Source organism: Candidatus Nitrosotenuis uzonensis, assembly GCF_000723185.1.
In the GTDB taxonomy this organism is placed as follows: Archaea; Thermoproteota; Nitrososphaeria; order Nitrososphaerales; family Nitrosopumilaceae; genus Nitrosotenuis; species Nitrosotenuis uzonensis.
Genome location: NZ_CBTY010000008.1, coordinates 169865 through 281070, shown reverse-complemented (window position 1 = coordinate 281070; position 111206 = coordinate 169865). Strand labels below are relative to the sequence as shown.

The following is a 111206-nucleotide window of genomic DNA, read 5'->3' as shown; positions in this document are numbered from 1 at the left end:
TATAAAAAAGAAAAAAGAGTGGGTTTTGTCTAAATTCCAGTTACCTTTATTACTGTTTGAACTCTGACTGATGAGCCATCATCAGCAGTAGCAACCACGTTGGTCACAAGTCCGTCACCTGAGTTCAATACCTGATTGTTGAGACCAGGAACTGCTTTGGTGAATGCATCTGCATAGATCTGGATTGATTGACCTGGTCCTAATGGCGCAGACAGCTTTCTGTGTGAGAAGGCCTTGCATTCAACCTCTGATGTTGGGGTTGCTGCAGGTCCTGATCCTTTGCACATGATATTTGTGTATCTGGCACCGCTTGGATCTAGTTGATCAAACAAGGCTTGACAGTCTACCCAGCTGGTATTGTCAACAATGGTACATGTTGCAAATGCTGTTGAGGGGATGTTACTATTGGCTCTCTCAGTACCAAAGTTGACCATCAACTTTTGAACTGATGTGCCGTTCGGTACTTTGATAGTTCTCATTGATAGATCGCCAGTAGTCAGCTCAAACTTTCTTCCAACTGAGATGCCCTCGCCTTTGTCTGCAACGTCTTTTGTTCCTCCAGACAAGTCAAGATGTGCAATCCATTGTGCTCTTAACGGATTGTCATTGTTGTTTGGACTGGCCAGTGGTTTGGCTGTAGAGAGATTACAATCAGCATCACAGCCGAGTACATTTTCATGCAATGCTTCATAAAGAATCGGTTCACTAAGATCTGTTTTTGATACAGTCATCTCTATTTTTGTGAGTGGCTTTGAGCCAGTGTTCTTTATGGTTGCCGTCAGATCCGCATGTCCTGTACCTTTGACTGCCTGTGCATTTTCAAGTGCTACCAGTGTTTGTGAAGTCGATGTGTTTAGACCTTGAGAAAATACTGCAAAAGTCAGCCCTCCGCCGACCACCGTAATGCCTAAAAGCACTACCGTGGCAAGTATTGGACTTACTCCCAGTCTTTTCTTAATTTTGGTATCCCATTTTGTGTTCATATTTTCGTCCTTGAATACTTCGTCTGAATTTCTCTTATAAGCAGAATCAAGATTCAATGTTTAGGTGAACTAGAATTCAGAACTCAGTCCTACGCAACGTAATGTCCCAGATTACTCTTGAAAATACACTCAACGATATGATTAATGATATCAATAACGATGTAATGTTTGCAGGAAAGCCTCTTCACACTGTCCGACTCTTAAAACAGATTCGAATTTTTATGATCGCCTCAGCAGTCATAATACTGCCTACCAGTATTGCACTGACGTTAATCTATTCACCAATATTCGTAACAGTCAACATTATCTGGATTGTCCTATTTTTATTCCCAAAGCTGCAACAAACACAGCTAAGTCAAGATAGAAGAAAAAAAGTCGAGTCAGAACTTCCAGCGTTTGTCATATTTGCAGCAGTCATGCAAAATGTAGGAATAAATCTTTACGAATGCATACAGATTTTCAAGCGAATAAGCCTCTTTCCAGCAATGGACAAAGAGGGTATGTTACTTAGAAGGAATGTAGAATTTTTTGGCATGTCTCAGATGGAGGCATTAGAAGAGCTTGGAAGAACTCATAAAAGTCAGCTGTTTGCAAATTTGCTTCTTGGATACACCAGTATATGGAGAAGCGGCGGTGATCTAACACTATATCTTGAGAACAGATCAGAGGAATTTCTGATTCTTCTCAAAGAAAAATATCAGGCATACTCGAACAACGTTGGCACAGTAGTTGAAGTACTAGTGACGCTTCTCATAATCCTACCCATCTTGATCATGGTGATCTCGTTCGTACTTCCTGGAAGCTCAATTGAGCAAATAACACTCCTTGCAGTGGTCGGATTGCCCGTATTTTCCATGATGATAGGGGTAGTCATAAGCTCAATGCAGCCTGCAAGCTTTAACAATATAGGCCTGACACAAAACCAACTAGCAGTTCTTTTTGGAGTTGGTTTTGCAACAGGAATCGGATTGCACGTTCTAGGACAAGAACTGTGGATAACGCTTGCTGCTGCCATGATGGTTCCATCTGCCATCAGCGCCATCATAGTAGGAAGACAAGACAAGGAAATTGCCAAGCTAGAACAAGCACTGCCACAATTTCTGCGAGATATAACAGAATATAAGAAAATAGGCTATGACATACTGCTTGCAATAATCAAGCTCTCAAAAGAAGGCTATTACAATCAAACATTCATGAAAAAGCTCCGCGAAGTGGCAGTTTTGATAGATTATGGGACCACGCCAACTGCAAGTACGATGGCAGTAACGTTCAGACCATGGATGACAAAAATATCTTTTTTCATTTTATCATACATTGCAGAATTTGGAGGTGGGACCCCAAAAATTCTTGAGACGATCACCAGATTTATCACAAACACAAAGCAGGCAATAAGGGAAGGAAAATCATCTGTTTCAATGTTAACTATGTTAGTGTTTGCATCCCCGGTAATAATGGCATTTACTGCCGGAATAATTCAAGATATGCTGGGAGGTATAAGTGATTCCACATTCAAGTTTGCAGTGTCTGATGCAGCACTGGCAGATAGCCAGTTCGGCCTTGGAAGCAACTTTGTAAACATAGTTACAGTAACTCCAGAATTCCTATCTATGATAAAGACGCTAATTGTGACTAGCAGCATTCTAAGCGCGTTTGTGATAACAAAGGCAGTTGATTTTACCTTCTACAATACATGGCGAGTAGTTGCAATAGGTGCAATTGCTATCTTGTCAATACTTGCAATGGATGCATATTCCACACTCAAGGAATTCAATTTCGACACACTGTTTGAGGGATTGCCGTTCTAGGTGGAATTATGGCAATTTTAAAATCAAATCATCGTGGTGTTGGCGGACTGATTTCACTTGTTGCGCTGATAATCGTGTTCGGAATTGCATCAATTGCATTTCTTGACATAAATGCAATTCAATCTAGATTCTTAGAGGCATCAATCGAAGTAAACAACATACAAATGAACAGAAACAATGAACAGCTTAACTTTACCGCAAGTTCTGGACTGCCATATACAGTTGAAATGACAAATATGTGGAGCAGGCAAACTGTTCTTGACTCATATGTTGCGTTCGATAGTGCAGGCACCATCACGATTCAGCGATATCTTAACGAAACCACAATACCAAATAAACAGAACATAATACCATCCGGGCATACAACGAGCATTGTATTTGATATACCGAATGCCACAGTTAATGATGTAAAAATTTTATTCGTAACTGAAAACGGAAAGCAGTGTATAGTACCGATTCCGATAAGCTGGAGGGTCTGCTAATGAAAATAATTTCAATATTGTTCACAATATTAATTCTTGCATTTACATTCAACTATGTAGATGCCGCAAGTAATGACATTCAGGCCACATTGTGGACGCCAACAGACGTATTGCCAAAAGAAAAATACTATGGAATAATAGTTTTGGAAACAAATTCCGATAAAGATTTGATGTTTGACATCACAACAAACAACGCAGAGATAATCAAGATAAGCAAACACACAGTAACCATCCCTCAAGGAAAGCATCATGGAATAGTAGAATTTGAAACAAAAGAGATAGGAAGCGCCAATATCTATGCCATACGTGACGACCTATTATTGGAAAGGCAGGTCACTGTTAAAAAATCTGCAGATACGCCAAACGAACTTGATCTGAAGCTTCCCTCCACATTGGTAAACGTACTGGTACGACAGAATGTACAAATAGGATATGTCTTTTTGTTGAATTCATTTGAAAATCCAGTAGTTGCCAAAGAACCAATTGAAGTTATTCTGACAAGCAGAGGCGATGTCACATTACACAAAAATACAATTACAATAGAGCCAGGAAAACACTATGCAAAATTCTCTTTTGAAGTAAAAGGCGAAGGCACAATTACTTCAACTGCACCAAATCTTGATCCTGATACAGAAACAATAACAATTTCGAGCTCAGATGAAATCGAACTGAAAATTGCCGTCGCTCCTCAACGCGTACCAACAAGCTCCAGCGCAGAGGTTTATTTTTGGCTTGAAAGAGGCGGAAGACCATACATTCCACCACACGACGTAAAAATCACACTTAGTGTGGATAGGGGAGATAAAATGTCATTCAATCCTGCGATGAAGGGAGCAATAGTGTTATCTGAAACGACAGCATCAGAGAGGAGAACTATTGATGAAGATGCAAAAAAAGTAATAACTCAGACGGATGCACAATTAAAGGAAGATTCCAAAAGAGAGGCCATCATAAAGAAAGGAACTCATTATGGAAAGATCACAGCATATACGAGTTTTGACTCTGGTACAATAAGAATCAGTGGCTTGGCAGAAAGCGTAGCACCAAGCAAGGATGATGAAACAATCAAAGAAACCCAAATCATCACGGTTTTTACCGAGACGTCTAACTCTGAGCGCCCGACAAAGACTGAAGTGGTTGCATACCCAGATCCCCCGTATGATAAAATGGAGATAATTGTATCAAGGCACTCTATTGGAGGACCAGTAATTGATAGGGCTAAAGATGATTTTATTGTATTTACCAATGATAAATTCACTCCAAGCTCACTGAGTGGGACTATTGCAGATGACCAGAATTATGGAATAGTAGTGACAAACGTTCAAGATTTTGGGACTGGCAAGATATTTGTAGAAATAAAAAATACTGAAAGTTTCGAGATTGAGCCGCTACCAATGCAAAAATACATCAAGGATCCGAGGATCACAATTATCCCCCTACCAGTAATTTTTGGGGTGGAACAGGATTTGTTTCTGATAACTTCGGCACATGATAAAATCGTAACAGATCCTACCTTGGCAAAGGAAGGAAGCCTAGTTAGCATTACCTCAAAACCATCATTTCTACACAAAGTGAGCCGTGACAGTGATGCAGTACTTACAGTGAGCGGCAAAATAACAGATCTTGCAGAAACCAAACCAGAAATTCATGTGTCTTCAAACGCGTTTACCGCAACTGAGATTTTAGAAGTATACAATCCAATGAGAAAGACGGTGATCGCATCTCATCCATTCTCGGTTTTCCCGAATGAGCCCTTTCCATTAATCACACATGTGGCAGATCTTAACAATAACCAGATAAAAAAATCAATGGTTCGTATTTCATCAAACGCACAAATGTCAAGTATAGGGGAGATGGTTTACATAAACGAAACTGGAAGTCACGGATTGATATTTTATGATGAGAATACTGTTCCTGTAAAAACGACAATAACTGTTAAAGGGGAACAGCCTGTCGTATCGTCTATCTCGCAAGATATAGTTCAAACCCCGGTTGAAAATCCCATAGTATTCACATATACCATAACTGTTGAGAATGGTGAAGGTACTGGCCAATATCGCGAAGGAGAAAACGTAACCATAAACGCACCAGCCACTCTGAATGACATGTTCATCTACAAGAAAAAGCTTGTAGGATGGGAGAATTTGCCATATACAACACCAACTGCAACATTTGTAGCAGATGATGATGTGGAAACAAGACCAATTTATCAGGATGATTATACCTTGTTGTTTACAATAATAGGACCCTCTGCTGGAATAGGTGCACTAGTAGTAATCAAAAGACGAGGCAAAAAATCAAGTAAAACCGAAGATGAAGATATTTTCGACGATGAGGACATATTTTAAAAATTCCTTCTAAAAAAGTACTAATCGAAGCATTGCCACATCTTGCATGTTAAGATAATGTAGTATAATGTTTGCAACATTGAATGTTGGTGGAAAGTACATTGTAAACCAGAGCATTGATCTAAAATGCCTATGGTTTTTAAACAGCCACAAAATTGTATATGTACGCATAAAAGATAAGCCAATTAGTACAGCTGGCATAAAAAACATCTGCTCAGGATACAGCATGGCCACAAGCGGGTTTAGCTCAAAAAAGCCTAATTGCATGCCAAAGAATGTTGTTATTGCATCTAGCAGTCCTGCATGAATAAAGTAAGTAAAATGAAGACTCTGTGAAAGATTCTGATAAATAGGCTGTGTCCTCATCTGTGTATTCTTACCTTCCATTGTAATATAGAAGCGCAGATTAAGATTATCAATAATAACAACTTATTTTATTATACTAAAACAATATCGTGTAATATGGATCTATAACCGATTGGTGCATTAAATAAAATATCAGAGATCACAATACAGATGAAACTATTTGGTAAAAAGGTTCAGGATTCGAGCGAAACTGACAGAACACAACGTACAATATCGATAATAAAAAAACTACAACAAAACAATCTCGGAGACAAAACGCGGCTGGAGAACATGTTAATAGATCTTGAAGAAGGACTTCCGCTTGATGCTGATGCCAAAACATATCTAAAATCACTTTACGAGCAATACAAAGAACACAGACAAACACACGCCGCCTCGCCACCAGCACAAATACGACAAGATTCTTCAGTAGAATCTAGAAAATCAGAAGAGAACAAGATCGAAGTTTTGGAAATCATACAATATGCAAAAAAGCTTAGAGCCATGAACATGGGCGAATCCTGGAGATTAGACTATGTGATCAACACGCTGGAGCGTGGTGATCCGTTATTCTCATCAGATATGGAGTACGTTCAAAGCATGATTGCAAGGCATTTCAATGTTGGAACAGATAATGTCATCCATCAGCAAACGCAGCATATCAGATATGTACAGCCTCAAACAGGAAAGAAAGATGCAGTCAAGAAAAAAATACCAGATATAAAATCCGTGCTTACATGGCACGCCCCACCTAAATTCATTGATGGTGCTTTGCTCACAATAAGACTTGGATTAGCCTTTATCTTCATATGGGCAGGAATTGGAAAGATCGCCAATCCAATTTCTACGTTGGATATGATAGATGACCTTGGTCTTAATTTGACTGCATCTGCGGACACAGTAACAATGTTTGGAATGCTTGAAATTATAGCTGCAGTGATGGTTTTGACAGGAGCGGCTACGAGAATCGGGGCCGCAATACATCTTGGGATTCTAGTTTGGGCTCAATTAATTTTTGGATTTAGCTATGTGGTGGGCCCATCATTATGGAAAGATGTTGCAATAATTGGCGCTGCCATCTTACTGATAATATGCGGGTCAGGAAAATTCGGAATTGATGGCATCTTAAAATCCAGTAAAACGGTCAAATCAAAAGAATCTATTTCACCAGAAATCAATCATAACGTGTACCATGAATCAACAGATGTGAGCCAAAGACATCAGAATACAGATGGTCAAAATACGAGCAAATTTGGATTTTTTGCAAAACGCACAAGCAGGTATGGAGATTCACAAATTAAAGACGATAAATTTTTTGTCAAGCAGAATTTAGAAAAAGAACGTGCTGATTCTGAAAAGATCTTATTTTCAAATACTCAGTCAAGACCTGCAAATTCTCCTGCACACGAATACAAATCTTCTGAATACAATTACAAGGTGTTGGATAAGGAACACACATACAACAATGTTGAGTGTGATCGTATAACAGATACAATAGAAATGAGCAGCCTCATCAAGGAAATAAAACAAGAAAAATTAGACATGCACCACACATCACGATATGAATCAACCAAAGACTCTAACCTCAGACCAGCCATACAAAACACGTCTGAAAGCATACAGGCAAGATTGGACGCAAAAATACTTGAAATAAAGCGTCTAAAGGATAACTTGAATGCAATTCTTGACGACCTAATGGCAATAAAAAAAGAACTCTAAGATTCAACGGCTCATAGATTATGCCAACCAGGCAACCAATAACATGTTTGCCGCATTCCATATTGGAAGAAAATACAACGTAAATGACACTGCATAAACAAGATAGCGTGAATTCTGGAAAAGCTTCACTGCAATAGAATATCTCAAAAAAGTGAGCTCTATGAGGATAAACGGTATTAACACTATATGATCTGGGAAAAGATGGTTTACGATTGGGTTTAGCTCCGACATAGACAGTATTTGTAATGCAATTATTGTAGTTAGAGCATCAAGCATGCCAGCAAGAATTATGTGCGGCCATTTCTTTCTAAATGATGATAGATACTCTTCTATTCCTAGATATCGGATAGATTTTTTCATCATATCAAAACGCAATACATTCAATGCCAACAAGAATTGAAAAAAGAATAAAACTTGCAGTTTGCACATTAATTACAAACAGCCTTGTATCTATTGGCAAAGTCTATATCAGATATCTGTAAAATATCAAAAAATGAGATTGCGAGCTCTGTTATTGGCAATAATCGCATTTCCAGTAATTCTGCCATCGTTTGCAGATACTGAAAGTTATAATCTTATAGTTGATGAGAATACCTTTAGCATAGAATTTAGCTTAGATGGAAAGATGATCGCAATGGACATAGATAAAGAATCAAAATCACTATTAATTGGCATAATTGGCGTACAGAGTTCTGAATTTCTAATAACATTTCCATCTGAAATGCTCTCTGCAGAAAATGACGATTTTATAGTACTAGTGGACGGACTTGAGATAGAATATACTGCAACCAATGCAAACGGCAAAACTACTATCACATTTCCAGTGATTGCCGATTCAGAGGAAATAGAGATAATTGGAACTCAAGTAGTGCCAGAATTCCCGTTTGGCGTGCTTATGTTATTTGGATTGATCATAACAGTAATGATTGCGTTCACACAAAAACAGTTACGGATGAATTAGTAGCTGATTATCAATGCTTTACAAGCTGTCTAGTAATTAGTTACGGGCTAAAACCAATCTCTTAATTTTTTATTCGGATAATTAGTGCGTAAAGGCTTTATGAAATAATAACATCATTATGTGATGACAAGAAGTAATCGTTCATTCAATGCTCAACGATCAGATGCAAATAATAAAACTAATTCTGAATGCAGAGCATCTGCAAATAATCATAGCAATCAGGGAAATCCAAATAGTTCTACCCATGCTAGTGCTATGAATAATCGTTCTAATCAGATGAATCCAAATAATCTATCCTATTCAAAATCTATGTCAAAGTAATATTTCCTAGAACCATCCTTTTTAAATGGAATTTTAAATTCTTTTTATCTGTCGTAAGTTAACACTCACTTTCAAACCTCAGAAAATCAATTCTAACTTAATCTTCAAGATGAGTCAGAATCAAATACTTAACGCGTCCAAAACACTATCTTTTCAAGTGGTAATGATATCAATTTTTCTTTGTTTTGTTGCGATCTTTACTTCGCGTGCGATTCTGCGCCCCATACTCATTGGCACATCATATATTAATGCAGAATACGGCGAGCCTTCCATGTAGATATTCGTTCCTGCCACTATCCTAGCTGAGAATTCGAATGTCCAGAATTTGCCGTTCTGATCGTACACACCCTCTATACAGAACGGACCGTTCATGCCTGGTTTTACAAGTCTTTTTGATGCTTCAACAAAGCGCTCGCCCATTGCATATACGTCATCAAGCAATGATTCTCGTAATACCATTGGACTGTTGCCAATGACATTAAATGACGATATGTAATCGATTCCTAATTGTTCCTGTGCAGGTATTCTACCTAGGCCTTCGATATCGGACTCGTGTCTTTTGTCTACTCCAAAAAACTCTAAATTATCATCTAGTGGCGAATAGAAGAATTGCAGATACGCCAGAACTCCCATCACATACTCTTGCAAGTACAGGTCTTTATCGCCTTTTATCAGTCCTATCTTGATTAACTGGTTGCGTTTTTTCACATAGTCTTTTTTGCTAGATGTAAGAAAGTATCCCTTGCCGCCAGCAGCCCCATGTCTTTTTGCTATGGTCAGCCGTTTTATCTTATCGGGATTCGGAATAGATTTTGGAACGTCTAATTTTGCATCACGCATGAGTTTTTCTTTTAGATTTCTGTCTGATTCCCATCTGAGAATCCACTTGTTGCCAAAAACAGGAGTCTTGATTGACTCTATTTGCTCTGAGCTCATCTGTGCAATTAGTGTGCCGTGCGGTATTAGTACTGCCTTGTTTTTCTCAAGTATTCGCGCGCACCTTGGCTCAAGAACTTCAAGGAACGAGTCGACAGGAATGATCTCATCTATAAAATCAAACCTCTTGTAGAGTCTTTGGCGTCTTTTCTCGCAAACCAGAAGCGTTTTTAGGCCTTCGTCTTTTGCACCCTTTAGAACCTGTAGTGCGCAGTGGGAGCCAAGTGTTGCAATTGCAGTCATTCTTTGATTTTTCTTGTTTTGGTGGGTTTATGAAAGTTGGGTCTGGGTTTTTGAGACATACTCAAAGACCTCATCTATCATATCCATTGTGATGTTTTTTTTCAGTTCATCCGGCGTGCATTTGAGTACAAAGTCGATCAACGTAAGGTTTTTGGGCATGGTTTGCGGATCTTTAGTATATACAGAGTATACTGAAATGGCATTAGATATTGCAATAAGCAGTCTTTCCCTGTCTGTTAGAGTCATATAATTGGCTTGTACCAAGGGGTTATTTCTTTCTTGAATGCAGTATTCTCTCAATTATAAGGCCAATTACAATGATTCCTAGTGCAATTATTGCAGAAATGTAAATGTCAGTCACCGGCTCACCGCTACTGCCTGTCAATGTCTGAATTCCACCGTGTGCTGCGCCCTCCTGCGCGATTGATTCTGTTGAAAATGGTATTGATTCAGACGGCATTGATGGTGGTGGAGCTTGTAATGATTTTTGTGCCATCTCTTCACCAGAGTCCATGGCGATCTGGGCCTGCCTCATACTATCATCTGATATGACATGTCTGTTCTGCTGTTGAATGAATTGTGATGAAAACCATGCTGCAAGCCCTGCGCCCCCTATAGTGGCAAATCGGTATATTCTGTTAAAAGAATTGAGCAAGGACTTGCTTGATCTTGCCTTTTCAGTCATTCCTGAGGGCAGTATGACGATGGCAAACTTGTCTACAGTATAATATTTCATATCGTGTGATTTTGTATTTTTTCCGGTTTGCGCTATTTTCACGATTCCGGCATCTTGCATTTTTTTTAGATGATATATCACAAGGGGAAGCGAAATTTCGGTTTTTTGGGAGATTTGATTTGCCGTCATTTGCTCATTGAAGAGTAGTTTTAGAATAGCCCTACTAGAATCTGAGCTTAGTAGCTCACCTACTGCCTTTATCTTATCATCATCAGTTGATAAGATCTCGACTTTTTCATTAATTCCCAACGGATCCTCTGAATCACCCATACCGCATGCGTCATAGAATACGTCTTATTAAAATTTAGGGTTAAATTCTACTTTAATCAAAGGTCTTAAAGCTTAGCACTTGATATAATACATGAACAAAACAATCACGCTTGCAGCAGCAACAGGAATTGTTCTTGCTCTGGCATTTTCCCTTGGTGCCATACCAATGGGCGCAGACGTGCAAGCTCAAACAGAGCCAACACCATATCCGTCACGTGAGAAAACACTTTCAGTAACGGGTACTGCAACCACCAAGGTAAAACCGGATCTGCTGGTCGTGCAATTTGGAGTTGAAGTGCAGGAAAAAACAGCAAAAGAAGCACTTGACTCTAACACTCAGAAAATGAATACAGTAGTAGCTGCAATAAAAGCAGCGGGCATATCTGAGAGCCAAATTAGCACATCTCAGCTTACCATATATCCGGTCTACGAATCGTACCAAGAAAAAGAGTCTGGCATATACAGACAGCGTCTTGTAGGGTATAGCGTATCGAACATCATAAGAGTAGAGACTACAAACCTGAACTTGGCATCTGCTATAATAGACAGTGCAGTTCAGGCAGGAGCAAACAGAGTTGACTCGGTGTACTTTACACTATCGCCACAAAAACAGACTCAGGTAAGCGACGACCTGTTAGCACAAGCAATTGAGAACGCAAAGACAAAGGCAGAAAAAGCACTAGCACCGCTAAACTATGAGATAATAGGTGTAAAACACGTAAACCTCTCAGAGTTTGGCATCTATCCGCCGCCAACGCCGATGTACTACGGAGCAGTAATGGACAAAGCAGAGGTATCTTTGAGCACACCGATATTCTCAGCAGACCAGTCGGTAACGAGCACTGCCAGCATTGTCTTCATAATTGGAAGCAAATAAGCTCCAATCTCTTTTATTTTATTTGTCCGGCTAGATTATTACACCAAACAGCGCATCTTTGTATTGGGAGATCTCCTCAATCGTCCTGATCTTGCCCCCTGTTATCTGGTTGAGTCTTTTTTTATAGTAAAGGTTGATTTTTGCTCTGCGTTCAAGCTGCTCTATAACTCTTCTAGTGAGGTATCTTCCTTTTCTATCAGAGTCAAACAGTAAAATGATGTTCTTGTGGCCAGATACCGAATCTGAAAACTTGGTCAGGCCGCCAAATCTGTGAAATTCCAATATTTTACATGAAAAACCTATACATTTTAGGGCGTAGGAATCACGTTTGCCTTCCACCACTACCACACTGTCTTTTTCTTCGTTTATCTCATGTATTAAATTCAGTAGTGCGGTGACCTCCTGGCGTGATACTATCACAAAAGTGTGAAATACATTGGGATTAATCAGTCTTTGAGAAATTATTGCTAACAAGAAACTGGACAAATTGTACGCAAGTATTTTAATATTTTATGCCTGCTCTGTATCATCCCCCAAGATCAAGAACTGATCATCCCGTGATCTTGAGAGAATTTTCGTTTCTCTCAAGATCAGGTTAATCATAAATATTACAAGCGAGTCACTACACGAAATGGGAAAAACACAGAAATTTCACGGCTACAATACAGACATAGAAAGACTTGCCACAAGAATAGAGACATACCTTACAGAAAACGGCTTTGAGGTAGCGTTCTCAAAAGACCAGACAAGACCCGTCTCGTGGTGTTTCATACAAGCACGAAAACTCGGAGCGCTAAGAACGGCTGCCGGTGCAAGAAGAAGCACTGACATTAGCATCAGGGGATCCCCTGATAACTTTGAAGTGTCCATAGGCACTGGCGAATGGGGAAAGAACCTCATAATGTCAGCACCACTGTTTGTTGTACCAGTCATAGGAATTGCCGCAACACTCACAAAAATATACACTGCAAAAAGATTCGAGGACAACCTGTGGAAATACATCAAAGAGCAGGCAAACTTTTTGCGCGACAGCGGTCAGTCCGGAAAGAAGGAAACCTCAAAGGCATCAGACCAGCGGGAATTTGACTGCGATTATGTGGAAGGATATCCAGGTTGGAGCTCGCAAGTGCTTGGAGGCAAACTCATACTTGAAAGACAGAAAAAGGGCACAGACCAGTTGATTTTTGAGGCCCCGGACGGAAAAAAGATCCAAATACCTGCAGCGAACATAGAAAAAGCCACAATAATCTCACGTAAGAAAGGTCTGGCAGAACACGACCTGATGATCGAGCTTACCTGCAAGGACAAAAACAAGACAATTCATCCGGTCATAAACTTGGCAGATGACATAATTGCAGGCGTTCTTGCTGGAATAAATGAAATCGTAGCTGAAGACAAATACTTAAGAGACATGTACAAAAACTAGCAGTCTCTTCTCAAAAATTCCGTTTCCGCTTTTTTTAATTTCTCAGAATGTGATAGGTCATAGCTCATATCGACCAGCTCGACGGCATTGTTTATTGGGACTATTTCATCGTCTTTGTCATAACACAAATCATATTGTAGGTTCAAAAGCGTATCAATACTGTCTGCAAGTATCAACCTGACTTCTTTTATATAGTCAACAACGTCGGAATTCTCGCTCATTTGCACTCAGAGTTGTGGTAGGAGAGTAATTAATTTTTCAAGTGTGCGCAAAGAACACTCATGCCTAATAATTTGGAAATCGTTTGTTTAGTAAATACAAACTATTGCTTTTGCCCAGTTTCAAGCAACCAACAACATGTACTTTATTAAAACGCCAAGAGGAGCTTGCGCTTTTATTTTACAAAGGGTAAAAAATGGGATTAGGATTTTTGGAGTTTACATAACTAGTAGGGCCAAAATATTATTTTATTATCAGAGGGACAACGGTAATTTTCGAACGATTCTTGCAATACGGGTGCTCATGTGTTATGCAATTGCATAAAATATTGATTCTTGGCGGCGGGTTTGCCGGAATTTCAGTGTTGAGAAACATGTCAAAATTAAGACATGATGCCCAGATCACCATAATAAGTGAGGATAATTTTTTTCTTTTCACACCTATGTTGCCTGAAATGGCATCAGGCACAATACATCCAAGTGATATATCAATACCAATACGAAAGTTTTGCAAAAATGCGGAATTCATACAAGCAAAGATATCCTCAATAGACTTGAAAAACAAACTCGTTGCAATAACTAGGACATTTGACGGTAAAGTCAAGATACTTGACTATGATTATTTGGTGATTGCGATGGGAAGTACTACGAATTTTTTTGGTAACAAACGCATTGAGAAAAACGCATTCACAATGAAGACCATACAAGATGCAATCGCAATAAAGAATCATCTAATACACATGTTGGAAATAGCAGATGGTGAGGATGATCAGAAAATACAAGAAAAACTTTTGACGGTCGTGGTGGTGGGTGCGGGATTTGCAGGAGTTGAAACAATAGGAGAAATTAATGATTTTATCAGAGATTCTGTAAGACATTACTACAGAAACATAAACCCTGCAAATATTCACATGGTATTAGTCTCAGGAAGCGCCGGCATATTGCCAGAGCTAGACAAGAATCTCTCAAAAAAAGCGCTTGACTCACTTCAAAAGGCAGGAATAAGAATAGTCACGAAAACAAAGGCAGTGGATGCAGGGGAGGATTATGTTTTCCTTGGAAATGGCGAGACAATCCAGTGTGCCACACTTATCTGGACTGCCGGCCTTACAATTGACTCGGTGATAACAAGTCTTGACTGTGACCACAAAGCAGGCAAGATATTAGTTGATGAATTTCTTCGAATTCCAAAGTATCCCGAAGTGTTCGTACTTGGAGACTGCGCTGCCATACAGGACAACAAAACAGGCGAGTTCTATCCTCCAACTGCGCAGCATGCATTACGCGAAAGCAGGACTGTTGCACGGAATCTGATGCATCAGATTTTTGGTAAGGATTCTCAGGAACGATTTAACTTTGAAAGCAAAGGCATGATGGCCATAATAGGCAAAAGGAACGGCATTGCCACCATATCTGGGTATAATGTGACTGGAACTATGGCATGGCTTGTATGGAAAACTTACTATCTGATGATGCTCCCTACGTTTGAGAAAAAATTCAAGTTGGCATTAGATTGGACATGTAATCTCTTTTTCAAAAAAGACATAACCCTTATACGAAAAATAAAGAAAAAATCGCTGAATAGGTTTGATATGGATGATATCAGCAGTCTGGATCAGTTCCTATTCAATTTGGAACCAGAAGTAAAATCTGTCAAGACGTTATAGGGGATTCGTTTTGAACAAACAAATTGTTAAGATGTTTCCAGATCAACGATGATCTCGGACACACGCGTAATCAGTCCCGATGTTATTGCACCGGGCTGATTACCATATTTTTAGATTTGATTACAGACGCAAGCAGGCTTGATTAAATTAAATACATGGTGATGAACCAAAATACTGTCATGATTGAGACCGAACTTGGAGATTGGCGCAGAACACACTATTCTGATCGTCTTTCACCTCAGATGGCCGACTCGGATGTTACCGTGATGGGATGGGTCCTGAGCGTAAGAGGGCACGGCAACATCTCGTTCATGATGCTAAAAGACAAAGAGGGGGAAATCCAAGTTCTTGCAAAAGCTGGAAGCTGTCCTGACGAAGTTCGCGAAAAGATTTCACGCCTAAAAGCACACTCATCAGTTGGAATAAAGGGTACGGTAAAGCCCTCGGAAAAGGCACCAAGAGGAATCGAAATAATACCAAAAGAGATCCGCGTTTTTTCAGAAGTGGAAAAAATACCGCCATTTGAACCATACGCAAAAACCGTCAAAAACATAGACACACGACTGGAAGTAAGACCGATTGATCTTAAGCGCAAATCATTGCAACACATATTCAAGGCAAGAAGTAAAATCTTACAAGCAATCAGGAATTACTTTTACGAGAACGGATTTCTTGAAATCAACACTCCGAAAATGATTGCCACTGCAACCGAAGGTGGTGCTGCACTGTTTCCAATATTTTATTACAACAAAGAAGCATTTCTTGCGCAATCACCGCAGCTTTACAAGGAACAGCTGACAATGAGTTTTGAGAAAGTGTTTGAAATTGCGCCGATTTTTAGGGCAGAGCCATCAAGAACCAACAGACACCTTGCCGAAGCAATATCAATAGACGTCGAGGAAGCGTATGTCGATTACAATGATATAATGAAACGTATCGAGGATTTGATCAAAATTTCAATAAAAACAGTAAATGATTACTTCAAAGAAAACACTGATTCTGAATTTATCACCGTAAACATGCCAGATAAAATTCCACAGTACACGTATTCTGAGTTAGTTGATAAAATGCAAAAAGTTGGAGCCAAGACAGAATGGGGAGATGACTTGTACCCTTCAAACCTGAAAAAAATTGGCCTGAGCGGTTTTTACTTTATCAAAGACTGGCCAATAGGACCGAAACCATTCTATGTGAAAATGAGTAAGAGCGACCCCAAAATTTCAGAATCGTTTGATCTTATGTTCGGCGATCTTGAGCTCTCCTCAGGTAGTACCAGGGTAGAAAAACGCGCAGAGCTTGAGGAACGCATGAAGAACAAGGGGCTGAAAATAGACGCATTCGAGTACCACCTTCGGGCGTTTGACTACGGGATGCCACCTCACGCAGGCTGCGGAATAGGCCTTGAGCGACTGATTATGTCACTTACAGGCACTGAAAACATAAGAGACGCGACATTTTACCCAAGGGATGTTGATAGGCTGACACCGTAGGTGGTTTGAGTGGTTACAAAAGAGGAAATAGAACACATAGTAAAGCTGATGAGAATCGATGTAGATGATCCAGGACAGCATTTTGATAGAATACAAAAGATTCTAAATTATTTTGATAATCTTGACAAGGCAGACATAAAAGATGAGGAAATAGCAGTGCAGGAGGTCACAGTGGACGAATTAAGAGATGATATACATGTGCCTTTTGACTCTAGGCTTATCGACCAGCTGAAAAATTACAAGGGACGTTACATCAGAGCTCCAAAGATGAACTGAGTTGAACCTGGCCATATCTGCCATAGAATACATCGAGGGCGTAAAGAATGGGAGCTTCACGGTAGAAGAATTCATAGGAAAGACGCTGGATCACATATCAAAGCATGATGCGGTTCTTCACGCATTTCTTTCAGTAAATCAGAACGCATTGGAACAGGCAAGACAAATTGATAAGAAGATAAAATCAGGAGACGCGATTGGCTCGCTCTACGGGATGCCAATTTCAATCAAAGATAACATATGCGTTAGAGGTGGTAAGACCACATGTGCATCAAAGATGTTGCAGGATTATGTTTCACCATATGATGCAACTGTAGTATCAAAACTAAAAGAGCAAGATGCAATAATAATTGGCAAGACAAATCTTGACGAGTTTGCCATGGGTGTTGCTACTGAATTTTCGGCGTTTGGACCCAGTAGAAACCCGTGGAATACCGATTGCGTTCCTGGCGGCTCATCAGGTGGCTCGGCAGTCTCTGTTGCAGCAAATGAATGTGTTGTGTCTCTTGGCTCAGATACTGGCGGTTCGGTGAGAAACCCTGCCAGTTTTTGCTCGATTGTAGGTCTCAAACCCACCTATGGACTTGTTAGCAGGTACGGCCTTGTATCGTATGCAAACAGCATAGAGCAGATAGGACCTATGGGAAAGACAGTCAAGGATGTAGCGCTTGTCCTAAACCACATTGCCGGAAATGATCCAAACGATAACACTACAATTGCAGGAAGGAGTCAGGACTATCTTGAGGGGCTCGAAGTAGGAATTAAAGGAAAAAAAATCGGAATAATTAAGGAAATGTGCGCATCAGAAGGCCTTGAGAAGAGTGTAGAGTCCGCATTCTGGCGTGCAGTATCAGAGTTTGAAGGACTTGGTTGTAAGATAGAGGAGACATCACTTGACATGGTGCAGTTTACAGTCGCTACATACTATGTCCTTACTGCAGCCGAGGCAGGAAGCAACCTTTCAAGGTACGACAACCTAAGATATGGATACGATCTTGACATGGAAGGATATGAATACAAATCATACATAGCAAAGGCCCGCAAGCAATTTGGGCCTGAAGTTACGCGAAGGATGATTCTTGGCGGATTCGTGCCATCTGCAGGTTTTGCTGGAAAATATCTCCTTAAGGCACTAAAGGTAAAAAGTAAGCTGACAAAACAGATTAACGCAGCGTTTGAGAAATTTGATTATCTAATTTCACCTACAGTCCCAATACTTCCATTCAAATTTGGCGAAAAGATAGATGATCCTCTTGCGATGTACCTGGCAGATATCAACACAATAACTGCAAACCTGACTGGAATACCTGCCATCTCAGTACCGTTTGAGATCAGCAACGGACTTCCAATAGGAATACAAATTCATGCAAACAGATTGCAGGAAAAACAGCTTCTACATGCTGCATATGCGTTGGAAAGTGTAACTGACCTGCCGGAGGCTCCATTATGATAGGACTTGAGATTCACTGCCAGCTTACCAATCTTGCAAGCAAGTTGTTTTGTACATGCAAGGCAAACTATAGAGAATTTGAGCCGAACACGAACATCTGTCCTGTGTGCATGGGATTGCCAGGTACGCTTCCAAGGCTCAACAAAAAGGCTGTCGAAAAAGCAACGATGATAGCTCTTGCACTAAATTGCAGCACTCCCGCAAGGCTTGGATTTTTCAGAAAAAACTACTTTTATCCAGATTTGCCAAAAAACTTTCAGATCACACAGCTTAACATGTACGGTCCTACAAGCATAGGAGAAAAGGGGAAAATAGACATAGAGGGCAAGGAAATACGCATAAGAAGGATACAGCTTGAAGAAGACCCAGGTAGGCTCATCTATGAGGGTGCATCAGAGAGAACCGCAATCACGCTTGTAGATTACAACAGGGCAGGAACACCGCTTGTTGAGATAGTCACCGAGCCTGATTTTGAGAATCCAAGACAGGTGCGCATATTTTTGAATATATTATCTGACCTACTTGCAAATCTTGGTGTATCGGATCCTACGCTCGAGGGCGCAATGCGAGCTGATGCAAATGTGTCAATTGAAGGCGGCTCAAGAGTTGAAGTAAAGAATATTGGCTCATTTTACGATTTGGAAAAGGCAATCCATTTTGAGCTGACACGGCAGGAAAGCCTTAAAGAAAGAAACATCCCAATCATACAGGAAACAAGGCACTGGGATGATAGGAGAAAGATAACAATATCTTCAAGAACAAAAGAAGAGGATGAAGACTATCGTTATGTGTTAGAAGGAGACATACCGTGGGTCGTAATGGACAAAAACTTGATTGAGTCATGGAAACGAAAAATGCCGGAAAGTATAAGCTCAAAGAAGCACAGATACATCACAAAATACGCCATACCACCGCAAGTAGCTGACGTACTAGCTTCAGACAAGTACTACTCTGACCTGTTTGAAGATGCGCATGATGAGTCAAACGCAAAAGAAGTAGCAAATCTGATCACAACCGATCTTATGGGTCTTGTCGATACACGTGAAAAAAAAGAACGGTCAAAGATAACTGCAAAACATCTCTCCGACCTTGTAAATCTAATCCGTGGCGGTAAGATCACAAGAACGTCAGCAAAATCAGCATTACAAGAAATGGTCAAAACCGGTAGGCCTGCAAGCGATATTGTCTCCGATGTGGGACTAGGAAAAATATCCGATGAATCCGAGCTCAAAAAGATAATCGAACAGGTAATACTAGAGGAACCAATTGCCGCACAACAGGCAGTTGAAAACCCGCAGACGATAAACTATCTTGTCGGCAAAGTCATGCAAAAAACCAAAGGAAAAGCGGATCCTGCAACCACACTGAAACTGCTTAAAGAAAAAATCGGCACGATATGAGCAAGTTTGACATTGACGCTGATGAGGCAGAGATTGCTCGCATAATGTGCAAATTGCCAGAATTTGCATGGCTTGAGAGTGCAGAACTGCCAAAAATCAGGCACGAAATCAGACATAAAATATCTGATATTTTGCGCCAATACTATATTGAGAATACTCAAAATGCAAAGAAATCATGGACTGAAAAGTTCACAAACGCCGGAATTACAGAAGATGATGGAAAGTCAGCAATAGCATGTGCAAGAAGACTTGGAATTGATATCAGTTAAAATTCATTTAAATGCAATTACAGTATAGAAGTGATCGCTTGTCATATTTTGTGTTTGTTCCGACAAAAAGTCAATTTGAAGAGTCTAACATATATCGATTCATGAAAAAGCACGGAATTACCTCGCTTGAGGATTTGCAAAAAAAATCTTCGTTTGATGTAGGCTGGTATTGGGACGCTGTAAATGAGGATGTCGGTATTGTCTGGGAAAAAAAATACCACACAATTTATGATGCAAGAGATGGCAAACCGTTTGCAAAATGGTTTGTTGATGGAAAGACGAACATCATAAATTCCACAGTATCAAAATTTGCAAAAAAATCTCCCGATAAAATTGCATATTATTTTGTATCAGAAGACGGTAATGAAAAGAGTATTACGTATAAAGAGCTAGAAGTACAGACTAACAAGCTTGCAAACGCGTTAAAAAAAATTGGTGTAAGAAAAGGCGATGTAGTTGCAATATACATGCCGATGATATTTGAGGCAATTTTGGCAATTTTGGCAAGTGCAAAGATTGGTGCTGTGCAAACTGTAATTTTTTCAGGATACAGTACTGATTCTCTACGAATCAGATTGCAAGACTGTAACGCCAAAGTGCTTTTCACTACTGACGGATTCGCACGAAAGGGGAAAAACATCTCACAACAGGAAATAGTAAGTGAGGCAGTCAAGAATACCTCAGTAGAACATTTGATCGTAGTGCCGTACAAAAATATTGACAGATATGAATACGCGTACAATATACTTGATTATTCAAAACTTGTCTTGGAAGAATCTGAATCATGCGATGCTGAAATCATGGACTCTGAAGATCCTCTTTTTATCTTGTATACGTCGGGTACTACTGGCAAGCCAAAAGGTGTCATACACACGCATGGCGGCTTTTCAGTGTACGCAGGACACCAGGCAGCCTATCTGATTGACCTCAAAGAGACAGACACGCTTTTTTGGCCTGCAGATATTGGCTGGATAACAGGCCAAACATGGAATGTATATGGCCTTTTAATCGTAGGGGCCACTGCAATCATCTATGATGGTGCAATAGATTGGCCGGTTCCACATCGATTATTTGAAATCATACAAAAGTATTGTGTAACCGTTTTTGGTACCTCGCCAACTGCCGTCAGAATGTTTAGAAAGTACGGCGTTCAGCCAGATCAATTCAAGATTGATACATTAAAAAATATCCCGACTACTGGGGAGCCAATAGATGAGGATTCGTGGTGGTGGCTTTACGAAAAAGTTGGAAAAAAAAGGATACCAATCATGAATTTGGCAGGAGGCACTGAGATCGGAGGCGCGATGTTATCTGTCTTGCCAGGCATGAAACTAAAACCAACTACAGTAGGTATGCCTTGTCCAGGATTTCATCTTGATGTAATTGATGAGAAAGGCAATTCAGTACGCGGCGTTAAAGGATTTCTTGTAGTAAAATCACCATGGCCTGCAATGACAAGGGGCCTGCTAAATGATAACCGGAGATATCTTCAAACATATTGGAGTCAGTATGGTGATGTCTGGTTCCACGGCGACTATGTTCTTGTTGATGAAGATGGCCTGTGGTACATGTATGGGCGAGTAGACGATGTGATCAATGTTTCTGGACACAGGTTAAGTACGGTCGAAATAGAAGAATGTGCAATTTCACATCACTTGGTAAGTGATGCTGCCGTAGTGTCAATTCCAGACGAAATAACTGGAGAATCAATAACGGTGTTTGCAGTTGTAAAAGATCCATCAAACATGCGGATTCAGAATGAGATATCCGAAGTTATTGCAAGCAAGATAGGAAAAATAGCAAGACCAAAGATTGTCTTACTCGTATCGGATTTGCCAAAAACAAGAACAGGTAAAATAATGAGGCGAGTTTTGAGAGCCAAGCTTCTCGGACTACCACTTGGAGATATATCGCCGCTTGAGAATCCGGGTATCTTGGATGAGGTTCCTACTTTAGCGTCCTAGTTTTTTAATTTCCTGGGCGACAAGCGGCAAAAATGCCCCAACATCAGTTACTATTCCAAGTGCCTGCCACGTACCCCTATCCATTAGTTTGGTTACAGTCGGCTGGTTGATATCAACTACTATTACCTTGACGTTTGCAGGAATCATGTTTCCTGTGGCTATTGAATGAAGCATTGTTGAGACCATTATTACCATCTTTGCGTCTTTGAGTATTTCCTTGTATTTTTTCTGGGCAACTGCAGTATCCGTTATCACATCTGGTAGAGGTCCGTCATCACGGATAGAGCCGGCAAGCACGAAAGGCACCTTTCTTTTAACACATTCATACATTATCCCCTTTCGTAGTTTTTTAGTTCTCACCATATTCGCAATTGAGCCTGCTCTGAAAACAGAATTGATTGCCTCCATGTGGTTTCTATGCCCTTTGACTGCAAGAGAGCCATCATGCACGTTCATTCCAAGCGAGGTTCCAAGTGTAGCATACTCTATATCGTGCACAGCAAGTGCGTTGCCTGCTAAAACGCCATCAATGTATCCAAGACGGATTAATTCTGCAACAGAGTCGGCTGCCCCAGTATGTACTATTGCAGGCCCACCTACTATCACTATCTTCCCGTTTTCTTTTTTTGTTTTGTAGATATCCTGTGCAACTTTTTTTGCAATATGCTGTGTCGGGCGCTCACTAGAACTGCTACTTCCCATGAATTCAAATACATTAGATCCTTCCCTCGGTCTTTCAGGCGGAATTATTTTCACGCCTGTTTCTCCGACAACTATCATATCACCTTTTTTTACTTCGCGAATTGGAGTGCACATTGCCTTGCCGTTTTTTACTACTATGCACTTGTCCATCATCATTCCATCTACGTTTACCCACTTGCCGTTAAGAAATATCTGAGTGGTATTGTTGGTAGTACTGTAAAAATTCTCTGGCATCACCATGTCCTTTGGGGCAGCTTTGAGCACCACCTGTTTTCCCACGGTAGGCGTAGCGCCAACACGGTATACGTGTTCTAATATTTTGTCAAGGTGTTTTTGATCTTTTCCTTGAATTTGCAGTCTTGCGTAACTAGAGTCTTTTTTCTTCTTACCAACTTTGATGTCAAGTACCTCAAATTCTCCTCCCAAGTCCATCACGACATCAAATATCTTTGTAAGTATCATAGAATCAATCAGGTGTCCACTAACTTCGATTTCAGATGAATATTTCATTGCAAGGTTATTTCCTATCTAGTTCTTAAAATCTGTTGCATGTAGAATATTTGACACGTGTTTGAGTTCGTTCACACTGGAAGGATGACCTTGCCTTTGAATTCCGGAATGCCGTCCTTTTGGAACTGGCTCACAAGCATGTCCTTTTGTTCTTTTGTCACCCCCTGTACAATCGTTTTCGAAAATCCGTCTTTATCACAGAGCGAGACAATGTAGCCGCTTGTATCAGTAAGTACAAACCCGCTTGATTCATCCACAATGGCGTAATAGTTTTCCTCACCGACCGGTTCCCATGTGGATGATTTGGTGTCACGTAATGCTAGTGCAGGCATTGCTCTATTGTTGGTTATTTTGTTGAGATATTCGCGCGATGCGGCGACTCGTTTTTGCCCCAGCTTTAATGCTTGAAAATACTGCATTAGATCAGATCCGAAAACTGATTATTAAAATCTGGCGTGGTCAAATTATTATATTCACAGGATTGACGGTGTATGTGCCACTGTCAAACAATGTCATAATGCACCTTAACGAAATAACAACGCAAATACAAAACAAAAAACTGCTTTCTGAAAACGATGAGCAGCTAATACGTGGTATCTTTAACAAAATACTTGAGCAGGGAGAATGGTACGACGTAAACGAAATAGAGTCATGGCTTGAAAATGAGGGAACGTGGACGCATAAGCCTACAATAATTCGCATAACCAATATCTCCCATTACATACAGACGCGATTCCAACAAAGACCGGCCAAGCTAAAGATGTTATCTGATGACGAATGTGGATGTGGATAAACGCTTAAAATAAAAAAAGAACTAGTACTAGAATGACAAAATCTATTCCAGATGGTTTTTCCACCATAACTGCGAGTCTAACTGTAAAGGATGCTTCAAAAGCAATAGAATTCTACAAGAGTGTATTTTCGGCTCAAGAGATTCACCGATTTGTCGGACCAGATGGAAAAACCATCATGCATGCAGATCTCAAAATAGGAGACTCTATTCTTATGCTAAATGACGAAATACCGCATATGAACTGCAATTCTCCAAAGACCATAGGAGGTACTGGTAGTGCAATATACTTGTATGTTGAAAATTCAGACGATGTGTTTGGAAAGGCAGTTGCGGCAGGGGCGATACCTATAATGCCAATAATGGATGCCTTTTGGGGGGACAGATGTGGAAGCATAATCGATCCTTTCGGACATGCATGGACGATTGCAACTCATAAAAAGGATATGAGTGTGGATGAAATAAGAAAAGTCGGGGCTGAGGTATTCAAGCACGTGTGTCAGTAAACGACTTTGAGGCTAGCTTGATATCTTTTTTGTAAAGTCGTTGATGAGTGAGTCATCAAAGTTGATTGTCTTGTTTTCTACTAACGTAGCTATTTTTTGCCAGTCACTTGAAGTCATTTTCTTTGTTTGCATTAGGCCACCTGTAATCAGTATGTTCAGCACTGTTGAAAGACTCCAATTCTGATCAGTTTTTTCGATCAGACGCGCTTGGATTTTTCTTACCTTGGTTTCAATTTCTTTTTCCAGCGTGATACTTTTCTTACTTTTTGGCGATGTTGTTGATTTTACCATGCTAAAAACTCAGACCACAGTTATAAAAATCCAATCTGCCAAATATGGAAATACAAATACAGACCGAATCAACCTATGTTTGTATTTTTTCCAGTAATTTTGATATTATCTGACTGTTTTCCTTTCTTTGCTCAAGAATTTCATCCAGTCGCCTCTTCTCAGATTCCCTTTTCTGCTCACTTGCAACTATCTGAAAATATTCCTCATCCAGATTGTTGTTTGCCTGAAGGCGTTTTATTATCTCAAACAGTACTCCTATCAGCTCGTTTTGGGCACGAATGAGATCATCTTTTTCATGCGACATTAAGACTATAACAGGATAGAAGCTTGTAAATCTTACAAATCTGGAATGAATCTGGCAAGCGTACTGCCTGAGATTTCACTCCTTGCCGATTCGAAAAATGGTTGCAGTTTTTTCTTTGAATATATTTTTGCATATACTTTTGCCTGTAGTGCCATCTCAAGCTTGTCTATGCGATGCACAAATACTGATTCTTTTGTGGTTTTCTTTTGGTATTCTTGCCACAGTTGCCAGTAATCTTTTTGTAACTTTTGCGGAAGAGTTTTGAGGATTTTTTTCATAGCGTCATTTTCAAGTCGAATTTTTTCTGGCTTTGTTACTTGATTTGGAGTCAGATCTCCTACAATGGATTCGGCAAGATCATGCAATATCGTCATCTTGACTATTTTGAGCGTATCAAGATTCTCCTCGTCGGCTATTGCCATTGCGATTGCTGACATTGCAAAACAATGCTCTGCCACGGATTCCGGATTCTTCATGGCCAGCCTGTCTTTCCAACCTTGACGCTTGATTGTTTTTAGTTTCAGAACGGCATTGAAGAATTTGGCAGGATCAGTATTTTCTTGTGTCGCCCTCAAGTAATCCCGAACCATGATGAATTCTGTCTATATGTTTTGAGAGTTCTTCTTTGGTGGAGAATTCTGAATCGCAATATGGACACGATACTTTGCTCATAGTTAAGCTGGTATTGAGAATCTATTAAACCAATCGTACCGAAAAATCAATTAAACTGGGGACTCAAACATGCATACTTGAAAATATATACAAAGACTGGAGATGACGGCACAACTGGACTCCAAGGGGGAGAACGTGTACTAAAATCAGATTTACGCATACGTGCATATGGTTCAGTTGATGAGATCAATTCATGTCTTGGCATAATTCTTGCATCTGGAACAGAATCTGACATTACAACATTACTAACAAGAATACAAAATGAGCTATTCGTAGCAGGTTCTGATCTTTCAAATCCCAACCTTGCCGATTCTAGGACAAGAGTTACATCCGAGATGGTTATAAGACTGGAATCTGACATAGACAAATTTGAAAGCGAGCTTGCCCCGCTTACCAACTTTATACTTCCCGGAGGGCACAGAACTGCAGCCTTTGTCCATCTTGCAAGAACAATAACACGAAGAGCTGAAACTGAGGTAGTAGAACTATCACAGCATACGGACCTTAATCAGAATTGTCAGAAATATCTTAATCGCCTATCTGACCTGCTATTCGTACTTGCGCGAGTAATAAACAAACGGAACGGTACGCCAGATACAATATGGAGACCGTAAACCGCAACACGGTAGTAGCTCGCCAGCCCTTATGACAAGCATACCAAAAGACACTTTAACTCCTCACTTAGAAAAAAATCGAGCCAAGGTAGCTCAGCCTGGGAGAGCACTCGGCTGAAGACCGAGCTGTCGTGGATTCAAGTCCCACCCTTGGCACATTTTATTTTATTATGCAAGTCTTATCAGATCTCGAGTGATGCCAATGTCATTATTTGTCCAAAACACAGAAAATCGTCATGATAAGTAATATTTTAATACATGATAATATCCTCATGAGAAAGTCACTTGGCAAAAAAAGAAGCAAAATCAAAAAAAGACGATAAGAAAAAATCAACCCAGAAAAAGCAAACTAAAGAAAAAAAATCAAAAAGCAAAAAATCTAGTGAAAGCTTTGCTGATGATGGTATCGTCATAATAGATGAACAGATTCAAGAAGACAAGGAAGCCGAGCTTGAAGCCAGAAAGGCATACCTAGAAGAAGCAAGATCTCAAGAAGTGGAAGACTAAAGATTTATCCGCAAAAACAACCATTACTATGTAATGCAGGCATTATGTCTTATCAATATAAAGCCCGGAAAGACTGACAGAGTACTGGAAGCATTAAGGAAAAAGCGTAAGCTGCTCAAAGAGATCATGCCGGTAACGGGCAGGGCCGACATCTGCGTTCTCCTCCATGGCTCGATTGATGAAATAAACAATATGGTTATTGATTTTAAAAAGATCAAGGACATTGTAAGCACCGAGACTCTAATAGAAGTGGAGGTAAACATGGGATGGTAAAAGCAATAGTCTTGGTAAAATCTCCAAAAAGGCTTATTGCTGCAAAGCTTGGCAAGCTGCCTTTTGTGTATAATTCATTTCCAGTAAGCGGTCAATTTGACGCGGTGGCTTTAATCAATGTTCAGGATCTATCTGAAATTCGCCAAATCACAACAAAAATCCAAAATATACCGGGTGTAGAACGGACAGAAACCATGGTAGAACTACAATAAAGCATTTAACAGTGTAGCACATAATCATCATGTGAATATAAAACGAGTTGGAAATGTAATTCTGGCAGTAAAAGACTTGGACAAATCGGTAGAATTCTACCACAACATACTTGGGCTTCCAATAAGGAATCAGAGGAGGACATGGGTAGATTTAGGCCAGAGCGGAGCAGCAATCAGTCTACATCCTGCCTCGCTAACTGCAAAACATATAGGAAACTCACTTGAGAATGGCATAGTCATTGGTTTCGTAGTTGGCGATGTCAAATCCGCAATAGAGGAGCTGAAATCAAAAGGCGTCGTCATATATCGTGACGTAGTAGAAAGAGAAGCTGGCAAAAACGCAATAGTGTTGGATCCAGACGAATACATGATCTCGCTGTTCGAGCCATCATTTGCTGATAAAGACCAACAAACTACTGGATATCACGGGTTTACTCCAGCCTAGATAATTCCCTTCACTTTTCTAATTATTTCATCCAAAGACTTTGTTTTCGGCTCTACTGATATGTAATAGACTACTTTTGAATCAGGAATGCAGATAATGGTTGCTTTTTTATGCTGGATTGTTGCATGTTCAAAAGGACCAAGAGCTCGCGATTGGGACTGTCTTAATGTAATTAGATTGGAAATAATGAAAAACTCGTTTTTTGCATCTTCTTGTTTTAAGAACGGTAAAAGCCCGGGACGTATTATTCCAGTAAGTGTTCTTCCGTATTCGTTTATCACGCCAGCATAACGGACCGATTTTGAAACCTCAAGTATCATCTGGCACTTCTTGCGGTATTGAACTACTGTGTCTCTCCACTTTTGCTCAGGAGTTTTACTCATCACTAAGTGATGTAAACAAAAGTTAAAAGAGTTTTTGATTTGTAATCTCAGACGTGGCTCTTGCCTTTTGTTATCTGTTCTAGGCGCTTTCTCAACTCAAGATTCTCTCTTTTGAGCTTTTCATTTTCTTCGGCCACAGTTATGTCGACTCTGTTGTCATACATTGGGTGGCCTGGAGGAAACACTGAAGAGTTCATATCAAAGAGACTTGATGCATGCCGCAGATACATTCTGCCAAAGTCGTTTAGTCTTGCAGAAAACAATGGATTTTCTTTGAGTATTTTCTCCTTTAACTTGGCAGGATGAGATGCCATACCTTGCGATATACCTGCAGATGGAGGATATCTATGAAATCCAAATAGCCCAAACCCAAATGGGTAACCATGCATGTCCATAAATGCCTTCATCTCTGTAGGGTCCATACAGACAGTATTGTGCAAGAGTATTTGTGCCTTAGCCTTGTGCCTAAAATATACTGGTTTGTAAAGTCAGAGTCATTTTTTATCAAATTGAGCTGATCGCTGATCCTTATAGCGATCAGCGATCGAAATCAAGTATGATTGGATTAGACCTGAAGCATTGCGTAAAATGCAAAAAATGCATCAATGTCGGCGAGTTGCATAAAATTGTCATGTATGTTGTGCAAGAAAAATTCACCGACCACCATTATGAGCACATAGAATGTCCAGACAAGTTCACGGTTTAATCCACATATGCGTAGACTGGATACAGATCACCTGTTGAGCGTCGGTATTTCCATTCATTATTCTTCCAGACCACTTTCTCAAATGTAGATTGTATTGATGGATGTATTCTCGTATACACCTCATCTCCTATCAATATCTGATTTGGTTTTGCCATATTCTGTATCTTTGCAGCTATATTCATTGTTGGCCCCAATATGTCTACGTGTGATTTTTGTGCATCGGAGCCATATCTGACTATCATATTTTCTCCATAATCAATACCTACCTTGATTGCAAGATCAGGATAATCATACTGATTAAGGATTGGGTTGATTCCTTTCTGTATTACCGATATCATTGACTTGCCGCAAAGTACGGCATTGTCTGCAGGGGCAAGCTGGTTTTCCTCGGCAGGAAAGTATCCTATCACGGCATCGCCTACAAATTTGAGCACATAACCGCTATGCTGACGTATTGTAGACGCCATCTCTTGCGCAAAACATGTGATAATTATTGCAACTTTGTCTTCGGGTAACTCTAGCGCGATATTTGTAGAGCCGACAAGGTCAACATATAGTACAACCATCTTCATTCTAGATGAGACGTGTTTTCTTAGAAATTTGTCTGATTCGTCTGCGGCTGGAGAATATTCGTATCCACTCTTTAGCGCTCTCCATACACGGTTCTGGGTTTGCTTGATCAAAGTTTCCGAGTCAACCACCCTCTGAGTCGGCTGGCTGAGCATCATGTCTATTATTCCATAGTCTTTTTTTGTCTTGGTTTGTTTTTCTGGTAAACTATCATTCTGGCTAGGATTGTTTTTAGTATCACTCATTTTATCAAACACCTAATCTAGGGGAAAACTGACATCGCAGACAGGACACTTTGCACGCCTGCCTTTATAAGCATCGTCGTAATACTGAACTACTTCGACCTTGCAAATTGTGCAAAGAATTCTTCGTATAGACATATCAAGTATCATACGCCTGTTTTGTATTTAAGAAATTAGAGTAAATCCTGCCTAAATTCGGTATAAAATCTGCCCGGCATTAGGATTTTTAGGCTCAACTACGGGTGGCTTTTGTGCGACTTGGAACCAAGACGGCCGATGACTTTTTTGGTGCTTTGGCTGAAAAATCAGATAAAATAAGCAAATTATTTCAAAAGCGTATAGAGTCACTTACAGAGCCAATTAAGACCAAGGTAATGCTAGGAGACACAAGCATCATAGATCAGACTACTTTTGATCCCTCAAAGACTGGAGAGTTTTACGAATGGATTCTCAAGACAATGAAAGACTGGGAATCAGATGGCGTCTCACGTACTGCGGAAGAGGACCTTCGGCGTGTATTCGTCAAGCTGGAAAAAAGGATTGGAAACTATCTGCTTCTCTGGCACATGTCGTTACAATATCACGCATTGCTTTATTACAAACCAGACAGCAAAGTGCCAAAGATACAAAAAGAGCTTGCAGACCTTTTGGACGGTACCAAAACCAAGGAAAAAGAGCTTGCAGACCTAACTGACAGCATAATAAGAGAAAGGCTCGAAGCAATTGGATATAAAGACATTGATGAGCAAAAGTTATTCGAAATCCTATTCAATGAAGATGGATTTCGTGAGCAGATCGGTCAAGAAGTCAGCAGCAAGACCGATTTTGATTTTAAAGCAAAGGAACGGCGAAAGGTTGAGCTCTTCAACGAGCTTGACAGTTTGCTGGTCGAGACATATCAGACCACGTCTGTTCTAATCGATGAGAATAGACTGGTAACAGGCGAAGAAGGCTGTATATGTACATTCGATCTTGATTTTCTAAAAAAAAATACAAGAGTGGCAATATTTGAGCCAAGAAGAGTACCTGAAAAAACAAAGCATGAAATACTTGATTCACTGGATGAAATAATCAAAACACTGTCAACCTAGGAAATTTTTATATTCTGTTATGTAAAGAAAATAACAAAAATAGTCAAAGGACCGCGAACTAAAGTGACTCTAGTTCAAGGGGAGAACGGACCCTTTGACTAATTATGTACGATCATCGTCAATATATTTAAGGTTATCCAAGTGTGTGAATTTCTTACACAAATTAGTCATAAAATGACAAAATTCATGCAGGATTTACACAAGAAATTAAATAGTTGACTGGCTGCGATCAATTCTAATGACTCCTACATACGATGATATTGTAAAAAACAGAGGTTCGTATGGCAAGGTGGTCAGAAAGACGCCACTACATTACAGTGAAACGTTCAGTAGAATGTCAGGCTCTCATGTTTACCTAAAAGCAGAATTTCAACAAAAAACAGGATCATTTAAGCTGAGAGGCGCATATGCAAAAATAAAATCACTTTCCAATGAAGAGAAAAAAAATGGTGTCATTGCGGCATCTGCTGGTAACCATGCACAGGGTGTTGCTTATGCATCAAAGCTTGAAAAGATACCGTGCACGATAGTTATGCCAATCACAGCATCACCAGCAAAAGTTGCTGCAACTAGGGGGTATGGTGCTAAGGTCTTACTCCAAGGCATAAACTACGATGAATCTTGGTTGAAAGCCCAAGAGATCTCAAAGAAAACAGGAGCCAAAATAATTCACGCGTTTGATGATCCTCAGATCATCGCTGCAAATGGGGCAATTGGACTTGAGATTTTAGAAGACTTGCCAGATGTAGATGAGATATATGTTCCCATAGGAGGCGGCGGTCTTGCAGCTGGGATCTTGCTTGCAGTAAAAAAACGTAATCCAAAAATCAAGGTAATAGGAGTGGAGTCAAAAGGGTTTCCTGCCATGCGCAATTCACTAAAGGCCGGAAGACTGCAGGCAGTGAAAGGTACGAGAACAATAGCGGATGGAATCGCAGTAAAAACTCCAGGTCGACTTACATTCAAGATAATTAACGATCTAATCGATGACATAGTTTTGGTAGACGATACACAGATAGTCAAGACTATGTTTTTGTTAATGGAACGAGCCAAGATGGTAGTTGAACCTGCAGGTGCAGTAACACTGGCATATCTGCTTGATGTAAAGCCATCACCAAGCAAGAAGGTAGTTCCAATTCTCGGTGGAGGAAACGTAGACATGTATCTTTTGGGACAAATAGTGGCAAAAGGATTGGCTGCCATGACTAGGATGATAAGAATATTCATATTGCTAAAAGACAAGCCTGGAGCCCTCAAAGAAGTGGTAGATGAAATTGCATCACTCAGTGTAAACATAGTAGAAGTGGTTCATGACAGACTAAGCTCGAACATAGATGCTGGAACAGCAGGCGTTACACTAAGTCTTGAAACAGAAGGAAAAGAACACGCTCAAAGACTAATATCACATTTGAAGGCAAAAAACATCCAGTTCAAAATCATGCCATAGTGTTATCTAAATTTTTTCTGCACAAATTTTACAAGGCCTGTCTTTTTCATCTCGTTTGATTCTGAGATCACTGCTTGATGTTGTCTTTCTTTGAATTTTTTCAACTTGATTCTAATTTCAGGGTATTCGCTGCCTAGAATTTTTAATGCGTATAGTCCTGCGTTTGCCGCTTTGTTTATTCCAACTGTTGCCACAGGGGATCCATTCGGCATCTCTACTATCGATAGAAGTGAATCCATACCACCGAATGCAGAAAACTTGAAACGCTCCGATTTCTTTTCTGATTTATCGTTATACACCATGATTGGAACACCGACCACTGGGATCACCGTGTGGGCTGCAATCATGCCAGGCAGGTGTGCAGAGCCGCCAGCACCAGCGATTATAACTTTGAGTCCATTTTTTTCCGCATATTTTGCATATTCTTCAAGTTTTGTAGGTGTGCGGTGTGCTGATACTATCTGATCATCATGTAAGATTCCAAAATCATCAAGAATCTGGGCCGCACTATGCATCACCTTACTATCAGAGCTTGATCCCATGATTATTCCTACTAACGGCTTTTTTGGAACCATAGATTTCAAAAACAAAATGCTGCTTTTAACAATATCGAGGGAAAGCCTGCAAGAGGTCAAAATGTATGGATATGCGTGGAAAATTAACTATTTGTAGCCCATTTTTTGTTTGAATGGTGTTGACCAAGATTCTGGGCATAATAGGCGGAGGACAGCTTGGAATGATGCTGACTGAGGCTGCAAAAAAGATGCCTCAGTACATAAGCAAAGTAATCGTGCTTGATCCAACACCCAACTGCTCTGCAGTTCAAGTTGGGGCAGAACAGATTGTTGCGGATTTTAAAAACCCAGAAGCCATAATGGAGCTAGCATCAAAGGTCGACATACTCACATACGAGATAGAGTCAGGCGATAGCGGAATTTTAAAAAAAGCAGAAGAGAAAACTAGCATCAACCCATCCCCAGAAACGCTAAGAATAATTCAAGACAAATTTTTACAAAAATCATTTTTGCAGGAAAACGGAATTCCAGTCACAGAGTTTGTTTCAATAGATTCACTTGACGAGCTAAGAAAGAAGATTACAGGATTTGGATATCCGGCACTGCTAAAAGCAAGAAGAGATGCTTATGATGGCAGGGGAAACTACAAGATCAGATCCGAGGCAGATATGGAAAGAGCATACAATGGATTTATCGGAAAAACCATGATGCTAGAAAAATTCGTTGATTTTAAAATGGAAGTATCAGTCATTGCAGCAAGAAATACATCAGGAGAGATTGCAACCTATCCGGTAGTTGAGAACATACATGAAAATAACATACTACGAATGACAATAGCGCCTGCAAGAGTCTCCTCAGATGTTGCACAGAGGGCAGACAAGGTAGCAAAAAAGACCATGGAAGTACTTCATGGTGCAGGAGTGTTTGGTATAGAGATGTTTGTCACTAGAAATGACAAGATATTGATAAACGAGATTGCTCCGCGAGTTCACAATTCTGGACATCATACACTTCAATCATCAAAAACATCGCAGTTTGAGCAGCATCTGCGAGCAATACTCGGTCTTGAGTTGGGTGAGACGACTTTGCTTTATCCCACAATAATGTACAATATCTTGGGTCCTGACAACATAACTGGAAGATACAAAATTCCAGATCTACATATTGAGAACATGCATTTGAAAATGTATGGAAAAGCGGAATCAAAACCACAAAGAAAACTCGGACATTTTAATTTGGTTGACCAAGACAGGAAGAAAGGAATCGACGGCCTATTAAAAGAAATAGAAGCGATAAAAACAAAGATTGTAGTAATGCCAGCATAAGGCATAGCCATAAAATTTTGACAAGAAGGTTTCTGAAGCAAAACAAGCTAATATACTAGATCTGCAATCAAGTTGTAGGAATTGCATACTCGTGACGACCTTATTACCATGCTAAAGCATTTTGATCTTGAAGAAATAGATGCCAAGCTGTACATTGGTTTGTTGCAGATTGGACCCCTGTCTGTCGGCAATCTGGCTGCCAAGATGGATGTCGAACGAGGAAAGGCATACCGCTCACTTGAAAAGTTAAGAAGTATTGGACTCATAACAACGACACTTAGCAATCCTGTGATTTGTAAGCCGGTTCCACCTCTTGATGCTCTAACCAACATAATTCAACGAAAAGAAAACGAATTCATAACTATGCAAAAAATTGCGAACAAGCTTGCAGACGACCTCAAGGAAATAACAAGAAATACAGACCAAGTAAGTGCAGCATCAGTATCAGTCATTCAGGGCAGGCACAACATATACTCGAAAATTGGTAAGATAATACAAGAATCAAATTCCATTATCTACATTGTTACTACTGCAAAAGATCTAGTTAGGATGTATCATACTTCTATTCCTGAAAAGATAAAAATTTGTAAAGGCGAGGGCGGCGAAATACGTATAGTCACTGACAGTGACGATGCAAGCATGCTGTCAATAATATCCAAGCTTGGCGCAACCGAGATAAGAGTAGGAAAACTTCCATCAAAAAGCAGGATGATAGTAGAGGAGGGCAAGCACTTGATAATGTCCGGAGGAATAAATGAAACCATGGACATGAACGATGATAGCGATTCTGTGCTCGATAGTAACTCTGCAGAAATGGTGGAAAACATGTACAGTTTGTGTGAGCACCTATGGAAGCGTTCACGCGTAATTGAGCAGCTGAAAAAAATGTCAAAATGATGTCATGCATCAATGTTCAGGTAGGGCATTCAAGCTTGTCGTTAAATAAATTCAGAGAAAACCACATACATGCTGGACCAGTCTATTGATTTTATCAGAGTTACGATTGCGCTTGTGATGCTAGGCATTGCGACATCATCAGATATTAAAAAACGTGAGATAAGCGATATTGTATGGATAATCTTCGGAGCTGCCGGAGCAATCATGTTGATATTTTCAGTAGACATTACAGAAGACCTGTTCAAAGTCGGAATTGCTCTGATCGTTGCACCTATTGCGCTCATAATATGGAGAGTGGGCCTTTTTGGTGGTGCAGACGCCTTTGCTCTAATCGCGCTTGCAGTCATTGCGCCAGGTATGACAGTTTTCGAAGGAACCGTTACACCATTTACCACACTGACAAATGCCGTGTTATTATCCATAGTACCAATGTTAGTTAATGCAGTTAGAAACACCATACTTCTTGCCTCAAAACGCAATATCTTTGACGGATTTGAAGAAACCAAGGCAAGAAAGATATTTGCAATGTTCATAGGATACAGGGCTGCAAACCCAAAATTCGGATTCTCTATTGAAAGAATGCAAGGTAAAAAGAAAAAACTAAAGCTGTCCATTCAGCATGCGGAATCGACCCAATTTTGCGAAAAAAAGGATACGTGGATCACACCGGGCATACCATACATGATATTTATTGCCGCAGGATTTGTTGTGCAACTAGTTTTTGGCGACATACTGGCAACCGTTTTTGGTATTTTCTGATATTGTTTTACAAATTTGGTTTGTTTGATAATGACAAACACAAGATAATACCATTCATACGAAAACATATTTTAGCATATGTCCGGACAGACCAGTGATTTTGTAAAATTTTCCAATTTGACAGGCGAGGCCATAAACGAACTTGATCAGGCAAAAAATGAGATTGAAGATAGAAGCAACAAATTACGTGAGCTTGCAATGCAATCAAATGCTCGCTTTAATGAAATTTTCAAAGTTAATACTGAGTTAAAAGAAAAAATCGAATTCTTGCAAAACCTTGCATCCACCCTAAGTCTCAGAAACGAAGAGCTTGAAAAGAAAAACCAAGAGCTAGAAAAACAAAAAGCTGAAAATACCAGACTTGCTGCAGACTTGCGAAGAAATCTGGAAAAAGTAGTTCTTAAGGAAAAGGAAATCGAGATACAACGAGACCAGCTTGAACGACAAGTAAATGAAAAAACGGATGAGCTTCTAAAATCACAAAAGCTTGCCATAATAGGCGAGCTTGCATCAAGGATGGCACACGATCTTAGAAACCCGCTATCCACAATCAAGAACGTTGTAGAATTAATGGAAAATAAACAAAAGATCAGAATTGAGGAAAAACTGATGTATTATGGAAAACTCCACAGAGCAATAGAACGCATCTCGCACCAAGTTGATGACGTTCTTGAATATGGAAAAGCAACTCGTCTCAACCTCCAAACTGAAAACATAGCGAGAATGATAAATCAGATCATATCAGACGGTAATTTTTCACCAAACATCAAATTCAATGTAGAAAAAAGCGAAGTAAAGGTAAATGTCGATATAAGAAAGATGGAAGCTGTGTTTACTAATTTATTCATAAATGCAGCACAGGCAATAAATGAGAATGGCAGTATAACAGTACGAATACTAGACAATGGTCAGAATGTTATGATTGCTGTAGAAGATTCTGGCCCAGGTATACCAGAAGACGCATTACCAAAGATATTCGATCCGTTGTTTACTACGAAACAAACCGGAACTGGGTTAGGACTATCAATTTGCAAAAGGATTGTAGAGCAGCATGGTGGAAGTATTACTGCAAAAAACAATCCGACCACGTTCCTGATCAGATTGCCCAAGAACTTTTAGTCAGTGCAAGCAGAATTTGCAGCTGCCGTTTGTGTTGGCAAATATTGTGAATTTGTCTTTGGTAAACGTTATGTGAAATGACTTTATTTTGCTCTTGTAAAGAAAGTTCTTTTTGCCGTTCTCAGATATCTGACCAGATATGCGAATCAGATTGTTCTCAAGCAGACTACCTATCTTGCGATAAACAGTAGTTGACGGAATTTTTGTCTCGCAAGATATCTGGAGAGCTGACTTTGGTTGTTCCATCACCGTAGAAAGAATCGCCCTTGTATAATTGTCTGAGAATATTTCAAGGGCCTTTTGCTTTTTTTCGTCTTCTTCGATCACCACTTCACGCAGGATGTCATCTTGCAAGATTATTCAGTAATAATACGCGTATGAGGTTATTAAAAATATGTCCAGAGCACTTCCTAGTGCAAACAGATTTGCAGTACGACTTGTGGAATTTCTGAGACCAGCACGATTTATTAATTAATTAAAATCAGTACCGATCGTGGCATTAAAAGCAGCATTAGCAATGACCGGAGTAGCAATAGCACTGCTTGTAATATATGGTGCAGACGTTGCCGTTTCAAAAGGCGCTGAGCATGGATTCCTTCCATTTGATCATATGACTCGTGGTATGGGTCTTGGTGCTCCAGCTATGATCTTACCGATAATAGGATTTTTCATATCAAGAAAGGAACCATCCAAAACACTTGCAGTGATGCTCTTTGTTTCAGGTGTATTAATACTGGTTGGCGGTGCTGCATTTCTCTCAATGTCTCCTGCAGATGCAGAAACGTCACGAAATGTGATGGCCGAAGCAGGGCCACTATTTGCAGTAGGGGCATTTCAAATTGTGCTAGGTGCAATCAAGATAAGAAAATAACATGACATTTTGTGCAAAATGTAGCAAAGACATAGAAAAAACGTACGACTGCGAGCACACACACGAACAGCAATACTGTGTTGAATGCTATACTGAACTTCATTATTACCTCACAGAAGCACCAAATTGTTAGAGATTCAATCTTTCATTCAGTGGATAGCCTCACTGGTCTCAGAGTACCTGTATGCAGGAGTCTTTGCCGCGGCCGTGATTGAGACGGTGTTTCCGCCAATACCTACGATGGCAGTGTTTCCGTTTGCAGGATATATCGCATCCCAGAACAACATGAGTCTGATTGAGGTTATAGGCCTAGGCATTGCAGGTGGTACTGGGGCTACTATCGGCTCTACCGTCATATACATAATATGCATAAAGCTTGGTCGTGTCGCGCTGCTAAGATACCTAAGATATGCGCGAATCACCGACGAGAGACTTGCAAAAATTGAGAAATGGTTTGAAAAACACGGTGATAAGGCAGTATTTTTTGGGAGAATGGTACCAGTTATGCGAGAAATGATTTCCATTCCAGCAGGACTGTTAGGAATGAGACCAATGAAATTTCTCATCTACACCTTTTCCGGCTCTTGCGTGTGGGGCATCGCGTTAACCTTAGTTGGGTATTACTTTGGACTTGTCACAATCGACATAATTTAATTTCGTCACAGTTACAAGACACCATGGAAGCAGAATATACCAAGACGACAAGACCGGATCCGGATTCAGGAGTATACACTGACTATACGCTAAGCCGCAACACGATTTATTGTTGCGAGAAATTCCAAGCCTATTGTAAGAAATTTCCAAGCTGGAGTTATCAAGTAGGAAAATTCACCATAGTCGACTCGATAACCTACGACGGGAACGGACAGATCCCAATAGATTACTGTCCATTTTGCGGCAAGCGTATAAAATACAGGCAACGCAAGGACCAGCCAAAGAAAAGATAGTACACAGGTATTTGCAAGAATTTTAAACCCAGTCATCGTCGAGAATACGTGCAAGCACTGATTTTAGCAGGCGGTCAGGGAAGCAGATTAAAGCCAATCACAGACTACATCCCAAAACCGCTCATTCCAATTAACAATGTGCCAATTATAGAGTGGCAAATAAGGTATCTTAAAAAATTCAAAATTGAAAATGTTGTGATTTGTTCAGGATACAAATCAGAACAGATTCAGAACTATCTCGAGCATAAAAGAAATTTTGGCATAAAGATCCAGCATTCTGTCGAAGATGTACCACTTGGAACTGGCGGAGCCTTAAAAAAGGCAGCAAAGATCATCAAAGACAAGACATTTCTTGTTCTAAACGGCGATGTGATAACTACGATAGACATTACAAAACTGTACAAGACGCCAAACGCTATAGCTTTGGTAGAGCTCAGAACTAGGTTTGGTACTGTGGATTTTGACGGTATGAGAATAAACAATTTTAGAGAAAAAAAACGTGTGCAAAACATATGGATGAATGCCGGAATATACCATTTGGAAAAGAACATTCTAAAGGATCTTCCCAGAAAAGGTGCAATTGAGGACACAGTTTTTTTGGACTATGCAAAAAAAGGAATCCTGTCCGGCGTGTCGTTCAAAGACGCGTTATGGTTTTCAATAGACTCTCACAAAGATCTCGAAGAATGCTCGCATGCGCTTGCTTTCAAATCAATTAAGAAATGAGCAGCATGAAATTATCATACAGTCTTGGTTCACTCCTTTCCGTAAACGAATTACTGTTGTGCGCTAAAAAGACATCATATGCAAAACCTGAAGCAGTATGGGTTCCTGAAACGTGGGGCATGGAGAACTTTTCAATGCTCAGTGCAATTTCTCAAAACACATCCTCAAAAATAGGCTCATCAATAATCAACATTTTTTCACGAAGCCCTGCTCTGATTGCAATGGGGGCTGCCACGGTGGACACCATATCTGAGCAAAGACTCATCTTAGGTCTTGGTACAAGTAGTGTACCGATAGTTGAAGGGCTTCACGGATACAAATTTGAAAAACCACTCACACGAATGCGCGAATACATCGAGATAATCAGGCTCGTACTATCAGGAAAAAAAATAGATTATTCAGGGAAAATATTTCAGTTACGAGGCTTCTCATTACTTATCAAGCCACCAAGACAAGACATTCCAATTTACATAGCTGCCATCAACGAGAAAATGGTGGAACTTGCATGGGAGGTTGCAGATGGCACCATATTCTACCTGAGACCGATATCTGAAATGAAGCAAACCATCGCAAGGATGCAGAAAAAACGCGTATTGGATGTGGCATGTCAGTTCATTACAAGCGTATCCGATGATGAAGAGGTCGCTATGGAAAGGGCTCGGAAAACCCTAGCGTTTTATGTATCCGTGGGCGAGATTTACAGAAAATTTCTTGCAAAAAACGGGTTTAGAAAAGAAACGGATGCAATATTTCAAGAATATCAAAAATCAGGATTAAAACAAAACTATCAGATTGTAACAGATAGAATGTTAGAATCCCTTACAATATGCGGTACGCCAGAAAAGTGTCGTGCTCAGATAAGAACAGTATATGAGGCAGGCATAACACACCCGATAATCCAGTTCAACCCAACAGGGAACGTTGCAGAATCATTTGATCTATTTTTAAAAACATTCAGTGATGTGAATTGAGAGTAGCCATTGCAGGATATAGCACCACACGATTTTCACTAAATGATGTTCCAATCGAGAATGTTCTCACAGACGCCATGCGGATGATTTTTGAGAACGCCCCAAATCTTGAGCAAAAAGATATCGACACAGTTCTTGTATCCACCAATGAAAATAGAAAATATCTTGGCGCTGTGTTAGCAGAAATGGGAGGAATATCACCAAAAATAGCACATAATGTTGAAAGCCTTTGTAACTCGGGCACCAATGCGCTTGTTTCGGCATTCTCATACATAACATCAGGACTTGCTGATGTCGCACTTGTAGTGGGTGCAGAGAGATTCGACAGTCCGGGACAGGTTTTGGATTGGGATATAACAAGGGGCGAATACAACCATCCGATATTTTGGGCATCCATGTTTGCAAAGGCACACAAACGCAAATACGGGACAACCGATGAACAGATTGCCAAGGTATCTGCGATAAACCACGCTAACGCCAAGAGCAATCCAAATGCATACGTATCCAAAAACTATACACTTGAAGAAATCATGAACTCAAAGAAGATAACCGAGGACCTAAGATTGCTGGACTGCTCAAGGCCGTGTACGGGAGGTGCCGGAGTACTGCTTGTCTCTGAGAACATTGCCAAAAAGATTACCGATTTGCCAGTTTGGGTGTCAGGTATAGGACACAGAACGATCTCTGCGAGCTTTGCAAAAAACGATCTTACAACGCTAGAGTCAACAAAAGATGCAGCAAATCAGGCACTAGTGATGGCAGAAGTCAGCACAGAACAAATAGATGTGCTTGAAGTACATGATGCATTCTCAATCTGCGAGATAATGATATTGGAAGATATCGGTATTGTGGAAAAGGGCGATGGTGGAAAGTACACGTCCGAGCTATACAGCACAGCAAGCAAGAAGGTGAACCCAAGAGGCGGTCTTATAGGCAGCGGACACCCGCTTGGTGCGACTGGGCTTGCACAAGTAGCTGAGATTGCACAACAGCTGCAGCAAAAGGCTGGAAAACGTCAGGTAGAGGGAGCAAAAATAGGTCTTGTTCACAACATGTCAGCTGCTGCCACCTCTTCCACAGTACTGGTGCTAAGTTCATGAATCCGTTTGAAGAAGGGCTCAAAAATGGCAAGCTTCTTGCAGGCCATTGCACAAGATGCAAGAATATAGTGTGGCCGCCAAGCGAGTTTTGTAGTAGGTGTTTTGGTAGAACAAAATGGGATGAAATCAAAGAACATGGAATTTTGTTAGAATACTCATCAAAAGACGGAAAGTCATTTGGGATAGTAGAGTTTGGAACGATTCGTATGATGGGGACCATTTCTAATCCTGAAAGGGCAAGACCTGGGAGCCGTGTCAAACTAATAGAGTGTGGATTTGACAAGACTCCTCAGATCACGTTTTCTGTTATCTAGTCAATACTTGACTACATAGCTGGTAATATCACAATAACCTGTTTACTATAAGATGCGACAAACAAATTACATGGAAGTCAGAAATTGAAATCAGCACCAGATCTAAAAAAAACGGGAAAAACTAGCAAAGACAATAAAAAGATCGCAAGAACAAGAAGACAGCGAGGATACCACTGGGAGGACACGTTAGTAAAAAGATTCAATGGCCTTGAAGACTGGAAGGCGTTTAGACTGGGCTCGCCAAGTGTAGCCTTGCCAGACATACTTGCGGTGAGCACATCTAATAGCACGATTTTTACAATCGAGGCAAAATCGGGCACTACTAACTCGCTCGTTGTACCATACGACCAAGTTCAAAGGTGCATGAGGTGGGTCAATACGTTCGAGTTATACAGAATACGGAAGGTCATTTTTGCATTCAAATTTCTCTCAAAAAAGCGAATAGGGCTTGGCCAATACGAGAAAAGGGAATTAAGGGAATATTACAAGGTATGGGATGCATCATACGAGCCGGTTGATTTTGCATGTAATTATGACGGGACAACGTATCTTATCGGAGATGGGAAAAGACAGAGAATTGAGTTAAAAGACTACACTATGCCATTTAATGCAAAACATGCAAAGATGGGCAGGTTAGCTGAAATCCAGTGCCAACAGGCCTAGGCACGAATAATTCTTTAAATTACTGAGAGAAGATAATGTCAGTATGAGCTTTGAGGATTTTGTAGACGAACGAATGTTAGTAAGCCACAATGTGTTTGGCAACAAGGAAATGAAGATAAAGATACTCGAAGTCTCAGATGAGCACCCTCCAGTCCAGTGGAAGTTCGGGGACAGAGTCAAGGTAAACAAGATACTTGTAACGATAAAGCATCTTGGGACACAGCAGATTGAGGAAGGCGAGTTTGATATAGAGGCAATTGAAAAAGAGCTACGTGAGAGAAGCCATTACACTTCTACCAACAGATGGGTTTCTGTTAATGACATCAAAAATGGATTTGTGGTAAACACAAAACATTATTCCCTGATAAGCGATGCAGTGGCACTGGAATATATCACGTTCTAATGGAGCCGTAGATATTCTAACAGGCATCACACATAACATATGAGAACGAATCCGTTATTTCCTAGTGTCTTTTTTCTTCTCATATCCTGCAGTTTGTTTTTTGAGGCAGGCACGTATGCATATGGGCAAGAACATCTGTCTGAGCCTGAAATGCTCCAGGGCGGCAAGAATGTCTTAAAGATGATATTTTTAGACCTTGGAACAAAAGGCGAGTCGATTTTGGTTATTTTCCCAAACAACAGTACAATGCTAGTTGATGGTGGAATGCCAAGCTCATACAAGATATTAGAATCGATGCTAAAACAGCATGCAATATCACAGATAGACGTAATGGTAGGCACTCATGCAGACCAGGATCATATTGCCGGCCTGACACAAGTTCTTGAAGATCCTGACTTTGAGGTAGAAAAATTGCTCATATCCCATGTACCGAGTAACACTGCAACGTATAGAAAATTCCTTGAAAAAACAGCTGAAAGAGGCATTGTACCCCAAATAGTATTCAGCGGTCATGCAATAGATATAGATGATTTGGTAAGAGTTAGGGTTCTCAGCCCTCCTTTAGAAGGCATTTCAGAGGGACCAAATGCAAGCTTGTCGAATTCAAATGCGCTAGTGATTCTAATCGAATACGGCAACATCTCGTTTCTTCTGACCTCGGATGCTACGCATATGACTGAAAGATGGCTGGTTGATAGATACGATCTTGACATAGACATAATGAATGGACCGCATCATGGCTCAAAATACTCTAGCACTGACGAATTTATAGACAAAGTCACGCCGCAGCTAGTGATCTTTTCGGCAGACAGCGATAATGAATATGGTCATCCACACAAGGAAACAATCGAAAGATACACATCACGAAATATCAATTATCATCAAACAGGCACGGATGGAAATATAATAATAATGACTGACGGGACTGGATGCTCGCTTGTTTTAGCAAACGTTGAACAACCTTGCTATGCAGGCGTACAGACTGTTCCAGAATTCCCACTATCTGTTTTGATCTTTGCGGCATCTGTTACTTTTGTATTGATTGCAACCAAGTACAGGCATGCCTTTAACCGACCCCGAAGTAACAAATGAACATCAAGGGGCAAAAATCCAAGCGCAAACTATAAGAAAGTATACGGAAAAGACCAAATCATGATTACCAAGGAGATCTCAATTAATGGTACCGATTATCGTCTCACGCTAACTGATCAGCTAGTAAACCAGGTCAACAATCTAAAATCATTATACAGTGCAGCGTATGAAGACCCCGAAAGTTTTGAGCAGGTCAGCTCTGAGATTTCCACTGCCATAAACGAGATAGCTGCCCAGGCAGATCCCCCAGTACAGGATGATGACCTTGACGGATTCATTCAGGAAATAATCAGGACCGTAGACAAGAAAGAGGAAGAAATGCAGGAAGAGCTTACTGGAAAGCCGGCAAAATCGAAAAAAGAGTCAAAGCCAGAACCTAAGGCAAAATCTAAATCAAAAAAATAACACCATTTGAGCACAAAATCAGCAAAAAATATGCAGTTTTAGTTATATTCTAGAAAAGACAATGGTAATCATGCAAACTCATTGCGAATGTGGCATATGCGGTCATTATGAAGAAAAAGAGTGTATAGAAAAAGAATGCAAGTGCTGCATAAACTTCCATGTTCGTTCAGGTGCAAAAAAAACCCATTAAAATACTTTGTACAGTCATCTACACCAATGACAAAAATCGAAACAGTCATGGAATTTAAGAATGTCATACAGACAAATTTTGGCTTTATTGTAGTTTCAAACGAGCAGTCAAATACGGTGCATCAAAGCAGGTGTTCTACGCTTAATGACAAGTTTGCCGAGGTAGGCAACACGTTTCACTGGTTTGCCACAATTGCGCTAGCAGAAAAATCGTTCAAAACTACGGCATGCGATACGTGTAAGCCAGAATAATTTACGACTTGTAGCAGCTACAGCCTTTTGACCAGTGCCTTGAGCAGCCAAAGACTTTGTGGTCTTTGCATCCACATATGACACATTTTTTCTCTTTCAAGCTATTCCTTCTGCCTCAGAATCAGCTTGATGTGACCTATTAGGTTTTTCTCATCCAGTGCATCAAGTATGGTAAGTCGGAGGTTCTTCAATCGCAATGGATCCTCCGAGTATAGTAAGGACATTATTTCAATTTCCCTGAGAAATTCGTGGTTCTCAAGATAGTAAAATAGCGGAGACAGTATATGCTCATACTCTGAAAGATCGTCCTTGTTTGTTTGAAACTTGCTGCCTAGTGCCTGCAACAATCCTGTGATTTTTGCAATCTCTCTTTTTATTATATCAAGATCGCCTGGCTTGTCACGCAAGTTTTGCAACAATGTATGTGAGTCATCGATTTGTTTGAGAACTCCCCTTATGTACTCGTCAAACGATACCATTTTCATTGTCTTTACTCTCACCATTCAAAAAGCTTGGCTCATGCGGTTATGCATATCGGTTCAAATTTAAACTAGTGATCTATATTTTCAGAATAGATTGAATGAGAGTGCGTTCTTAAAGTGCATAAACCCATCCTGTGGTCTGGAGTATCCCATTTACTCAAAAAACATCGAGTGTGAAAGAGGACACCTGCTTGACGTAAAGTACAAAAAGACACCATCGACTGAGCTAAAGGAATTATTCTATACCAGAAGAAACCCGCAAGGAAGCATATTTAATGAAAGTGGGGTGTGGCGTTTTAGAGAGCTGTTAAACTTTTGCCAAATTGACACCTCAAATCAAGAAGAATGTTCAAAATATCTTGTATCACTTGACGGTGCGGAAGGAAGACAATCAAAACCATACCAGATGTCAAAGGTCGCAGATTTTGTTGGTGCAAGTCACAGTGGGTTGTGGCTGCAGCCAGAAGGGTACAATCCCAGCGGATCGTTCAAGGACAACGGTATGTCAACTGCAGTAACACATGCAAAGCTCATTGGGGCAAAAAAACTCATCTGTGCATCAACCGGCAACACGTCCGCTGCGGCTGCAATGTATGCGGCAAACGAGAATATGGAATGTGACGTGTACATTCCAGCAGGCCAGATTGCTCCTGGCAAGCTTTCGCAAGCATACCAGTTTGGAGCCCAGATAGTACAGGTGCAAGGAAACTTTGATGATGCACTTGCAAAATCACTTGACGATGCAAAACATCATGATGGGTATACTGTAAACTCGGTAAACCCGTTCAGAATAGAAGGGCAAAAAACAATCCCATACAGGGCTATAGAATACCTTAATTGGAATCCACCAGACTGGATTGTGTATCCTGGAGGTGCACTAGGCAACATATCAAGTTGCGGTAAGGCACTTATGGAGTTATACGAATGGGGATGGATAAAGAAAATTCCAAGAATTGCAGTCATAAATTCAGAAGGCGCAAGCACACTCTACGATTTGTATAACGGCAATTTTGAGGAAACAGAGCTTAGATGGAATAAAGGCAGCCCAGACACCGGCCTGATTGAAAGATACTACAAGCACCTTGACAGTAAAGGAATCAGGCCTAAGACAAAAGCAACTGCAATACAGATAGGCAGGCCTGCAAACATACTCAAAGGACTCAGAGCACTTGAGTTTACCAATGGCATAGTTGAAAAAGTCTCAGATGCGGAAATGATGGATGGTATGTCCATAGTAGGTCTAAATGGATTTGATTGTGAGATGGCATCTGGTGCATCTCCCGCGGGAATAAAAAAGCTCATAGAAAAAGAAGTAATCAAAAAAGACGATGTGGTAGTTGGGATATTGACTGGGAGGCAGAAGGATTCCAGTCTGCCAGTAGATTATCACAATAATCCGCAAAACAGATTTGCAATACCTCCACGTGGCTAGTCAGCAACATACCAATACGCTTTGCCTTAAATACGAAATAATTTACTGCTACGCTAATCCTTAAAAGACAGTCTTGGAAAAAATTAACATCTAAAAATGTGGTGGATACAGCAGTAGATGAATAACAAAAAGTGTTATTCAAATATGTTCTTGGGGAGAAGTAGATGGCAGATTTAACATTAGAAATAGTACTGCTTGCAATTCTAATTGGACTTTCTGCCTTTTTTAGCGGCCTTGAGGTAGCGCTGGTCAGTATCAGAAAATCCACAATTCTAAAACTGCTAAATGAGAAAGCCAAGGGGGCAAAAGCGTTACACAAACTAAAGAACAACCCAGGATGGATGATGTCAAGCGTCAACTTGGGGAACAACATGGTAAATGTTGGATCATCAGCACTTGCAACCAGTATAGCAATCAGAATTTTTGGCAATGACGGTCTTGGTATAGCAGTAGGAGTTATGACATTTCTCATTCTTGTCTTCGGTGAAATCACACCAAAGACATACTGTAATGCAAACGCCACCAAGATAGCACTCAGGTTCGCGCCAGTACTTTTAGCATTCAGCTATATTTTTTATCCCGTCGTGAAAATGCTTGAGGCAATTACTAAAGGCATAGTCAAGCTCACTGGGAGCAGCTACCTTCCTCCGCCATTAACGGAAGAAGAGATAAAGGGCGTAATCGACCAAGGGCTCACAGATAAGGCAATAGAACATGATGAGCGAGAGCTAGTTCACGGTGCACTGAAATTTGACGACACAGTCGTACGCGCAGTTATGACTCCCAGAACTAAAATGTTCACCCTGCCCGCAAAGATGATGCTCTTTGAAGCATTACCAATAATCAATCACAACGGGCATTCCAGAATACCAATCTACGGCTCAAACAAAGACGATATAGTTGGCTTTGTACACGTCAGAGACGTCCTAATAGAGCTGGAAAAGGACAACAAGATGATCCCACTACAAAAGATCTCAAGAGAACCAGTCTTTGTATCTCAGGAAAAGATGGTAAGCTCACTACTAAAGGAGATGAAAGGAAGAAAGACACACATGGCAATAGTAGTAGACGAATTTGGCGGAATAGAAGGACTTGTCACATTAGAAGACCTGCTCGAAGAGATCGTCGGTGAGATTGAAGACGAATCCGACATACCGCTTTTCGAGTATCAGAAAGTGGATGAGAACACCATAATAACTACAGGTGATATTGACATCAACAAAATAAACAAGATTTTCAAGACGAATGTGCCAGTGGGGGATAACTATGCATCACTTAGTGGACTGTTGCATGAAAAGCTAAAAGATATACCCCAAGAAGGCGACAAAATCGAGATTGACTCTCTTAAGATAACCGTCGAAAAAGTAACAAAGAACATGCCGGAAAAGGTCAGAATACAGAAGATAAAGAACTAGACTTTCTTTGCAAAGTATTCTTCTAGTAGTCGTTTCTTTTCTGCCATGTGGAACAGACTTTCTGTGTGAGCAAATGCTTCTTCGTATGGTTTTTGGAATAACATAGCTTGCATGAGGATATGGTTTTCAGGTATCACTATCCCCGTTTGATCATCAGAGTACATCATCTTCACGGTATCACCGATACACTCTAGCATATTTGCGTGAATGTGTATCATGTTGGTGTCTTTGAAGCTGAATTTCATTGATTCGGCTGCATCGCGAATTTGTTTTGTTCCCTTTGCAGTCCACAACGTCGCAACGCCATACTCATTTTTGAAAAGATCCAAGATTTCATCAGGTTTTGGTGCAATATCCTTGAACCGGATATTCATTATGTGCAGATGCATCTGTCTTGTAGGTACCTTGATGACTTGTAAAAACAGTGGCGTCTTTTCTCCCATGTAAAACTTTACGTCGTCCCCATGGTGTGGGTTAGGCGTCCATTCGATAGTGTCAGGAACTGTCTTTTCAGTCTGCTCTAAATCTGCCCATCGTCTGACAAGTATTCCATCAAAGCGAACTATTTGTGAGCCGTACTTTTCACGCAGAGGCTGGAGGATTCTTCCCATTCCAGTCACATTACAGCTTCCTTGCATTACGTGTCTTTTACCAAAGGCTTCCTTGTAGTTGACGCGTGAATTAAACAGTAAATCCGAGACACGCTCATCGCCAAAGACGGACTCGCCGCCTTGGTATATTGCCATGACATTCTTTGGTTCATACAGCTGTTTTTTGTTCACATATCCGGTGCCGCCAGGTGCTGCATCAACTACTAGATCGGAACTTGCTACTGCTGACTCGATAGTTCCTTTTATCTTGTAATTTTTAAAAGAGTCAATCTTTTTTTCAGGCACATAAACATCAAATCCTCGAGATATTGCGTCCTGAACTTTATCATCTGGAGAATATTTTCCCACGCCTACTACGGTAATCTCAGGATCGTCTTTGATAAACTGGGCAAGGCGACTTCCAATGGAACCATACCCATTGATAAAAACTCGCTTCATGTTTTCCACCAAGGTGTGGCATTTATTTAGATTATTGCTGGCCAGAACCATCCAGCGTCTTGATACTGGCATGCTCTTCTCTGAGCTCATCAAATTTCTTGACTGCTTTCTCAAGTCCTGCTTGAGTCTGTTCCACAGTGCCTTGTTTGTCAAGGATTGGCATCAGTGTAAAATATGCAAGGATTAGGAGACTTGAGAGTGCGGCAACGACTGCAAGATGCCATATTTTTTCAGACAATAACGGATTTTTGGCTTTATTTTAGATTAACTTGGTTGTGTTCAGATCGGTCGGACAGTAACTAAAGGGCTAAATCCACCTATGAATTGAGAAAAATCGATGACAATCCATGCACCCTCACTGGCAATAGGAGCTGTAATTGCAGCAGTCGCAATAATTGGCATCTTTTACGTGATGGAGGAAATGGCAAACGAAGCGGTGTTCACCACCTCCAATATAGAACAGTCAGAAGCAGAAAAGGAGCAAGATACACTGCGCCAGGAATCACCCCAAGCAATAACAATGTCAGTTTTGTATGATAATGGATCTCCGTATCTTGGAAACGCCGACGCTCCAATAACTATTGTTGAGTTTGGAGATTATCAATGCTTTTTCTGCAACAAGTTCTTCCATGATACCGAAGGCATGATTTATGATAACTACATCAAGACGGGTAAGGCAAAGATGATCTTCAAGGACTTTACCATAATAGGTCAAGACTCGGTCACAGCAGCTCATGCTGCACACTGCGCAGGCGAGCAGGAAATGTTCTGGGAATACCACGATACGCTATACAACAACTGGGACGGAGAGAATAATGGATGGGCCTCCGAGGAAAACCAGTACAAATTCGCACAAAAAGTGGGCCTTGATGAATCTGCGTTCAAAGAATGCATGGCAAGTGGCAAGTTCTATTCGCTCATAGAGGCAAGCTCAGAAGATGCAAGAAAGCTTGGCCTGACTGGAACTCCGGGGTTTTTCATAATAGGGGAGAATAATAGAATAGTTAGAATTCCAGGGGCTCAGCCGTACGAGGTTTTTGTCAACGTGCTGGAATCTCCAGAGCTTAAAAACAACTAGTTTTATTGCAATAAAAACACAAAGACTACATGGACTTTGAATGTGTTAAAGACTGTTCTCAATGTTGTATAGAAAGAGAGTACTACCCGTCAAAAAAATATGGCAAGATAGGAGTGCTTATTCTCCCAGACGAGGTGGAAAAAATCAAGATGCTTGCAAAAGAACATCATACTGATGTAAGAATATTGCCGCGCATAGGGATCTCAAACGGTGACTTTGGACCTGAAAAGACAATTGCATACCAGATGATGGGAATCGATGAGAATGGCAACACATGTCCGTTTCTTGACACAGCCTCAGGTAAAAGATCCCCTCATGGAGGTTTCCCATGCAAGATTTATCAGGATAGGCCACTTGCCTGTAGGGCCTACCCCGTAATAGAGGCACATCCGATTATGCTTGATGCAAAGTGCAAGTTTTGTCAACAGTGTGGCACTGCCGATGGTAATCTTGCGGACGAGAAAATAGCATTATTGAAAATAAAATCAGCGATGCCTACAGACGCCAAGAAGGTGTGGCGCTATGCCACGGGCATTGGCGAATATGTAGATAAAGGTCAGATCATGGAAGGTTGGATTTGCGATCCATAGTTGACAAATTCTATTGAATTGCAATAAAACTGTAAAACAGGTATAAAAATTTGTTCAGATGTATTCTTGTTATGCAAAATTTTTTAAATTTGTACAGAATAACACAAAAGTAGAACAGATTTAGCTAACAACCCTTATATTCAAAATTGCGAGGGGAAGCTCATGGCAGTAGGTATTGATGACATAGCATTGTTCATTCCAAGACTGTTTGTCGACTCGGCCGACTTTGCAATGGCAAGGGGATTGGATCCTGCAAAACTCAAGCAGGGGCTGGGAATCTCAAAGATGGCAATAGTTGATACCAATCAAGATCCTGCCTGCCTAGCTGCAAACGCATGCCTGAAGCTAATGCAGAGAAACAATCTTTCCCCTCATGAAGTTGGCAGACTGTATGTGGCCACAGAATCAGCACTTGATGAGTCAAAAGCACTAAATTCGTATGTAATAGGAATGCTCGAGCAAGTATATGGTGATGGCTCATTTGAGCACTGCGGAGGCATAGAATGTAAGTTTGCTTGCGTGTCAGGCTCGTATGCCCTATACGATAATGCCAATTGGATAAGGGCTGGAGAGTCAGAAGGCAAGTACGCCATAGTTGTAGTCTCCGACATTGCCAAATACGATATGGGTTCCAGTGGTGAATATACGCAAGGCGCAGGGGCAATTGCCATGCTTCTTAATGACAACCCAAGACTGATGCAGTTTGATCCCAAGGTTACATCGACGTCGATTAAAAATGAGTATGATTTCTACAGACCATTTGGAAAGGAAACACCGATTGTCCACGGCCAGTATTCCAATCTACTATACCTTATTCAAGTAAAAAAGGCATTTGAGGCATACAAGAAAAAGGCCCTTGAGACAGGCCTCATAAAGATTAGGGATGGCGAGACAATACTTGATCATATAGATTATCTGTGCATGCATCTTCCATACTCAAACATGGGTAAAAAGGCGCTTTCATATCTTCTGAGAAGAGAGTGGAGAAACCTGCCAAGATGGAAAAGAATCATAGAGCAGACAGGCATGGAGGAGCCAGTCCCGAAGGATCCACGTGGCACTATAGAGTCCATTCTTGCAGATGAAGAATACATGGCAAAGGATCACGAGTTTACCAAGCTGTTTACAAGAACAAAAGAATACCAGGCGTTCTACGAAGACAAGCTTGCTAGCTCGCTTATTGCATCATCAATGATTGGAAATTTGTATACTGCATCTCTCTATCTTGGTTTTAGGAGCTGCCTTGAGTTCGAGTTCCAGAAGGGAGTAGACCTTGAGGGAAAGCGATTTGGGTTTGGCTCATATGGAAGCGGAAGTAGTGCCATGGTATTCTCAGGCATCATCCAGCCCACATACAAGGAAATCGTCAAAAATATGAACTTGGAGGCAGAGATTGGCGAGAGGATAAAGCTTTCACTGCACGATTATGAGGAAATTCATGAGAACAGGCGAGCGCCAAGCCAAAGTCTCCTTGATCCCAAAAACGAGTTCGTGCTAGTTGGAATAGAGAATAGCCCAGAAAGCAAGGGCGAGCGCAAATACGCGTTCTGCCAATAAGCAGGACAAGAGATTGTCAAGCGATGATTGGACATCACCAATTAAGGAAATACTATACGCAAGAATAGATTCTCTGACAGAAAGCGAGCTTCGAGCTGCAATATCAAAAGACTCTAAAAACTTCATAATGTCAATTCTCAGCGACTGCATCCCCAAAATTGCCAATATCGGCAGGAATGATTCTAAGGGAATTGCCGCGTTTGCAGAGAGTTTTTTGCACTATCTGCTAACAAATGCATTGATACCAAGTCAGAGAAAAATAACTGTTAATGGAGTCTGTGTTGACATAGTAATTCCAGATGCGCGCGTTCTTGCATCCAATCCGCAGAAGACACTGATCTTGTTCTTTGTAAGAGATGATGACATATCTGTAATCAGAACCTCACTTGAGCAGCTCAAAAAGATACAGCCTGCAAGTGAAAACATATGGCTGGTCTCAAAGAACACTCACAATATGCCCAACAGGACATACACAGTAGATGCCAATAGGAATTTTTCTGACATACTAGAGGACATACGAGGCTTTGCCAGTTCCGGGCCTTCTTCAAAGTTCCGAATATTCAAGGTGTCATGACAGAATCGAGATAAGTTTACTGTCTTTGATTATCTGGGATGTTTCAAACATGCTGGGATTTTTCATGTGTGGTATTATACACACAGTATCAATACCGCTTAGATTCAGAAGATCAGACTGTAGCTCAGATAGATCATATCCTTTCTCTACCTCGTTTATCACCAATCCTCTTACCCGTATTCCGTATTTGGCGCATGTTGTGCAGCTAAGCAGTGTGTGATTGATCGTACCTATGCGTGAGCTGCAGACAAGAATTACATCAAGACCCAGATTTTTTATCAGATCGGCAACAAAGTAGTCTTTAGTTATCGGTGTGAGTACTCCTCCTATGCCCTCCACTAGTAGAATATCGTAAGATGCTTGCAATCTTTCAAATTTTGCCAACACACTGTCAGTGTCAATTGATATACCAAGCTTGGCAGCAGCAGTGTATGGCGATGCCGCAATAGGGAAAAAATATGGATTTACAAGGTCCTCATCATCAGATACTCCAGCAGCATCTGCCAGAATGGCCACATCTTCGGATTTGTAGCCAGATTGCCGCGCAACTCCTGACGCATATGGTTTCATTATTCCAACGTTGATCCCCTTTGTCCTGAGAATACGCGCGCAAGCAGCGGTAACAGTAGTCTTTCCGACGCCCGTATCGGTTGCTGAAAAAAACCACGATCTCAACAAAAATAACATCATCTAATTGCTTGATTAATCTTCAGTTTGATTATTAATGGACAATGCCCAAAGATGTCATGAGAAATCCTAGCAGTGTGTGGCACCCATATACCCAGATGAGCGAGTGGGATAAATTTACCGAAATAGTTGGTGGCAAGGGCATGTGGCTGATAGATTCTGAAGGACATAGAATGCTAGATGGTGTTGCAAGCATGTGGTGTAACGTCTGGGGACACTCAAAAAGGGAGATAATTTCGGCAATTCAAAGACAGTCAAAAAAATCCCCGCATACGTCGCTTTTCAATCTCACGCATCCAGAGGCAGAATCGCTTGCAAAAAAGCTCGTATCGATTTCTCCCAACATGAGTAGAGTGTTTTATTCAGATAACGGATCCACTGCGATGGAGATTGCATTCAAGATAGCCATCCAATATTGGCAGAATGTCAACAATCCTGCAAGGACAAGATTTGTTACTCTCACGAATGGGTATCATGGAGACACTTTTGGTACAATGTCAGTAGGCTTTGTTCCGGCATTCTTTTGGAGATTCAAGAAAAATATGTACAAGACAATACAGATACCGTTTGCAAACAGTTACAGAATTCCAAGAAAAACAAGCATTGAAGACTATTACGAGCAGACGCTTGAGAGAATCGAAAAATCGCTTTCAAGAGATGATGTAGCAGCCTTTGTAATGGAAAGTGGTGCTCAGATTGCTGGCGGAGTCAACATATACAGAAACGATTTCCAATCAAAAATAGGCAGACTATGTAGAAAATACAACGTACTGTTCATACTTGATGAGATTGCAACAGGCTTTGGGAGGCTTGGCTCACTTGTAGAATATACAGCACAAAAAAGTCCCCCCGACATAGTTGCCTATGGAAAAATGATGACTGCAGGATATCTTCCAATGGCCGCTACGCTTACAACCGAGAGGATCTACAAGTCATTTCTTGGAAAATATTCTGATATGAAGCATTTGTACCATGGGCATACATATACAGGAAACGCCCTTGCGTGCGCAGTTGCAAACCAGAATATCATGCTGTACAAAAAGACGAACCTGATTGCAAAAATCAAAAAGACGTCAAGAATCATGTCGAGAAGACTTGGAGAGATAAAAAAAATTGAGATTGTAGGAGATATCCGCTACAAAGGCATGCTTGCTGGAATCGAGCTTGTCTCAGACCAGAGAACAAAGAAACCGCTAAGATTTACAAAATCCGTAAACAGGGTAGTTTTTGAGGCGGCAAGAAAGAACGGGGTATACCTGAGAACTCTTGGGAACATACTCGTACTTGTGCCGCCGCTTGCTATATCTGAGAAAGAAATGAATTTTCTTATCGATGGCACAATAAAGACTCTAAAATCGATTTTGTCAGAACGTCGATTGTAAACCGATATCTGGACCACAGGTTAACCATTGAAATCTTAATTAACCGTTTGTTAAGACTAGAATACGATGAATGAGGATTCTCAGTTCATTCAGGAATATCAGCAAAAGGTACTAGCAGGAAACAGACTCAACGAGGAGGAGCTTGGAAAACTCATTGATGTACCAAAGGAATACCTTGGCGTTTTGTCCGATGCGGCCAACAAAATAACAAGAATCTTTCAGGGAAACAGAGTTGATGTCGAGCAACTTGTGAATATAAAGAAGAATTATTGTAGTGAGGATTGCTCGTTTTGCGGTCAGTCGGCATTCTTTAACACTGGAAATGATGGATACCAATTATTACCCGCAGAACAGATTGTGGAAAGAGCAAAGAAAGCAAAAAGCGAGGGGGCAGAATCATACTGTCTTGTTGCAGCGTGGCGCCAGCCGTCCACACATGACTTTGAGAAAGTTTGCGATATCATATCTCAGATAAACGAAAAGGTTGGAATCAGTATAGAGTGCAGCCTCGGATTTCTTACCCGCGAGCAGGCAAGACGTCTCAAACTATTAGGTGTTCGCAGATACAATCACAACCTTGAAACGTCAAGATCAAAATTCGGCGAGATTTGCACCACACATACGTATGATGATAGAATCAACACTCTTAATATCGCAAGAGAGTCAGGACTTGAGCTGTGTACTGGAGGCATAATCGGGCTTGGCGAGACAAGACAGCAAAGATTAGAATTGATAGCAGAGCTAGCAAGGCTCAGACCCGAAGAAGTCACAATTAACATCCTGGTGCCAATGCCCGGAACACCTCTTGAGCTGCAAAGGCCGCTTCCATTTGAAGAGATACTGCGCACATTTGCAGTCACTAGGTTTGCGCTACCTGATTCAATCATAAAAATTTCCGGCGGACGCGAGGTTCACTTGGAGGATTCTGGTGAGACGCTTTTGCTTAGCGGGGCCAATGGGATCATAAGCTCAGGCTACCTTACAATGGGCGGAAACGATATGGGCAAGGACCTAGCAATGATTAAAAAAATTAATCTTGAAGCCAAAGTTTAGATTCGCAGAAAAGGCGCTGCAGAAGATAAAAAAAGAGAACCTGTACAGACAGCTAAGGTACGGCAGGGTATGCGGCCCACACATCACCATAGGCAAGAAAAAACTCCTAAACCTTTGCTCAAATGACTATCTCGGATTATCAGCAAGATCTCCAATACACATACAGATGCAGTCAAGCTCAAGATCTGTATCAGGGAATGATATACTGTTCAAAGATCTAGAGGACAAGTTAGCGTCACACAAATCACAGCGCGGCGCACTTGTGTTTCCTACAGGATACATGGCAAACTTGGGCGCCGTATCAGCCCTTGCTGGAAACGAGGATCTCATACTCAGTGATGAGTTAAACCATGCAAGTATAATTGAGGCATGCAGGCTTTGCAGGGCAAAGACGCTTGTATACAAGCATAACGACACAGATGATCTTCTAAAGAAGATCAAGTCGAACAGTGCAAAGACCAAATTTGTGATAACTGAGGGAATTTTCAGCATGGATGGAGATTATGCCCGTCTTGATGAGATTGCCGAGATCACCGAAAAATGCGGTGCAGTTCTGATGGTAGATGATGCCCATGGAGATTTTGCGGTCGGTGACGATGGCAAAGGAACGGCACATCTGTTTGGAGTTGCAAAAAAGGTGGATGTGTATACAAGTAGCCTGAGTAAAGCGCTTGGCTCATTTGGTGGATATGTAGCATCTGAGAAATCTGCAATAGATTTGTGCGTGAACAGAGCCCGCTCGTTTATCTATACGTCTGCGCTTCCGGCATTTCTTGCCGACGCTTCGTTGCGTAGGTTGAGCCTTGATAGGACACCGAATCAGAAAAAACTACAAAAAAACGCGTTTCGCTTAAGAGAAGGCCTAAAAAAATCAGGATACGCGATAAATACGAAAACGCACATAGTCCCGTTAATAATTGGAGATGAGAAAAAAACACTAGAGTTTGGAAGATACTTGTATGAGAACGGTGTGTTTGCGCAACCAATCAGATATCCTACCGTCCCAAAGAAATCAGCTAGAATTAGGGTCTCAGTTACGGCGCGATTGACAGATACGCAGATAGAAAACGCATTAGATGTGTTTGAGCGAGCGGGAAGAAAATTCAGGGCATTCTAGTTTGCATATCATAGCCAAGAAACATCGGAGAGCCCACATACACTGCAAATGCAACTATGAGTCCTAGGACAATGCCCACTACGATAAAACGCTTGTTCATATCAAAACTGATACCTAGCTAGATAAAAAGCAATACAAAATCGACGTTGACTAGGATTTGGAATAACCCTTTAATAAAAAAATCATGCTTGATTATCGTTGTCAGAGATTACAATCGCAGTAGCTGCTGTAGCAGGACTAGGATCTTTTCTTGCACCATGCATACTTCCTGTCATACCTGCGTTTTTGGCATACATATCAGGCACCACGATAACAGATCTGCAAAAAAGCCGTGGCCCCGCCTTGTTGGTTAACAGACTCAATGTAGTTATGAATACAATTTTCTTTGTGCTTGGATTTTCCGTGGTGTTTTCAATATTTGGAGTTGTGATAAATAGCGTCTTATCCAGTACTGCGTCAGGGCTGACAACAAGTTTCAATCAGGTTGGAGGCATCATAATAATTGGATTTGGGGCGTTCGTATTACTATCCACTAGGATGCAAAGATTGAATTTTGAGAAAAGATTTTTCCCTCAGAACGGTAGGACTAGTTACCCACTATCATTTGTATTCGGTCTGGCATTTGCAACATCATGGACTCCATGTATAGGACCAATTCTTGGGAGTATTCTGACGCTTGCAGCCACAACCCCAAGCCAGGCTTTCACTTTGCTTTTGGCATATTCGATGGGGCTTGGCATTCCATTCATAGTAATTGGAGTGTTCTTTTCCAGAATGACTGGCGTAATCAGAGCAATGAGTAAGCATTTGAGATATTTTTCTTTCGTCATGGGTGCGTTCATAATAATACTTGGAATCCTTGTTCTGACAAATCAGCTTGCAAGTATTGCAAGCTTTCCGATTCTAAACACGCTTTTACTTGGGTGATGATATGAGAGATGAGATAAAGACCGCAATGTTGATGGTGGCAATAGTAGCCACAGTCGTAGTTGGAATAGGAGTGTATTTCACCTCACTTGATGTTCCGGTTCAAAATACGGCCATGCATAAATTCGACAAACTAGGCTTGAAGAAAGCGCCAGAAATGCTCGGAATTGCAGGATATATCAATGCGGATCAAACTCTAGAAGACCATCTTAGAGGCAAGGTCGTCTTGTACGATATTTGGACGTATAGTTGCATAAACTGCCAGAGGACGATCCCTTATCTTACTGCATGGCATGAACGCTATTCTGACAAAGGTCTTGTAATAGTTGGCATACATTCACCCGAGTTTGAATTTGAAAAGGACATCAACAACGTAAGACTTGCGGTAGAAAAATTCGGAATAGAGTATCCAGTAGTTTTGGATAACGACAAGAAGATCTGGGACGCATTTGAAAACAGATATTGGCCAAGAAAATACATTGCAGATGATGAAGGATACATCAGGTATGACCACATAGGAGAGGGGGCATACGATGAAACTGAGAAAGTAATACAAGAGCTGCTGCAAAAGAGGGCAGAAAAAATCGGACTCAACATAGCAGTGGCGCAACCACTAGTGGAAATAAGAGAATTCGAGCACAGTTCAAGAACGCCAGAACTTTATTTTGGATACAATTTTGCATATGGTAGAAATAAGCTGGGAAATCAGGAGGGATTCCAACCTGAAAGAGATGTCATATACTCCATACCCGATAAGATTCACGAAAACTACTTTTACCTTGAGGGCACATGGAAGAATCTCGAAGACCGCATGGTGTTAGTTTCGGATACTGGAAAGATAGTTCTGCCATACCATGCAAAACAAGTTAACATAGTAGCAGGCGGCAAATCCGATCTGGATATTTTGATAAACGACATACCAATACCGGCAGAAATCTCTGGAAGTGATGTCAGTGACGGCAAGGCCAGCATATCAGAATTCACTTTGTATAATTTGGTCGACTCTGAGATTGCCACATCTCAGGTAATGGAGATACGAGTGAACTCGCCAGGCTTTGAGATCTACACATTTACCTTCGGATAGAATGTAACTGCTATACCATGTAACCGGAGTGACAGTATCATCGGTTACAAACCGCTTTAAAACTAATTTTTTTACCAATATTAAGAAAATGGGGTCAATAAGCGACAAATGGAATGATTTTGGAAGATCAGATAACCTCTCACAGAGGATACTGGACAAAGTAAAGCCCGATGTGCCGCTAAAGAACAAAATAGATGTGGCACAAAAAAACTTGCAGCTCCAGATTGTCAAGCTAGATTCAATTGCATTGAAAATCAAACAAAAACACGATTATATTTTTAACAAAATTATTGCTGCACAAAAATCAAACAACAACATGCATGCAAAGGCGTATGCAACCGAATTATTAGAGATAAGAAAAATGCACAACATGGTAAACGGCGCAAAATTGGCGTTAGAACAGATTCAGCTTAGATTGAACACAGTATCAGAGCTTGGAGATATAGTGGTCACACTCAGTCCGTGCATGTCTGTAATCAAAGGACTCGGTGCGTCTCTCTCAGGAATCATGCCTGAGGCTACAAACTCAATGCAAAACCTCTCGCAAATACTCGGAGACGTGCTCACTGGTTCATCAATGAACTCTGCAGATTCAACTATGACGACATACAGTCCGAATGCTGACACTCTGGCAATACTTGAGGAAGCTCAGTCTGTGATTGAAGGACAGGCAAGAGCAAGTATTCCGGAACCGCCTACAGGGATTCCAAGCCCAGCACTTCAAAGAAAAGAATCAATCATTTAGACTTTTTTTTGCTTTTTTCAATTAGAATTTTCTTGATTCTAGATATGGTCGGGTAGCTGTATCCTCTACGTCTGTAGTTTGTTATCATCATTTTCCAGTTCTTGAGTCTCCACTGCGCTTGCTCACTTGTAACGGAATGAATTTCTTTTTGGATTATGCTCTTTCTGCCTACTTTGAGTACACCGGCATCTTTTGCTGACCATCTGTTTTTTGCAAACTTTAGCCCTACCAGAATTTCTTCAATTGGGACTTCCTTGAAATAATCCTGAAGTGCTTTTATCTGCTCGTCGGTTGGCTTTTTTGCCAAATACAACTTTAGGTCTAACTCTTCCACAAAATGGTTGGAGGCTCAATTCTTAATAGAATCGTGATAAACGAGTTTTAACAAAGTGTTGAAATTGCAAATGCACGCCTGCTGGTGCTGTTTGTTTGTTTGTTACAAAAAAGACCATATTATCTTCATTCAGGCAAGGATTCCGTGCCCAGAAAGTATCTCGAAAAACAGGATACGTCTCAAAATGACGAGGATCCGTTCGGCCCTACGTTCAGAAAGTTGTACTTTAAAGAAGAAGAGATAGATACAAGGGAACATTCTGAGAAAGTAAAGGACAAGTTCGCAGAAGCAGGTAACGATACCAGAAACGCAAATCAGTTCGTCAAGTTCGTTAATGCACACATACAGAATAAGGTGTCACATCTTGAGAAGATCAAGGAGGCACAGCGAAAATTTGAGGAGGAATTGAATATGTTCAGTTCAGGCACAGATGTGCCAGTGCAGAAGCAGTCAAAACAAGACAATACTAATTCAGATGTAGAAAATGCACTCATAATAAGACAACTTTCTGCGATGATCAACAAATACGGCATAGAAAAAATGTCAAAAGCCTTAGATCAAATACTGGCAGGCAAGCAATAGCGAAAAGAATTTCTAGTTTTGTACACAATTATGTCCGTGAGAGTGTTTTATTCCCAGAAAACAGAACAGCTCATAAAAAAGATGGAGTTAAAGGAATGGCGTGCAAGACTTCAGGACGAACTGACCCAGAAACACCAAGACCTCTCAGATAACTGGAAGACGTGCGCACTTGGAGAAAGAGTTAGAACTGAAGGAAGAGATCTGAAAAACCTCAAAGAACTTTCTCCAGAAGCCATAAAGCTTGGTTATGATTTCTCTGTCGCGTTGCAAGAGCGAAACAGCGATCTTGCACTTGAGATAATCGAGAAAATTGAAAGACTTCCAACCATCTGGAGAGACGAAGTCTGAGTTCAGATCTTTTCTATGATTAATTTCTTAGAACAGTTTAATAATCCAGATCACAGTCCCGTGATTATGAATAAGATAATGTTTGCGGCTGTACTTTCTGCAGGCTTGCTGCTGTTCGGAGTAGTAGCTACCGCATTCGAATTCGTTCCAGATGCTGAAGCAGTCAAATCCAAAGGAACATACCTGAAGGATACTAGTACCGGCAAAAAGCACAGTAATTCCAAAGTCTGCGGCATGGATCTGTGTAACGGCCTAAAACAGGCATCAACAGGGCTCCAAAAAGGTCAGCAGAGTAGAAACCAGTAGCCGACCCCCTTTTTCGTTTTTTAATTTACCTAATCCTTTGGCGGTATTGTGCATCTGATTAGACCGTGCAGATTTCTGTTCTTTCTAAATTCGAATTTTGAAATATACTGAAAAGATCAGTTAATTAATTGTGCGCCAATAGGCACAATATGAGCAAAAGACTACTAGGTCTGCTGGCAATTACTGTCTTGCTATCAGCTGTATTGGTAATGACATTAACACCAATACAAGATGCAGAGGCAAAGCCTGCAAGCAAATCCCCAAAACACAAGTTCAGTAAATGGACCGGCATGGTGTGTGGCGATGAGCTTTGTCCTGAGAAAGCATTCATGAAGACAAAGCAGCAGATTGCAAAAAGCAAAGTCAGATAACTGACAATGTTTCCAAATTCGAATTTTGAAATATTTTATTTTTTATGCCTACAAACAGCAAGCTTGCAGGCATCATTTACTACCTTGCGGTGATGTGGGATTATTTTTGAAGGCAGTCTCTTAAAGAACCTAAATTCACTACTCTGAGAGTCAAGACTGATTTTTCCTGACCCAACGGAGATAAGAAACCCGTGAGCAACGTCATGTCTGAATTTATCCATGCTTTCATAGACGCCAATGTATTGCATTTTTCTCACAGTTAATCCCAGCTCTTCCTTTGCAGAACGTCTTACTACGTCTGTAATTTTTTCTCCTCTGTGTATGATGCTTCCAGGAAGATGCCAATAGCCTCGGTATGGATTTCTTGTCCTTTTTGTAAGAAGCACCGATTGGCCATCAAATATGACAAGATCAACACATGGAAATGCGAAATATCTTCTAAAGCGGTCGTATTCTTTTTTCGGGGCTCTGCGCACCATTAATTTCTCTTGAAACGGAATTAAACGTCTTTTGCTCCAGCGCCAAAAAAATGCATGTTGGGTCTAGGCACAGTTTTTCAGCAAACTGCATAAAAAGATGCCTGATTTGGGGATTTTGGAATTTGTTCGTAAAAGCTAAACCCCCCATTATTGATCTAGTCTTTACGAATGGAATGATTTTTTCAAAAATGCCTGTTTTTGCAGGGGGTTTAACGTTTGTTCGTATCTATTGCAGACAACCCTCAAAACATCCCCATTACCCAGTAAAACATCGTCCTTCATTTTTTCTCACGAATAAAAGCTAAACCCCCTGCAAAAATGGCACTTTCTGGGCAGAAATCTGGTTTTTTCACATTCAGAGAATGAAGGAAATAGAAGACCATTCGCTCGTTCATCACGCACAAAATTCATAATTTCTTGACCGAGTTTTGCCCCAAAAGGGTGGGGTGTTTTTTGCAAGAATATGGTCAAAAACGAGATTTTTTGTTAAAATCAGAGTGAGACAAGAATCTTGAACCCACCATAAAGCATACGTTTTGGGTCAAAAGGCATTGATTTTGTGTCCATTTCTGCAAGACGCGGATCATTGATGACCTTGGCATTTACGCTGTCACGGTGGGCGCGTGACTTGAATGCAATCCACGAGAACATTATCGTCTCGCCAGGCTTGGGTTTGATTTTTTGAGGAAACGGCATTGCCATTTTTACATTAAGATTGTCGCCTACACATTCTCTAAACTCTAGTGCGCCGTGCTCAATCCATATTTTACCAGCTTTTCTGGCAAGTTGCCTGTATGCCTCAATTTTGCGCTTCGGTACTGGAAGCACAAATCCATCTACATACCGGGCTTTGCTTTTTACCATGAATGATCTAGATTATAATTCCTTATGACTTTTTATGCGGCGTTTGGAACTTTTTCCCTTGTCTGGACTATGGCAATCTCTACAGTTTCAAGAGGGTCTTCTACCTGGTTTCTTTTAATTGAAAATAGTTTTGGCTTCTCAAAGTCCTTGGTACAGTCAGGACATGCATAAACTAGAACCCTGTGTTCGTTTGGGGCCTTTGGATTTGATAGGTGTGGATAATAAGTTAGTCTCCCGCCACAATCAACACAATATCTGTTGGCCCTTCTAGTTCTGGCCAATGTAAACCTCCTGCATTATTCCTAGTATTCGATCAGATATTAGATCGCAGTGGTCTAACAGAATCAACACAAACGGTTGCAACGATCAATATTTCTAAATTCGAATTTTGAAATATTGTCTCACATCATGCGCCAAAGTCAGAACAGCAGGCATCCAATACAATAAAAAATCTTTCAGAACTCGAATTTAGAAAGATAAGGCGCCGCCCGTCAGACTTGAACTGACGACCCCCTGATTAACAGTCAGGCGCTCTACCACGCTGAGCTAGGGCGGCAACAGACTCTGTCCTTGACGCAAGCGATTTAATTCTTACTGGTAGGTGTGATCAAAAAGAGCAAAACAATGATTGGGGTGTGAAATTATCTGAAAACTTAAGAGATTATTTTTCTATTCCCTTTTCCTTGTAGAATTGGTAAATTCCATCAAGGAAGACTCTGTGGTCTTTGTTTCTGACCTTGGTCCTTGCCTGTATGTCAGCTGCTGTCTGGGTCACATCGTTAAGAACAGGGCCTGTAAGCACTACTTCATCGCCTTTTGATACGACCTTTGTTTGGCCGCGAATCTTGGCTATTCTTGGAGCTCTCTCACCCTGAAAGTTCTCTACCAGAACAAGTCCGTCTTTTGTCTTTACCGTGATTGGAAAGTGTGCATAAATAATCTTCATTTTTATTGTGTATCCGTTAAGAACGCCATCGCAGAGTGTCCGGATTATAGAATATGCAGTATTTGCAATTGCAAAGTATTTTTTCCTCGAATTTATCGCTCTGACTCGTACTTTGTTGTCTTTTACTTCAAGCTCGACTGGTATTTTCTTAAAGTTCTTGTGTGTTTTTCCTAGAGGGCCTTCCACATGGAGCATATGCTTATCAAGTGTTACCTTGACCTTTTGCGGTACTTCAAATGTAGCTTCGAAGATCTCTTCCTGTTTAGTAGACATACCCTATCAGGAAACCTCCAATTCCTTTGTTTGCAGCCTCATGGTGTGACATCACGCCTTGGTTTGTGGTCACAATAAGCATTCCTTTGTTGTATGACGGCAGATATTGCTGCTCCCAGTCGTTAAACTCGTCTTTTTTTACCTTGAATCTTGGGGTGATTGCACCACATTTTGTAATATGCGCCAGAAGCTGAATCTTGAACTTGCCGCCTCGTTTGTCTTCAACGTGTTCAAATTCGCCAATATAGTTGTGTTTTTGAAGTGTCTTGAGCACTTCGATTGCAAGTTTAGAGGTAGGCAGTATGATGCATTCTGTTCTTCGTCTTGCTTCGTTGTTGTAAATGGTATTGAAAAGATTACCTAAAACATTAGTTGCCGGCATGTTCTCACCTATATTTTGCAAATCCGAGTGAATTTGCTACCTCTCTGAAACATCGTCTGCAGATATTAAGATGATATTTTTGTATTACAGCCGTGTAGTCGCCGCATCTTTTGCACCATCTTGACCCCTTTCCGAACTTGTGTTCTTTTCTTCCAGTGTACTTGTATGATCTGTCTTTCATTATACGATTTCCACCCCAAACTCCCTAGTTAAAAACTGCTGTGCTTCCTCACGCGAAATTCGGTGCTTTGCACCCACACTTGCCTTGTGTCTACTCCTCACTCTAATGCTAAAGCCAGGCCTAGTTAGCGTAACTGCCGCCTCAAGCCCCAAGATACCAATCTGTGGATCGTATTTTATTCCTGGAATGTCGATGTGCTCTTTAATTCCAAATGAAACGTTGCCAAAATTATCAAATGATCTTCCTTTCAGTCTGTTGCCTACTGCTGCAAGCAGTCTTTTTAGGAGCTGCTTTGCATCCTCGTCGCGTACTGTTACTGCAACGCCTATTGGCTCTCCCTTTCTTACGCCCCAGTCTCTCTGTGTTGTCTTTGCGTCTCTTGCGCAGGATTTTTTGTTAGTTATTGAATCAAGTGCTTTTTTTGCAACTTCTATTGTCTCACCGGATCTTCCAACACCCATATTCAGGACAACTTTTTCGAGTCGAATTGTTTTCATTGTATTTTCTTCTGCCATAATATCACGCTATTTGAATGATGGGTTCCTTTTTGCCAACTGCCATAACAAGTTCTGCTGGGATTTCGATTTCTCTTTGTCCAAAAGATAGCAGAACACGCTTTGGTAGTATGAACGTGCCCTCTTTGATTTCTTTTACTTCTGCAACTTGGCCTGCGTTGACTCCCTTCGTTACTATCACTTTGGAGCCTTGTTCTAGTTTGATTACTTCATTAATTTTTTGTTCTGGTACCTGCATCAGGCACGAATCACCAACGTTTATCTTTACATCGGAGAGTAGCGAGCGGCCATCATGGAATCCAAGCTGTGTTTTTCCAGATTTTATGGTGGATTTAGTTGTGACCTTGACCAGCTTTACATTCTTTTCTGAGTTTTTGATTTTAATTGGATGCAGTATGTGACCATTTCCTGGAACTAGTCTGTACGCGTCAGACACTCCATCCAGCTCTATGACATCCATAAGTCCTATACCATGGTGTATTGATTTTCTTGTAATCCCGTCAATTTTCACTTTACCGTTGTAGATTGCATAATGTGCTTCTCGTGCGGTTGTCACTAGTTTTAGCATGTCCCTTAGGAAGACTTTGGTAGGAATTGACACGTTCTTTCCGTGCGGTCCTGGACGCACAGTAGTAACAAATCGTGGACGTTTTCTTGAGATGCCCCAGAACATCGGAGCCATCTGTCTTTTTAGTTTCTTACTTCCTGCTATGCTTGGCATTACTTATCCTCCTTTTTTGCGGTCTTGGCTACTTTTGATTCTTTATCTTTCTTGGCCTCTTTTTGAGCTGGTTTTGAGTCTGCTTTTTGCTCTGTCTTTGGTTTTGGTTCCGGCTTTGATTCTTTTTTCTCTAAAGTTTTGGATTCTTTTGGTTGAGCCTTGCCTTCCAGTTTGTTTACTCTCCACTTGTCTTCCGTATTAAGATCAGTTACCACCAAGTTTGATGTGTGAATGTAAACGTCCAAGTTTCCGCCCTTGAGTTTTTCCTTCTTGATGCCTTCTATTGCAACACCATTCTTCTCAGAAGATACTCTCAATATTTTGCCAGAGACGCCCTTGTACTCGCCCCTCATCACCTTTACCGTATCGCCTTCCGTTACTCGTACACTTCGCTTGTTGTACTTTTTTGCCAGATCATCAGATAGGTGACTGCACATTTGCTTACTTCGGATAAACGAAGACGCTTTGTAGATTGTACGGTTGCGGATCAGTGTAGGCTTCATGTTATACCACCATTGACGCCAAGTTTGCAACACGTGGCCATTTCTCAGATGCTTCTGCTGCTACAGGTCCTTTTATGTCAGTTCCTTTTATTTCGCCTTCCGGAGTAACAAGAACAGCTGCGTTGTCTTCAAATGTAACTCGAACTCCGTTTAGTCTTCTAATAGGATATTTTTGCCTGATTATTACAGCGCCAAAGATCTGCTTTCTTAGCTCTGCAGGGCCTTTCTTTACCACCACATTTACAAAGTCACCCACAGCTGCAGACGGATATCTGGATGTTCTTGTCTTTGCTCTTTTTACCATTATTATCTCCAGTATTTTTGCTCCGGTGTTATCTGCGCACGTGATTCTTGCTCCAAGCGGGAGTGATCTTGTAACATATGGTCTGAACTCTTGTACGCCCTTTGCAGATACTGCACGACTTTTTCCTGCAGACATTTTATGACTTGACCTCCACCACTACAAAAGAGACGGATTTTGCAATTGGCCTGCACTCGGCTGCCACCACAGTTGTGCCCTCCTTTATCTCGAGCTTTGCTGACTTGTAGGCATGAATTTTGCTCTTGCTTCTTGCATATCGTTTTGATTTCTTGATGTAAAGAGGGCTTTCGTGCTGGATTACGACTGTGTTTTTGTTCTTTGCGCTCACTACCTTGCCCTCAAAGAGCTTTCCACGCACGCTAAGTGGCTCTCCGTTATCCATAACGATTCCTTTGTACGTTTTAGATTCTGTGTTTTTTGTCATGCTTTCACCTTTATTCTGTCCTCTGGTCTTTTTGAGATTAGATTACCATCAATTATTATGTCTTGGCTATTTAGTGTAAATTTCCACGTGTTGTGCTGTTTTTGAATCATTTTCACTCCGCTTTGAGTCTGCAATGTAAGCATTGATTTTGTCTCATCAATTATTTGCCCCGACATGCCCACTATCGAGTTGTTTGTAGAGTTCGCAATCTGTGTTTGAAGTCCTATTAATTCATGGTTTACTAGGTTCTGTGCAGTAATCATTTCTTTTTCAACTCGTTTTGCCTTGTAAGCATCCTTGCTACTTCTTTTCGTAAAGCCCGTATCTTTCCACTTTCCTTTCTAACGGTTCCTTTTGCGGCTTCCATTCTTAGTTTTGATAATTCGATTTTTGATTGCATTAGTCTGTCCTTCAAGTCTGTCTCGTTGAGCTCTCGGATTGATTTCATCTTTAGTCGGGCCATTTACTTTAGTTTCTCCTCTACGTCATCTAAGAGATCAAGGTTTTCTATTTTTTCTGCGATTAGTTTTACTTCTTCACTCTCTGTTCTAGCTTTGCGCTCTGCTTCCTCTCTTGCAAGTCTTCTTGCTTCTCGTTCTGCTTCTTTAGCACCCTTTAACTCAAATTCTGGGATGTATTTGTCCTTCTTTGCTATTCGGATTCTGATTCCTATGTATCCCATAGGGGTTGGAACGTGTGTGATGTCTTCATCTACGATAATGTTTGCTTGATGTCCTGCGCGCGGTAGAATTCCAAGTGAGTGTTTTTCAAATGAGGAACGATCTCCTCTGAGCTTGCCAGATACTGTAATTTGAACGCCCATTGCTCCTGCATTCATGATTTGCTGCAGTGACCACATTGTCGCTCTTCTAAATGCGGTGCCGCGCTCAATTAATGATGCAAGTCTGTTGCACATTACGCTGGCTGTAAGTTCTGGTTGCGCTATCTCGTTTACTGCTATCTGTGGGTTTTTGAGTCCAAAATCTTTTTCAAGTTTTTCTGTCAAGTCTCGTATGCCTGTTCCTTTTCTGCCAATTACAATTCCAGGTCTTGTGACGTGTAACACTACTCTTGTGCCCGTCGGTGTCTTTGAGATTTCAACGTGTGAGAATCCTGCTTCCTTGATTGCAGATCTCAGATAGTCTCTGAGAAGCATCATGTTGTAATTGTCTTTGATTACATTTTTGACTGAGGACATTATTAGATCTCCTGAGCTACCAGCTCAATATGTGTGAGTACATTGTTTTTCGGAGTGGCTCTTCCCTGTGCCCTCGGAGTAAATCTTTTTACTATTACGCCCTTGTGTGTCACTGCAGAAATTATCTTTAGTCTGTCAAGGTCCATTCCTTTGTACTCTGCGTTAGCTTCAAGGTTGTCAAGGAGTTTGATAAATTCTGTTGCTGTCTTTTGTGGGTATCTGCCAGACATCACTCCAGTGTCGGAGCGGTGTCCAACCTCGTTCTTGTATCTTCTAAACGGAACGGCACGCTTGAGCGCAATTACTTCCTGCAAATTATCGCGCGCTTTCTCTATCGAGAGACCGTTGATCATCTTTGCAACCTCGCGCGCATGTTTGTGTGAAATTCCCTTTTCCCTAACTGAAGCACGTACGTGCTTTGTTGAGTCAAAATTTTGAAAGGCGTAACCAAAATGCGGCATATTTCTCACTTCAACGGGACGTATAGACTAGATCGTGATGCCCCTACGCCTGGCGCACCATGTTGCACTCGTTTGTTAGTTCTGACATACTCGCCAAGAAAATGACCGATCATTGGCGGTGTTATTGTCACTGGAACAAACTCTTTTCCTGAAAAGACGTTAACTGTTACTCCTACCATGTAGGGCAAAATTACAAGATCACGTATGTGTGTTTTAATTGGGTTTTTTGATTTGCCGGCTTTGTCAAGCTTTATTTCCTCAATTAATTTTCTTTTACCATCCGTAATTCCACGTGTCAGGGAGCGTCTTGCTCTTGCGGGAAATATCTCGAACAGCTTTTCAAGCGACATGTTCTGTAGCTGATCCAGTGGGATTCCCCTATAGTCAAATTCCTTAACCATTCTTTAGCACCTTTAGGATTGAGATTCGTGGCATCATTTATAGCATTCCTATCTTTGTGGCAAGGTCTCGTGCTTTCTCTACAGTTTCGAATTTCACAAATGCCTTTTTGCCTGAGATCGTTCTTGCAGTGTTGATATCGATTGCGTCCTCTTCGTAGAGAGTCTTTATTGCTTCTTTAATCATGTTCTTGTTGGACTCGGTATCTACGATAAAACAGATTCGCGCATCTTTTTCGATTAACGCGAATGTCTTCTCTGTAATGTATGGTCGTATGATTATCTTTGTTGCTTGTGCAGTATTCATTTTAATGCCTCCATGAGCTCAAGGTGTGGTGACTTTATCTTGCTGATTTCATCCAGCGCAGATTTTGTATAAACGGTAAGTCTGGCTGGTTTTGAGCCAGGTGCCAAATCAAGCACAGACAATGCGCTTGCTGCACATACGTCTATTCCAGGTATTGAACCGCATGCCTTTGCAAGGTTTTTCGGATCTTTTGTTACAAACAGTACGCTTTTTCCCACTTTGGTCTTTCTTCCTCTTATTGCAGACCTGCCTGAACGCGCTTTTCGCTTCTCAAGTCTTTGCACATCTGCAGATAGGTTGAGTGCATCAAGTATCTTGGAGATTTCTTTTGCCTTGGTCACTTTTTCTATATCATCTGATACTATCATCGGGAAGGATGGAATCTTTTCTACCACATGGCCGCGTGATGCGATGATGTCTTTTGACGCAGTGGCCGCGATTGCAGAGCACAAAGCAAATCGTTTTTCTTTTTTGTTGAGTTTTTTGTGTATTACCTTTTCTGATGTGGGTGGATGGGCCTGTCTTCCGCCTCGTACCATTGCAACTCCTGCTGCCTGTCCTCGTCTTGGACCGCCTCCCCTAATTCGTGCGACTCTTGCCTGTCCGTGGCCCGTAGGCGGGTCATTTGACATTGCAACTACGTTCATGCCTGCTGCAGGATATCTTCCCTGTCTTTGATAGTGGTGAGAGTCCAAGTTGACATATGCTTTGTGAATTAGATCCTCTCTTAATGGAGTCAGGAATACTTTGGGTAGATCTATTTCATCCTGTTTTGTGCCAGTTAGTGAGAATGTTTGCGCTTTCATATTACAACCTCAAGTATGTTCGGTTTGAGAACTTTAGATGGAACGTTTCGTATTTGGGTTCTTAGTTTTACCATTCTCCTATATGTTCCAGGAATTGAGCCCTTTAGAACTACAAAGTCGCCGTTAACAAAACCATAATGTTTGAATCCGCCATCAGGATTTATTTTGAATTCATTTTTTTCTGTGTTGCTCATTATCATGATTCGTTTGTTGTATTCAACTCTTTGATGGAAGCCTCGCTGTCCTGCACGTGGTACCGTATACATGATGCTTGCAGGAGAAATAGGGCCTAGTGAACCTACAGCTCTTACGCTCTTTCTTGATTTGTGTTGCTTGCGCTTTACACCCCACCTAGTGATAGGGCCTTCCCATCCTTTTCCTTTAGTGATTGATGCAACGTCGACGCTTGAGCCAAGCTCAAACACATCCTCAATTTTTACTTGTTTTCCAAATAATCCTTTCACAAAATCAAATTGTTGTTTTATGTCGCCTCCCTTTACTGCGACTTCAAAAACATACGGCTTTTTTTGTGCAATCCCTGCCTGGTTTGGCATGACTGCAACAATGGCATGAAGCTCATCAACTCTGCCAAGAAGTTTTTCTGCCTTTTCTGCAACCCCATCTTTTTGCTTTAATGTAAATAATCTTGAAACTTCTTTTGGAAGATCAGTGCTATAAACATCAAAAAGCGCGTGTGAACCATAAACATCGTCATAGTAACCGCGCATGCCGATGACAGATATTGGTGGTGTTGCTACAACCGTACCAAGACTTACCAGTTGTTTTCCATGGTTTGGTGTCTTTTCTCTGTCATCAATGCTGACAATTTGGATGCAGCCTACCTTGAACCCTGCATAGCCAAGCAGTTTTGGTTGTTCCGAGTTGATTTCAGGCCAAGTTCTGATTCTGGCCTCCATGCTTTTGGCACGTCCTCTAGGCAGATATGCAAGACTTCCACGACGTGGTTGACTATGTTTTCTATGACCCATGGATAATCGAAAACATTCGTTAACCCCATTATATACCTAGGGATAACGAAAGTTACGGTGTCAGTATATCGCTGATCGAAATGTACAGTGTGATTGCCCCAATTGTTATTCCCACCAATCCAACTAGGATTGCCAGTCTGAGAAATGCGCCCTGCTTTGGCATACTCGGAATTGCATGCAAGCTACTAATTTGAGTTTGCAAAGTTCAGAATCGACATTATGCCAAGCATTGCCTCTTCCAAGCGTATTGTAGCTGTGGCCTGATTTGGAAAAAAGTTTAGCACCCTAGTGTTTTGTATTTCGTTTATTTTTTTTCCAAGTATGTCATACAGTCCTCTGTCTGGTGCTCCAAATACGAGCAGAAGAGGCTTGTCGGATTTTGCATATTCTTGGATCTGACCAAGCGTTGCATCCTTGCCCTTACGTGAAGTCAGAATGATGTTGCCTTTCCATTCTTCAAGAATGTTCATCAGGTTCGGCCTCTCCTTTACCTTGTAGCCCCAGTACTCTTTGATGTAAAATTCTGAGATCTCTTTGACTGTCACAACCGGCTCTGTGGATTTTATCTGAACTGTTATTCTTTTTTTCTCGTGCTCTCTGCCATAGTAAGGTATGAGTTTGTGTATTCCAATATCGAGGAATTTTTTCCCTTTGTAGTGGACTACGGCCGCCTCTCTTAGATCACCCTCCTTGAGGCTTTTTACATCCGCAGAAAGCGAGTGGTGGGGAATTTGTAGTGGATGCAGGATGCCGGCATATTTTAGATCATCCATTTTAGGAAAGAGTGCGCGTCTGAGATATTGAGGGGTTTCAAGATATTTCAGAATGGTTGCAAGTAGAAAACGATCTTGCTCGTTTCCTTTTCCCTCATCATAGATGAAAATAGCGTTTACTTTGAAGATGGCGCAGGCCCTTGCTATGATTGAAATCTTGCGTGACTTGTCTAGTTTTGTGGTTTCGTCCTTGAGCGATGAGTCAGGAATTGCTACTGAAAGGTTCAATGAGATTGTCTACGCGTTAGGCGTCGGGAATTTTTGTTTTGCAGCTTTTGCATAGTTTGCAATTTGCTCTTCAGATACTTTGACAAATTGTCTTGACGCTGTTTTTATTTCTGACATCTTGATGTGGTCTGTGCCTTCTTTCTGGTCGCTTGCAAGATAGATGCATGCTGTTGCCAGTGCAGCCGCATCATCAAGGGACATATCAGCTTTGTAGTTTTTCTCAAGAAAATCGTTTGCTTGTTCAGAACCGGATCCGATTGCAACGGCGTCATATGCAATGTACGTGCCGCTAGGGTCTGTAAGATACAACGAGTTTCCATGAGAGTCAACTCCTGCTATGATTAGTGCAACGCCAAACGGCCTTGCACCGCCAAACTGTGTGTATTGTTGGCATTGGTCAGCAAGGTGTTTTGCAACTGTTTCAACGTCTACCGGTTCATCATATACGATGCGGTTGCTTTGTGCAAAGAATCTTGCATTGTCAGCTTGGCTTCTTGCATCTGGTATGTATCCGGCTGCTGCAAATCCGATATGATCATCGATTTGGAAAATCTTGTGGGCGTTCTCTGAGATTTGCAGTTTGCGGGGTTTTTCTTCAACTGCAATAACGACTCCATCTTTTGCTTTGACGCCGACTGCAATTGCGCCCCGGCGCACAGTTTCGATCGCGTATTCGACCTGATACAATCTTCCGTCAGGTGAAAATATTGTAATGGCTCTGTCATAGCCTTGTTGAGAAGGAAGCAATTCTGATTTTGCTCCTTTTAACGTTTATTTTAAGTTTAGTTATACTGTGTGCTCGTGCGATTCGAGATTCCATTTTACGGACATCCCAACATGAGAGCGTTTCATCCAAGAACAATAGAGATTACAACTGAGCCTGAGCTAACGGTGCAGGGCGACTGCATTGTAGGGGTTAACGCTTCATGTGGATGCAGCGGCATTCCAGAACAGATGAAGCGGGCACTAAGGCGATCGGAGTCGAAAATAAAAATCACGATCAAAGTAGATGAAAGCTCGTTTGTTGTTTTTGGAAACGGTCATGAGGATCTTGTGCTGGAAAACACTCATGACATAGTCATACGAAAGAGCAGATATACGTGCCCCCGCACGCTTGCGATAAACTGCGACAAGGCCTCCGATGACATACCAAGAAAAATGATAAAACAGTTGCAGGACCCCAAAACAAGGGGCCTGTTTGTAATTGAGGTTACTTGAGTTTTTTATTGCCAGTGAAGCTTTTGCTTTCCAGCACTTGAGCTATTGCTCGGTTTACGATCTCCATCATAAGGTGCTCGTTTTGAGTGCCTTCTGATTTTTTCTGAAGTGCTGGCTTTTTTGCGATTCCATCTAGAATTTTTTCGATTTTTACGGATGTTGTTTTTATCAGTGCAGAATATTTTGAGTCGATGTCTTTTGCAGATTCACTTGATATTAGCTTGGTTGAAGTACCATAGTATTTTGCAATCGCACCTCTGATTTCTTCGATTCTAACAATTTCAATAAGGCCAGCATCTTTTAGAATTTCAAGGTGATGTCGTATTGTTGTCAGAGCTTTGTTATAACCTGATTTTTGAAGCTCCTTTGCAATTTGCTCAGTTGTCAGCTGCTTGTGGTATAATGCTTCTACGATTTTGGCTCTGGCCGGATCTTCCAGGGCTTTTGCCTGTGAGAGAGATATTGTCATCACTCTGTTGATTTTGATTGATTTTTCAAGTATGGTAGACATGATATTTGCAAGTCCAAGGTTCAGCTAAAAGATCGTCGCATCAGATTTTTTTGTCCATTCGCATTAACTTTTTTATGCTACGGTAAATTTCATACCGGTTTAAAATAATTGGTAACCAATACGAAAATTATCAATATGGTATAAGATTTATCCCACTATAATCAATAATATTGTACCGCTACGACCAATACGAAAAAAATAAAAAAAATGGCCAAGCTGGGAGACGGGGTTCTAAAATGAGTGTAAAACCGCAGAAAACAGGATCTGGAGAAATTAGAATTCGAGTTGAAAGTGAGAAGATATGGCTAAAGATGCTTTCCGGTTATCTTCTCATAAGAGATTACGTATCGTTCTGACATTTTCCGGATTATCTCCTCAGGTATTGGTGGCGCTACTGGCTCTTCTCCTTTTTTCCGTGCATCCTCAAACTGTTTTTGATATCCGTTTGCGGTTAACCAGTCTCGTAGAATTTGCTTATCGTATGATTCTTGTATCTTGCCTACGGCATATCCATCCTTTGGCCACATTCTATACTCGTCCGGCCCTATAGAATCGCCAAGAATTATCTTGTTATCAAGCTTGCCAAACTCCAGTTTCAGGTCAGCCAGTATAAAACCTGCCCTATCTGCCACCTCGTACATCATGTTGTAGATTTGAATTGACTTTGATTCAAGCCAGGAATATTCCTGCTCAGTTACAAGACTCCTTTCTATAGCAGTTTCTCTGTTAAGTGGCTCATCGTGCTCTGATTTTGTCGTAGGATCAAAAATTGGACGAGGTAGTTTTGCAGCAATTTCAGTTACAGTATCCGATGGAAGGGTGATCTGGCCTTCCTTCCATCGTGTGATCAGGCTGCCGTAAAAGTATCCGCGAACAACGCATTCCACTGGAATCATTTTCATTTTTCTTACAATTACTTCGTTTGCTGATCGTAATCTTACAAAGTGGTTCTGTACAGGTAGTTTATTGAACCAGAATTCGGCAAATTTGCACAATACTTCGCCTTTACGAGGTATAGGATCGGCAAATTTTACATCATATGCGGAAACTCTGTCGCTGAATTTGAAAAGCAGTGTTCCATCTTCAAGGTCATATACATCCTTTACTTTGCCTGAACCAAGAAACTTCAATGTTGAACATTTGATGTGTTATTTTATAACAATTTTGAAAGACACGTGTTTGTATTTTTCAAGTACAGACAAAAATTTATCAATGGAAATTCCGCTTCACAAGCATGCGCGATATAAACGAGATCATGCCAAAGATCCCCAACATGAGGTGGGGTGCACTAACAAACAAGTTTCCTACTGCAAGAAATGTTCGTGAGATGGACAAAATGCTTCCCCACGATAAAAGATGGCATACAGTGTTTGATTTTGAGGATCACGTTTATGTTGATGACGTTCGGGTCTGGAAAAAAGACAAAAAAGCACTAACCTAGGAACCCATCATACCAGGCATCTTTGGTGGTATTCTGTACGGTTTTGTCACTACAATACCATTGTCTGCAGTTACTGTAACTTGTTCTAGTGGATTTCCATCAGGAGGCGACAAAATGACCTTTTGTCCAGGTGCAAGTGTCCCGAGTATTAACAAGTGGCCCGCCCCAAAATCAACTTTGACGTTTGTCAGATCCTTTCCCCCAGTGTTTTGCACCATCACTCTTGCTGTCACAAACAGGTTCTGCGGATCCTTGAAAGGGTCTACATCGATTTCATAGTCTTGGCTTGAGAATGTTCCTTTGGATAATGAAAATGTAATTAGTATGCCTATTCCTACGATTGCGGCAGCGGCCACAATCACAAGATATCTGTATACAGCCATCAGAGTAAGAGCAAAATTCTGACTATTAAGATTAGCTTTTCTTGTAGCAGATATTATTTTTCACATACAAATTGGCTTTTTGCATTTCCATTATACAAATCGATTAAAGCATCAAGCGCACATTCGGATATGTATGGGTACGGTGTGGTTATTGTTGGTGCCATCAGATCTTCTGGAGCAGTTGAGTGGCCCAATCCCAGTCCATGGCCAATCTCATGTCGTAAAATGATCGCGAGTTGTTCGTCAGTTATGTTATTAACATCATATATCGTAATTACAGATTTTAGTATCTGATGATTTTCCTCATCAACATATGATTTTGTGTATCCGGAATATCCGTCTGAGCTTCTAAGGTCGCTGAGTCGTATTACAATGTGTCCATCTCCCTCATCTGTTGTAATGGTATGTAGTGTAATTGGAATTGGATATTTTGTACGTATATTAGAGAGGCTTTCAAGTGCTCCGCGCCATCCAACATAATACACGGACGAAGTTCCATGCAGGCCCTTGTGCAGTAATGAATCATCCACAGTGACAGTTTCCCTTGAGTTGATTACATTGTTTATGATTTTAAGTCTGCTCTCTGTTAGCTCCTGTGAATCCATCACATGGATATGAAACAGATCGCCTGCCGAAATTTTCCAATTGACCCATGTATCTATCGTATCGCCCCTAAGATTCTGTACCACAAAGGCACTCTTCATCTCTTCAAGAGGAACAATTTGAGGCACATACAAGAAATATAGTACGCTTGCCACCATAAGAAATCCTGTTAAGATAGCAAAGAGGGTCATACGGTTTGATTTTCGAGGCAGTGTTTTGATAGAAGGTATTTCTCGGGATAGTGGATCTATATCCTCCATCTGCCAGATCTTTTCGATATCTTGCGACCAGAACCATCCTCTCTTTGCAAATCTTCTCACAGATAGGATTGCAATTAAAGCGACAGATAGTATTACCGCTGTTGTCATTACATAATAAAAGCGAATTGAGTTAATACTTGAAAACACGTTAGAATGCGGTTCGGCCACAATAATTCCCCATGTGTGGCTTCCAACGATGATTGGCACATACATTACAAACATTTCAGAACCATGTAGTGTTTCAACTACAGTTCCAGATTTTCTTTTTAACACTTCATTAACACTTTTCAAATGCAGTAGAGAATCCATTACTTTATAGGCTCTGTTCCTAGAATCAACGATCAGATTTCCATTATGATCAACTAGAAAGACATACTCATTTTTGTTCAGCTTTATAGACGCAAACTGATTTGTCCATTCGTCAAGATTGATAAGCGCCCCCCATATTCCAACAAATTCGCCCGATGGGGACTTTACGGGAGTTACAATTCCGATGGTGTTGTAAGTCTTTCCTTGCGGTGAGAATAGCTCACTCACATACGTGCCGTTTGTCTTCATCAAACCGATATACCAATCTCTGAAAGCAAAGTTGGTCGAAACCACATCAAGCTGTCTTTGATATGGTTCGATCATGTACATATCGCCGTTTGGAAGTACGAAAAATACCGTGTCAATGTCATTTCGATTATACAGTATGGTTTTTGCCAAAGCTCGCTTTTCCAATTCGTCATATTCTCCAACTCCATGAAGTTTGGAAACTAGCAGACTTGGATCGGGGGGAGTCGTGACACTGTCCTGTTTTGCAGTTATCTCAATTAACGAAACAATATCCAGCAGTTCAGTTTCAAATCTAGAAACGATTGGCAATGTCTTTGCTTCTTTTTGTTCAATTATTCTACTGTATTCTTGAGCAGCCAGATGCTCCCCGTATGTGATTGTAATGATTAGTGCCGGAATTAAACACAACAAGACGGCATGTATCGTCTTATTGATGATCTTCCCTCCATTCTATTTGTATGATTTGGAAGAACTTAAAAGTTACTATCCTACCATCATACGTTGTAACAAGAATACTTTAAAATCAAACAAACCGAATTCTGATTGTAGAAATTATTTGCCGCCCTGTTCTGGAATTGTAGAGAGCGTGGTAGTTGAAATGACGTTCGGTATTCTTCTTAGTTTTTTTGTAACAATTTCTGATACTTCTTTGTGTGATGGGCCCTGCACCTTTACAAAAATATCATACATGCCGTATGTGCCGTGTGCTTCCTTTACACCATCGATCTTTAGGATTTCTCGCATGACATCCATTTCGTGCGCCATTTCACACTTTACAAGAACGAATGCTATTTCCATCTATTCACCCTTGACTTCTGCACGGGTTTTGAATGTTGGCTTTATTCCGAGTGTGGCATAGTCTCCGGTGGTGCATGTAAAGCACATAGAGTTATGCGGTATTCCCACCGCGTTTGCTAGATTCTCTGCGTCGTTGTATCCTAAAAAGTCAGCCCCGATATCGCTCCTTATTTTTTCGATGATCTGTTCATCAGTCACACCATCAATAATTCCCGTTGCAAGCTCATCCTGTGACGGAAAATCAATTCCTGCATAACAGGGGTATTTTATTGGAGGATACGTTATCAACATGCTTATCTTGCTTGCCCCAGCCCGTCTGAGTGCTTTTATGATTGCTTTTGAGCTTGTGCCGCGCACAAGACTATCATCAATTACAACTACGTGCTTTCCTGAAATTATATCTGTTATCGGGATTATCCAGCGGTTTATCTCCACTCTATCACTCTGGTGCGGTTCGATAAAGCTGCGCAGTGGACCTTTTTTGCTATATCTGTCTTTTAGTAGTCCCTCATCAAAAGGTAGCCCAAGCTCCTGCGCATATCCGAGGGCAGCGGGCCTTGCAGAGTCAGGCACCGGAATTACAAGGTCGGCATCCTTTATTGGAAACTTTCTTGCAAGGAACTGGCCAATCCTTTTTCTTGCCACATAGATGTTTGTTCCCTCCATTCTTGATGTAGGGTGCGCAAAATACGTAAACTCAAACGAGCAGTGGGCTCGCTTTTTTTCCTCAGAGAACATTTCCGATTCCATTCCGTTGTTGCTAAACTTGAGCAGCTCGCCTGGAACAACATCACGGACAAGTTTTGCACCTATGGCAGTAAGGGCCGATGATTCTGATGCAACTATGCTTACGCCACCCTCCTCCTTTGAGCCAAGAACCATGGGCCTGAAGCCACGAGGGTCGCGTGCCGCATAAACGGCATTGTCATCAGATACAAAAGTAAAGCAATAGGAGCCGGCCATCTCGTTTTTCAAAATAGATAATGCGCTGCCGAGCTTGCCGTTAGTAGACATTAGTGATACAAGACGCTGTGCTGCAATGAGCGTGTCGCTTGCATTCTGTGGTGTAAACGTGCATCCTCCTACAAGGTTTGCAAGCTCTGCAACGTTTGCTATAGTTCCATTGTGCGCAATACACAGATCCTTTACTTTCAATGGCTGCGCATTCTCAAGGTTGCTTTTGCCTACTGTCGAATATCTCACATGGCCTATTGCTGCAGGCGATGCATAATCTTCAGTTATCTTTTGAAATTCGTGTGATGCTGACGATACAAGACCTAGGCGTTTTATTGGCGATTTTTTTGGAACTGCAATTCCCCATGCTTCCTGACCCCGATGTTGTAGTGCCCTTAATGCATCAATTACCATCGGAATTACGTTCACACCGTCGCTGCTGAAAATACCAACAACGCCACAGTTCTCTTTAACCATGAAGCACCAGATCCCTCAGTGAATTAAACCACTTGTCATGTGCTTTATCAACCCTTAGTTTTGCAATCGGCTTTTTCTTATGCAGTATCTCTATTTCTTTGCCGTGGAATCTTCCAACAAGGCCAAATTCTACCTTGCATTCTCGAAGATATTCCACGACGGAGTCAAGGTTTGCAGGTTCTACCACCAGAAGATACCGCGAGTGGCTCTCTGAGAATAACAGTTTATCACAAGATATTTTGTCCTGTGGTACATTCTCAAGCGATATTGTGCAGCCTATGTCGCTAGTCATTGCAATCTCGCTTGCCGCGACCGCAAATCCGCCCTTTGAGCAGTCGTGTGCTGCCTTTAATTTTGCGTTTTGTATCAGATGGAGCACTGCATCCATGTTCTTTTTTGATTCCCTCATGTCAACTTGAGGACAATGGCCTCCGATGAATTTGTGTATGTACTCATAGTATTCAGAGCCGCCAAGCTCATCCTTTGTTCTACCCACCAACAACAGCACATCGTTGTCCACTATTTTTTGCGGTTTGAGCGGGTTTTTGTCGATGAGTCCTAGCACGCCGATCAGCGGTGTTGGCTTGATTGGGCCTTGCGGCGTCTCGTTGTAAAGGCTCACCTTGCCGCCAACACATGGTATGCCATAATATTTTGAGAATTCGGTTATTCCCTTGAGGGATTCTAGAAATGTCCAGAATATTTCCGGGTTTTCGGGGTTTCCAAACTGCAGGTGGTCCACCATTCCTATTGGTGTGGCTCCCGTGCACACTACATTTCTGCACGCTTCCTCAAAGCAGCCAATAGCGCCATGTCTTGGATCAAGATAGCAGTGCTTGGGATTGCCGTCTATCTTTACTGCAAGATATTTTCCGTTGTCCAGTCGCAGTACTGCCGAATCTACTCCTGGCTTTACAACAGTTCTTATTCCCACTTCATGGTCGTACTGGCCATACACCCACGACTTGCTTGCAATGTTTGGACTTGCAAGAAGCCTCAGAAGTGTTCTTGTCATATCGAGGGCAGGCTTTGGTTCTTTTTTCTTTTTTAGCTCGTCAATATATGCAGGTCTTTTTGATGGCCTATCAAGCAGAGGCGCGTTTGCAACAATTTCCGCCGGCATTGAAGCAAGTACGGTGTTTTTTTCCCTGACCTTCATTATTTTATCGCCAGTTACCTTTCCTATTACAGAGCAGCTTATCCTGAACCGCTTGCAGATCTGTTGCAGTGTAGCGAGTTTTTTCTTATCAGTGATTATCAGCATTCGCTCCTGCGACTCGGATGTCATTATTTCAGATGGCTTCATGTTCTGCTCTCTTAGGTGGACTTGGGCTACGTCAAGTTCTATTCCCACACCCAGTGCATCGGCAGTTTCTGAAACTGCGCAAGATAGGCCTCCACCCCCAAGATCCTTGATTGCCTTGATGCAGCCTTTGTTTCGCGCCTCAAGTGTTGCCTCTATTATCAGTTTTTCAATGAATGGGTCTGGAATCTGCACAGCTGAGCGGTCTTCCGTTTCAAGAGAATCAGAGGCAAACTGCGCTCCTCCTATTCCGTCCCGGCCGGTAGAGCCGCCCATTAGGACTACCACGTCACCAGGCTCTGCATGATTTTTGAATAGATTTTCTTTTTTTCCAAAACCCACCGATGCGACATCAACTAGTGCATAATTTGTATAACATTCATCGAACTCTACCTCCCCTCCAACGGTAGGGATGCCAAGGCAGTTGCCATAATCGGCGATTCCAGTCACGGCGTTCTTGAAAAGCCAGCGGGCATGAGAGTCCTTTTCTATATTTCCAAATCGTAATCCATCAAGTATTGCAATCGGTCTTGTGCCAGCAGACAGTATGTCCCTTATCACACCGCCCACTCCTGTGGCAGCACCCCCATACGGCTCAACTGCAGACGGATGGTTGTGACTTTCAATGTGAACTGTTACCACATAACCATCTCCCACGTCAAGGACCCCGGAATCGTATCCTTTTTCATGAATTACTCGCGGACCCGATGTGGGAAGCATTTTCAGGTGTATTTTTGATGATTTGTAAGAGCAGTGCTCCGACCACTCTGCTGCCACTATATGCGTTTCAGTCTCATTTGGCGTACGACCGATTTTCTTTGTCAGGTATTCGAGTTCTTGCGGATGGAGGCTCATCGTCTTGCACCGACAGTGGCTATCAGGGATTCAAATATCAGGTTTGAAGGTCGGCTGTCTTTGGGGTTTATCTCCGCTTCCACGGCGCGCTCCGGATGGGGCATCATGCCAACGACGTTTCCCTCTTTGTTGCATATTCCTGCTATGTCAAATACTGAATCGTTGATGTTCTCGCCATATCTGAATACTATCTGATTATTTTTCTTGAGTACTGCCAGAGTCGCCTTGTCAACATAGTAACGGCCTTCCCCGTTTGCAATTGGTATTGGGATTCTTTGTTTTAGCTCAAACTGACTGGTAAACGGCGTTCTATTGTTTTCCACTATTAACTCAGTCCATCTGCACATAAAGTTCAGCGAAGTGTTTCTTAGCAATACGCCTGGGAGCAGTTCTGATTCCACTAGGATTTGAAAGCCGTTGCAGACGCCTAGAACTGGCATTCCCTTATCAGCCATTTTTTTTACATCGGCAATTACAGGACTGTGGGCTGCGATGACTCCGGCCCTCAGCCTGTCTCCATAGGAGAATCCGCCAGGAAGCACGACTGCGTCAAGATTCTTTGGAAGTTTGTCCTCGTGCCAGAAATACTGGACATCTAGATTGAAGACGTCCTTTAGTACATGATACATATCCCGATCGCAGTTGCTGCCGGGGAAAACTATGACGCCGACTCTCACAAATCAAGTTCTCCGACCGCACTATTAAACCATAATCGAATGACAAATCTTTTTTATCTACAAAATAGGCAAAACGGATAATGGGATATGTAAGAGACATAATGAACAAACACGTAGTTACGATCTCAAAGGAGAAAAGCTGCCTTGAGGCCTCAAGACTCCTTCAGGAAAAAGACATTAGTTTTCTGGTAGTCGTAGAGCAAAACAACCCAGTAGGAATTATAACTGAGGCGGATTTTGTGCGAAAGCTTGTGGCCCAGGACAAAAAACCTTCTGAATTGAAGGTGGCAGACATAATGTCACCAAAATACAGATGGGTCGAGCCGACCACCGCCATAGAGGACGCAGTTCAAAAGATGCTAAATAACAACATTCGAAGGCTAATAGTGCTCGAAGAAGGAAAGCTTGCCGGCGTCATAACCCAGACAGACCTTGCAGCGTACCTAAGAAGCAAGTTGTTAATCGATGAGACCATAAGAGGAATCGGAAGCGAAGACTAGATCGGTTTTGCAGAAAAGGTGACCTTGCTCACCATGGGATTGTATATCCTGAGCTCATCACATAGCTTTTTTGTCGTCTTTTCAGCTGTGTCTTTTGTTTTGGACGAAATATGAAATTTTAGCATTTTTGCAGAACGGATTTTTTTGACTTCCGAGTAGCTGCCTTTGAGGACAAGATCGTTAAGTATTGTTTCTCCTTCGGGATCGTTCATCCCCGGCTTGTTTTCAATTATTACTTGCACTTCAAAGAGGGGCAACGAGTCGGATTTATCCTCGCTCTAATATAATCTACAACAGGGAATAGATGTTATGGTATAATGTATTAATTTATAATGCAATGTAGATTCTAAAACTAAAGTGAGCCGACATAGATACTGGAAACTGACAGCTGATGAGATGCTAAAAGCAGAATATGATCCAGCCAAAGTTCTGAACTGGGAGATAAAGGGAGTCAAAGAGCCCGAATCAGAGGCAATATTTATCGGCACATTCATGTACAGAAACGGAACACCACTTGATTACACACCTATCAAGGGAATAGCATTTTACCACAACAATGTCGAAAAAAAAGAAGTCGACGAAGTCACAAAATTCCTAAAGGACAAATTCGGTGGCGAGCCAAAAGAAAAGGGAACCAGAGTATTTCTTGAGAATTCCAAAGAGATCTACACAGGAAAGGAAATTGGCCAGCTCGCAAAGGAAATGGAATCAAGATTTAAGCTAAGAGGGATAATCTCAATAGAATTCAAGGACATCACCGAAGAGGAGCGTAAAAAGTCCGGTCTTGCAGACGCAAAGCTGCTGCCCATCCCTGGAAAGCATTAATTTCGCAACCTAAATAGATATTCGTCGCCCATACAAGGCATGTCAGAGCTGCAGGGAATCTATGCACATTTGGCGGAGCTTAGGAGCAGGATAATCAGGATAGTCATTGCGCTGGGAATAATCATCACGTTTATGCTAACGTTCAAGCTTGCGCCAGTTGTAGTAGGCGGAATCACGCTGTACTATCCAATGCCAGAACCACTGCACAACATGGCAGCCCAGATTACAAACTACATGAAAGAGACACTTGTGCCTCAGAATGTGCAGCTCATACAGACTGCTCCGGGCCAGGCCTTTTATGCTCAGGTATACATTGCCGCTCTGGTGGGATTGGTTGTCTCGATGCCCATCATTGTACGCGAGCTTACATCGTTTATCAAGCCGGCTCTTTCTGAAAGCGAAGTGCATGCAGTCCGCTCAATAGCACTGCCTGCAATCGCGTTATTTGTCACCGGTGCCATATTTGCGTACCTTACAGTAATTCCGTTCATGCTTGATTTTCTTTACCAGTACGGTGAGTCGTCCGGACTGGTCACATTTCTGAACGTGATGGACTTTGTTACCTTTGTGCTGCAATTTCTTTTGGCATTCGGAGTTGCATTCCAACTTCCACTGATAATGTATGCTGCCACCGCTTCCGGAATGACCGACGTGCAGTTTTGGAGAAGAAACATCAGGTACGCGTTTGTGATTCTTGTCATAGTCGGTGCAATTGTAACCCCAGATGGGAGCGGTGTGACAATGTGGTTCATTTCAGGTCCCATGATTGGGCTTTATGTCGTAGGCATGTTTTTGCTTGAGAGACGCGAGCGAAATACTAGAAGACTTAAATCTGAAGATATGCCTAAGAACAAATAGATGCTATCAAGTATTATGGGCCTTATCGCCGGACAAGAGTGGATCTTTATCATAATTGCAGCTGCGATATTGATATTTGGCGCAAAAAAGATTCCAGAGCTTGCCAAGACCATGGGCAAGGCAAGAGTAGAATACGAGAAAGGCAAGCTTGAATCAGAAAAAGAGCTCAAAGACCTAAAGGAAAAGAAAGACTAGGTCTCTGCAATTTTTGCAAACTCGTCCATTATTTTTCCAAACTCCAATGCGATCTTTTTTTTGGCAAACACCCCCACAATCTTTGAGATGCCGCCAAGCTTGATGTTCGCATTTACTGTAAGCTTTGTTCCATCAGGTACACTCTCAAATTGTTCTACAAAATGGCTTCCCTTTGCGTCGCCGCCTATAACGAACACTTCGTGAGTTTCCGGATACTTTGTTACATGTTTTGTCATCATTACAAACTCACGTGAGCCCACTTGAAGGTGTTCTTCCACTACTGCGATGTTTTCTCTGACCGAGCGCACCCTGACTGATGTAAAGTATTGAGGCAGTAAGTTCTGAAAGTTCTCATAGTTTGCCACTATTCCAAAGACGTGTTCTCTTTTTGCCCTAATTGTCTTCTCAAGGATTATCTTTGGCACACGTACTAGCTGCCCCATCTTTTGTATAAATCGTGCTCGATTCCAAACTGGTCAAGGCACTTTCCAACAGTATGGTCGACAAGCTCATCTATTGATTTGGGCCTTGTATAAAATCCCGGAACAGGTGGCAGTATCACCACTCCAAGCCTTGCAAGTTTGAGCATGTTTTCAAGGTGTATTGCAGTAAGTGGCGTTTCCCTAGGCACCAACACGAGCTTACGCGATTCCTTCATTGTGACGCCGGCTGCGCGCGCTACCAGCGTCTCATCATATCCGTTGGCAATGCTTGAAAGCGTCTTCATGCTGCAGGGGATTACTATCATCCCATCAGTCCTATAAGTTCCGCTTGATATGCCGGATGCAAGATTAGAGTCATCAGAATACTGCGATGCAAGTGTCTTGACGTCATCTAGTTTGTAGTCAGTTTCCATGGACAGGCATTTTTTTGCCCATTCTGTCATCACAAGATGCGTTTCCACTTTCTTTTCCCGTAGTACTTTGAGCATTCTTACGCCATACACTACACCTGTACTTCCTGTAATACCCACTACGAGCTTCATCAACATTACTTGAAAGACAGATTATTTTAAGATGTAACAGGATGGGGCAGATTAGCACCATGAAAACGAGTTTAGTTATATTAGACTAGTTTTGAACTCTGATTATACATGATAAGGCCCGCTGAGATTCACAAGATAGTAAAAGAGTATTCCAGTTTTAGAATAGGCGTTCTTGGCAGTCATTCGGCCCTTGAGATAATGGATGGGGCAAAGGATGAAGGACTGCAGACTGTAGTGATATGCCAAAAAGGCAGGGATGCCCCATACAGGAGATTCCAGAGAATTGCAGATGAGATCATAGTGGTCGACAAATTTCAGGACATGGCATCTGCAAAAATGCAAAAATTATTCAATGACACCAATACGATAATCATTCCCCACAGGGCTCTCACAGCATACCTTGGATATGATGTAATAGAGAACAAGTTCAAGGTGCCGATTTTTGGCAACCGTTCACTGTTTCAAGCAGAGGAGCGAAGTTTTTCAAAGAACCAGTATCATCTGCTTGAAAAATCGAAGGTAAGATTTCCGCGACTCTTCAGGGATCCAAAAAAGATAGACAGGCCTGCAATTGTCAAGGTGCAGGAAAAGACACGCAAGATGGAACGGGCCTTCTTTACTGTATCATCGTATGAGGACTATAAGCAAAAGTCAGAGGAGAGAATAAGAAAAGGAATTATCAGAAGGGAAGATCTCAAAAAGGCCAGCATCGAGGAGCTAGTTCTTGGAACATACATGAACTTTAATTATTTTCACACACCAATATCAGAGCAGGTCGACTTTATCGGAATTGAAAGGAGATTGCAGACAAACCTGTACGACTTTAACTCTCTCCCGGCAAAACAGCAGATGGATATTGACGTTGACATACAGAACATCGAGGTAGGGCACACACCTGCAAGCATAAGAGAATCTTTACTTGAGAAAGTAATAGAAATTGGGGACAAGTTCGTCGCAGGAGTCAGAAGGATTTATCCGCCTGGAATCATAGGACCGTTCTCGCTCCAGAGTGTCATAACAAAGGACCTTGAGCTTGTAGTGTACGACGTATCTCTGAGGGTGCCAGGAAACCCGATTGTAGCAACAACATCGCCTTACACAAAATACCAATATGGCGAAACATTTGGAGTTGGCAGAAGAATAGCAATGGAGCTCAAAAGGGCCTACGAGCTTGGGCGATTAGATAAAGTCCTGACCTAGGCTTCGACTGGCTCTTTTAGAAGCGTCTTTCTGACAAGAATTGGGATATTGTAGAATGCTGCCAGTGCAACTGCATCAGATGCCCTGTAGTTTCTAAGTACGATGTCTTTTTTCCCCGTAAAGTACAGGTTTGCTCTAAGAACACTACCACTCTCATACACCTTGGTTTTGACAAGCAGTATCTCGTTTTCCTCGCACAGTTGTTCGATCAGATTGTATATGGTGGGCAATCCGTCTCTTTTTCCCTCCACAAAGCTTTTGATGTGTCTTGCAACCTCTCCTGAAAATGCTCTCATGTGAAATTCTTTTTTGTCATCTGATTGCAGGACGATTATTCCCTCAAGCGCATATGGATCGATAAAACCGACGTAGGAGATCTTTGCGGTGGAATAGTCCGGATCTTGTTTCTGGTCTATGTTCAATTCCTGTATTCTTTACGTATTGATTTGATATAAACATACGAGAATTAAAAAAATGGATAACTTATCAGTCCTACGCGGCTCTTATATTCAAAATTTGTAAAATCGTTTTCGATGCGAATCGACATACCGCTGCCGTGTCCAAGCTGTGGAGGAAAGATGTATTCAGTAAACTATGAGGCGACACTGAAGATCCTAAAAGACAGAACTTGGCATGTCTGCAAAGAATGTAAGTTCTCAAGGAACGTAGAAGATTTCAAAAAGACCCTCTGCTGCGCATGACAGCATGAGTTTTTTCTTTTTATTTGAGATAGATTTAATGATGGTCTAGTAAAACCGCTCTCAGATGGCAGACGGCCAGACAAGGGACGGACGATTGCTCATTGCGCTTGGCTTTGCCAGCATCGCAATCCTGTTTCTAATCTACGCAAGGCTTGGTAACTCGGAGATAACGCCGGATGCGCTCACGAGCGTCGAACGACTGGGCGTAATGTTCTATGTGCTGCTTATTGTGGCCCTCGGCGCTATCTCATACGGCATGTATCAATATCACAAGCAGAAAATAGGTACTGAAAAGGACGACCCTTTCTCAATAATAGCTAACATAACGTGGAACAAAAAGTCAAGGAGGATATTTACCATAACCGCGATTGCCTATGGATTATTCTTCTCGCTCACATCAGGAATACTGGTTTACCAGCCGGATGTGATCTTCTCAATGCATTACGGGGTACAGGTGCCGTCTGCATTTATCGCCCCATGTTGTGGCGATATAGGGTACGTCCCAAAATTCATCTTTTACATAACAGAGCATCTAGGAATGCAGATAATACCAATTAATCTTATCTTGCAGATTGCCGTGTCATATCTTGTAGGCCTGAACATGGCAATTGCCGCAAATGCATTTTCCATACTGCGAAAAGGGGCAGGGGCAGGAAGTGTTGCAGCCGTCACGGGTCTTTTCATTGCATGCCCCACATGCGCTGGGACTTTTGTTTCCCTTTTTCTGAGCTCGTCCGGGGCCGTAGCCTTTACTCTTGCAATAACTCAACTCCAGACGTTGTTTATTGCAATATCGATTCCGCTCTTGGTGGCAACACCAATCATAATGGCAAAAAAGATCAAAAGCAGCGGATGGAGCTGTAAGGTGCAGCCCTAGGCCGATGCCTTTTTGACTTCAGGTATCTTCCAGTTCCCTATATCATATCCGTCGCGCCGCAGATATTTTAGGGTAAGCTTGTAAATCAGCTCATCGTGGTCTACCTTTTGCAGTATATCCGACCAGAGAATCTTACCGTCATTATCTATTATTTTTTTAAACTCTGGATTAAGCGCCTCTGCAATTTGCACGCATTGATCAAATGTCTTTCCGTTTCTGTATGCCCTGCTTCGCACATCACAGCTTCGCATATGCAGATATTGGCAAAACTAGGATAAAAATTAGTTGAACTGTTTTAGCTTTTCAACGACTATCTTGAATATCTCGTTGTTGTCCAACAGGACGCATGGAAGGTTGTTCTCAAAGCATGCATGTCCGCTCTCAGTATCGCGTGTTATCAATATCATGTTATTTTCCTTCGCATAATTTATGACCGAATAATCAGTGTGCAGTTTCTTGCCCTCGCCTATGAGCTTTTTAACAGAATATGCATCATAACCGAGCGATCGTAGTTTCTCATCCCACCCGTCATCCATCTCGTCGACCAGTATCTTCAACAGCAGGTAGTACGATTCTGTCTGATTTAAGTCATTGACCAAGATAGCCTATTACTAGTGGTAGAAATACCGCTAGTCCTACCATTGCCCCCATTAGCATCACCACGTGATGGGTGTCCATGAATGCTGTTCATTTCACGACTTGTAATTTGTTAGTATGTTTAGAATGAACAGATATTCTACAGATGCGACGTTATTTTTTTGACCCGGTTGATGATCGACATTTTTTTGGTCGGGCTGACCTCAGGCTCCATGGTAAAATAAATTGTCTTTCTCCTAGTATAGATTACAATCTGAGAAACGCGCTCACGCTCCACATTTACGTAGCGGACCTTACCCAGTGTCTTATCAAACTCTTTGCGCATTTTGCGTCTTTGCGCCACCTGCATACAAAAATGCTCCTCTTCTTTTTGGGATTTGAGTGAGGTCTTTCCTTCTTTCATTATGGACTCTAGTATGTTTCCTTTCAGGTCAATGATTGCCGCAAAGCGCATTGTAGAATCAAGACCGATTATATTCTCGACAACCTGTATCAACGGGATGTGCTTGTATGCATTCAATTTATTTCAGCTCTGAATTTACCAAATATAATTTGTAATTATGCACTGCATGATCGTCAATCAGCAAATTGTAAACAAGACGTTATAATAAACAAGGTAGCATATGCAGTATTGAGAAAATCTATTAAAAAAATCATTGACGAATTGGAAGAAAAATCAAGAAAAGAGAGAACGAAAAGATACGACGTAAAGCCAGAAGACAGGATGCTGGCAATCACGTACGAGACAGGACAGTTCATTCATTCCCTAATTGTTGGAATTAGAGCCAAAAGCGCACTTGAGCTTGGCACGTCAACTGGATATTCCACTTTGTGGATAACAGATGCTATCCTAACACACTATAAAACCCCAAGAATAACTACTATTGAGAGAAATCCAAAAAAGATAGAACGCGCCATACGCAATTTTAAGCGTGCGGGCGTATCACGATTCATCAGAATAAGGAGGAATGAAATCGGAAATGTACTAAAGGGCCTTCCAAGGAACGCCAAGTTTGATTTTGTCCTAATTGATGCAGACAAGGAAAATGTCATAGAATACGCAAGACTCATCATTCCACACCTAAAAGATGGAGGTGTCATGGTAACTGATAACATGCTGTATCCTAAAAAATACCGCAAGATGATGCACCAGTATTCAACGTACCTTGCATCAAGGCAGAATCTGCAGACATGCACGTTGGCCATAGGTAACGGCCAAGAGATCACTGTGAAGAAGGGTTAGGTGTCTTTTCCAATTTTTTTGCGATTTTCTTTATTTGAGTTGCCTCGGTCCTGATTTGCTTTGCCAGAACCTGCTTTTTTTGTTTGAGTGTTTTAACTTTACCTATCTCTTGTTTTTTTATCTTTGAAAGGGTGGATTTTTGAGTTCTAAGCTGCCGCTCCAGCAGAGTTTTGTCTTTTCTTATGCTTTTTAGCTCAGAATCAGCAAGTTTGATTTGTTGTTCAAGTGCAATTTTTTCTGCAAGTATTGCATCAAGCAGATGTTGGTCTTCCTCAATTTGCGATATTGATGTAGAAGTTTTTTTCAGTTTGTCTTTTTGTTCTGCTATTTTTGCCGCAAGCAAGGCCTGTTTTTGTCTTGAGGATTCTAGATACTTTTCATAATTTGATATTTGTTTGAGAATCTTTCCCTGCTGTTCCAGCTTTGAGCGCTCCATTTTCACTTGTGCTTCAAGTTCCATTTCTTTAGACTTTGCAGTCTGCATCACTTTTTCATATTCCTCCTTTATTGCCTGCAGATGCTCATGTTCTTGCTGTATTTTCTGTGCAGCCCTAGCCTGTTCTGCAAGCTTTGCGCGTTCTGTGGCGACCTGGCTCGATAAAGCGGTCTGTTCGGCATGAAGTTTTGCCACAATTGCGTCGCGCTCACGTTTTGCCTTTTCCAACTCTTCTTCTTGTAATTTTATCTGCTCAACCAGTGCTGTCTGCTCCTTTACTGCTTTGCGTTCGAGCTCAATCTGCTGTTGCAGTCTTTCCTGTTCTATTCGCAGCTGTTTTTCAAATTCCTTTCTGTCCAGTATTATTTGCATCAGTTTTGATTGCTCGATTTTCAGCTGGTCAGTCTTGTTTTTCTCCCTTTCAAGATTACTCTGTTCTGCGCTTATTTGCTGGCGGATTTGATCTAGATCCTGTTTTGGTGGTGACCAGCCTTTTGGCATTGCGCCTGCGACAGGTTTTTGATGTACTTTTGCCACACTTGCAGTCTGGATTGTTTCTAGTTGATTGGATTTGTCTTGCAGTACGTGTTCCAGTCTTGCAATTCGTTGATTTGCAAGCGTGACTTGAGATTTGAGCGAGTCTATTGTCTGCTCAGGTTCCTGTTGCGCAAGGACACTTTCAGGGTTTATTCTTTCTCCAAGCTTTGCCTCAAGATACAAGCGGTCCGAGTTGTAAAGCGATTTTCCTTGTTGTAGCGATTCTAAAATAAACTGTAATCGTCCTATATCTCCGGCTCTTGCAGTAATCAATCTTTGCACTTTGGCAACAAGTCCTTCTTCAGTTTTAATTTTTTGTACCAATCCAATTTCATTTGCAAGCTTGGAATCAAGATATTTTTGATCAGAGTTGTAGAGTTTGCGGCCCGAGTTAATGGTGTTAAGAATGTGCATCAGCCTGCCACTGTCGCCGTTACCTGTGGCAATCAGCTTTTCAACAAAAGCTCTAGTCTCCTCAACAGTTAAGGTTGCCATGCCCTTTTTTCTTACGTACCACTCATATTTTAATAACTCATGAATTCGCACAAATTAACAAACAGACAAGATCATTTCAGTGAGATTTTCATGATAGGGGTCCAGTTTCGGACCACGTTTGATGATTTTATAATCGAGATCTTGGCAAATTCGAGTGTGTTTTTTAATGTAATCTCTTTTGCGATCTGCCTCCTTGTTGCATTAGGCAATTTCTTGTAGATCAGACTTATGTGTGGTCGAAAGCGGTACTTTGCATGATTGCCAAGACGTTTTGCTAGTATTCTATTCAGCTCGGCCAGCTTCTTTGATGTTCCTACATCAAAATAGAGTGTCTTCCAGATATACCCAGAATGTCGGATGCCAGTAACTCTTACTTTCATCTTTGTAATGTGTCTGCAATCATGCACTGCTTTTCTTGTCAGTCGGGCATTATTGATTCCGCTGTACAGTGTGATGTGCGGCGTAAACTGTGGTGCCTTGTATTGTTTTGCAAGATCATAAATTATGTTTTGAAGATATTTTTTGTCTTTTGCCGATGGTTCAAGCCAGATTGAATATGTCATGTCATTTTTTCAGTTACGATTTTGCGATATTCAGGATACTCGGTCGCAGTATAGTTTTGCGACATTTCTTCTGCAAATATCGTATCGTCTATTGCTGTGAGTAGATGGGCCGCCATCGCAGGAATGCGTATTATATCAGGTGCAGTCACTGTGCGAACCTGTTCTTTTGCAGTCATTATGTCTTTTTCTCTATACTCAATTGTACCTGAAAGGATGTAATGAATAGTGTCAAAGTCATGATAGTGTCCTCCACGTGAGAATCCTTTTTTTATTTCTACAATGTTTATTCTTTTTTGGCCGTATGATAGGAACAGTATTTTCCCTCTTGCGTCAGTTGATTCCTTTTCATAAATTAATTCCATAGCGACGTTTTACATATTATACTAAAAAACTATGCAGATGACTCCACAGATATCTGCAGTGTCAGTGTAGGAGACAGCGCTGTTGGGTTGTTTACGCTCTCCCAGACAAATATTGTTGCCTCGTATAATCCAGGCTCATTGGGAGTCCACGATATAGAAGGTGAGAATGCCTGTGCAGCTGCAAGCTGTCCTGTTATCCAAGACAGTGAAACTGTGATGCCATCCTCATTTTGGATCTGGACTATGTATGCAAAATTCTGTGGTATGTCCTGGCCGTTCTTCAGATCGGCGGCAATCTGTATTTGCTTGCCAATTTCAACGGTTTTTGTTTCAGAATCGCTTGCAATGTCAATGGCATGTGCCGTATCAATGAAAAAGAAAGCAAGCAACACCAATGCAAAAAGCAGCAACTTCATCAGTTTTGTACGGAATCAGGAATTATTTATTGCGTCTGTTTTCCATATTTTTCTACTGCTTCCATTGCACACTCTGTTGAGCAATAGTTGGACGCCCTGTTGGTAAATTCGCGCCCGCAGTTTTTGCACTTCATCGAAATTCGATAAATTGTATTTTGAATAATAAATTAACTATGAAATACCAGAATTGGAAACGCTGTCTAAATGCTTACGATGTTATAAACTTCAAAAATAGATGGTCTGGCAGTTCTTGCCAGATTCCGGCATTACTCCCATCTATCTGAATTGTATTCAGAGTATTTTCTATAAAAGAGGAGCGTATGATTTATTCTAACGTATGGAGCACTTTGCATAATACTGTTGATGATACTCCTCTGCGCGATAAAACGCAGGTGCTGGTTTTATCTCGGTCACTATTTTGCGTGCGTATTTGCCAGAATCCTGTATTTTCTTCATGGATTCGTTTGCCACCCTCTCCTGCTCCGAATCATGACAGAATATGGCTGAGCGATACTGCTTGCCAATGTCAGGTCCCTGCCTATTCAGCGTAGTAGGATCATGGCATCCCCAAAACACATCTAATAGTTGTTCGTACGAGATTTGATCTGGGTCATATTCGACTTGGACTACCTCTGCGTGGCCAGTCGTGTCAGTACATACCTCTTCGTATGTAGGGTTCTTCTTCCATCCCCCCGCATAGCCAACTTGAGTTGATGTAACGCCTTTTGTGTTGCGGAAGATGTCCTCCACGCACCAAAAACATCCGGCGCCAAATGTTGCCTTCATTGGTGATAGTCATACGTAGTTCAATTAAATCATTTTTCCAAGTTTATTTCTCGTAGAGCCACACTTCAATCTTGGTAAGTGGCAGTGTCAGCGAGTCAGGCACTGCGATTAGAAGACCTGCGCTTTTCCCGACATTATTGCATGTGCCTGAAAATCGGACATAGTTTTTGCCCTCACATTGGCCATTTGTGTAGTGTTCAAAAAGTCCGTTATCTTCATCAAAGTTCTTTTGCTGCTCTATTGAGGGCACAAAATATACGTCAAATCCTACAGATTCATCATTGATTTTCACGCTGTAATCAAATGAAGTAAGTTCATTTTGCGTACAGATTGGAATGAACTGCGAATAGCCCGATCTTATCTGTGATGCGTGCTCTTGGTCACCTATTTTGCCCTTCAGCGGCACGTATTGATTTTTGTTCGGATCAAGGCTTTTTTGTATGCCAAGCACGTATTCGACTTGGTGTCGTATGGTATCCGCTCCGAATCTTGCATAATGCGGCTCCCACATATCATGACAGTTTGTGTTTCCATGATGAACCATGATATAGGATTTATTGTGAACACTTCTTACTTGGTCAACGTTTGCTTGTTTTGAAAGATCGAGTCTTGTCTGTGGATCAAGCGGTGCGAGCTCGTCGGTCTTCGTCCAGACGTTGGTCACCTCGTAGATTATGTTTCCTGGATGACTGTTCCAGTCAGACTGGAGGCGTATGTAAAAAGATTGTTTGTTGATTGCTTGCGGTTGAAGGAGAAATGCTGTGCCGATATAGTACGAGATGACAGCTGTTATCAATGCAATTATTATGATGTATCTTGCCCTCATGTGCTGGGTCTTGATTTGATGGGTTTTTGAAAGTTGTCATTATTTCTGGCCTTTGATGGAACAGACGCTTCTTTGCCAACAAGAATTTTGCTTCCTTCAACTATTAGCGGCCTTGTTATGATCTTGGATACAACGATTTGTATTTTATAAACGCGAACGGGAAAATGCGAATATGTTCGAATCGGCAGTATTCAGACATAATGCATGAGTGCTATGGCACATCTTCACTCTTAGAGGTACAGATTCCCGCCGATAAAGATCATCGGCAATATTTCTTCCAGTCTCAAGAAAGTATCGGTGTTCAAGCTCACCAAGTTTTTTGCCATACTTTGCGTTGTTTTTTGCTTGTCTCAATGATACATACTCGGCAACCAGTCTTCTGAGATCTGATTTTCTCATGCTTGAATATCCAGATCAAGCTAAATTTTAAGCCCAACGAGAAGGTTTTTTAGGTAACTTCCTTTGGTGTTGGTACTTGCTGCAAAGGAAACTATGGATATTAGCAGGAGGCGGTGCCGCTGCCGCAATCATAATAGCTGTTCTAGCACTATACATGACATCTCCAGAAGAGATGGTGTATGTGCCGCTAGAGCAGAATCCTCAAGATACTAATGTAGAAGATTACAAGATCAACACCGAATGCGAATTGATTTACGGGCTGACATATGGCGTCTATCCTGACGGCCAAAATATTCCAGGGATGAGAATTGATGATCTTGTGACAAAATATCCGCAAGAGTTTGCACCGTGGAAGGACATTATGGAAGATGAGGAAAAAAGAAGTGCATTTTTCAATCAACAGATTCCTCAGGACTTTGGAAAGGTTCTGGTGGTGGCAATGATGAAAGAGTCTGCAATAAACCCCGAGCTTGTGGAAATTGCATCTCTTATCACCGATCCACAAGGCAGGATGAAACTAGGACAGGAATTTGAGAATTATGGTTGTCAGCAGTATTTTGATGAAAGGTCCGGACCCGACAACTGACTTGTTTGGATTACGGGAAAATTTCAAAATTTTGTCAAAACATGGATCAGAATTGAAAATCATCATGTTTAATAGCATACATAGAATGTAAAAGACATGGCAAAAAAGACTGCAAAGAAAACTGCAAAAAAGAAAACAGCCTCCAAAAGCAAGAAAAAATAAGTAGACCTCAAGGTCTTTTTCTTTTTTAATATCTATTTATGCAGAATTATTTTTTCAATTTTACAAATTTTAGGCAAACAAGTTCACATGATGCCAGAATTACTTCCGACAAGAGATCGTCCTGTTTGCCTGTGCACATATTACGCATTTCTGATTAAAAAGGAACGCGTAGAATTCTTTACTAAATAGACAAAAATTGGGTCAATTCTTAGAATGATGGAATTTGTTTCTTGCAAGTACGATTACCGCTGTAGGTAGGCCGATATACATACCTAGGTTCAGCAATATTATGCTAATTCCGTAACCGAGCATCTGTTGTTCGGAGTTGATTTCAGCATGTGCAAGAATTGCCAAAGATGAGAGCATCGGGGTTATCGCCACGCGTACAGTCTCTTTGAATGCAGGATTCTGTCTTTCCCAGTCAGCAACTGTTGGACTGAACGAATAGTAAAATCCGTTAAATCCTGCCATAAACGCTGTGCCAGAATCGGTTCTAAGCAGTATGTCATCTCTTATTTCCCGGAGACGTTGCACCTGCCATGCAGTCTCCGTACCATATGCCGCAGTGGCCACAAGACATCCGCCTCCCTTTGTATCCTTGTCAAGAACACAAACACCATTCTCAAGATGTGTTCCAGGACCGCATTGCGTTCTGTCTACCGGTCTTGGCTCTGGTTCAGGTTCCGGTTCCGGTTCCGACTCGGGTTCTGGAATTTGTAGTACTTGATAAATCGTCTTTCCTGGGAAGTTAGTGTTGAACCATTCCATGAATGCAGGCTCTGTATTGTATCGGTTAACGTAGTATTGCGGATCCAGATTAGGATCGGGAAATCCCGGTATGTGGGTTGCTATGGGATCTTTTTTTCCTGGCTCTGGCAGGCCCACTGCCTCATAGATGCTGTCATAGTGTGATCCATAGTGTGTGTCAAACCATTCCTTGTATGCCGGCTCGCTGTTGTACCTATCAACATAGTACTGAGGATCTTGCTTTGGGTCAACAAAGGCTGCCAGTTGTTTTTCTTTTTGTTCCTGATCGGGCTTTGGTGTTGGCTCTTCAGACACCGTAGTCAGCGATATTGTATTTGATGCACTACCAGTCCCGACAGCATTTATTGCATATACGCGGTAAGAATAAGTATTCTGTAGTAGCCCAGTATGGGAATACGATGTACTTGTCGTCTTGCTTGTTAGGGTAAGAAAAGAACCAGAGCCGACCTTGTACTCTATTTTGTATCCTGTGATTGGCGAGCCGCCATTGTTTGAGGGGGCCGTCCAGGACAGGTTTATCTGGGTTGGCGAGACCACTGTTCCTGATAGTTTTGGTGCATCAGGCACAGACGATTGCGGACCGCTTGATGTTGTCGGTGTTGCAGATGCCTCGTTTGATGGCAGTCCGATTCCTGCCGAGTTTATTGCAGATACCTTGTAATAGTATGTGGTGCCGGTGGTAAGGCCTGCGTGAGAGTATTTTGTGGTTGCATTCTGGGTGCTTGTGAGTGTTTCGTACTGCCCATCTCCTTTTCTGACCTCGATTTTGTATCCTGTGATTGGCGAGCCGCCATTGTTTGAGGGGGCCGTCCAGGACAGGTTTATCTGGGTTGGTAGAATTGGAGATGCACTCAATCCTGTTGGAATGCCTGGTGGGCTTGTAGTAGGCTGCGATTGTGGTGCAGTCGAAGTAGACAGCGGTGTTGCCGAGGCTTCGTTTGAGATCGGACTGCCTCCCAGCGTAAAGTATGCTGAAACGACAAACGTGTAAGTATTGCCAGTGGTAAGACCTGTGACTGTGTATGTGGTGCCAGCAGAGTTGGTATTATCAACAACTGTCCTGTATGCATTAACGCCAATCTTTTCTTCGATTTTGTATCCTGTGATTGACTGTTTGTAGGTCTGAGATGGAGGCACCCATGATAGTATGATTGAGGTAGGCGATACGGCGGTGGCAGTAAGTGTAGGTGTAGTTGTCTCTTTTGGAGTGGCAGATGTTTCACTTGAAGAGCCTGCGCCAACGGAGTTTATTGCAGCAACTTGATAGTAATATGTGGTGCCGGTGGTAAGGCCAGTATGCGAGAATGTGGTGGCAGTACTTTGCGTGTTTGCCACAAGCGTCTCAAAAGATCCAGAGCCTTTCTTTACTGAAATCTTGTAACCTGTGATTGGCGAGCCGCCATCACTTGAAGGTGAGCTCCAGGAGAGTGTTATCTGGGTAGGAGATGCTACAACTGCAGTGAGGCTCCCAGGTGCACTTGGTGTACTAGCTGAAGAAGATGCAGTCGGTGTCGCAGATGATTCGGCAGAAACAGAACTTGTTCCAACTGAATTTATTGCAGAGACACGGTAAACGTACAGCTGGCCTGATGTTAGTCCAGTATGTGAGTATGTTGTGGCAGTGTTTTGCGTGTTTGCCACCAGAATTGTGAATGTGCCGGAGCCGACCTTGTACTCTATTTTGTATCCTGTGATTGGCGAGCCGCCATTGTTTGAGGGGGCCGTCCAGGACAAGTTGATTTGTGTTCCTGAAACTGCGGCAGCATTCAAGTTTGTCGGAGCGCCGGGAACACCAGACGTTGAAGACGACGTAGGTGTTGCCGATGCCTCATTTGATGCAGTTCCTGTTCCAACTGAGCTTATGGCATAGACCCGGTAAGTGTAGGATGTCCCAGTTGTCAGGCCGCCATGTGAATATGTGGTTGCGGTGCTGCCCGTATTAGATACGAGTGTGGTGTACGAGCCAGTGCCAGATTTTACCTCGATTTTGTATCCTGTGATTGGTGAGCTTCCCGGACTGGGGGCCGTCCAGGACAGGTTAATTTGCGTTGGAGATACCGGGACTGCTGAGAGTCCTGTCGGAGATCCGGGTGCAGACGGGGCAGACGATGCAGTAGGCTGGCCGACTGCCTCACCTGACGGGTTTTGACTTGTTCCAAACTCTGTTATTGCATAAACACGATACACATAGACCTGGTTTGTGGTCAGGCTGCCATGAGAATATGTTGTAGATGAGCTGCCAGTGTTTGAGACCAGTACAGAATAAGGATTGGAGCCCACGCGGAACTCTATTTTGTATCCGGTAATCAGATAACCTCCGTTGTTGGTCGGAGCAGACCAGGACAAGTTGATTTGCGTTGGAGATACCGGGACTGCTGAGAGTTCTGTCGGAGACCCTGGCAGGCTTGCAGTAGAGGAGGATGTTGGAGTAACTGTGATCTCGTTTGACGCTGTTCCGATTCCTGCAGTATTAACTGCGGAAACGCGATACGTATAAGATTGTCCTGTAGTGCGGCCGGTGTGGTAATAGTATGTGTTCGAAGTGTTATCTACCAGAACATCGTATGCACCGGAGCCTGTCTTGTATTCTATTTTGTATCCAAGAACAGGCGAATCCCCGGTGTTGGCCGGAGCAGACCAGAACAGGTTAATCTGCGTAGGAGATACCGCAGTTGCTGAAAATCCCGACGGTGGCCCCGGTGGTATTGCCGCGTTTGCCTCTACAAACAACCAAGACAGAATAAGAATGGAGGAAAGTAACAGTACACGCTTCATTTTGTCTAAATCAAGAAAATACAGACTGATAAATACTTGGCATAAATTATTAGGGAGTTAACTCAAGTAGTTTTGGCCGGGTCTAACAATTAAAAAGCCTGTTTTCTTTAGATTACCATATGATCAAAGGACTCGTAGCATCGATGAGTCTTACTCTGATACTTGTTTTCGGGCTGTTATTTGCGCTGCTTGCAGGGCTTGCGGCCTACTTTAACATCGGAATATACGCTACTGTCGGTATGGCAATAGTGCTAGGGTTGATACAGTGGGCAATAGGGCCTGCAATAGTACGATGGAGTACAAACATGGTGCCGCTCGATCACAGAGAATATCCGTGGATAGAAGAGACCGTCCACGAGATGTGTATCAAAAACAGGGTAAAAATACCAAAGATAACAATAGCAAATACATCAATGCCAAACGCGTTTGTGTTCGGCAGAACAAGCGGGTCGGCAACACTGACTTTGACGCGAGGCCTTTTGAGTAACCTCACAAGGGATGAGGTAAAGGCAGTCATAGCTCATGAGATAGGCCACATAAAGCACAATGATATGGTGACCATGACCATAGTATCAGTCATTCCTACTATTGCCTACTTTATTGCAATGTCGACTCTTTTTAACAGATCAAGGAACCAGGGAGGTGGTGCCGTCATGATAGGGATAGGGGCGTTTGCAGTATACTTTGTGACAAATCTTTTGATTTTGTATTTTTCAAGACTGCGCGAGTATTATGCCGACAATTTTGCTGGAAGGCAGATAAAACCATCGCTTCTTGCAAACGCGCTTGCCAAGATAACCTACGGATTGAGCCTTCAAAAGCAGGAAGTGAAAAGTTCCACACTCCGCTCGTTTTTTGCAGTAGACCCTGTTTCGTCCAGCTACGAGGTGTCCAAGTTTGCCTCCTACTATAAGGATCAACATATTTCAGAAGAAGAGGTTCAAAAGGCAATGGATTGGGAGAGGCGCAATAGCTTTAGCAAATTCGGCGAGATATTCAGAACGCATCCTCTGACATACAAGAGGATCGAAAAGCTGTACCAGCTTGAGCGAAGCCTTCAGAGCAACACATGAGAACCGTTTATTTTCAATAAAACCTAAAACAAATTGTTGCATCATGTCCTAGTTTTCCTACTTGTGGCCTCTTTGCTATTTGCAGTTCCACATGCTGCCGTTGCCCAAGACAAGGCAGAAGCTGAGAGACTCTACAAAGAATCCATGTCAAAGTTCTCAAAAGGAGATTACACTGGAGCCATTTCAGGGTTTGATAAGATACTTGGAATGTTTCCAGACCACACACAGACGCTCAGGATGAAGGCAGTTGCAGAAAGCAATCTTGGATATCATGAAAAATCCATGATCAACTTTTACAAGGTACTGCAAAAAGAACCAGATAATGTCCACGCCATTGTGGGACTGGGCGTCGGATTTGGGAATTTTGCAGAGTATGCAGAGGCAAAAAAATATTTTGAGCGCGCACTCCAGCTTGCTCCATCCAATACGGTTGTCAGAAACTATAACGAATATGCTGATAAGGTGATCGCAAAGTATCCGTACAAGCCTACAGAAAAACCTCCTGTTGTGGAGCCGCTGAAAAGCTCGCAGATACCCTCGTGGGTCAAAAACAATGCCAAGTGGTGGGCCGAAGGCCAGATAGGCGATAAAGACTTTGTAAACGGGATTGAATATCTAATAAGAGAGAAGATAATTCACATATCGGGCCTTCCTCAGGCCACATCATCAGGCGGAGCTGTACCGCAGTGGGTAAAGAGCACTGCAGGCTGGTGGGCAGGAGGCCAGATAACTCAGAGCGATTTTGTAAAGGGCATCCAGTACCTTGTTGAAGTAGGCATAATCACAGTTGATCCGGCAAACCTGCAGGGACAGGATCCGCAAAAGGTAGCAGAGCTTGAAGCGTTTGAAAAATACGTAAGGAAAGTAGCTCAAACTGTTGCAAGCGAGAAAAGATACATCGAGTATCCCAACCCAAGCGGCGATGTGATAAAAAAATTCCTGCGTGATTATACCAAGTGGAACTTTGATCAGCAAATACAGGCCGGCAACCAGCACTTTCCGGACCCTACGTATGAGATAATCGATGGAACATACATTATTCACTACAAGCTGTTTGTCAATGTTCAACCATCTGGGCTTCCGCTAGATCATGTCAGCACGCTAGACCAGTCAATAGCATACTGGGAGAGTCAGAACTTTACCACATCAGATGGGAATCCTGCTAGGGTCAAGTTCACATATACGGATGCCCGTGAACAGGCAACTGTATGGGTCACATGGGTAGTAAGAAACCTTGGCGAAGGTGTGCTAGGGCATGCAAATCTTGGAAAAGGTGTTGCAGAAGTAGCGCTTGGCGATTATTCCTGCGATGGAAGCTTTCAGCTTTATGATGTCGATACGGTAGAGATGATAATGAGGCATGAGCTTGGTCACACTATAGGCCTTGGGCACTCGTCAGATCCTAACAGCATAATGTATCCTTCGTTGAGTCCAAGGTATGCATACTGCCTATTAGGATAAGTCATACTCCATCACATTACGTATGGTATCAACTACATGCTGGAATTCTCTTGTTTTATCGTCGCCTCGAACAATGAGCGTGCCGTTCTTCAGGTATGTTATTGTGAGCTTGCCCACTTGAGTTGGAATCCGGAATGTTTCAAGTGTGGACGGATCGTTTTCTCTGTAAAATAATAGATGAAAATCAGAGCGTAGCCGGTTTGTAATTATGATATAGTCATCACTTGAGACATTTCTTACAAATTCCAACCATGATTGATCTTGCGACGAGCATGTTAAACTTTGCCTGAGATCCACTTTGGAACCGTAAAACCGGCAAAATTTCCAAACTTTCTATATTGCATGGTATTTTGTTCTAGTTTGTGAATCGCAGAATACATTATTTTGCGGCACTTGCAGTCATGATGCTGTTTGGAATCGCATCAAATACTGCATACGCGGAAACCATACACATGTATGTGGAAAAAATGCCACAGCATTGGCAAAAACAGTTTGATGGGTTGCTCGAAGAGGCAGCAAAATACTGGGAGAAAAAGATTCCAGGGCTCAAGTTCGAGACAGTCAAGTTTGTGGACCAGTCAGACTTTGTCGTACAGTGGACCAGTCAGCACGGCGAGGGAAAAATCGGATACTATTCTGAGGATACATCAAATGCATACGGCAAGCCCACCATGGCAGTGACACTAGGATATTTTGCTGATAAAAATCTGAATCTTGTATCATATGAGCATGCTTTGCTTGTTACAAAGCATGAACTTGGTCATGCGCTTGGAATGCCACACAGTGACAATCCGGATGATGCCATGTACCCGACAGTTGATGATTACGAATCGCTACAAATTCAGAGCTCGCAAAGCGTGAGAATATCCGTAAATGACTGGAATGCTGCATCAGGAAAATATCAAAAGCTATCAGGCGAGACCATAATACCGCTTGCACTACTGCTCGATGATGCAAAAGTGCATCTGAATTCGGCCTCCTTTGAAAGCCAGTCAGAATACGACGCGGTGTGGATGCATTATTGGTGGGCAAAAAAGTACCTGGTCGAGGCAGAAAGACTTCAGATCGAGGGGGGCTCGCACGTTCTTGAATCAAACTATGAGGAATCATACCATGCGTTCAAATCATCTTATGAGAACGCACTCAAGGCAAAGCAAAAGATAGAGCAGGTTCTATCATACACCAAAGAAAGATAAACAGTGGCCTGAAAACCAGTTCAGTTGACCGAGTTTATCCACGAGCCGTACAAAAAGGTCCTAGTCAGGGAGATAATCAAGATGAGCCTTGATGATCTTGTCAGTCTGATAGCAACTCTGGAATCGGCCAGTGCTTACTGGGCAGAAGGAGTGCTTTTTGTAAGCTTTGCAATCACAGAATCCGATGATCTTGGTAAAAGAGAGATTGAAGGCGAGACATACCTTGATAGAGTGATGTTCACAAGATATGACAAGTACACCAAAACGGCAAGGTCCTCAACTAACGTCGAAATCAACGTTCTCAATGTTCAAAAAAGTCATCTGTACAGGGATCTTGTGGTATGGCTCAAAAAGCAGCCCGTCTGGAATGAATAAATAAAATCATTGTAATTCTTCCAGTTATTTTGCAGCAAGGTATTTGTAAAAAAACAAAACATCAAAATTATTATGAAAAGATGTCAGTGGGCGCAAGAACCGCTCATGATAGAATATCATGACAAAGAATGGGGAATTCCCATACATGATGACTTGCGTCTGTTCGAAATGCTAATACTTGAAGGAGCACAAGCAGGGCTTTCATGGTCCACCATACTCAAAAGGAGGGCAACATACCGAACAGCGTTTGACGGTTTTGATCCAAGAAAAATTGCAAAATATACTGAAAGAGACGTCAAAAGATTGCTTGTAGACGCTGGAATTATCAGAAACAAGTTGAAAGTGCGATCTGCAATTAACAACGCAAAACGATTTTTAGAAGTGCAAAAAGAGTTTGGTTCTTTTGACGCATATATTTGGGGATTTGTTGGCGGCATTCCAATTAAAAACAGCTTTGAGAATCACTTCCAGATTCCAGCATCCACTTCGCTGTCTGATAAAATTAGCGAGGATCTAAAAAGTAGAGGGTTTAGCTTTGTGGGCACTACCATATGCTATGCATTCATGCAGACAGTGGGAATTGTCAATGACCACACAGTATGCTGTTTTAGACGCCACTCTTAGTTATTCTACGTATTGCTTTAATGTGTGCACGGCTATCCAGACATCATTTTCTGTCATCCGGTACTGTCTGTTCTCAAGAAAGTGGTTTATTTTCTCAAGACTTGTGACAAGAACAGACATGTATTTTTGATTGTACGATATGGTATTGCCGATTGAGAGTAGCACGTTTGTAACCCGCATGTCATTAAGAAACGGTTTTAGCGTAATCCATAGGACTCTTCCTGCCCTGTCAGTCTGCTCGTAGGGACTAAAGCCCTCGTAGTTTTTTGTAAATCTCTCGCTCCAGTTTTTGATCTCGATTAGGAATACGCCCTTTTTTGATACGGTTACAAAGTCCATCTGCGCAGACCTGAGATTTCGGTATCCGCTGTACCTTGCTGCAAACGGGAGTGTTATTCTCAAGTTACAGAGTATATGCCAGTCATCTGGAAGTTCAGAGAGTTTTTGCAGTACTCTCTCTCCGTTTGCGCCTGCATAAAGCGGATTATTCTTATTTTCTTCAAATTTTTTTAGCCGTCTGCTTTTGTCCCATCTTCTCAGAAATGCAAATAGACCTGCATCTTTTTGCAGCTGTTCTTGGTACATTTGCTGGACGTATGGTATGTAATTCATCGCTCTTACCTCTTTTGGATATTTTGATAACAGGTGTCTTTCGCTGCCTGAGCTTCCGTATATTACTGCCAATCATGTATATGACGGCAAAAAAACTCTTAACCTAAAAGCTGTTCAACAGAACACCATGACGACAAAAAGGCCAAAAGGCGTTGGAAAGACCAGATGCAGTGACAGATTTTTTATTTTTTAGAATTGTCAGAATTTAGCTGAATATGTGTAGTCAGCTGATTAACATAGATTATTCCACCATCGTCCAAACCTGAGATTGCCTCTATTGTCGTATCTTTTTGTGAATTTTTGCAGATTATCTCTATTTTCGAGCGTAAAGTGTAAAATGAGTGTTTTGAGTTGCCAGAATCCACGTCACATACGGAATAATGTTGAATGCCTGCTTGCTCCAGTCTTTCTTTGATTTGTGGAAGATTGGTGTTGTGGATCACTGTGTCTATTTTGAGCATCATTTTGATTATTCGTTCCAATATAAAAGAGTCAGATCGTACAATAAAGACAATCATTCCAATATGGTAAGATGTAAAGGTTAGCTTGTATCTTTCATTAGCGCCATAATGTTCTTTGAGAGTTCCGAGTTGATTGTCAGTTCTTTGTGGTGTTCTTTTACATGCTCTAGTGTTATCTCTAGTAATTTGTCTTCTGATTCTGCTGTTGCAGACCAATTGCAGGTCTTTCCTGCATCTTTGCAGCTAATGCTTTTTGCCATGCCAAAGTCTTGATTTTGTGATATATTTTGTTTGTTTTTAGAGAAATTTAAGTACAGTAATCTTTGAAAGGTTTGACATGATAGTGGTTTTTATATCTTGAAAACATCATAATACCATGTCCATTAAATGTGCTGATTGTAGTTGCTTTCCAGAAGATTGTGAAAAGAGCAAATCCCCAAAAGAATGTCCAGATTGTACATTGAACGAATGCTGCTGTTGGAATTCAATTAATTCTTGATAAAAATTTCCCACAAAACATGTTCTACTATTATCTTTGATCAGCGTCTATTTTTGTGAGTAAAGGAGGGGCATTCTATTTTTACTCTTTGTCGATGAACTCGTCTGCAGATGGCGGGTCTGGCGGAAGTCCCTTTCTTTTCCTAATCTCTGCAATCAGATTTGCCTGGATTGATTTTGGAATCGTTGTCCATGCCTTAAAGTGTGTGTTCCACATTGCCTTACCGGCAGTCTGGCCTCTCATTATCTCAGCTAAATCAAACGTCTCAGATGCTGGCACCTCTCCAATCACTATGCTTGTGACTCCTTTTTGCTGCATGTCAAGTACCTTGCCTCTTTTACCGGAAAGTACGGTCGCTACATTGCCGATCATGTCCTGCGGTACCCTTACCTCAATTCCAAGCATAGGCTCCAGCAATACAGGTCCTGCCTTTAACATAGCGCCCATGCATGCACGTCTTGCTGCCGGACTAAGCTGCGAGAGTCCCCTGTGTGCAGTATCCTCATGTGGAACAAAGTGCGTGAACGTAAACTTGCAGTTTCTTACCTGTTCTTTTGTGAGCGGGCCTTCCTTCATTACCTCATCAAATCCCGAGAGTATCGAGTCGGTCGATTCCTGGATAAACTGGACACCTTTTGTGCCGTTAAGAAATACGTTTCCTCTTGGGTCAAACTTCATCACGCTCTTTGCAGTATCAGAGTCCCATCCCTTTGAACGCAAAATGTTTGCAATCTCTTTTTTGTCCTTCATCTCGCTAAGCTGGCCGCTTCGTATCATATCTGCGATTTCAGGTTCCAGCGGCTCGACTTTCATGAATATCTTGTTGTGCCTGTTAGGCGACTTGGCCATTACAACATCGGATGCAGTAGTTATGGTCTCCCTGTAGTTTATCAATGGCTGCGATGTCACAATCTGCACACCAGCATCTGCAATAAGCGAAGCTGCAATTTCTAAATGCAGAACACCCATTCCTGCAATGACAGTCTCACCGCTTTCCTCGTTAATCTTGACTACAAGGTTTGGATCTTCAATTGTAAGTCTGCGCAGCGCCTCGACCAGCTTGGGCAGATCCTTTGGATGCTTTGCCTCAACTGCGATTTGCACTACAGGCTCTGATACATACTGGATTCCCTCAAATAATGCCACATCCTTTACTGACGACAGAGTCTGTCCTGCCCTTGCCTCGTTAAGTCCTAACAGTGCAGGAATGTTTCCTGCGCCAAGCTCGCCGACCATCTCTCTTTGGTTGCCCATGAAAAAGTTGACTGACTGGATTTTGCCCTCACGTTTGGAATCAATTAGGTGAACTATCTGCCCGTCACGTAGAGTTCCGGAGAACAGCCTTCCTATCGCCACAGGTCCTGCCGCAGGATCCATTGCCATGTTTACTATCATCATCACTGCAGGTCCGTTGTCATCGCAGTTTAGAATCGACTTGCCAATATCAGACTCCAAGTCTCCCTTCCAGATCTTTGGAATCCTGTACTTTTGCGCAATGTGCGGTGGCGGGTGATGTTTGACTACCATTCCGAGCACTGCTTCTGCAAGTGGTGCCTTTTTTGCAAGCTCGTCGACGTTGCCGCCATCAGAGTACGCATTGTAAATATCCTTGAACGATATCCCCTTGGCCTTCATCACATCGATGTTAAAGCCCCACCTGTCCTTTGCAGAGCCAAAGGAGACACTTCCGTCTTGGATTGATACCTTCCATTTTTCCTTATATTCAGGCTCTGCATACGTGTCGATTAATCCGTTAAACGTGCTGATAATATTTGCAAGCCATTCTTGCATCTTTTCCGGCGTGAGCCTGAGCTCTTTTATGAGTCGGTCTATTTTGTTAATGTAAAGCACAGGTCTTACCCTTTCTTCAAGTGCCTGCCTTGTCACAGTTTCAGTCTGAGTCATGATTCCCTCTACAGAATCTGATACTACAACTGCACCGTCAATTGCTCTAAGGCTTCTTGTGACCCTGCCTGTAAAGTCGATGTGTCCTGGCGTGTCAATCATATTTATGACATATTCTTTGCCGTCCTTTTCAAAAAGCAGAGTTACGTTTGCCTGCACGATTGTCATCTGTCTGTCCTGCTCTAGCTTCATCGAGTCAAGAGCCAACGCTCTTCCTGCAGCCTGCGGTGAGATTATCCCAGCATACCCTAACAGGTTATCACTCATAGTGGTCTTGCCGTGATCCACATGTGCAATGACACCAAAGTTTCTGATCTGATCCTTGTTTTTGATGATCTTTAGGATCTGCTCAGTTGCCTTGTACTTCATATTTGATTGAAATCCTTTTCAGAGTGGTATTAAATCTTTGGGAAAAATAACCGATTTATTGTAAAATTTAGTAAATCGTTTGCGAGCTCGCATCCCGGAGTCTTTTTTGCAAAACAAAGTAACATTCCTTCTGGCGTTTTTTTCTTGCCAACCTTAACGCAACAAACTGCGAAAGAAATGCGTAAAACAGAACCTGTCCAACTTTGTTTTTCGTCCCAGGTTTTGGTGCATATACTCCAAGTCCTAGTCTTTGCAGCAGTCTTTGCAGTCGCGCAACATTGTCTTCAAAAATTATTACGGTATCAGACTTTTTTGTACTAAACAAGCCCATATGGAAAAACTGCTCCAGCCTCTCATAATGAGCATCAGACCCTGCAACCTCATACAGCTTGGCTGCAGCATACATTACCACTGGATAGGTGTACTGTCCGCCAAGAAAGAACACTTTGCCTGAAACGTCTATCTTGCTTGCTTCCTTTTTTGCGCGCCAAAATATCCTTTCCACACCTTTGATATCAAATGAAACTGCCTTTGAGATACATTCTAGCGCGCTTGCGATAAATCCTATGCTTCCTGATGTGATAATGCCCGAATCCTGATACGATAGACAGATTACCTTTTTGCATGATATGCCAAGCCCGCTGTTCGGATTTTTCGTTATTGCAATTGTCTGCCTGAAAAGCCGCGATGCTCTGATGTTTGCACTCGTATTGCCAGATACTGAGACAAAGTATACGGATTTGTTCTTTGCAATCTCCGGGTTTTTTGCAAGCTCAAGCGGATCCACTGCAGCTATTGCATAATCGGAGAATGCCGATGCCAGCATTGCGGCAGCAAGTGAATCACCGCTTCCTGAAAAGACCGTTCTGGAATGTCTATTCTTTGGAATTTGCAATCCAGCATGAAACTCTTTGATGTATTTTGGTTGCCTTGCAATGTCTGCTTCAAACGCATCTATTGTATTCATTATCTCACTCTTGTATACCACAGATTAATTGTTAGTGCTCAAACCACGAATTTTTGTTTGAGTAAAACGAACATCCTAGAAAATATCACGTTATCTTATTTTTCACATACATTGTTAAAGCAAAAACATTCTATTCCACTAATTACAACTGCCGAAGACCTTGCCAAAGAGCCAATTAGCATAAACCACAATGCCACTGTATACGGGGCAATCGAGAAAATAATAGAGTGCAACATATCAGGCATTCTTGTGCGCGGCTCAAAGTCCGATGGCATCCTATCTCAAAAAGAGATAGCAGGCATACTTCTCTCCGAGCAAAAAAACATCAAAGAGATACCTGCCGAGGAGAAAATGCAAAAAGGCATAACAGTAGACAGATACGCACCAATACCAAACTGTGCTGACATGATGCTGCGCCAGAAAACAAACACGCTCCTCATAATGGAGGATGGTAGGGTCAGCGGCGTGCTAACAAAACACGATCTGGTCAGGCATTACTATGAAAACTATGACGAGTCTGCTAGAATAACTAACGCAATGTCAGTTGGCAGTTTCTTTGTCATGCCCCAGACTACGCTATATGATGCTCTAAACAAAATGCACACAAACCAGATATCACGCCTTTTGATCAAAGATGAAGGCGGCAATCCCGTCGGCATTACTACTTTTAAGAACTTTTTGAACTGCGCAATATATCACTCAAACAGGTATGAGGACAACACGTTCTTGTCCGGATTTGGGAAAAAAATTCCAATAAGCCAGATAATGACAAAGAACGTAATTACGGTATCTACCAATACTGCGTTAACCAAAGTCGCAAAAATTTTAATCGAATACAGAATACACGGTGTTGCAGTCACATCTGGCCAGAAGATAATCGGTTTTGTCACAGAAAAGGACATAGTTCGTCACATAGCCCAGATGGACATTTGATCAACACTTAATATTCTTCTTCAAAAGAAAAACCATATTGAAGATTACAGTAGGCCATACCCCAGACTCTGACGATGCGTTCATGTTTTACGGGATGCTAACTGGAAAAATCCCATCAGATGACTTTACAGTACACCATGTGATTGAGGATATTGAGGAGCTGAACAGGAGGGCACTCAAAGAAGAGCTTGATGTTACCGCAGTATCAGTTCATGCATGCGCATACCTTCCAAACTACACCATCTTGAGGGCAGGCGGCAGCTTTGGAATAGGATATGGTCCAATAGTCATAGCAAAAACGCATCTAGATATCGAATCTGTCAGAAAATCAAAAATAGCAATACCGGGCAAGATGACGTCTGCCTTTTTGCTGCTCCAGCTGATGATAGGCAAATTTGATTATATAGAAATGAAGTTTAGCGATATTCCCGCTGCCGTAAGGGATGGAAAGGCAGACGTTGGACTCGTAATACACGAAACCCAACTATCATACGAGCAAGAAAAACTAGAGAAAATACTTGATGTTGGAAAATGGTGGCACGATACTACAGGTGGCCTTCCAGTGCCGCTTGGCACCAACGTAATGAGCAACAGATTTGATTCCAAGACAATGCTAAAGTTTGACAAGTACCTGCACGACTCGATAAAGTATGGCCTTGATCATATCGATGAGGCCATGGAGTATTCCATGCAGTACAGCAGGGGCAAGCCTGCCGAGC

Annotated in this window: 146 protein-coding genes and 2 tRNA genes (1 of these 148 cut by a window edge); 74 read left to right on the top strand and 74 right to left on the bottom strand. The window is 41.7% G+C overall.

Annotation, left to right across the window (positions count from 1 at the left end; translation table 11 throughout):
• Positions 1-29 precede the first annotated feature (29 nt).
• Positions 30-1040, bottom strand: a complete 1011-nt coding sequence (locus NITUZ_RS04220) for a hypothetical protein (RefSeq protein ID WP_052370070.1) — start codon at positions 1038-1040, stop codon at positions 30-32.
• 44 nt (positions 1041-1084) lie between these two features.
• Between NITUZ_RS04220 and NITUZ_RS04215 the strand changes: the two genes are divergently transcribed.
• The 4 genes from NITUZ_RS04215 (at position 1085) to NITUZ_RS04195 (ending at position 7682) form a co-directional block, all read left to right on the top strand.
• Positions 1085-2788 carry a type II secretion system F family protein gene (locus NITUZ_RS04215; RefSeq protein ID WP_048195630.1) on the top strand — a complete coding sequence of 568 codons (1704 nt, stop codon included), beginning with the start codon at positions 1085-1087 and terminating at the stop codon, positions 2786-2788.
• Between the two features lie 8 nt (positions 2789-2796).
• Positions 2797-3270, top strand: coding sequence for a hypothetical protein (locus NITUZ_RS04210; RefSeq protein ID WP_048195628.1), 474 nt, complete (start codon positions 2797-2799; stop codon positions 3268-3270).
• Positions 3231-5618 (top strand): hypothetical protein, encoded by a 2388-nt coding sequence (locus NITUZ_RS04205; RefSeq protein WP_244443804.1) that lies wholly within the window; start codon positions 3231-3233, stop codon positions 5616-5618. Before NITUZ_RS04210 ends, NITUZ_RS04205 begins: the two co-directional genes overlap by 40 nt.
• Before the next feature lie 516 nt (positions 5619-6134).
• A complete protein-coding gene (locus NITUZ_RS04195) occupies positions 6135-7682 on the top strand; it encodes a DoxX family protein (protein WP_048195624.1) in 1548 nt (515 codons plus the stop codon).
• Positions 7683-7700: 18 nt separating this feature from the next.
• Here the strand turns inward: NITUZ_RS04195 and NITUZ_RS04190 are convergent, their stop codons facing one another.
• Entirely contained in the window at positions 7701-8066 is a 366-nt protein-coding gene (locus NITUZ_RS04190; protein WP_048195622.1) for a hypothetical protein, read from the bottom strand.
• Positions 8067-8175: 109 nt separating this feature from the next.
• Here NITUZ_RS04190 and NITUZ_RS04185 point away from each other — a divergent pair, with 109 nt between their 5' ends.
• Positions 8176-8643, top strand: coding sequence for a hypothetical protein (locus tag NITUZ_RS04185; RefSeq protein ID WP_048195620.1), 468 nt, complete (start codon positions 8176-8178; stop codon positions 8641-8643).
• 474 nt (positions 8644-9117) lie between these two features.
• Here the strand turns inward: NITUZ_RS04185 and NITUZ_RS04180 are convergent, their stop codons facing one another.
• From NITUZ_RS04180 to NITUZ_RS04170, 3 genes are read right to left on the bottom strand one after another with little or no spacing between them, the layout of a single operon-like run.
• Positions 9118-10143 (bottom strand): formate--phosphoribosylaminoimidazolecarboxamide ligase, encoded by a 1026-nt coding sequence (locus NITUZ_RS04180; protein ID WP_048195618.1) that lies wholly within the window; start codon positions 10141-10143, stop codon positions 9118-9120.
• Positions 10144-10170: 27 nt separating this feature from the next.
• Complete coding sequence (locus NITUZ_RS04175) at positions 10171-10389, bottom strand: hypothetical protein (RefSeq protein WP_048195616.1); 219 nt, start codon at positions 10387-10389, stop codon at positions 10171-10173.
• Positions 10390-10411: 22 nt separating this feature from the next.
• On the bottom strand, positions 10412-11149 hold the full coding sequence (locus NITUZ_RS04170) for an ArsR/SmtB family transcription factor (protein WP_048195614.1): 738 nt from the start codon (positions 11147-11149) through the stop codon (positions 10412-10414).
• A gap of 91 nt (positions 11150-11240) precedes the next feature.
• On the opposite strand from NITUZ_RS04170, the gene NITUZ_RS04165 reads away from it, so the two are divergent.
• Positions 11241-12026: an SIMPL domain-containing protein gene (locus NITUZ_RS04165; RefSeq protein WP_048195611.1), complete on the top strand. Its 786-nt coding sequence runs from the start codon at positions 11241-11243 to the stop codon at positions 12024-12026.
• 30 nt (positions 12027-12056) lie between these two features.
• On the opposite strand, the gene NITUZ_RS04160 is transcribed toward NITUZ_RS04165, so the two are convergent.
• On the bottom strand, positions 12057-12446 hold the full coding sequence (locus tag NITUZ_RS04160; protein WP_048196065.1) for a toprim domain-containing protein: 390 nt from the start codon (positions 12444-12446) through the stop codon (positions 12057-12059).
• 211 nt (positions 12447-12657) lie between these two features.
• Here NITUZ_RS04160 and NITUZ_RS04155 point away from each other — a divergent pair, with 211 nt between their 5' ends.
• A complete protein-coding gene (locus tag NITUZ_RS04155) occupies positions 12658-13452 on the top strand; it encodes a hypothetical protein (protein WP_048195609.1) in 795 nt (264 codons plus the stop codon).
• Here the strand turns inward: NITUZ_RS04155 and NITUZ_RS04150 are convergent.
• Complete coding sequence (locus tag NITUZ_RS04150; protein ID WP_048195607.1) at positions 13449-13673, bottom strand: hypothetical protein; 225 nt, start codon at positions 13671-13673, stop codon at positions 13449-13451. The two genes, NITUZ_RS04155 and NITUZ_RS04150, sit on opposite strands and share 4 nt — an antisense overlap.
• A gap of 308 nt (positions 13674-13981) precedes the next feature.
• Between NITUZ_RS04150 and NITUZ_RS04145 the strand changes: the two genes are divergently transcribed.
• From NITUZ_RS04145 to NITUZ_RS04115, 7 genes are all read left to right on the top strand, one after another.
• Positions 13982-15337, top strand: coding sequence for an NAD(P)/FAD-dependent oxidoreductase (locus NITUZ_RS04145; protein ID WP_048195604.1), 1356 nt, complete (start codon positions 13982-13984; stop codon positions 15335-15337).
• Between the two features lie 179 nt (positions 15338-15516).
• A complete protein-coding gene (gene aspS / locus NITUZ_RS04140) occupies positions 15517-16827 on the top strand; it encodes an aspartate--tRNA(Asn) ligase (RefSeq protein ID WP_048196063.1) in 1311 nt (436 codons plus the stop codon).
• Between the two features lie 9 nt (positions 16828-16836).
• A complete protein-coding gene (locus NITUZ_RS04135) occupies positions 16837-17103 on the top strand; it encodes an Asp-tRNA(Asn)/Glu-tRNA(Gln) amidotransferase subunit GatC (RefSeq protein WP_048195602.1) in 267 nt (88 codons plus the stop codon).
• A gap of 1 nt (position 17104) precedes the next feature.
• Positions 17105-18553, top strand: coding sequence for an Asp-tRNA(Asn)/Glu-tRNA(Gln) amidotransferase subunit GatA (gatA, locus tag NITUZ_RS04130; RefSeq protein WP_048195600.1), 1449 nt, complete (start codon positions 17105-17107; stop codon positions 18551-18553).
• Positions 18550-19953, top strand: coding sequence for an Asp-tRNA(Asn)/Glu-tRNA(Gln) amidotransferase subunit GatB (gene gatB, locus NITUZ_RS04125; RefSeq protein ID WP_048195594.1), 1404 nt, complete (start codon positions 18550-18552; stop codon positions 19951-19953). The genes gatA and gatB overlap by 4 nt, the downstream gene beginning before the upstream one ends.
• Positions 19950-20222 (top strand): hypothetical protein, encoded by a 273-nt coding sequence (locus NITUZ_RS04120; RefSeq protein ID WP_052370068.1) that lies wholly within the window; start codon positions 19950-19952, stop codon positions 20220-20222. Before gatB ends, NITUZ_RS04120 begins: the two co-directional genes overlap by 4 nt.
• Positions 20223-20323: 101 nt before the next feature.
• Positions 20324-22186: an AMP-binding protein gene (locus tag NITUZ_RS04115; RefSeq protein ID WP_244443803.1), complete on the top strand. Its 1863-nt coding sequence runs from the start codon at positions 20324-20326 to the stop codon at positions 22184-22186.
• On the opposite strand, the gene NITUZ_RS04110 is transcribed toward NITUZ_RS04115, so the two are convergent.
• The gene (locus NITUZ_RS04110; protein ID WP_048195590.1) at positions 22175-23398 is read right to left on the bottom strand and encodes an ornithine cyclodeaminase, nickel-pincer nucleotide-dependent; all 1224 of its coding nucleotides are present in this window, start codon (positions 23396-23398) and stop codon (positions 22175-22177) included. The two genes, NITUZ_RS04115 and NITUZ_RS04110, sit on opposite strands and share 12 nt — an antisense overlap.
• A gap of 71 nt (positions 23399-23469) precedes the next feature.
• Positions 23470-23817, bottom strand: coding sequence for a hypothetical protein (locus tag NITUZ_RS04105; RefSeq protein WP_048195584.1), 348 nt, complete (start codon positions 23815-23817; stop codon positions 23470-23472).
• A 74-nt stretch (positions 23818-23891) separates the two neighbouring features.
• Here NITUZ_RS04105 and NITUZ_RS04100 point away from each other — a divergent pair, with 74 nt between their 5' ends.
• Both NITUZ_RS04100 and NITUZ_RS04095 read left to right on the top strand, forming a co-directional pair.
• Positions 23892-24191, top strand: coding sequence for a hypothetical protein (locus tag NITUZ_RS04100; RefSeq protein ID WP_052370088.1), 300 nt, complete (start codon positions 23892-23894; stop codon positions 24189-24191).
• A gap of 32 nt (positions 24192-24223) precedes the next feature.
• Positions 24224-24694, top strand: coding sequence for a VOC family protein (locus NITUZ_RS04095; protein WP_048195575.1), 471 nt, complete (start codon positions 24224-24226; stop codon positions 24692-24694).
• Positions 24695-24706: 12 nt separating this feature from the next.
• Here NITUZ_RS04095 and NITUZ_RS04090 read toward each other — a convergent pair whose 3' ends face one another.
• The 4 genes from NITUZ_RS04090 to NITUZ_RS10265 all read right to left on the bottom strand — a co-directional run bounded on the left by NITUZ_RS04090 (position 24707) and on the right by NITUZ_RS10265 (position 25961).
• On the bottom strand, positions 24707-24985 hold the full coding sequence (locus tag NITUZ_RS04090; RefSeq protein WP_048195573.1) for a hypothetical protein: 279 nt from the start codon (positions 24983-24985) through the stop codon (positions 24707-24709).
• Between the two features lie 73 nt (positions 24986-25058).
• Positions 25059-25289 carry a hypothetical protein gene (locus NITUZ_RS04085; RefSeq protein ID WP_048195572.1) on the bottom strand — a complete coding sequence of 77 codons (231 nt, stop codon included), beginning with the start codon at positions 25287-25289 and terminating at the stop codon, positions 25059-25061.
• Between the two features lie 32 nt (positions 25290-25321).
• Entirely contained in the window at positions 25322-25864 is a 543-nt protein-coding gene (locus tag NITUZ_RS04080; RefSeq protein ID WP_244443802.1) for an HD domain-containing protein, read from the bottom strand.
• Positions 25839-25961 carry a DUF2225 domain-containing protein gene (locus NITUZ_RS10265; protein ID WP_239654956.1) on the bottom strand — a complete coding sequence of 41 codons (123 nt, stop codon included), beginning with the start codon at positions 25959-25961 and terminating at the stop codon, positions 25839-25841. The genes NITUZ_RS04080 and NITUZ_RS10265 overlap by 26 nt, the downstream gene beginning before the upstream one ends.
• 77 nt (positions 25962-26038) lie before the next feature.
• Between NITUZ_RS10265 and NITUZ_RS04075 the strand changes: the two genes are divergently transcribed.
• The 6 genes from NITUZ_RS04075 to NITUZ_RS04050 all read left to right on the top strand — a co-directional run bounded on the left by NITUZ_RS04075 (position 26039) and on the right by NITUZ_RS04050 (position 28012).
• Positions 26039-26575, top strand: coding sequence for a cob(I)yrinic acid a,c-diamide adenosyltransferase (locus tag NITUZ_RS04075; protein WP_048195570.1), 537 nt, complete (start codon positions 26039-26041; stop codon positions 26573-26575).
• A gap of 82 nt (positions 26576-26657) precedes the next feature.
• Positions 26658-26731 (top strand) — tRNA-Phe (locus NITUZ_RS04070).
• A 129-nt stretch (positions 26732-26860) separates the two neighbouring features.
• Positions 26861-27082 carry a hypothetical protein gene (locus NITUZ_RS04065; RefSeq protein ID WP_048195568.1) on the top strand — a complete coding sequence of 74 codons (222 nt, stop codon included), beginning with the start codon at positions 26861-26863 and terminating at the stop codon, positions 27080-27082.
• A 33-nt stretch (positions 27083-27115) separates the two neighbouring features.
• Complete coding sequence (locus NITUZ_RS04060; RefSeq protein ID WP_048195566.1) at positions 27116-27355, top strand: hypothetical protein; 240 nt, start codon at positions 27116-27118, stop codon at positions 27353-27355.
• A complete protein-coding gene (locus NITUZ_RS04055) occupies positions 27349-27567 on the top strand; it encodes an Lrp/AsnC family transcriptional regulator (RefSeq protein ID WP_048195564.1) in 219 nt (72 codons plus the stop codon). The genes NITUZ_RS04060 and NITUZ_RS04055 overlap by 7 nt, the downstream gene beginning before the upstream one ends.
• A gap of 31 nt (positions 27568-27598) precedes the next feature.
• Positions 27599-28012 carry a VOC family protein gene (locus NITUZ_RS04050; protein ID WP_048195562.1) on the top strand — a complete coding sequence of 138 codons (414 nt, stop codon included), beginning with the start codon at positions 27599-27601 and terminating at the stop codon, positions 28010-28012.
• Here the strand turns inward: NITUZ_RS04050 and NITUZ_RS04045 are convergent.
• From NITUZ_RS04045 to NITUZ_RS04035, 3 genes are all read right to left on the bottom strand, one after another.
• Complete coding sequence (locus NITUZ_RS04045; RefSeq protein WP_048195560.1) at positions 28009-28395, bottom strand: hypothetical protein; 387 nt, start codon at positions 28393-28395, stop codon at positions 28009-28011. The genes NITUZ_RS04050 and NITUZ_RS04045 overlap by 4 nt on opposite strands.
• A gap of 47 nt (positions 28396-28442) precedes the next feature.
• Positions 28443-28817 carry a hypothetical protein gene (locus NITUZ_RS04040; protein WP_052370067.1) on the bottom strand — a complete coding sequence of 125 codons (375 nt, stop codon included), beginning with the start codon at positions 28815-28817 and terminating at the stop codon, positions 28443-28445.
• 280 nt (positions 28818-29097) lie between these two features.
• Positions 29098-29916, bottom strand: a complete 819-nt coding sequence (locus NITUZ_RS04035) for an adenylate/guanylate cyclase domain-containing protein (RefSeq protein WP_048195557.1) — start codon at positions 29914-29916, stop codon at positions 29098-29100.
• Positions 29917-30164: 248 nt separating this feature from the next.
• Between NITUZ_RS04035 and NITUZ_RS04030 the strand changes: the two genes are divergently transcribed.
• Together NITUZ_RS04030 and ilvA are read left to right on the top strand one after the other, a co-directional pair.
• Positions 30165-31004, top strand: coding sequence for a hypothetical protein (locus tag NITUZ_RS04030; RefSeq protein WP_048196055.1), 840 nt, complete (start codon positions 30165-30167; stop codon positions 31002-31004).
• A gap of 238 nt (positions 31005-31242) precedes the next feature.
• On the top strand, positions 31243-32451 hold the full coding sequence (gene ilvA, locus NITUZ_RS04025) for a threonine ammonia-lyase (protein WP_048195554.1): 1209 nt from the start codon (positions 31243-31245) through the stop codon (positions 32449-32451).
• Between the two features lie 2 nt (positions 32452-32453).
• Here the strand turns inward: ilvA and purE are convergent, their stop codons facing one another.
• Complete coding sequence (gene purE, locus NITUZ_RS04020) at positions 32454-33026, bottom strand: 5-(carboxyamino)imidazole ribonucleotide mutase (RefSeq protein WP_048195547.1); 573 nt, start codon at positions 33024-33026, stop codon at positions 32454-32456.
• 113 nt (positions 33027-33139) lie between these two features.
• Here purE and purK point away from each other — a divergent pair, with 113 nt between their 5' ends.
• From purK to NITUZ_RS04000, 4 genes are all read left to right on the top strand, one after another.
• Complete coding sequence (gene purK / locus NITUZ_RS04015; RefSeq protein WP_048195542.1) at positions 33140-34291, top strand: 5-(carboxyamino)imidazole ribonucleotide synthase; 1152 nt, start codon at positions 33140-33142, stop codon at positions 34289-34291.
• Positions 34292-34372: 81 nt separating this feature from the next.
• A complete protein-coding gene (locus NITUZ_RS04010; RefSeq protein ID WP_048195540.1) occupies positions 34373-35188 on the top strand; it encodes a TrmB family transcriptional regulator in 816 nt (271 codons plus the stop codon).
• 69 nt (positions 35189-35257) lie between these two features.
• Complete coding sequence (locus tag NITUZ_RS04005) at positions 35258-35947, top strand: A24 family peptidase C-terminal domain-containing protein (protein WP_048195538.1); 690 nt, start codon at positions 35258-35260, stop codon at positions 35945-35947.
• 78 nt (positions 35948-36025) lie between these two features.
• Complete coding sequence (locus NITUZ_RS04000; RefSeq protein WP_052370065.1) at positions 36026-37066, top strand: sensor histidine kinase; 1041 nt, start codon at positions 36026-36028, stop codon at positions 37064-37066.
• Here the strand turns inward: NITUZ_RS04000 and NITUZ_RS03995 are convergent, their stop codons facing one another.
• Complete coding sequence (locus NITUZ_RS03995; protein ID WP_048195537.1) at positions 37067-37420, bottom strand: winged helix-turn-helix domain-containing protein; 354 nt, start codon at positions 37418-37420, stop codon at positions 37067-37069.
• Positions 37421-37559: 139 nt separating this feature from the next.
• On the opposite strand from NITUZ_RS03995, the gene NITUZ_RS03990 reads away from it, so the two are divergent.
• From NITUZ_RS03990 to NITUZ_RS03935, 12 genes are all read left to right on the top strand, one after another.
• Positions 37560-37937 carry a hypothetical protein gene (locus NITUZ_RS03990; RefSeq protein WP_048195531.1) on the top strand — a complete coding sequence of 126 codons (378 nt, stop codon included), beginning with the start codon at positions 37560-37562 and terminating at the stop codon, positions 37935-37937.
• 126 nt (positions 37938-38063) lie between these two features.
• A complete protein-coding gene (locus NITUZ_RS03985; RefSeq protein WP_048195529.1) occupies positions 38064-38591 on the top strand; it encodes a DedA family protein in 528 nt (175 codons plus the stop codon).
• 23 nt (positions 38592-38614) lie between these two features.
• Positions 38615-38884 carry a hypothetical protein gene (locus NITUZ_RS03980; RefSeq protein WP_048195527.1) on the top strand — a complete coding sequence of 90 codons (270 nt, stop codon included), beginning with the start codon at positions 38615-38617 and terminating at the stop codon, positions 38882-38884.
• Between the two features lie 48 nt (positions 38885-38932).
• On the top strand, positions 38933-39610 hold the full coding sequence (locus NITUZ_RS03975) for a nucleotidyltransferase family protein (protein ID WP_048195525.1): 678 nt from the start codon (positions 38933-38935) through the stop codon (positions 39608-39610).
• Between the two features lie 5 nt (positions 39611-39615).
• The gene (locus tag NITUZ_RS03970; protein ID WP_048196051.1) at positions 39616-40581 is read left to right on the top strand and encodes an LLM class flavin-dependent oxidoreductase; all 966 of its coding nucleotides are present in this window, start codon (positions 39616-39618) and stop codon (positions 40579-40581) included.
• Entirely contained in the window at positions 40578-41681 is a 1104-nt protein-coding gene (locus NITUZ_RS03965; RefSeq protein ID WP_048195520.1) for a thiolase family protein, read from the top strand. The genes NITUZ_RS03970 and NITUZ_RS03965 overlap by 4 nt, the downstream gene beginning before the upstream one ends.
• The gene (locus NITUZ_RS03960; protein WP_048195516.1) at positions 41678-41995 is read left to right on the top strand and encodes a Zn-ribbon domain-containing OB-fold protein; all 318 of its coding nucleotides are present in this window, start codon (positions 41678-41680) and stop codon (positions 41993-41995) included. The genes NITUZ_RS03965 and NITUZ_RS03960 overlap by 4 nt, the downstream gene beginning before the upstream one ends.
• A gap of 84 nt (positions 41996-42079) precedes the next feature.
• Positions 42080-42658: a resolvase gene (locus NITUZ_RS03955; protein ID WP_048195513.1), complete on the top strand. Its 579-nt coding sequence runs from the start codon at positions 42080-42082 to the stop codon at positions 42656-42658.
• 43 nt (positions 42659-42701) lie between these two features.
• Positions 42702-43061, top strand: coding sequence for a hypothetical protein (locus NITUZ_RS03950; RefSeq protein WP_048195510.1), 360 nt, complete (start codon positions 42702-42704; stop codon positions 43059-43061).
• Positions 43062-43100: 39 nt separating this feature from the next.
• Positions 43101-44153, top strand: a complete 1053-nt coding sequence (locus tag NITUZ_RS03945; protein WP_081844854.1) for a ComEC/Rec2 family competence protein — start codon at positions 43101-43103, stop codon at positions 44151-44153.
• Between the two features lie 60 nt (positions 44154-44213).
• A complete protein-coding gene (locus NITUZ_RS03940) occupies positions 44214-44558 on the top strand; it encodes a hypothetical protein (RefSeq protein ID WP_048195506.1) in 345 nt (114 codons plus the stop codon).
• Positions 44559-44774: 216 nt separating this feature from the next.
• Positions 44775-44999 (top strand): hypothetical protein, encoded by a 225-nt coding sequence (locus NITUZ_RS03935; RefSeq protein ID WP_081844853.1) that lies wholly within the window; start codon positions 44775-44777, stop codon positions 44997-44999.
• Between the two features lie 101 nt (positions 45000-45100).
• On the opposite strand, the gene NITUZ_RS03930 is transcribed toward NITUZ_RS03935, so the two are convergent.
• On the bottom strand, positions 45101-45499 hold the full coding sequence (locus NITUZ_RS03930) for a hypothetical protein (RefSeq protein WP_155991324.1): 399 nt from the start codon (positions 45497-45499) through the stop codon (positions 45101-45103).
• A 76-nt stretch (positions 45500-45575) separates the two neighbouring features.
• Here NITUZ_RS03930 and thrC point away from each other — a divergent pair, with 76 nt between their 5' ends.
• The gene (thrC, locus tag NITUZ_RS03925) at positions 45576-46913 is read left to right on the top strand and encodes a threonine synthase (protein WP_048195502.1); all 1338 of its coding nucleotides are present in this window, start codon (positions 45576-45578) and stop codon (positions 46911-46913) included.
• A 164-nt stretch (positions 46914-47077) separates the two neighbouring features.
• Positions 47078-48328 (top strand): hemolysin family protein, encoded by a 1251-nt coding sequence (locus tag NITUZ_RS03920; RefSeq protein ID WP_048195500.1) that lies wholly within the window; start codon positions 47078-47080, stop codon positions 48326-48328.
• Here NITUZ_RS03920 and NITUZ_RS03915 read toward each other — a convergent pair.
• Both NITUZ_RS03915 and NITUZ_RS03910 read right to left on the bottom strand, forming a co-directional pair.
• Positions 48325-49377, bottom strand: a complete 1053-nt coding sequence (locus NITUZ_RS03915) for a type II glyceraldehyde-3-phosphate dehydrogenase (RefSeq protein ID WP_048195499.1) — start codon at positions 49375-49377, stop codon at positions 48325-48327. The genes NITUZ_RS03920 and NITUZ_RS03915 overlap by 4 nt on opposite strands.
• A 31-nt stretch (positions 49378-49408) precedes the next feature.
• Positions 49409-49615: a hypothetical protein gene (locus NITUZ_RS03910; RefSeq protein WP_048195497.1), complete on the bottom strand. Its 207-nt coding sequence runs from the start codon at positions 49613-49615 to the stop codon at positions 49409-49411.
• A 99-nt stretch (positions 49616-49714) separates the two neighbouring features.
• Between NITUZ_RS03910 and NITUZ_RS03905 the strand changes: the two genes are divergently transcribed.
• The 4 genes from NITUZ_RS03905 (at position 49715) to NITUZ_RS03890 (ending at position 53176) form a co-directional block, all read left to right on the top strand.
• Complete coding sequence (locus tag NITUZ_RS03905; protein ID WP_048195495.1) at positions 49715-50455, top strand: DsbA family protein; 741 nt, start codon at positions 49715-49717, stop codon at positions 50453-50455.
• A 29-nt stretch (positions 50456-50484) separates the two neighbouring features.
• Positions 50485-51045 (top strand): YkgJ family cysteine cluster protein, encoded by a 561-nt coding sequence (locus tag NITUZ_RS03900; protein ID WP_048195493.1) that lies wholly within the window; start codon positions 50485-50487, stop codon positions 51043-51045.
• Positions 51046-51207: 162 nt separating this feature from the next.
• Positions 51208-52602 carry a hydroxymethylglutaryl-CoA synthase family protein gene (locus NITUZ_RS03895; RefSeq protein WP_048195491.1) on the top strand — a complete coding sequence of 465 codons (1395 nt, stop codon included), beginning with the start codon at positions 51208-51210 and terminating at the stop codon, positions 52600-52602.
• A gap of 13 nt (positions 52603-52615) precedes the next feature.
• On the top strand, positions 52616-53176 hold the full coding sequence (locus NITUZ_RS03890; RefSeq protein WP_048195489.1) for a hypothetical protein: 561 nt from the start codon (positions 52616-52618) through the stop codon (positions 53174-53176).
• On the opposite strand, the gene bioD is transcribed toward NITUZ_RS03890, so the two are convergent.
• On the bottom strand, positions 53171-53851 hold the full coding sequence (bioD, locus tag NITUZ_RS03885) for a dethiobiotin synthase (RefSeq protein WP_052370063.1): 681 nt from the start codon (positions 53849-53851) through the stop codon (positions 53171-53173). The two genes, NITUZ_RS03890 and bioD, sit on opposite strands and share 6 nt — an antisense overlap.
• Before the next feature lie 56 nt (positions 53852-53907).
• On the opposite strand from bioD, the gene bioA reads away from it, so the two are divergent.
• From bioA to NITUZ_RS03850, 6 genes are all read left to right on the top strand, one after another.
• The gene (gene bioA, locus NITUZ_RS03880; RefSeq protein WP_420887307.1) at positions 53908-55245 is read left to right on the top strand and encodes an adenosylmethionine--8-amino-7-oxononanoate transaminase; all 1338 of its coding nucleotides are present in this window, start codon (positions 53908-53910) and stop codon (positions 55243-55245) included.
• 66 nt (positions 55246-55311) lie between these two features.
• On the top strand, positions 55312-56298 hold the full coding sequence (gene bioB / locus NITUZ_RS03875) for a biotin synthase BioB (protein WP_048195487.1): 987 nt from the start codon (positions 55312-55314) through the stop codon (positions 56296-56298).
• Complete coding sequence (locus NITUZ_RS03870; protein ID WP_048195485.1) at positions 56282-57415, top strand: aminotransferase class I/II-fold pyridoxal phosphate-dependent enzyme; 1134 nt, start codon at positions 56282-56284, stop codon at positions 57413-57415. Before bioB ends, NITUZ_RS03870 begins: the two co-directional genes overlap by 17 nt.
• 198 nt (positions 57416-57613) lie before the next feature.
• Positions 57614-58342 carry a cytochrome c biogenesis CcdA family protein gene (locus tag NITUZ_RS03860; protein WP_048195483.1) on the top strand — a complete coding sequence of 243 codons (729 nt, stop codon included), beginning with the start codon at positions 57614-57616 and terminating at the stop codon, positions 58340-58342.
• Positions 58343-58346: 4 nt separating this feature from the next.
• Positions 58347-59426: a redoxin family protein gene (locus NITUZ_RS03855; RefSeq protein ID WP_048196043.1), complete on the top strand. Its 1080-nt coding sequence runs from the start codon at positions 58347-58349 to the stop codon at positions 59424-59426.
• An 88-nt stretch (positions 59427-59514) separates the two neighbouring features.
• Positions 59515-60171 (top strand): Snf7 family protein, encoded by a 657-nt coding sequence (locus NITUZ_RS03850; RefSeq protein ID WP_048195481.1) that lies wholly within the window; start codon positions 59515-59517, stop codon positions 60169-60171.
• On the opposite strand, the gene NITUZ_RS03845 is transcribed toward NITUZ_RS03850, so the two are convergent.
• Complete coding sequence (locus tag NITUZ_RS03845; protein ID WP_048195479.1) at positions 60164-60505, bottom strand: hypothetical protein; 342 nt, start codon at positions 60503-60505, stop codon at positions 60164-60166. The genes NITUZ_RS03850 and NITUZ_RS03845 overlap by 8 nt on opposite strands.
• Before the next feature lie 144 nt (positions 60506-60649).
• Here NITUZ_RS03845 and NITUZ_RS03840 point away from each other — a divergent pair, with 144 nt between their 5' ends.
• The 4 genes from NITUZ_RS03840 to NITUZ_RS03825 all read left to right on the top strand — a co-directional run bounded on the left by NITUZ_RS03840 (position 60650) and on the right by NITUZ_RS03825 (position 62112).
• Positions 60650-61087 carry a hypothetical protein gene (locus NITUZ_RS03840; RefSeq protein WP_155991321.1) on the top strand — a complete coding sequence of 146 codons (438 nt, stop codon included), beginning with the start codon at positions 60650-60652 and terminating at the stop codon, positions 61085-61087.
• A gap of 30 nt (positions 61088-61117) precedes the next feature.
• Positions 61118-61435 (top strand): hypothetical protein, encoded by a 318-nt coding sequence (locus tag NITUZ_RS03835; RefSeq protein WP_048195475.1) that lies wholly within the window; start codon positions 61118-61120, stop codon positions 61433-61435.
• Positions 61436-61501: 66 nt separating this feature from the next.
• The gene (locus tag NITUZ_RS03830; protein WP_048195473.1) at positions 61502-61741 is read left to right on the top strand and encodes a hypothetical protein; all 240 of its coding nucleotides are present in this window, start codon (positions 61502-61504) and stop codon (positions 61739-61741) included.
• Between the two features lie 149 nt (positions 61742-61890).
• Positions 61891-62112 (top strand): hypothetical protein, encoded by a 222-nt coding sequence (locus NITUZ_RS03825; RefSeq protein WP_048195471.1) that lies wholly within the window; start codon positions 61891-61893, stop codon positions 62110-62112.
• A 35-nt stretch (positions 62113-62147) separates the two neighbouring features.
• Here NITUZ_RS03825 and NITUZ_RS03820 read toward each other — a convergent pair whose 3' ends face one another.
• The 22 genes from NITUZ_RS03820 to psmA form a co-directional block, all read right to left on the bottom strand.
• Positions 62148-62591 carry an NUDIX hydrolase gene (locus NITUZ_RS03820; RefSeq protein ID WP_048195465.1) on the bottom strand — a complete coding sequence of 148 codons (444 nt, stop codon included), beginning with the start codon at positions 62589-62591 and terminating at the stop codon, positions 62148-62150.
• A gap of 492 nt (positions 62592-63083) precedes the next feature.
• On the bottom strand, positions 63084-63455 hold the full coding sequence (locus tag NITUZ_RS03815; RefSeq protein WP_048195463.1) for a DUF1428 domain-containing protein: 372 nt from the start codon (positions 63453-63455) through the stop codon (positions 63084-63086).
• A 32-nt stretch (positions 63456-63487) separates the two neighbouring features.
• Positions 63488-63736, bottom strand: a complete 249-nt coding sequence (locus tag NITUZ_RS03810) for a hypothetical protein (RefSeq protein WP_048195461.1) — start codon at positions 63734-63736, stop codon at positions 63488-63490.
• A 201-nt stretch (positions 63737-63937) separates the two neighbouring features.
• A tRNA-Asn gene (locus tag NITUZ_RS03805) sits at positions 63938-64011 on the bottom strand.
• Between the two features lie 105 nt (positions 64012-64116).
• Complete coding sequence (rplF, locus tag NITUZ_RS03800) at positions 64117-64674, bottom strand: 50S ribosomal protein L6 (RefSeq protein ID WP_048195459.1); 558 nt, start codon at positions 64672-64674, stop codon at positions 64117-64119.
• Complete coding sequence (locus NITUZ_RS03795; protein WP_048195456.1) at positions 64664-65056, bottom strand: 30S ribosomal protein S8; 393 nt, start codon at positions 65054-65056, stop codon at positions 64664-64666. The genes rplF and NITUZ_RS03795 overlap by 11 nt, the downstream gene beginning before the upstream one ends.
• Before the next feature lie 4 nt (positions 65057-65060).
• Positions 65061-65240, bottom strand: coding sequence for a 30S ribosomal protein S14 (locus NITUZ_RS03790; RefSeq protein ID WP_048195455.1), 180 nt, complete (start codon positions 65238-65240; stop codon positions 65061-65063).
• On the bottom strand, positions 65237-65752 hold the full coding sequence (locus NITUZ_RS03785) for a 50S ribosomal protein L5 (protein ID WP_048195453.1): 516 nt from the start codon (positions 65750-65752) through the stop codon (positions 65237-65239). Before NITUZ_RS03785 ends, NITUZ_RS03790 begins: the two co-directional genes overlap by 4 nt.
• A gap of 4 nt (positions 65753-65756) precedes the next feature.
• Positions 65757-66473 carry a 30S ribosomal protein S4e gene (locus tag NITUZ_RS03780; RefSeq protein ID WP_048195451.1) on the bottom strand — a complete coding sequence of 239 codons (717 nt, stop codon included), beginning with the start codon at positions 66471-66473 and terminating at the stop codon, positions 65757-65759.
• The gene (rplX, locus tag NITUZ_RS03775; RefSeq protein ID WP_048195449.1) at positions 66473-66976 is read right to left on the bottom strand and encodes a 50S ribosomal protein L24; all 504 of its coding nucleotides are present in this window, start codon (positions 66974-66976) and stop codon (positions 66473-66475) included. The genes NITUZ_RS03780 and rplX overlap by 1 nt, the downstream gene beginning before the upstream one ends.
• A 1-nt stretch (position 66977) precedes the next feature.
• A complete protein-coding gene (locus NITUZ_RS03770; RefSeq protein ID WP_048195447.1) occupies positions 66978-67415 on the bottom strand; it encodes a 50S ribosomal protein L14 in 438 nt (145 codons plus the stop codon).
• A gap of 1 nt (position 67416) precedes the next feature.
• Entirely contained in the window at positions 67417-67722 is a 306-nt protein-coding gene (gene rpsQ / locus NITUZ_RS03765; protein WP_048195444.1) for a 30S ribosomal protein S17, read from the bottom strand.
• Positions 67719-67985, bottom strand: coding sequence for a ribonuclease P protein component 1 (locus NITUZ_RS03760; protein WP_048195442.1), 267 nt, complete (start codon positions 67983-67985; stop codon positions 67719-67721). Before NITUZ_RS03760 ends, rpsQ begins: the two co-directional genes overlap by 4 nt.
• Entirely contained in the window at positions 67982-68185 is a 204-nt protein-coding gene (gene rpmC / locus NITUZ_RS03755) for a 50S ribosomal protein L29 (RefSeq protein WP_048195440.1), read from the bottom strand. Before rpmC ends, NITUZ_RS03760 begins: the two co-directional genes overlap by 4 nt.
• Positions 68186-68920, bottom strand: coding sequence for a 30S ribosomal protein S3 (locus tag NITUZ_RS03750; RefSeq protein ID WP_048195438.1), 735 nt, complete (start codon positions 68918-68920; stop codon positions 68186-68188).
• A 2-nt stretch (positions 68921-68922) separates the two neighbouring features.
• On the bottom strand, positions 68923-69381 hold the full coding sequence (locus NITUZ_RS03745; protein WP_048195436.1) for a 50S ribosomal protein L22: 459 nt from the start codon (positions 69379-69381) through the stop codon (positions 68923-68925).
• A gap of 5 nt (positions 69382-69386) precedes the next feature.
• On the bottom strand, positions 69387-69782 hold the full coding sequence (locus tag NITUZ_RS03740; RefSeq protein WP_048195434.1) for a 30S ribosomal protein S19: 396 nt from the start codon (positions 69780-69782) through the stop codon (positions 69387-69389).
• Positions 69783-69819: 37 nt separating this feature from the next.
• The gene (gene rplW / locus NITUZ_RS03735) at positions 69820-70086 is read right to left on the bottom strand and encodes a 50S ribosomal protein L23 (protein WP_048195431.1); all 267 of its coding nucleotides are present in this window, start codon (positions 70084-70086) and stop codon (positions 69820-69822) included.
• Entirely contained in the window at positions 70083-70892 is an 810-nt protein-coding gene (gene rpl4p, locus NITUZ_RS03730) for a 50S ribosomal protein L4 (RefSeq protein ID WP_048195429.1), read from the bottom strand. The genes rplW and rpl4p overlap by 4 nt, the downstream gene beginning before the upstream one ends.
• Positions 70889-71881 carry a 50S ribosomal protein L3 gene (locus NITUZ_RS03725; RefSeq protein ID WP_048195427.1) on the bottom strand — a complete coding sequence of 331 codons (993 nt, stop codon included), beginning with the start codon at positions 71879-71881 and terminating at the stop codon, positions 70889-70891. The genes rpl4p and NITUZ_RS03725 overlap by 4 nt, the downstream gene beginning before the upstream one ends.
• A 185-nt stretch (positions 71882-72066) precedes the next feature.
• Entirely contained in the window at positions 72067-72882 is an 816-nt protein-coding gene (locus NITUZ_RS03720; protein ID WP_048195425.1) for a putative RNA uridine N3 methyltransferase, read from the bottom strand.
• Positions 72883-72891: 9 nt separating this feature from the next.
• Positions 72892-73629 carry an archaeal proteasome endopeptidase complex subunit alpha gene (gene psmA / locus NITUZ_RS03715; RefSeq protein ID WP_048195423.1) on the bottom strand — a complete coding sequence of 246 codons (738 nt, stop codon included), beginning with the start codon at positions 73627-73629 and terminating at the stop codon, positions 72892-72894.
• Positions 73630-73683: 54 nt separating this feature from the next.
• Here psmA and NITUZ_RS03710 point away from each other — a divergent pair, with 54 nt between their 5' ends.
• Positions 73684-74100, top strand: coding sequence for a DUF371 domain-containing protein (locus tag NITUZ_RS03710; protein ID WP_048195421.1), 417 nt, complete (start codon positions 73684-73686; stop codon positions 74098-74100).
• On the opposite strand, the gene NITUZ_RS03705 is transcribed toward NITUZ_RS03710, so the two are convergent.
• Positions 74093-74611, bottom strand: coding sequence for an ArsR/SmtB family transcription factor (locus NITUZ_RS03705; protein ID WP_048195419.1), 519 nt, complete (start codon positions 74609-74611; stop codon positions 74093-74095). The two genes, NITUZ_RS03710 and NITUZ_RS03705, sit on opposite strands and share 8 nt — an antisense overlap.
• 305 nt (positions 74612-74916) lie before the next feature.
• Positions 74917-75741 carry a phosphoribosylaminoimidazolesuccinocarboxamide synthase gene (gene purC, locus NITUZ_RS03700; protein ID WP_048195417.1) on the bottom strand — a complete coding sequence of 275 codons (825 nt, stop codon included), beginning with the start codon at positions 75739-75741 and terminating at the stop codon, positions 74917-74919.
• Positions 75742-75845: 104 nt separating this feature from the next.
• Here purC and NITUZ_RS03695 point away from each other — a divergent pair, with 104 nt between their 5' ends.
• Positions 75846-76052, top strand: a complete 207-nt coding sequence (locus NITUZ_RS03695) for a hypothetical protein (RefSeq protein WP_048195415.1) — start codon at positions 75846-75848, stop codon at positions 76050-76052.
• Here the strand turns inward: NITUZ_RS03695 and NITUZ_RS03690 are convergent.
• From NITUZ_RS03690 to purQ, 6 genes are all read right to left on the bottom strand, one after another.
• Positions 76049-76435, bottom strand: a complete 387-nt coding sequence (locus NITUZ_RS03690; protein ID WP_048195412.1) for a hypothetical protein — start codon at positions 76433-76435, stop codon at positions 76049-76051. The two genes, NITUZ_RS03695 and NITUZ_RS03690, sit on opposite strands and share 4 nt — an antisense overlap.
• Before the next feature lie 53 nt (positions 76436-76488).
• The gene (locus NITUZ_RS09655; RefSeq protein WP_052370062.1) at positions 76489-78264 is read right to left on the bottom strand and encodes a cache domain-containing protein; all 1776 of its coding nucleotides are present in this window, start codon (positions 78262-78264) and stop codon (positions 76489-76491) included.
• Between the two features lie 144 nt (positions 78265-78408).
• Positions 78409-78654: an Lrp/AsnC family transcriptional regulator gene (locus tag NITUZ_RS03680; protein WP_048195411.1), complete on the bottom strand. Its 246-nt coding sequence runs from the start codon at positions 78652-78654 to the stop codon at positions 78409-78411.
• A complete protein-coding gene (gene purF / locus NITUZ_RS03675; protein WP_048195408.1) occupies positions 78655-80085 on the bottom strand; it encodes an amidophosphoribosyltransferase in 1431 nt (476 codons plus the stop codon). It abuts the gene before it with no gap.
• Positions 80078-82243, bottom strand: coding sequence for a phosphoribosylformylglycinamidine synthase subunit PurL (gene purL / locus NITUZ_RS03670; RefSeq protein ID WP_048195405.1), 2166 nt, complete (start codon positions 82241-82243; stop codon positions 80078-80080). Before purL ends, purF begins: the two co-directional genes overlap by 8 nt.
• Positions 82240-82920, bottom strand: coding sequence for a phosphoribosylformylglycinamidine synthase subunit PurQ (gene purQ / locus NITUZ_RS03665; protein ID WP_048195403.1), 681 nt, complete (start codon positions 82918-82920; stop codon positions 82240-82242). Before purQ ends, purL begins: the two co-directional genes overlap by 4 nt.
• An 80-nt stretch (positions 82921-83000) precedes the next feature.
• Here purQ and NITUZ_RS03660 point away from each other — a divergent pair, with 80 nt between their 5' ends.
• Positions 83001-83420 carry a CBS domain-containing protein gene (locus NITUZ_RS03660; RefSeq protein ID WP_048195401.1) on the top strand — a complete coding sequence of 140 codons (420 nt, stop codon included), beginning with the start codon at positions 83001-83003 and terminating at the stop codon, positions 83418-83420.
• On the opposite strand, the gene purS is transcribed toward NITUZ_RS03660, so the two are convergent.
• A complete protein-coding gene (purS, locus tag NITUZ_RS03655; protein ID WP_081844850.1) occupies positions 83417-83677 on the bottom strand; it encodes a phosphoribosylformylglycinamidine synthase subunit PurS in 261 nt (86 codons plus the stop codon). The two genes, NITUZ_RS03660 and purS, sit on opposite strands and share 4 nt — an antisense overlap.
• Before the next feature lie 100 nt (positions 83678-83777).
• Between purS and NITUZ_RS03650 the strand changes: the two genes are divergently transcribed.
• The 3 genes from NITUZ_RS03650 to NITUZ_RS03640 are packed head-to-tail and all read left to right on the top strand — an operon-like array spanning position 83778 to position 85298.
• Positions 83778-84245, top strand: coding sequence for a hypothetical protein (locus tag NITUZ_RS03650; RefSeq protein WP_048195399.1), 468 nt, complete (start codon positions 83778-83780; stop codon positions 84243-84245).
• A 39-nt stretch (positions 84246-84284) separates the two neighbouring features.
• Complete coding sequence (gene tatC / locus NITUZ_RS03645) at positions 84285-85103, top strand: twin-arginine translocase subunit TatC (RefSeq protein WP_048195397.1); 819 nt, start codon at positions 84285-84287, stop codon at positions 85101-85103.
• Between the two features lie 15 nt (positions 85104-85118).
• Positions 85119-85298 carry a twin-arginine translocase TatA/TatE family subunit gene (locus tag NITUZ_RS03640; protein ID WP_177309458.1) on the top strand — a complete coding sequence of 60 codons (180 nt, stop codon included), beginning with the start codon at positions 85119-85121 and terminating at the stop codon, positions 85296-85298.
• On the opposite strand, the gene NITUZ_RS03635 is transcribed toward NITUZ_RS03640, so the two are convergent.
• Complete coding sequence (locus NITUZ_RS03635; RefSeq protein ID WP_048196037.1) at positions 85295-85723, bottom strand: SRPBCC family protein; 429 nt, start codon at positions 85721-85723, stop codon at positions 85295-85297. The genes NITUZ_RS03640 and NITUZ_RS03635 overlap by 4 nt on opposite strands.
• A gap of 5 nt (positions 85724-85728) precedes the next feature.
• The gene (locus NITUZ_RS03630; protein WP_048195392.1) at positions 85729-86283 is read right to left on the bottom strand and encodes a UbiX family flavin prenyltransferase; all 555 of its coding nucleotides are present in this window, start codon (positions 86281-86283) and stop codon (positions 85729-85731) included.
• A gap of 108 nt (positions 86284-86391) precedes the next feature.
• Here NITUZ_RS03630 and NITUZ_RS03625 point away from each other — a divergent pair, with 108 nt between their 5' ends.
• Positions 86392-87483 (top strand): formate--phosphoribosylaminoimidazolecarboxamide ligase family protein, encoded by a 1092-nt coding sequence (locus tag NITUZ_RS03625; RefSeq protein WP_048195390.1) that lies wholly within the window; start codon positions 86392-86394, stop codon positions 87481-87483.
• On the opposite strand, the gene NITUZ_RS03620 is transcribed toward NITUZ_RS03625, so the two are convergent.
• Positions 87480-87905, bottom strand: coding sequence for a bifunctional nuclease family protein (locus NITUZ_RS03620; protein ID WP_048195388.1), 426 nt, complete (start codon positions 87903-87905; stop codon positions 87480-87482). The genes NITUZ_RS03625 and NITUZ_RS03620 overlap by 4 nt on opposite strands.
• A gap of 111 nt (positions 87906-88016) precedes the next feature.
• Between NITUZ_RS03620 and NITUZ_RS10130 the strand changes: the two genes are divergently transcribed.
• Complete coding sequence (locus tag NITUZ_RS10130) at positions 88017-88184, top strand: hypothetical protein (protein ID WP_177309449.1); 168 nt, start codon at positions 88017-88019, stop codon at positions 88182-88184.
• A gap of 64 nt (positions 88185-88248) precedes the next feature.
• Positions 88249-89061, top strand: a complete 813-nt coding sequence (locus NITUZ_RS03615) for a hypothetical protein (RefSeq protein ID WP_048195386.1) — start codon at positions 88249-88251, stop codon at positions 89059-89061.
• On the opposite strand, the gene NITUZ_RS03610 is transcribed toward NITUZ_RS03615, so the two are convergent.
• The 3 genes from NITUZ_RS03610 to NITUZ_RS03600 form a co-directional block, all read right to left on the bottom strand.
• Positions 89058-89312 carry a PH domain-containing protein gene (locus tag NITUZ_RS03610; protein WP_048195384.1) on the bottom strand — a complete coding sequence of 85 codons (255 nt, stop codon included), beginning with the start codon at positions 89310-89312 and terminating at the stop codon, positions 89058-89060. The two genes, NITUZ_RS03615 and NITUZ_RS03610, sit on opposite strands and share 4 nt — an antisense overlap.
• 30 nt (positions 89313-89342) lie before the next feature.
• Positions 89343-89618 carry a DUF5615 family PIN-like protein gene (locus NITUZ_RS03605; RefSeq protein ID WP_155991314.1) on the bottom strand — a complete coding sequence of 92 codons (276 nt, stop codon included), beginning with the start codon at positions 89616-89618 and terminating at the stop codon, positions 89343-89345.
• Positions 89619-89797: 179 nt separating this feature from the next.
• Positions 89798-90178: a DUF6659 family protein gene (locus tag NITUZ_RS03600; RefSeq protein ID WP_048195383.1), complete on the bottom strand. Its 381-nt coding sequence runs from the start codon at positions 90176-90178 to the stop codon at positions 89798-89800.
• Positions 90179-90289: 111 nt separating this feature from the next.
• Here NITUZ_RS03600 and NITUZ_RS03595 point away from each other — a divergent pair, with 111 nt between their 5' ends.
• Positions 90290-90901 carry an O-methyltransferase gene (locus NITUZ_RS03595; protein WP_052370061.1) on the top strand — a complete coding sequence of 204 codons (612 nt, stop codon included), beginning with the start codon at positions 90290-90292 and terminating at the stop codon, positions 90899-90901.
• On the opposite strand, the gene NITUZ_RS03590 is transcribed toward NITUZ_RS03595, so the two are convergent.
• The 7 genes from NITUZ_RS03590 to NITUZ_RS03560 all read right to left on the bottom strand — a co-directional run bounded on the left by NITUZ_RS03590 (position 90882) and on the right by NITUZ_RS03560 (position 95721).
• Positions 90882-92369, bottom strand: a complete 1488-nt coding sequence (locus NITUZ_RS03590) for a coiled-coil domain-containing protein (RefSeq protein ID WP_155991311.1) — start codon at positions 92367-92369, stop codon at positions 90882-90884. The two genes, NITUZ_RS03595 and NITUZ_RS03590, sit on opposite strands and share 20 nt — an antisense overlap.
• A gap of 71 nt (positions 92370-92440) precedes the next feature.
• Positions 92441-92932: a 2'-5' RNA ligase family protein gene (locus NITUZ_RS03585; protein ID WP_048195379.1), complete on the bottom strand. Its 492-nt coding sequence runs from the start codon at positions 92930-92932 to the stop codon at positions 92441-92443.
• On the bottom strand, positions 92929-93294 hold the full coding sequence (locus NITUZ_RS03580; RefSeq protein ID WP_048195377.1) for a cupin domain-containing protein: 366 nt from the start codon (positions 93292-93294) through the stop codon (positions 92929-92931). Before NITUZ_RS03580 ends, NITUZ_RS03585 begins: the two co-directional genes overlap by 4 nt.
• A gap of 29 nt (positions 93295-93323) precedes the next feature.
• Positions 93324-93710 carry a hypothetical protein gene (locus NITUZ_RS03575; RefSeq protein ID WP_048195374.1) on the bottom strand — a complete coding sequence of 129 codons (387 nt, stop codon included), beginning with the start codon at positions 93708-93710 and terminating at the stop codon, positions 93324-93326.
• Between the two features lie 330 nt (positions 93711-94040).
• Positions 94041-94496, bottom strand: coding sequence for a peptide-methionine (S)-S-oxide reductase MsrA (gene msrA / locus NITUZ_RS03570; RefSeq protein ID WP_048195372.1), 456 nt, complete (start codon positions 94494-94496; stop codon positions 94041-94043).
• Positions 94497-94539: 43 nt separating this feature from the next.
• On the bottom strand, positions 94540-95322 hold the full coding sequence (locus NITUZ_RS03565) for a hypothetical protein (RefSeq protein WP_052370060.1): 783 nt from the start codon (positions 95320-95322) through the stop codon (positions 94540-94542).
• A gap of 144 nt (positions 95323-95466) precedes the next feature.
• Positions 95467-95721 carry a hypothetical protein gene (locus NITUZ_RS03560; RefSeq protein ID WP_048195370.1) on the bottom strand — a complete coding sequence of 85 codons (255 nt, stop codon included), beginning with the start codon at positions 95719-95721 and terminating at the stop codon, positions 95467-95469.
• Positions 95722-95797: 76 nt separating this feature from the next.
• Here NITUZ_RS03560 and NITUZ_RS03555 point away from each other — a divergent pair, with 76 nt between their 5' ends.
• Positions 95798-96307: a hypothetical protein gene (locus tag NITUZ_RS03555; protein WP_048195368.1), complete on the top strand. Its 510-nt coding sequence runs from the start codon at positions 95798-95800 to the stop codon at positions 96305-96307.
• Positions 96308-96670: 363 nt separating this feature from the next.
• Here the strand turns inward: NITUZ_RS03555 and NITUZ_RS09650 are convergent, their stop codons facing one another.
• On the bottom strand, positions 96671-100012 hold the full coding sequence (locus NITUZ_RS09650; RefSeq protein ID WP_081844849.1) for a fibronectin type III domain-containing protein: 3342 nt from the start codon (positions 100010-100012) through the stop codon (positions 96671-96673).
• Between the two features lie 119 nt (positions 100013-100131).
• Between NITUZ_RS09650 and NITUZ_RS03540 the strand changes: the two genes are divergently transcribed.
• A complete protein-coding gene (locus tag NITUZ_RS03540; protein WP_048195366.1) occupies positions 100132-101085 on the top strand; it encodes a zinc metalloprotease HtpX in 954 nt (317 codons plus the stop codon).
• A 36-nt stretch (positions 101086-101121) separates the two neighbouring features.
• A complete protein-coding gene (locus tag NITUZ_RS03535; protein ID WP_052370058.1) occupies positions 101122-102546 on the top strand; it encodes a M57 family metalloprotease in 1425 nt (474 codons plus the stop codon).
• Here the strand turns inward: NITUZ_RS03535 and NITUZ_RS03530 are convergent.
• The gene (locus tag NITUZ_RS03530; RefSeq protein ID WP_048195362.1) at positions 102538-102795 is read right to left on the bottom strand and encodes a hypothetical protein; all 258 of its coding nucleotides are present in this window, start codon (positions 102793-102795) and stop codon (positions 102538-102540) included. The two genes, NITUZ_RS03535 and NITUZ_RS03530, sit on opposite strands and share 9 nt — an antisense overlap.
• Positions 102796-102908: 113 nt before the next feature.
• Between NITUZ_RS03530 and NITUZ_RS03525 the strand changes: the two genes are divergently transcribed.
• The 3 genes from NITUZ_RS03525 to NITUZ_RS03515 all read left to right on the top strand — a co-directional run bounded on the left by NITUZ_RS03525 (position 102909) and on the right by NITUZ_RS03515 (position 104741).
• The gene (locus tag NITUZ_RS03525; protein WP_048195360.1) at positions 102909-103742 is read left to right on the top strand and encodes a matrixin family metalloprotease; all 834 of its coding nucleotides are present in this window, start codon (positions 102909-102911) and stop codon (positions 103740-103742) included.
• Positions 103743-103766: 24 nt separating this feature from the next.
• On the top strand, positions 103767-104117 hold the full coding sequence (locus NITUZ_RS03520; protein WP_048195358.1) for a hypothetical protein: 351 nt from the start codon (positions 103767-103769) through the stop codon (positions 104115-104117).
• A 72-nt stretch (positions 104118-104189) separates the two neighbouring features.
• Positions 104190-104741 (top strand): DNA-3-methyladenine glycosylase I, encoded by a 552-nt coding sequence (locus NITUZ_RS03515; RefSeq protein WP_048195356.1) that lies wholly within the window; start codon positions 104190-104192, stop codon positions 104739-104741.
• On the opposite strand, the gene NITUZ_RS03510 is transcribed toward NITUZ_RS03515, so the two are convergent.
• The 5 genes from NITUZ_RS03510 to NITUZ_RS03490 all read right to left on the bottom strand — a co-directional run bounded on the left by NITUZ_RS03510 (position 104742) and on the right by NITUZ_RS03490 (position 109554).
• Positions 104742-105425 (bottom strand): nuclease-related domain-containing protein, encoded by a 684-nt coding sequence (locus NITUZ_RS03510; RefSeq protein ID WP_048195354.1) that lies wholly within the window; start codon positions 105423-105425, stop codon positions 104742-104744.
• A gap of 110 nt (positions 105426-105535) precedes the next feature.
• On the bottom strand, positions 105536-105835 hold the full coding sequence (locus NITUZ_RS03505) for a P-II family nitrogen regulator (RefSeq protein WP_048195352.1): 300 nt from the start codon (positions 105833-105835) through the stop codon (positions 105536-105538).
• 59 nt (positions 105836-105894) lie between these two features.
• Positions 105895-106074 carry a DUF1059 domain-containing protein gene (locus NITUZ_RS03500; protein ID WP_048195350.1) on the bottom strand — a complete coding sequence of 60 codons (180 nt, stop codon included), beginning with the start codon at positions 106072-106074 and terminating at the stop codon, positions 105895-105897.
• 320 nt (positions 106075-106394) lie between these two features.
• Positions 106395-108587: an elongation factor EF-2 gene (locus NITUZ_RS03495; protein ID WP_048195348.1), complete on the bottom strand. Its 2193-nt coding sequence runs from the start codon at positions 108585-108587 to the stop codon at positions 106395-106397.
• 67 nt (positions 108588-108654) lie between these two features.
• Positions 108655-109554, bottom strand: a complete 900-nt coding sequence (locus tag NITUZ_RS03490) for a hypothetical protein (RefSeq protein ID WP_048196025.1) — start codon at positions 109552-109554, stop codon at positions 108655-108657.
• Positions 109555-109611: 57 nt separating this feature from the next.
• Here NITUZ_RS03490 and NITUZ_RS03485 point away from each other — a divergent pair, with 57 nt between their 5' ends.
• Together NITUZ_RS03485 and NITUZ_RS03480 are read left to right on the top strand one after the other, a co-directional pair.
• Positions 109612-110487: a CBS domain-containing protein gene (locus NITUZ_RS03485; protein WP_211198872.1), complete on the top strand. Its 876-nt coding sequence runs from the start codon at positions 109612-109614 to the stop codon at positions 110485-110487.
• 37 nt (positions 110488-110524) lie between these two features.
• Positions 110525-111206, top strand: the 5' portion of a protein-coding gene (locus NITUZ_RS03480; protein ID WP_048195344.1) for a menaquinone biosynthesis family protein. The gene runs 149 nt beyond the window's last position; the window shows 682 of its 831 coding nt (coding positions 1-682); it begins with the start codon at positions 110525-110527; the stop codon falls past the right edge of the window.

Excerpts from the sequence above, each read along its gene's own strand:
- NITUZ_RS10130 (WP_177309449.1), top strand. The coding sequence starts at position 88,017 with ATGCGAATCGACATACCGCTGCCGTGTCCAAGCTGTGGAGGAAAGATG.
- NITUZ_RS03615 (WP_048195386.1), top strand. The coding sequence starts at position 88,249 with ATGGCAGACGGCCAGACAAGGGACGGACGATTGCTCATTGCGCTTGGC.
- NITUZ_RS03745 (WP_048195436.1), bottom strand. The coding sequence starts at position 69,381 with ATGCCGCATTTTGGTTACGCCTTTCAAAATTTTGACTCAACAAAGCAC.
- NITUZ_RS03560 (WP_048195370.1), bottom strand. The coding sequence starts at position 95,721 with ATGAGAAAATCAGATCTCAGAAGACTGGTTGCCGAGTATGTATCATTG.
- purF (WP_048195408.1), bottom strand. The coding sequence starts at position 80,085 with ATGGTTAAAGAGAACTGTGGCGTTGTTGGTATTTTCAGCAGCGACGGT.
- NITUZ_RS03705 (WP_048195419.1), bottom strand. The coding sequence starts at position 74,611 with ATGTCTACCATACTTGAAAAATCAATCAAAATCAACAGAGTGATGACA.
- NITUZ_RS03540 (WP_048195366.1), top strand. The coding sequence starts at position 100,132 with ATGATCAAAGGACTCGTAGCATCGATGAGTCTTACTCTGATACTTGTT.
- NITUZ_RS03770 (WP_048195447.1), bottom strand. The coding sequence starts at position 67,415 with ATGTCTGCAGGAAAAAGTCGTGCAGTATCTGCAAAGGGCGTACAAGAG.
- NITUZ_RS04005 (WP_048195538.1), top strand. The coding sequence starts at position 35,258 with ATGCTGGACCAGTCTATTGATTTTATCAGAGTTACGATTGCGCTTGTG.
- NITUZ_RS03740 (WP_048195434.1), bottom strand. The coding sequence starts at position 69,782 with ATGGTTAAGGAATTTGACTATAGGGGAATCCCACTGGATCAGCTACAG.
- NITUZ_RS03950 (WP_048195510.1), top strand. The coding sequence starts at position 42,702 with ATGAGCTTTGAGGATTTTGTAGACGAACGAATGTTAGTAAGCCACAAT.
- NITUZ_RS03835 (WP_048195475.1), top strand. The coding sequence starts at position 61,118 with ATGTCCGTGAGAGTGTTTTATTCCCAGAAAACAGAACAGCTCATAAAA.
- purL (WP_048195405.1), bottom strand. The coding sequence starts at position 82,243 with ATGAGCCTCCATCCGCAAGAACTCGAATACCTGACAAAGAAAATCGGT.
- rplF (WP_048195459.1), bottom strand. The coding sequence starts at position 64,674 with ATGTCTACTAAACAGGAAGAGATCTTCGAAGCTACATTTGAAGTACCG.
- bioB (WP_048195487.1), top strand. The coding sequence starts at position 55,312 with ATGAATGAGGATTCTCAGTTCATTCAGGAATATCAGCAAAAGGTACTA.
- NITUZ_RS04110 (WP_048195590.1), bottom strand. The coding sequence starts at position 23,398 with ATGAAATATTCATCTGAAATCGAAGTTAGTGGACACCTGATTGATTCT.
- NITUZ_RS04090 (WP_048195573.1), bottom strand. The coding sequence starts at position 24,985 with ATGGTAAAATCAACAACATCGCCAAAAAGTAAGAAAAGTATCACGCTG.
- NITUZ_RS03515 (WP_048195356.1), top strand. The coding sequence starts at position 104,190 with ATGAAAAGATGTCAGTGGGCGCAAGAACCGCTCATGATAGAATATCAT.
- NITUZ_RS03565 (WP_052370060.1), bottom strand. The coding sequence starts at position 95,322 with ATGAGGGCAAGATACATCATAATAATTGCATTGATAACAGCTGTCATC.
- NITUZ_RS03980 (WP_048195527.1), top strand. The coding sequence starts at position 38,615 with ATGGAAGCAGAATATACCAAGACGACAAGACCGGATCCGGATTCAGGA.
- NITUZ_RS04215 (WP_048195630.1), top strand. The coding sequence starts at position 1,085 with ATGTCCCAGATTACTCTTGAAAATACACTCAACGATATGATTAATGAT.
- NITUZ_RS03920 (WP_048195500.1), top strand. The coding sequence starts at position 47,078 with ATGGCAGATTTAACATTAGAAATAGTACTGCTTGCAATTCTAATTGGA.
- NITUZ_RS04085 (WP_048195572.1), bottom strand. The coding sequence starts at position 25,289 with ATGTCGCATGAAAAAGATGATCTCATTCGTGCCCAAAACGAGCTGATA.
- rpsQ (WP_048195444.1), bottom strand. The coding sequence starts at position 67,722 with ATGACAAAAAACACAGAATCTAAAACGTACAAAGGAATCGTTATGGAT.
- NITUZ_RS04155 (WP_048195609.1), top strand. The coding sequence starts at position 12,658 with ATGGGAAAAACACAGAAATTTCACGGCTACAATACAGACATAGAAAGA.
- NITUZ_RS04145 (WP_048195604.1), top strand. The coding sequence starts at position 13,982 with ATGCAATTGCATAAAATATTGATTCTTGGCGGCGGGTTTGCCGGAATT.
- NITUZ_RS04195 (WP_048195624.1), top strand. The coding sequence starts at position 6,135 with ATGAAACTATTTGGTAAAAAGGTTCAGGATTCGAGCGAAACTGACAGA.
- NITUZ_RS04045 (WP_048195560.1), bottom strand. The coding sequence starts at position 28,395 with ATGAGTAAAACTCCTGAGCAAAAGTGGAGAGACACAGTAGTTCAATAC.
- NITUZ_RS04000 (WP_052370065.1), top strand. The coding sequence starts at position 36,026 with ATGTCCGGACAGACCAGTGATTTTGTAAAATTTTCCAATTTGACAGGC.
- NITUZ_RS03630 (WP_048195392.1), bottom strand. The coding sequence starts at position 86,283 with ATGAAGCTCGTAGTGGGTATTACAGGAAGTACAGGTGTAGTGTATGGC.
- NITUZ_RS03970 (WP_048196051.1), top strand. The coding sequence starts at position 39,616 with ATGAAATTATCATACAGTCTTGGTTCACTCCTTTCCGTAAACGAATTA.
- bioA (WP_420887307.1), top strand. The coding sequence starts at position 53,908 with ATGCCCAAAGATGTCATGAGAAATCCTAGCAGTGTGTGGCACCCATAT.
- purK (WP_048195542.1), top strand. The coding sequence starts at position 33,140 with ATGGTGTTGACCAAGATTCTGGGCATAATAGGCGGAGGACAGCTTGGA.
- purE (WP_048195547.1), bottom strand. The coding sequence starts at position 33,026 with ATGGTTCCAAAAAAGCCGTTAGTAGGAATAATCATGGGATCAAGCTCT.
- NITUZ_RS04120 (WP_052370068.1), top strand. The coding sequence starts at position 19,950 with ATGAGCAAGTTTGACATTGACGCTGATGAGGCAGAGATTGCTCGCATA.
- NITUZ_RS03900 (WP_048195493.1), top strand. The coding sequence starts at position 50,485 with ATGGACTTTGAATGTGTTAAAGACTGTTCTCAATGTTGTATAGAAAGA.
- NITUZ_RS03905 (WP_048195495.1), top strand. The coding sequence starts at position 49,715 with ATGACAATCCATGCACCCTCACTGGCAATAGGAGCTGTAATTGCAGCA.
- NITUZ_RS10265 (WP_239654956.1), bottom strand. The coding sequence starts at position 25,961 with ATGAGCAAAGTATCGTGTCCATATTGCGATTCAGAATTCTCCACCAAA.
- NITUZ_RS03690 (WP_048195412.1), bottom strand. The coding sequence starts at position 76,435 with ATGGCTGTATACAGATATCTTGTGATTGTGGCCGCTGCCGCAATCGTA.
- NITUZ_RS03830 (WP_048195473.1), top strand. The coding sequence starts at position 61,502 with ATGAATAAGATAATGTTTGCGGCTGTACTTTCTGCAGGCTTGCTGCTG.
- NITUZ_RS03795 (WP_048195456.1), bottom strand. The coding sequence starts at position 65,056 with ATGCCGGCAACTAATGTTTTAGGTAATCTTTTCAATACCATTTACAAC.
- NITUZ_RS03590 (WP_155991311.1), bottom strand. The coding sequence starts at position 92,369 with ATGGCAACCTTAACTGTTGAGGAGACTAGAGCTTTTGTTGAAAAGCTG.
- NITUZ_RS03725 (WP_048195427.1), bottom strand. The coding sequence starts at position 71,881 with ATGGGTCATAGAAAACATAGTCAACCACGTCGTGGAAGTCTTGCATAT.
- NITUZ_RS04035 (WP_048195557.1), bottom strand. The coding sequence starts at position 29,916 with ATGAGTGATACTAAAAACAATCCTAGCCAGAATGATAGTTTACCAGAA.
- NITUZ_RS03820 (WP_048195465.1), bottom strand. The coding sequence starts at position 62,591 with ATGGTGCGCAGAGCCCCGAAAAAAGAATACGACCGCTTTAGAAGATAT.
- NITUZ_RS03960 (WP_048195516.1), top strand. The coding sequence starts at position 41,678 with ATGAATCCGTTTGAAGAAGGGCTCAAAAATGGCAAGCTTCTTGCAGGC.
- rplX (WP_048195449.1), bottom strand. The coding sequence starts at position 66,976 with ATGAAGCCTACACTGATCCGCAACCGTACAATCTACAAAGCGTCTTCG.
- NITUZ_RS03490 (WP_048196025.1), bottom strand. The coding sequence starts at position 109,554 with ATGAATACAATAGATGCGTTTGAAGCAGACATTGCAAGGCAACCAAAA.
- NITUZ_RS04185 (WP_048195620.1), top strand. The coding sequence starts at position 8,176 with ATGAGATTGCGAGCTCTGTTATTGGCAATAATCGCATTTCCAGTAATT.
- NITUZ_RS03940 (WP_048195506.1), top strand. The coding sequence starts at position 44,214 with ATGATTACCAAGGAGATCTCAATTAATGGTACCGATTATCGTCTCACG.
- msrA (WP_048195372.1), bottom strand. The coding sequence starts at position 94,496 with ATGAAGGCAACATTTGGCGCCGGATGTTTTTGGTGCGTGGAGGACATC.
- NITUZ_RS04095 (WP_048195575.1), top strand. The coding sequence starts at position 24,224 with ATGACAAAATCTATTCCAGATGGTTTTTCCACCATAACTGCGAGTCTA.
- aspS (WP_048196063.1), top strand. The coding sequence starts at position 15,517 with ATGATTGAGACCGAACTTGGAGATTGGCGCAGAACACACTATTCTGAT.
- NITUZ_RS03780 (WP_048195451.1), bottom strand. The coding sequence starts at position 66,473 with ATGCCAAGCATAGCAGGAAGTAAGAAACTAAAAAGACAGATGGCTCCG.
- NITUZ_RS03825 (WP_048195471.1), top strand. The coding sequence starts at position 61,891 with ATGAGCAAAAGACTACTAGGTCTGCTGGCAATTACTGTCTTGCTATCA.
- NITUZ_RS03660 (WP_048195401.1), top strand. The coding sequence starts at position 83,001 with ATGGGATATGTAAGAGACATAATGAACAAACACGTAGTTACGATCTCA.
- NITUZ_RS04180 (WP_048195618.1), bottom strand. The coding sequence starts at position 10,143 with ATGACTGCAATTGCAACACTTGGCTCCCACTGCGCACTACAGGTTCTA.
- rplW (WP_048195431.1), bottom strand. The coding sequence starts at position 70,086 with ATGAATACTGCACAAGCAACAAAGATAATCATACGACCATACATTACA.
- NITUZ_RS03945 (WP_081844854.1), top strand. The coding sequence starts at position 43,101 with ATGAGAACGAATCCGTTATTTCCTAGTGTCTTTTTTCTTCTCATATCC.
- NITUZ_RS03585 (WP_048195379.1), bottom strand. The coding sequence starts at position 92,932 with ATGACATATTCAATCTGGCTTGAACCATCGGCAAAAGACAAAAAATAT.
- NITUZ_RS03500 (WP_048195350.1), bottom strand. The coding sequence starts at position 106,074 with ATGGCAAAAAGCATTAGCTGCAAAGATGCAGGAAAGACCTGCAATTGG.
- NITUZ_RS03855 (WP_048196043.1), top strand. The coding sequence starts at position 58,347 with ATGAGAGATGAGATAAAGACCGCAATGTTGATGGTGGCAATAGTAGCC.
- NITUZ_RS03895 (WP_048195491.1), top strand. The coding sequence starts at position 51,208 with ATGGCAGTAGGTATTGATGACATAGCATTGTTCATTCCAAGACTGTTT.
- NITUZ_RS04175 (WP_048195616.1), bottom strand. The coding sequence starts at position 10,389 with ATGACTCTAACAGACAGGGAAAGACTGCTTATTGCAATATCTAATGCC.
- NITUZ_RS04055 (WP_048195564.1), top strand. The coding sequence starts at position 27,349 with ATGGTAAAAGCAATAGTCTTGGTAAAATCTCCAAAAAGGCTTATTGCT.
- NITUZ_RS09650 (WP_081844849.1), bottom strand. The coding sequence starts at position 100,012 with ATGAAGCGTGTACTGTTACTTTCCTCCATTCTTATTCTGTCTTGGTTG.
- NITUZ_RS03915 (WP_048195499.1), bottom strand. The coding sequence starts at position 49,377 with ATGAAGCGAGTTTTTATCAATGGGTATGGTTCCATTGGAAGTCGCCTT.
- NITUZ_RS03785 (WP_048195453.1), bottom strand. The coding sequence starts at position 65,752 with ATGGCAGAAGAAAATACAATGAAAACAATTCGACTCGAAAAAGTTGTC.
- NITUZ_RS04150 (WP_048195607.1), bottom strand. The coding sequence starts at position 13,673 with ATGAGCGAGAATTCCGACGTTGTTGACTATATAAAAGAAGTCAGGTTG.
- NITUZ_RS03935 (WP_081844853.1), top strand. The coding sequence starts at position 44,775 with ATGACAAAAATCGAAACAGTCATGGAATTTAAGAATGTCATACAGACA.
- NITUZ_RS03640 (WP_177309458.1), top strand. The coding sequence starts at position 85,119 with ATGGGCCTTATCGCCGGACAAGAGTGGATCTTTATCATAATTGCAGCT.
- NITUZ_RS03580 (WP_048195377.1), bottom strand. The coding sequence starts at position 93,294 with ATGGAATTAATTTATGAAAAGGAATCAACTGACGCAAGAGGGAAAATA.
- NITUZ_RS03695 (WP_048195415.1), top strand. The coding sequence starts at position 75,846 with ATGCGCGATATAAACGAGATCATGCCAAAGATCCCCAACATGAGGTGG.
- NITUZ_RS03680 (WP_048195411.1), bottom strand. The coding sequence starts at position 78,654 with ATGGAAATAGCATTCGTTCTTGTAAAGTGTGAAATGGCGCACGAAATG.
- gatB (WP_048195594.1), top strand. The coding sequence starts at position 18,550 with ATGATAGGACTTGAGATTCACTGCCAGCTTACCAATCTTGCAAGCAAG.
- NITUZ_RS03760 (WP_048195442.1), bottom strand. The coding sequence starts at position 67,985 with ATGATTACTGCACAGAACCTAGTAAACCATGAATTAATAGGACTTCAA.
- NITUZ_RS03610 (WP_048195384.1), bottom strand. The coding sequence starts at position 89,312 with ATGCGAAGCTGTGATGTGCGAAGCAGGGCATACAGAAACGGAAAGACA.
- NITUZ_RS03850 (WP_048195481.1), top strand. The coding sequence starts at position 59,515 with ATGGGGTCAATAAGCGACAAATGGAATGATTTTGGAAGATCAGATAAC.
- ilvA (WP_048195554.1), top strand. The coding sequence starts at position 31,243 with ATGACTCCTACATACGATGATATTGTAAAAAACAGAGGTTCGTATGGC.
- NITUZ_RS04210 (WP_048195628.1), top strand. The coding sequence starts at position 2,797 with ATGGCAATTTTAAAATCAAATCATCGTGGTGTTGGCGGACTGATTTCA.
- NITUZ_RS03625 (WP_048195390.1), top strand. The coding sequence starts at position 86,392 with ATGATAAGGCCCGCTGAGATTCACAAGATAGTAAAAGAGTATTCCAGT.
- NITUZ_RS03495 (WP_048195348.1), bottom strand. The coding sequence starts at position 108,587 with ATGAAGTACAAGGCAACTGAGCAGATCCTAAAGATCATCAAAAACAAG.
- NITUZ_RS03815 (WP_048195463.1), bottom strand. The coding sequence starts at position 63,455 with ATGGTAAAAAGCAAAGCCCGGTATGTAGATGGATTTGTGCTTCCAGTA.
- NITUZ_RS04170 (WP_048195614.1), bottom strand. The coding sequence starts at position 11,149 with ATGGGTGATTCAGAGGATCCGTTGGGAATTAATGAAAAAGTCGAGATC.
- NITUZ_RS04165 (WP_048195611.1), top strand. The coding sequence starts at position 11,241 with ATGAACAAAACAATCACGCTTGCAGCAGCAACAGGAATTGTTCTTGCT.
- NITUZ_RS04040 (WP_052370067.1), bottom strand. The coding sequence starts at position 28,817 with ATGGACCCTACAGAGATGAAGGCATTTATGGACATGCATGGTTACCCA.
- rpmC (WP_048195440.1), bottom strand. The coding sequence starts at position 68,185 with ATGGCCCGACTAAAGATGAAATCAATCCGAGAGCTCAACGAGACAGAC.
- rpl4p (WP_048195429.1), bottom strand. The coding sequence starts at position 70,892 with ATGAAAGCGCAAACATTCTCACTAACTGGCACAAAACAGGATGAAATA.
- NITUZ_RS03750 (WP_048195438.1), bottom strand. The coding sequence starts at position 68,920 with ATGTCCTCAGTCAAAAATGTAATCAAAGACAATTACAACATGATGCTT.
- NITUZ_RS04115 (WP_244443803.1), top strand. The coding sequence starts at position 20,324 with ATGAAAAAGCACGGAATTACCTCGCTTGAGGATTTGCAAAAAAAATCT.
- NITUZ_RS03575 (WP_048195374.1), bottom strand. The coding sequence starts at position 93,710 with ATGAAGTTGCTGCTTTTTGCATTGGTGTTGCTTGCTTTCTTTTTCATT.
- NITUZ_RS04105 (WP_048195584.1), bottom strand. The coding sequence starts at position 23,817 with ATGCAGTATTTTCAAGCATTAAAGCTGGGGCAAAAACGAGTCGCCGCA.
- tatC (WP_048195397.1), top strand. The coding sequence starts at position 84,285 with ATGTCAGAGCTGCAGGGAATCTATGCACATTTGGCGGAGCTTAGGAGC.
- NITUZ_RS04060 (WP_048195566.1), top strand. The coding sequence starts at position 27,116 with ATGCAGGCATTATGTCTTATCAATATAAAGCCCGGAAAGACTGACAGA.